100 protein-coding genes and 2 rRNA genes (1 of these 102 only partly in view) are annotated in these 112,998 nt (G+C 72.2%); 32 read left to right on the top strand and 70 right to left on the bottom strand.

Going from position 1 to position 112,998, the window contains the following annotated elements; translation table 11 throughout:
* The 11 genes from ABZ939_RS00510 to ABZ939_RS00460 all read right to left on the bottom strand — a co-directional run.
* Positions 1-724 carry the 5' portion of a zinc-binding dehydrogenase gene (locus tag ABZ939_RS00510; protein ID WP_361847924.1) on the bottom strand. It extends 356 nt beyond the left edge of the window, so 724 of the gene's 1,080 nt are visible here — the first part of the coding sequence; its start codon is at positions 722-724; the stop codon falls past the left edge of the window.
* Between the two features lie 29 nt (positions 725-753).
* A complete protein-coding gene (locus ABZ939_RS00505) occupies positions 754-2,145 on the bottom strand; it encodes an aldehyde dehydrogenase family protein (protein WP_361847004.1) in 1,392 nt (463 codons plus the stop codon).
* A 103-nt stretch (positions 2,146-2,248) separates the two neighbouring features.
* Positions 2,249-2,722, bottom strand: coding sequence for a DUF3574 domain-containing protein (locus tag ABZ939_RS00500; protein ID WP_361847001.1), 474 nt, complete (start codon positions 2,720-2,722; stop codon positions 2,249-2,251).
* A gap of 255 nt (positions 2,723-2,977) precedes the next feature.
* Positions 2,978-3,721 (bottom strand): class F sortase, encoded by a 744-nt coding sequence (locus ABZ939_RS00495; RefSeq protein WP_361846998.1) that lies wholly within the window; start codon positions 3,719-3,721, stop codon positions 2,978-2,980.
* Positions 3,708-4,346, bottom strand: a complete 639-nt coding sequence (locus ABZ939_RS00490) for a hypothetical protein (protein ID WP_361846995.1) — start codon at positions 4,344-4,346, stop codon at positions 3,708-3,710. Before ABZ939_RS00490 ends, ABZ939_RS00495 begins: the two co-directional genes overlap by 14 nt.
* A gap of 153 nt (positions 4,347-4,499) precedes the next feature.
* Positions 4,500-5,897, bottom strand: coding sequence for a citrate:proton symporter (locus ABZ939_RS00485; RefSeq protein WP_361847921.1), 1,398 nt, complete (start codon positions 5,895-5,897; stop codon positions 4,500-4,502).
* A 158-nt stretch (positions 5,898-6,055) separates the two neighbouring features.
* Positions 6,056-8,251, bottom strand: coding sequence for a molybdopterin-dependent oxidoreductase (locus ABZ939_RS00480; protein ID WP_361846992.1), 2,196 nt, complete (start codon positions 8,249-8,251; stop codon positions 6,056-6,058).
* Between the two features lie 76 nt (positions 8,252-8,327).
* Positions 8,328-8,948, bottom strand: coding sequence for a TetR/AcrR family transcriptional regulator (locus tag ABZ939_RS00475; protein ID WP_361846989.1), 621 nt, complete (start codon positions 8,946-8,948; stop codon positions 8,328-8,330).
* A gap of 115 nt (positions 8,949-9,063) precedes the next feature.
* Positions 9,064-10,341, bottom strand: coding sequence for a hypothetical protein (locus tag ABZ939_RS00470; RefSeq protein WP_361846986.1), 1,278 nt, complete (start codon positions 10,339-10,341; stop codon positions 9,064-9,066).
* Positions 10,338-11,573 (bottom strand): hypothetical protein, encoded by a 1,236-nt coding sequence (locus ABZ939_RS00465; RefSeq protein WP_361846983.1) that lies wholly within the window; start codon positions 11,571-11,573, stop codon positions 10,338-10,340. The genes ABZ939_RS00470 and ABZ939_RS00465 overlap by 4 nt, the downstream gene beginning before the upstream one ends.
* A complete protein-coding gene (locus tag ABZ939_RS00460) occupies positions 11,570-13,660 on the bottom strand; it encodes a right-handed parallel beta-helix repeat-containing protein (protein ID WP_361846980.1) in 2,091 nt (696 codons plus the stop codon). Before ABZ939_RS00460 ends, ABZ939_RS00465 begins: the two co-directional genes overlap by 4 nt.
* A 143-nt stretch (positions 13,661-13,803) precedes the next feature.
* On the opposite strand from ABZ939_RS00460, the gene hmgA reads away from it, so the two are divergent.
* The 3 genes from hmgA to ABZ939_RS00445 all read left to right on the top strand — a co-directional run bounded on the left by hmgA (position 13,804) and on the right by ABZ939_RS00445 (position 17,216).
* A complete protein-coding gene (gene hmgA / locus ABZ939_RS00455; RefSeq protein ID WP_361846977.1) occupies positions 13,804-15,162 on the top strand; it encodes a homogentisate 1,2-dioxygenase in 1,359 nt (452 codons plus the stop codon).
* 78 nt (positions 15,163-15,240) lie between these two features.
* Complete coding sequence (locus ABZ939_RS00450) at positions 15,241-15,990, top strand: GntR family transcriptional regulator (protein ID WP_361846974.1); 750 nt, start codon at positions 15,241-15,243, stop codon at positions 15,988-15,990.
* Between the two features lie 71 nt (positions 15,991-16,061).
* On the top strand, positions 16,062-17,216 hold the full coding sequence (locus tag ABZ939_RS00445; protein WP_361847918.1) for a type ISP restriction/modification enzyme: 1,155 nt from the start codon (positions 16,062-16,064) through the stop codon (positions 17,214-17,216).
* Positions 17,217-17,272: 56 nt separating this feature from the next.
* Here ABZ939_RS00445 and ABZ939_RS00440 read toward each other — a convergent pair whose 3' ends face one another.
* Positions 17,273-17,989, bottom strand: coding sequence for a TetR/AcrR family transcriptional regulator (locus ABZ939_RS00440; RefSeq protein ID WP_361846971.1), 717 nt, complete (start codon positions 17,987-17,989; stop codon positions 17,273-17,275).
* Between the two features lie 62 nt (positions 17,990-18,051).
* On the opposite strand from ABZ939_RS00440, the gene ABZ939_RS00435 reads away from it, so the two are divergent.
* The 3 genes from ABZ939_RS00435 to ABZ939_RS00425 are packed head-to-tail and all read left to right on the top strand — an operon-like array spanning position 18,052 to position 21,056.
* Positions 18,052-18,990, top strand: coding sequence for an ATP-binding cassette domain-containing protein (locus ABZ939_RS00435; protein WP_361846968.1), 939 nt, complete (start codon positions 18,052-18,054; stop codon positions 18,988-18,990).
* A complete protein-coding gene (locus ABZ939_RS00430) occupies positions 18,987-19,811 on the top strand; it encodes an ABC transporter permease (RefSeq protein ID WP_361846965.1) in 825 nt (274 codons plus the stop codon). The genes ABZ939_RS00435 and ABZ939_RS00430 overlap by 4 nt, the downstream gene beginning before the upstream one ends.
* A gap of 48 nt (positions 19,812-19,859) precedes the next feature.
* On the top strand, positions 19,860-21,056 hold the full coding sequence (locus ABZ939_RS00425) for a CaiB/BaiF CoA-transferase family protein (protein ID WP_361846963.1): 1,197 nt from the start codon (positions 19,860-19,862) through the stop codon (positions 21,054-21,056).
* A 129-nt stretch (positions 21,057-21,185) separates the two neighbouring features.
* On the opposite strand, the gene ABZ939_RS00420 is transcribed toward ABZ939_RS00425, so the two are convergent.
* Positions 21,186-21,449 carry a hypothetical protein gene (locus tag ABZ939_RS00420; protein WP_361846960.1) on the bottom strand — a complete coding sequence of 88 codons (264 nt, stop codon included), beginning with the start codon at positions 21,447-21,449 and terminating at the stop codon, positions 21,186-21,188.
* Between the two features lie 334 nt (positions 21,450-21,783).
* Between ABZ939_RS00420 and ABZ939_RS00415 the strand changes: the two genes are divergently transcribed.
* Positions 21,784-23,361 (top strand): serine/threonine-protein kinase, encoded by a 1,578-nt coding sequence (locus ABZ939_RS00415; RefSeq protein ID WP_361847915.1) that lies wholly within the window; start codon positions 21,784-21,786, stop codon positions 23,359-23,361.
* Here ABZ939_RS00415 and ABZ939_RS00410 read toward each other — a convergent pair.
* On the bottom strand, positions 23,345-24,151 hold the full coding sequence (locus tag ABZ939_RS00410) for an SGNH/GDSL hydrolase family protein (protein WP_361846957.1): 807 nt from the start codon (positions 24,149-24,151) through the stop codon (positions 23,345-23,347). The genes ABZ939_RS00415 and ABZ939_RS00410 overlap by 17 nt on opposite strands.
* 610 nt (positions 24,152-24,761) lie before the next feature.
* Between ABZ939_RS00410 and ABZ939_RS00405 the strand changes: the two genes are divergently transcribed.
* The 4 genes from ABZ939_RS00405 to ABZ939_RS00390 all read left to right on the top strand — a co-directional run bounded on the left by ABZ939_RS00405 (position 24,762) and on the right by ABZ939_RS00390 (position 28,678).
* Positions 24,762-25,592: a glycosyltransferase family 2 protein gene (locus ABZ939_RS00405; RefSeq protein WP_361846955.1), complete on the top strand. Its 831-nt coding sequence runs from the start codon at positions 24,762-24,764 to the stop codon at positions 25,590-25,592.
* On the top strand, positions 25,589-26,668 hold the full coding sequence (locus tag ABZ939_RS00400; protein WP_361846952.1) for a glycosyltransferase family 2 protein: 1,080 nt from the start codon (positions 25,589-25,591) through the stop codon (positions 26,666-26,668). The genes ABZ939_RS00405 and ABZ939_RS00400 overlap by 4 nt, the downstream gene beginning before the upstream one ends.
* A 20-nt stretch (positions 26,669-26,688) precedes the next feature.
* Complete coding sequence (locus ABZ939_RS00395) at positions 26,689-27,462, top strand: polysaccharide deacetylase family protein (RefSeq protein ID WP_361847913.1); 774 nt, start codon at positions 26,689-26,691, stop codon at positions 27,460-27,462.
* An 88-nt stretch (positions 27,463-27,550) separates the two neighbouring features.
* A complete protein-coding gene (locus ABZ939_RS00390) occupies positions 27,551-28,678 on the top strand; it encodes a DUF5925 domain-containing protein (protein ID WP_361846949.1) in 1,128 nt (375 codons plus the stop codon).
* A 25-nt stretch (positions 28,679-28,703) separates the two neighbouring features.
* Here ABZ939_RS00390 and ABZ939_RS00385 read toward each other — a convergent pair whose 3' ends face one another.
* On the bottom strand, positions 28,704-29,078 hold the full coding sequence (locus ABZ939_RS00385; protein WP_361846946.1) for a GntR family transcriptional regulator: 375 nt from the start codon (positions 29,076-29,078) through the stop codon (positions 28,704-28,706).
* Positions 29,079-29,151: 73 nt separating this feature from the next.
* Between ABZ939_RS00385 and ABZ939_RS00380 the strand changes: the two genes are divergently transcribed.
* A complete protein-coding gene (locus tag ABZ939_RS00380; protein WP_361846943.1) occupies positions 29,152-30,072 on the top strand; it encodes a GNAT family N-acetyltransferase in 921 nt (306 codons plus the stop codon).
* Positions 30,053-30,538, top strand: a complete 486-nt coding sequence (locus ABZ939_RS00375; protein WP_361846940.1) for a DUF402 domain-containing protein — start codon at positions 30,053-30,055, stop codon at positions 30,536-30,538. Before ABZ939_RS00380 ends, ABZ939_RS00375 begins: the two co-directional genes overlap by 20 nt.
* Here the strand turns inward: ABZ939_RS00375 and ABZ939_RS00370 are convergent.
* The 5 genes from ABZ939_RS00370 to ABZ939_RS00350 all read right to left on the bottom strand — a co-directional run bounded on the left by ABZ939_RS00370 (position 30,525) and on the right by ABZ939_RS00350 (position 34,516).
* A complete protein-coding gene (locus ABZ939_RS00370) occupies positions 30,525-30,938 on the bottom strand; it encodes a DUF6299 family protein (protein WP_361846937.1) in 414 nt (137 codons plus the stop codon). The genes ABZ939_RS00375 and ABZ939_RS00370 overlap by 14 nt on opposite strands.
* Positions 30,939-31,015: 77 nt before the next feature.
* Positions 31,016-31,507: a GNAT family N-acetyltransferase gene (locus tag ABZ939_RS00365; RefSeq protein ID WP_361846934.1), complete on the bottom strand. Its 492-nt coding sequence runs from the start codon at positions 31,505-31,507 to the stop codon at positions 31,016-31,018.
* Positions 31,504-33,000, bottom strand: a complete 1,497-nt coding sequence (locus ABZ939_RS00360) for a tripartite tricarboxylate transporter permease (protein ID WP_361846931.1) — start codon at positions 32,998-33,000, stop codon at positions 31,504-31,506. Before ABZ939_RS00360 ends, ABZ939_RS00365 begins: the two co-directional genes overlap by 4 nt.
* 2 nt (positions 33,001-33,002) lie before the next feature.
* Positions 33,003-33,536: a tripartite tricarboxylate transporter TctB family protein gene (locus ABZ939_RS00355; RefSeq protein ID WP_361846928.1), complete on the bottom strand. Its 534-nt coding sequence runs from the start codon at positions 33,534-33,536 to the stop codon at positions 33,003-33,005.
* Positions 33,533-34,516 carry a tripartite tricarboxylate transporter substrate binding protein gene (locus tag ABZ939_RS00350; protein WP_361846925.1) on the bottom strand — a complete coding sequence of 328 codons (984 nt, stop codon included), beginning with the start codon at positions 34,514-34,516 and terminating at the stop codon, positions 33,533-33,535. The genes ABZ939_RS00355 and ABZ939_RS00350 overlap by 4 nt, the downstream gene beginning before the upstream one ends.
* 124 nt (positions 34,517-34,640) lie before the next feature.
* Here ABZ939_RS00350 and ABZ939_RS00345 point away from each other — a divergent pair, with 124 nt between their 5' ends.
* Positions 34,641-35,309, top strand: coding sequence for a response regulator (locus ABZ939_RS00345; protein ID WP_361846922.1), 669 nt, complete (start codon positions 34,641-34,643; stop codon positions 35,307-35,309).
* 247 nt (positions 35,310-35,556) lie between these two features.
* Positions 35,557-36,555 carry a lytic polysaccharide monooxygenase gene (locus ABZ939_RS00340; protein WP_361846919.1) on the top strand — a complete coding sequence of 333 codons (999 nt, stop codon included), beginning with the start codon at positions 35,557-35,559 and terminating at the stop codon, positions 36,553-36,555.
* A 16-nt stretch (positions 36,556-36,571) separates the two neighbouring features.
* Here ABZ939_RS00340 and ABZ939_RS00335 read toward each other — a convergent pair whose 3' ends face one another.
* The 3 genes from ABZ939_RS00335 to ABZ939_RS00325 all read right to left on the bottom strand — a co-directional run bounded on the left by ABZ939_RS00335 (position 36,572) and on the right by ABZ939_RS00325 (position 42,130).
* Positions 36,572-37,432 (bottom strand): alpha/beta fold hydrolase, encoded by an 861-nt coding sequence (locus ABZ939_RS00335; RefSeq protein WP_361846916.1) that lies wholly within the window; start codon positions 37,430-37,432, stop codon positions 36,572-36,574.
* A gap of 193 nt (positions 37,433-37,625) precedes the next feature.
* A complete protein-coding gene (locus tag ABZ939_RS00330; RefSeq protein ID WP_361846913.1) occupies positions 37,626-38,585 on the bottom strand; it encodes a hypothetical protein in 960 nt (319 codons plus the stop codon).
* Positions 38,582-42,130 carry a DNA polymerase III subunit alpha gene (locus ABZ939_RS00325; protein WP_361846911.1) on the bottom strand — a complete coding sequence of 1,183 codons (3,549 nt, stop codon included), beginning with the start codon at positions 42,128-42,130 and terminating at the stop codon, positions 38,582-38,584. Before ABZ939_RS00325 ends, ABZ939_RS00330 begins: the two co-directional genes overlap by 4 nt.
* Before the next feature lie 150 nt (positions 42,131-42,280).
* On the opposite strand from ABZ939_RS00325, the gene ABZ939_RS00320 reads away from it, so the two are divergent.
* The gene (locus ABZ939_RS00320; protein ID WP_361846908.1) at positions 42,281-43,321 is read left to right on the top strand and encodes an ABC transporter permease; all 1,041 of its coding nucleotides are present in this window, start codon (positions 42,281-42,283) and stop codon (positions 43,319-43,321) included.
* An 81-nt stretch (positions 43,322-43,402) separates the two neighbouring features.
* A complete protein-coding gene (locus tag ABZ939_RS00315; protein WP_361846905.1) occupies positions 43,403-44,344 on the top strand; it encodes a GNAT family N-acetyltransferase in 942 nt (313 codons plus the stop codon).
* 148 nt (positions 44,345-44,492) lie between these two features.
* On the opposite strand, the gene ABZ939_RS00310 is transcribed toward ABZ939_RS00315, so the two are convergent.
* From ABZ939_RS00310 to ABZ939_RS00285, 6 genes are all read right to left on the bottom strand, one after another.
* Entirely contained in the window at positions 44,493-45,191 is a 699-nt protein-coding gene (locus tag ABZ939_RS00310; RefSeq protein ID WP_361846902.1) for a hypothetical protein, read from the bottom strand.
* A 117-nt stretch (positions 45,192-45,308) separates the two neighbouring features.
* Positions 45,309-46,199: a S1 family peptidase gene (locus tag ABZ939_RS00305; protein ID WP_361846899.1), complete on the bottom strand. Its 891-nt coding sequence runs from the start codon at positions 46,197-46,199 to the stop codon at positions 45,309-45,311.
* A gap of 193 nt (positions 46,200-46,392) precedes the next feature.
* Complete coding sequence (locus ABZ939_RS00300; RefSeq protein WP_361847910.1) at positions 46,393-47,226, bottom strand: S1 family peptidase; 834 nt, start codon at positions 47,224-47,226, stop codon at positions 46,393-46,395.
* Positions 47,227-47,444: 218 nt separating this feature from the next.
* Positions 47,445-48,245 (bottom strand): DUF1684 domain-containing protein, encoded by an 801-nt coding sequence (locus ABZ939_RS00295; RefSeq protein ID WP_361846896.1) that lies wholly within the window; start codon positions 48,243-48,245, stop codon positions 47,445-47,447.
* A gap of 226 nt (positions 48,246-48,471) precedes the next feature.
* Positions 48,472-50,358: an FAD/NAD(P)-binding protein gene (locus ABZ939_RS00290; protein WP_361846893.1), complete on the bottom strand. Its 1,887-nt coding sequence runs from the start codon at positions 50,356-50,358 to the stop codon at positions 48,472-48,474.
* Between the two features lie 553 nt (positions 50,359-50,911).
* Positions 50,912-52,183, bottom strand: coding sequence for a DUF5685 family protein (locus ABZ939_RS00285; protein WP_361846890.1), 1,272 nt, complete (start codon positions 52,181-52,183; stop codon positions 50,912-50,914).
* Positions 52,184-52,504: 321 nt separating this feature from the next.
* Between ABZ939_RS00285 and ABZ939_RS00280 the strand changes: the two genes are divergently transcribed.
* The gene (locus ABZ939_RS00280) at positions 52,505-52,939 is read left to right on the top strand and encodes a cell division protein SepF (protein ID WP_361846887.1); all 435 of its coding nucleotides are present in this window, start codon (positions 52,505-52,507) and stop codon (positions 52,937-52,939) included.
* An 80-nt stretch (positions 52,940-53,019) separates the two neighbouring features.
* On the opposite strand, the gene ABZ939_RS00275 is transcribed toward ABZ939_RS00280, so the two are convergent.
* Positions 53,020-54,711: an MFS transporter gene (locus ABZ939_RS00275; RefSeq protein ID WP_361846884.1), complete on the bottom strand. Its 1,692-nt coding sequence runs from the start codon at positions 54,709-54,711 to the stop codon at positions 53,020-53,022.
* 406 nt (positions 54,712-55,117) lie between these two features.
* Between ABZ939_RS00275 and ABZ939_RS00270 the strand changes: the two genes are divergently transcribed.
* Positions 55,118-56,131: a phosphatase PAP2 family protein gene (locus ABZ939_RS00270; RefSeq protein WP_361846881.1), complete on the top strand. Its 1,014-nt coding sequence runs from the start codon at positions 55,118-55,120 to the stop codon at positions 56,129-56,131.
* A 78-nt stretch (positions 56,132-56,209) separates the two neighbouring features.
* On the opposite strand, the gene ABZ939_RS00265 is transcribed toward ABZ939_RS00270, so the two are convergent.
* Positions 56,210-56,413 (bottom strand): I78 family peptidase inhibitor, encoded by a 204-nt coding sequence (locus ABZ939_RS00265; protein ID WP_361846878.1) that lies wholly within the window; start codon positions 56,411-56,413, stop codon positions 56,210-56,212.
* A 332-nt stretch (positions 56,414-56,745) separates the two neighbouring features.
* Between ABZ939_RS00265 and ctaD the strand changes: the two genes are divergently transcribed.
* Positions 56,746-58,449: a cytochrome c oxidase subunit I gene (gene ctaD, locus ABZ939_RS00260; protein ID WP_361847907.1), complete on the top strand. Its 1,704-nt coding sequence runs from the start codon at positions 56,746-56,748 to the stop codon at positions 58,447-58,449.
* Here ctaD and ABZ939_RS00255 read toward each other — a convergent pair.
* The 4 genes from ABZ939_RS00255 to ABZ939_RS00240 form a co-directional block, all read right to left on the bottom strand.
* A complete protein-coding gene (locus ABZ939_RS00255; RefSeq protein WP_361846875.1) occupies positions 58,406-59,374 on the bottom strand; it encodes a YafY family protein in 969 nt (322 codons plus the stop codon). The genes ctaD and ABZ939_RS00255 overlap by 44 nt on opposite strands.
* Positions 59,375-59,425: 51 nt before the next feature.
* Positions 59,426-60,700: a glycosyltransferase family 4 protein gene (locus tag ABZ939_RS00250; protein ID WP_361846872.1), complete on the bottom strand. Its 1,275-nt coding sequence runs from the start codon at positions 60,698-60,700 to the stop codon at positions 59,426-59,428.
* A 68-nt stretch (positions 60,701-60,768) separates the two neighbouring features.
* The gene (locus ABZ939_RS00245; protein ID WP_361846869.1) at positions 60,769-62,058 is read right to left on the bottom strand and encodes an ABC transporter substrate-binding protein; all 1,290 of its coding nucleotides are present in this window, start codon (positions 62,056-62,058) and stop codon (positions 60,769-60,771) included.
* A complete protein-coding gene (locus ABZ939_RS00240; RefSeq protein ID WP_361846866.1) occupies positions 62,036-62,545 on the bottom strand; it encodes a hypothetical protein in 510 nt (169 codons plus the stop codon). The genes ABZ939_RS00245 and ABZ939_RS00240 overlap by 23 nt, the downstream gene beginning before the upstream one ends.
* Positions 62,546-62,652: 107 nt before the next feature.
* Between ABZ939_RS00240 and ABZ939_RS00235 the strand changes: the two genes are divergently transcribed.
* The 3 genes from ABZ939_RS00235 to ABZ939_RS00225 are packed head-to-tail and all read left to right on the top strand — an operon-like array spanning position 62,653 to position 66,349.
* Complete coding sequence (locus tag ABZ939_RS00235) at positions 62,653-63,051, top strand: hypothetical protein (protein WP_361846863.1); 399 nt, start codon at positions 62,653-62,655, stop codon at positions 63,049-63,051.
* Positions 63,039-65,693, top strand: a complete 2,655-nt coding sequence (locus tag ABZ939_RS00230) for an ATP-binding cassette domain-containing protein (protein ID WP_361846860.1) — start codon at positions 63,039-63,041, stop codon at positions 65,691-65,693. The genes ABZ939_RS00235 and ABZ939_RS00230 overlap by 13 nt, the downstream gene beginning before the upstream one ends.
* Positions 65,690-66,349, top strand: coding sequence for an ATP-binding cassette domain-containing protein (locus tag ABZ939_RS00225; protein WP_361846858.1), 660 nt, complete (start codon positions 65,690-65,692; stop codon positions 66,347-66,349). Before ABZ939_RS00230 ends, ABZ939_RS00225 begins: the two co-directional genes overlap by 4 nt.
* Here the strand turns inward: ABZ939_RS00225 and ABZ939_RS00220 are convergent.
* Positions 66,333-66,878 carry a transglycosylase family protein gene (locus tag ABZ939_RS00220; RefSeq protein ID WP_361846855.1) on the bottom strand — a complete coding sequence of 182 codons (546 nt, stop codon included), beginning with the start codon at positions 66,876-66,878 and terminating at the stop codon, positions 66,333-66,335. The genes ABZ939_RS00225 and ABZ939_RS00220 overlap by 17 nt on opposite strands.
* 194 nt (positions 66,879-67,072) lie before the next feature.
* Here ABZ939_RS00220 and ABZ939_RS00215 point away from each other — a divergent pair, with 194 nt between their 5' ends.
* Both ABZ939_RS00215 and ABZ939_RS00210 read left to right on the top strand, forming a co-directional pair.
* The gene (locus ABZ939_RS00215) at positions 67,073-67,855 is read left to right on the top strand and encodes a hypothetical protein (protein WP_361846852.1); all 783 of its coding nucleotides are present in this window, start codon (positions 67,073-67,075) and stop codon (positions 67,853-67,855) included.
* Positions 67,856-67,986: 131 nt separating this feature from the next.
* A complete protein-coding gene (locus ABZ939_RS00210; protein WP_361846849.1) occupies positions 67,987-68,313 on the top strand; it encodes a hypothetical protein in 327 nt (108 codons plus the stop codon).
* 67 nt (positions 68,314-68,380) lie between these two features.
* Here the strand turns inward: ABZ939_RS00210 and der are convergent, their stop codons facing one another.
* From der to ABZ939_RS00190, 4 genes are all read right to left on the bottom strand, one after another.
* Entirely contained in the window at positions 68,381-69,829 is a 1,449-nt protein-coding gene (gene der / locus ABZ939_RS00205) for a ribosome biogenesis GTPase Der (RefSeq protein ID WP_361846846.1), read from the bottom strand.
* A gap of 60 nt (positions 69,830-69,889) precedes the next feature.
* Positions 69,890-70,534, bottom strand: a complete 645-nt coding sequence (locus ABZ939_RS00200) for a lysophospholipid acyltransferase family protein (protein WP_361846843.1) — start codon at positions 70,532-70,534, stop codon at positions 69,890-69,892.
* Positions 70,531-71,205: a (d)CMP kinase gene (gene cmk / locus ABZ939_RS00195; RefSeq protein ID WP_361846841.1), complete on the bottom strand. Its 675-nt coding sequence runs from the start codon at positions 71,203-71,205 to the stop codon at positions 70,531-70,533. Before cmk ends, ABZ939_RS00200 begins: the two co-directional genes overlap by 4 nt.
* A gap of 112 nt (positions 71,206-71,317) precedes the next feature.
* A complete protein-coding gene (locus ABZ939_RS00190; protein WP_361846838.1) occupies positions 71,318-72,406 on the bottom strand; it encodes a prephenate dehydrogenase in 1,089 nt (362 codons plus the stop codon).
* 348 nt (positions 72,407-72,754) lie between these two features.
* On the opposite strand from ABZ939_RS00190, the gene ABZ939_RS00185 reads away from it, so the two are divergent.
* Positions 72,755-73,255 (top strand): Rieske (2Fe-2S) protein, encoded by a 501-nt coding sequence (locus ABZ939_RS00185; protein ID WP_361846835.1) that lies wholly within the window; start codon positions 72,755-72,757, stop codon positions 73,253-73,255.
* A gap of 10 nt (positions 73,256-73,265) precedes the next feature.
* Positions 73,266-73,955, top strand: coding sequence for a nucleotidyltransferase domain-containing protein (locus tag ABZ939_RS00180; RefSeq protein WP_361846832.1), 690 nt, complete (start codon positions 73,266-73,268; stop codon positions 73,953-73,955).
* Here the strand turns inward: ABZ939_RS00180 and ABZ939_RS00175 are convergent.
* The 14 genes from ABZ939_RS00175 to ABZ939_RS00110 form a co-directional block, all read right to left on the bottom strand.
* Entirely contained in the window at positions 73,935-74,702 is a 768-nt protein-coding gene (locus ABZ939_RS00175; protein ID WP_361846829.1) for a nucleotidyltransferase domain-containing protein, read from the bottom strand. The genes ABZ939_RS00180 and ABZ939_RS00175 overlap by 21 nt on opposite strands.
* Before the next feature lie 3 nt (positions 74,703-74,705).
* Positions 74,706-75,722, bottom strand: coding sequence for an ADP-ribosylglycohydrolase family protein (locus ABZ939_RS00170; protein ID WP_361846826.1), 1,017 nt, complete (start codon positions 75,720-75,722; stop codon positions 74,706-74,708).
* The gene (locus ABZ939_RS00165; protein ID WP_361846823.1) at positions 75,719-76,465 is read right to left on the bottom strand and encodes an NUDIX domain-containing protein; all 747 of its coding nucleotides are present in this window, start codon (positions 76,463-76,465) and stop codon (positions 75,719-75,721) included. The genes ABZ939_RS00170 and ABZ939_RS00165 overlap by 4 nt, the downstream gene beginning before the upstream one ends.
* The gene (locus tag ABZ939_RS00160; RefSeq protein ID WP_361846820.1) at positions 76,462-77,541 is read right to left on the bottom strand and encodes an AAA family ATPase; all 1,080 of its coding nucleotides are present in this window, start codon (positions 77,539-77,541) and stop codon (positions 76,462-76,464) included. Before ABZ939_RS00160 ends, ABZ939_RS00165 begins: the two co-directional genes overlap by 4 nt.
* Positions 77,538-78,191: a nicotinamide riboside transporter PnuC gene (gene pnuC / locus ABZ939_RS00155; RefSeq protein ID WP_361846817.1), complete on the bottom strand. Its 654-nt coding sequence runs from the start codon at positions 78,189-78,191 to the stop codon at positions 77,538-77,540. Before pnuC ends, ABZ939_RS00160 begins: the two co-directional genes overlap by 4 nt.
* 127 nt (positions 78,192-78,318) lie before the next feature.
* Positions 78,319-79,422 carry a pseudouridine synthase gene (locus tag ABZ939_RS00150; protein ID WP_361846814.1) on the bottom strand — a complete coding sequence of 368 codons (1,104 nt, stop codon included), beginning with the start codon at positions 79,420-79,422 and terminating at the stop codon, positions 78,319-78,321.
* Positions 79,422-80,030 carry an SMC-Scp complex subunit ScpB gene (gene scpB, locus ABZ939_RS00145; protein ID WP_361846811.1) on the bottom strand — a complete coding sequence of 203 codons (609 nt, stop codon included), beginning with the start codon at positions 80,028-80,030 and terminating at the stop codon, positions 79,422-79,424. Before scpB ends, ABZ939_RS00150 begins: the two co-directional genes overlap by 1 nt.
* A complete protein-coding gene (locus tag ABZ939_RS00140; RefSeq protein WP_361846808.1) occupies positions 80,027-81,436 on the bottom strand; it encodes a segregation/condensation protein A in 1,410 nt (469 codons plus the stop codon). The genes scpB and ABZ939_RS00140 overlap by 4 nt, the downstream gene beginning before the upstream one ends.
* Positions 81,437-81,481: 45 nt before the next feature.
* Positions 81,482-81,976: a hypothetical protein gene (locus ABZ939_RS00135; protein ID WP_361846805.1), complete on the bottom strand. Its 495-nt coding sequence runs from the start codon at positions 81,974-81,976 to the stop codon at positions 81,482-81,484.
* Positions 81,961-83,004 carry a ParA family protein gene (locus tag ABZ939_RS00130; protein WP_361846802.1) on the bottom strand — a complete coding sequence of 348 codons (1,044 nt, stop codon included), beginning with the start codon at positions 83,002-83,004 and terminating at the stop codon, positions 81,961-81,963. Before ABZ939_RS00130 ends, ABZ939_RS00135 begins: the two co-directional genes overlap by 16 nt.
* A 440-nt stretch (positions 83,005-83,444) precedes the next feature.
* Positions 83,445-84,560, bottom strand: coding sequence for an alanine dehydrogenase (ald, locus tag ABZ939_RS00125; protein WP_361846799.1), 1,116 nt, complete (start codon positions 84,558-84,560; stop codon positions 83,445-83,447).
* Between the two features lie 147 nt (positions 84,561-84,707).
* Positions 84,708-86,693: a tetratricopeptide repeat protein gene (locus ABZ939_RS00120; protein ID WP_361846796.1), complete on the bottom strand. Its 1,986-nt coding sequence runs from the start codon at positions 86,691-86,693 to the stop codon at positions 84,708-84,710.
* 170 nt (positions 86,694-86,863) lie between these two features.
* Positions 86,864-87,490: an NUDIX hydrolase gene (locus ABZ939_RS00115; RefSeq protein ID WP_361846793.1), complete on the bottom strand. Its 627-nt coding sequence runs from the start codon at positions 87,488-87,490 to the stop codon at positions 86,864-86,866.
* A gap of 87 nt (positions 87,491-87,577) precedes the next feature.
* Entirely contained in the window at positions 87,578-89,227 is a 1,650-nt protein-coding gene (locus tag ABZ939_RS00110; protein ID WP_361846790.1) for a CTP synthase, read from the bottom strand.
* Between the two features lie 402 nt (positions 89,228-89,629).
* Between ABZ939_RS00110 and ABZ939_RS00105 the strand changes: the two genes are divergently transcribed.
* Together ABZ939_RS00105 and ABZ939_RS00100 are read left to right on the top strand one after the other, a co-directional pair.
* Positions 89,630-91,432: a glycoside hydrolase family 15 protein gene (locus tag ABZ939_RS00105; protein ID WP_361846787.1), complete on the top strand. Its 1,803-nt coding sequence runs from the start codon at positions 89,630-89,632 to the stop codon at positions 91,430-91,432.
* Between the two features lie 141 nt (positions 91,433-91,573).
* Positions 91,574-92,956 carry an FAD-binding oxidoreductase gene (locus ABZ939_RS00100; RefSeq protein WP_361846784.1) on the top strand — a complete coding sequence of 461 codons (1,383 nt, stop codon included), beginning with the start codon at positions 91,574-91,576 and terminating at the stop codon, positions 92,954-92,956.
* Between the two features lie 7 nt (positions 92,957-92,963).
* Here ABZ939_RS00100 and ABZ939_RS00095 read toward each other — a convergent pair whose 3' ends face one another.
* Positions 92,964-94,589, bottom strand: a complete 1,626-nt coding sequence (locus ABZ939_RS00095) for an NAD(P)/FAD-dependent oxidoreductase (protein WP_361846781.1) — start codon at positions 94,587-94,589, stop codon at positions 92,964-92,966.
* A gap of 25 nt (positions 94,590-94,614) precedes the next feature.
* Positions 94,615-96,144 carry an APC family permease gene (locus tag ABZ939_RS00090; RefSeq protein WP_361846778.1) on the bottom strand — a complete coding sequence of 510 codons (1,530 nt, stop codon included), beginning with the start codon at positions 96,142-96,144 and terminating at the stop codon, positions 94,615-94,617.
* Between the two features lie 161 nt (positions 96,145-96,305).
* On the opposite strand from ABZ939_RS00090, the gene ABZ939_RS00085 reads away from it, so the two are divergent.
* A complete protein-coding gene (locus tag ABZ939_RS00085; protein WP_361846775.1) occupies positions 96,306-97,928 on the top strand; it encodes a PucR family transcriptional regulator in 1,623 nt (540 codons plus the stop codon).
* A 706-nt stretch (positions 97,929-98,634) separates the two neighbouring features.
* Here ABZ939_RS00085 and ABZ939_RS00080 read toward each other — a convergent pair.
* The 6 genes from ABZ939_RS00080 to ABZ939_RS00055 all read right to left on the bottom strand — a co-directional run bounded on the left by ABZ939_RS00080 (position 98,635) and on the right by ABZ939_RS00055 (position 104,568).
* Complete coding sequence (locus ABZ939_RS00080) at positions 98,635-99,726, bottom strand: glycosyltransferase family 4 protein (RefSeq protein ID WP_361846772.1); 1,092 nt, start codon at positions 99,724-99,726, stop codon at positions 98,635-98,637.
* Between the two features lie 90 nt (positions 99,727-99,816).
* Complete coding sequence (locus tag ABZ939_RS00075; protein ID WP_361846769.1) at positions 99,817-100,581, bottom strand: hypothetical protein; 765 nt, start codon at positions 100,579-100,581, stop codon at positions 99,817-99,819.
* A gap of 57 nt (positions 100,582-100,638) precedes the next feature.
* The gene (recN, locus tag ABZ939_RS00070; RefSeq protein WP_361847905.1) at positions 100,639-102,366 is read right to left on the bottom strand and encodes a DNA repair protein RecN; all 1,728 of its coding nucleotides are present in this window, start codon (positions 102,364-102,366) and stop codon (positions 100,639-100,641) included.
* 156 nt (positions 102,367-102,522) lie between these two features.
* Positions 102,523-103,434 (bottom strand): NAD kinase, encoded by a 912-nt coding sequence (locus ABZ939_RS00065; protein WP_361846766.1) that lies wholly within the window; start codon positions 103,432-103,434, stop codon positions 102,523-102,525.
* A complete protein-coding gene (locus ABZ939_RS00060) occupies positions 103,431-104,246 on the bottom strand; it encodes a TlyA family RNA methyltransferase (protein ID WP_361846763.1) in 816 nt (271 codons plus the stop codon). Before ABZ939_RS00060 ends, ABZ939_RS00065 begins: the two co-directional genes overlap by 4 nt.
* Before the next feature lie 7 nt (positions 104,247-104,253).
* Positions 104,254-104,568, bottom strand: a complete 315-nt coding sequence (locus ABZ939_RS00055; protein ID WP_361846760.1) for a hypothetical protein — start codon at positions 104,566-104,568, stop codon at positions 104,254-104,256.
* Positions 104,569-104,610: 42 nt separating this feature from the next.
* On the opposite strand from ABZ939_RS00055, the gene ABZ939_RS00050 reads away from it, so the two are divergent.
* A complete protein-coding gene (locus ABZ939_RS00050; protein WP_361846757.1) occupies positions 104,611-104,958 on the top strand; it encodes an SCP2 sterol-binding domain-containing protein in 348 nt (115 codons plus the stop codon).
* Here the strand turns inward: ABZ939_RS00050 and ABZ939_RS00045 are convergent.
* The 4 genes from ABZ939_RS00045 to ABZ939_RS00030 all read right to left on the bottom strand — a co-directional run bounded on the left by ABZ939_RS00045 (position 104,947) and on the right by ABZ939_RS00030 (position 109,093).
* Positions 104,947-105,777: an ABC transporter ATP-binding protein gene (locus ABZ939_RS00045; protein WP_361846754.1), complete on the bottom strand. Its 831-nt coding sequence runs from the start codon at positions 105,775-105,777 to the stop codon at positions 104,947-104,949. The two genes, ABZ939_RS00050 and ABZ939_RS00045, sit on opposite strands and share 12 nt — an antisense overlap.
* A gap of 35 nt (positions 105,778-105,812) precedes the next feature.
* Positions 105,813-106,892, bottom strand: coding sequence for an iron chelate uptake ABC transporter family permease subunit (locus ABZ939_RS00040; protein ID WP_361846751.1), 1,080 nt, complete (start codon positions 106,890-106,892; stop codon positions 105,813-105,815).
* A complete protein-coding gene (locus tag ABZ939_RS00035) occupies positions 106,889-107,848 on the bottom strand; it encodes an iron chelate uptake ABC transporter family permease subunit (protein ID WP_361847902.1) in 960 nt (319 codons plus the stop codon). Before ABZ939_RS00035 ends, ABZ939_RS00040 begins: the two co-directional genes overlap by 4 nt.
* Before the next feature lie 189 nt (positions 107,849-108,037).
* Positions 108,038-109,093, bottom strand: coding sequence for an HAD hydrolase-like protein (locus ABZ939_RS00030; RefSeq protein WP_361846748.1), 1,056 nt, complete (start codon positions 109,091-109,093; stop codon positions 108,038-108,040).
* A 95-nt stretch (positions 109,094-109,188) separates the two neighbouring features.
* Between ABZ939_RS00030 and ABZ939_RS00025 the strand changes: the two genes are divergently transcribed.
* On the top strand, positions 109,189-110,475 hold the full coding sequence (locus ABZ939_RS00025; protein ID WP_361846745.1) for a DUF1015 domain-containing protein: 1,287 nt from the start codon (positions 109,189-109,191) through the stop codon (positions 110,473-110,475).
* A 59-nt stretch (positions 110,476-110,534) separates the two neighbouring features.
* Here the strand turns inward: ABZ939_RS00025 and ABZ939_RS00020 are convergent, their stop codons facing one another.
* The 4 genes from ABZ939_RS00020 to ABZ939_RS00005 all read right to left on the bottom strand — a co-directional run.
* On the bottom strand, positions 110,535-111,335 hold the full coding sequence (locus ABZ939_RS00020) for a tetratricopeptide repeat protein (protein ID WP_361847899.1): 801 nt from the start codon (positions 111,333-111,335) through the stop codon (positions 110,535-110,537).
* The gene (locus tag ABZ939_RS00015) at positions 111,272-112,450 is read right to left on the bottom strand and encodes a hypothetical protein (RefSeq protein ID WP_361847896.1); all 1,179 of its coding nucleotides are present in this window, start codon (positions 112,448-112,450) and stop codon (positions 111,272-111,274) included. The genes ABZ939_RS00020 and ABZ939_RS00015 overlap by 64 nt, the downstream gene beginning before the upstream one ends.
* Positions 112,451-112,677: 227 nt before the next feature.
* Positions 112,678-112,794 (bottom strand): 5S ribosomal RNA (gene rrf / locus ABZ939_RS00010).
* A gap of 110 nt (positions 112,795-112,904) precedes the next feature.
* Positions 112,905-112,998, bottom strand: a 23S ribosomal RNA gene (locus ABZ939_RS00005); the annotation flags it as partial.

Below are 112,998 nucleotides of genomic sequence, written 5' to 3'. Positions count from 1 at the left end.
TCAGCCTGCGGATCTCCTTCGCGGTGGTCTCGGAGGCGACGACGTACTCGGTCGCCCCGGCCGCCCGGGCCAGTGCCTCCTTCTCCGGGGAGACGTCCACCGCGATGATCGGTGCCGCGCCCGCGATACGGGCGGCCTGGAGGGTGGCCAGGCCCACGCCTCCGACGCCGAAGACGACGACGGACTCCCCCTCCCGTACCCGCGCCGAGTGATGGATCGCTCCCCAGCCGGTGAGGACGGCGCAGCCGAGGAGGGCCGCGTCGGTGAGCGGCACGCCGTCCGGGACGGGCAGGACGCAGTTCGCCGCGACCACCGTCTCCTCGGCGAAGGCGGCCACGTTGAGACCGGGGTGGAGTTCGGTGCCGTCCTCGGTCGTGGCGTACACGCTGCCGGCGCCGGTCAGGGCGTCGGCGCAGAGCCAGACCTCGCCGAGCGAGCAGGGGTGGCAGGCGCCGCAGGACGGCGCCCAGTTGAGGACGACACCGTCGCCGGGGGCGACGTGGCCGACGCCCTCGCCGACGGAGACGACCGTGCCGGCGCCCTCGTGACCGAGGACGGCGGGGACGGGCACCCTCATGGTCCCGTTGGTCAGGGACAGGTCGGAGTGGCAGACCCCGGCGGCGGCGAGGCGGACCCGGACCTGGCCGGGGCCGGGCTCGGGCAGTCGGATGCCGGTGATCTCCAGGGGAGAGCCGACGGCGGGCAGGAATGCGGCGCGGACCACGCTCATTGCTCCTCTTGCTCCTCGGCTGCTCAGAACTGGAGGGACTTGGTCTGGAGGTACTCGGCGAGGCCGTGCGCGCCCAGCTCGCGCCCCACGCCGGACTGCTTGTAGCCGCCGAACGGGGCCAGCGGGTTGAAGCGGCCGCCGTTGATGTCGACCTGGCCGGTCTCCATGCGGCGGGCGAAGGCGACGGCCGCCTCCGGCTCGCCCCAGACGGCGCCGGCCAGCCCGTACACGGTCCCGTTGGCGATGGCGAGGGCGTCCTCCTCGTCCTCGTAGCGCAGGATCGAGACGACCGGGCCGAAGATCTCCTCCTGAGCGATGGTCATGTCCGGGGTGACGTCGGCGAAAACGGTCGGGGAGACGTAGTAGCCGGTCTCCCGCGGGGCCTCGGGGCCGCCGGCGACGATCCGGGCGCCCTCGGCCACCCCCTTCTCGATGTAGCCGCGCACCCGCTGCTGCTGCTCGGCGTTGACGAGGGGGCCGACGCGCTCGCCGGGGACGTACTTCGCGACGGCCTCGGCGGCCAGCGCCACCGCCTCGTCGTACCGGTCGGCGGGGACGAGCATCCGGGTCCACGCGCTGCACGTCTGACCGGAGTTGGCCATGACGTTGGCGATGCCGACGGCGACGGCCCTGCCGAGGTCGGCGCTCGGCAGGATGACGTTGGCGGACTTGCCGCCGAGCTCCAGGGCGACCCGCTTGACGGCCCCGCCGGCGAGGGCGCCGATCCGCTTGCCGACGGCGGTCGAGCCGGTGAAGGAGACGAGATCGACGCCCTCGTGCTCGGCGAGCGCCTGGCCGGCGACCGGGCCGAGGCCGGTGACGAGGTTGAACACCCCCGCCGGAACGCCCGCCGCGTGGACCGCCTCGGCGAAGAGCTGGGCGGTGAGCGGGGTGTCCTCGGCGGGCTTGAGGACGACGGTGCAGCCGGCGGCGAGCGCGGGGGCGACCTTGGCGACGATCTGGTGGAGCGGGTAGTTCCACGGGGTGATCGCGCCGACGACGCCGACGGGCTCGGAGTAGACGGTGGAGTTGCCGACCTTCTCCTCGAAGGAGTGGGTGGCGGCGAGCTCCGCGTACGAGCCGGCGACGGCGATCGGCAGTCCGGTGTGGACGGCGGCGGCGACCTGCGGCGGGGCGCCGAGCTCCGCGGTGATCGTGGCGGCGATCTCCTCGGCGCGGGCCGCGAGGCCGTCGCGGACCGCGCCGATCAGCTTGGCCCGCTCGGTGGGCGGGGTGGCGGCCCAGCCGGGGAAGGCGGCGCGGGCGGCGCGTACGGCGGCGTCGATGTCCTCGGCGGCGCCGGCCGGGACATGGCCGATGACCTGCTCGTCCGCCGGGTTGATCACCGCGATCGTGTCGGTGGAGGAGGCAGGGCGCCACTCCCCGCCGATGTACATCGCGTCGTGGCTCTTCATCCGCTGTCTCCTCTGCACCGACCGGCCGGTTCGTCGTCCGCGACCCAAACTAGCGCTGATAGTTTTCCGGCGCCAGAGCCGCTCGGGGCGTGTGCCCCGCGTCTCAGAAGTCGGCTCGGGTCGGCTCGTCGAGCCGAGCCACGGACTCCTGCCCGAAGGCCTTCTGGTACGCCTCCCTGATCCCTTCGATCAGCGGGTCGCGGACCTTCGCCTCGGTCGCCGGGTACAGCAGGATCAGCTCGTACGAACGCTCCCGTTCGATGGTGCCGTTCTGGTCCCGCCACTGTCCACGGCCGTCCTGCACCGTCAGGCCACCGGGGAAGGCAGGGGTCACCTCCTTGTCGATGAACGCCATGAACTGGCGGTCGGTGACGGCAGGCCCGCCGTCGGGCCGTTCGGTCCCGAAGAAGAGCCTGCTCTCCACGTACGGCTTCCCTCGGGTCTGTGCCGCGGTGACGGCGGCGCCCGGCGTCTCCTCTCCGAGCGTGGCGTAGGCGGTGGGTGCGCCGACGAACAGCAGCGCCCCGGCGACGGCGACGGCCACCTTGGTCCGCGTGGTGAACGGCTTCGACGACATGCACGGGTCCTTGTGGGTGTGGGGGGCTTCCGGGAATCCCCGGAGCGACGATCACTCTGTCAGCCGGGGCGGCGCATCACCGCCGAAAGCGCGGATGACGGCCGAAACCCGCCCCAATCCGCGTGATCTCCCCGTGGCCCCGAGGGCGGGGCGACGGCCCGTATCAGCGTTGGAGGAACCACCCACAGGCATCGCAGATCCACCGCCTGGACCGCGGCCGCAATCACGGCCGCGGAACGGCGGACGGCGCCCGGGTCAGATCTTCCGGTCGACGCCCGTGAGGTGGGCGAAGACGACGACGTTCGACGCGTACCCCGTCTTGCGGTCGAACGTGCCGCCGCAGGTGAGCAGCCTGAGTTCGGGGCGGCCGGTGGAGCCGTACACCTCCTGGTCGGGGAACTGCTCCTTCGTGTAGGTGCGGACCTTGTCGACGGTGAAGACGGCGACACGGCCGTCGGCACGCGCGACACGGACGGTGTTGCCGGGGTTGAGCGCGGTGAGGTTGAGGAAGATGGCGGGCCCGGTGCGCGTGTCGCGGTGGCCGACGACGATCGCCGTACCGCGTTCGCCCGGCGCGGGGCCGTCCTTGTACCAGCCGACGATCCGGGGGTTGTCGGCCGGCGGGGTGCCGAGCTGTCCGGACCGGTCGAGTCCCAGGCCGATGACCGGGGCCTCGATGGTGATCGCCGGGATGGCGAGGCTGGTGGCGCGCGAGCGGGCCAGGGGCGCGGGCGGCGGCTGGGGCTTGGCCGGGGCCTTGGGCCGGGGCTGCGCCTTGGGCTTCTGGTCGGGGTGCTTCCCCGGTCCCGCCGGGGCGGCGGCGGAGTCCGCCACCGCCCCGTGCGCGGCCGGGGCGGCGGCGATCGGTGGGCCGGACGGTTCCTCGTCCTGGGCCCACCAGACGCCGCCGACGACCAGCGACAGGGTCACCACCACCGTCCGGGCGAGCCGGCGGAGGCGCCGCTGCCTGCGCGTGGTGCGGTGCCTACGCGGCGCCATCGGTGCGGCGACGCGACCGACGGACGAGGATCAGGCCCGCCGTGCCGGCCACGACGGCGGCGATGGCCGATCCGACCCCGAAGGCGGAGCTGTCCGACGCGAGCTCGGCACTACCGCCACCGCCGGCACCGACCGGACCGTGCGGCGGCTTGTGGGGCGGCGGCGTGCCGTTGCCGCCACCGTTCGGCGGCGGGTTGGTGATGTCGTCGAGGCAGGCGACCCTGAAGACCTTGCTCTTCTTGGCTCCCTGCTGGCCCTCGAAGGTCCACTCGACCTTGTACTGACCGTTGGCCAACCTCAGGTTCGTCAGCTCGGGAGACCTGCCGTCGCCCTCGGCGTTGAGCTGAACGGAGCCGGTCCTCACCGGGCCGTTCGTCGCCGGCTGGTGGGAGATCTCCCACTGGACCGACTGGAGGCCGTCGAAGTTGAAGGCGGCGATGTAGAACTCGCAGACCCTGGGGTGGTTGCTCTGATCGGGTTCGACGGTGCCGGCTCTGTGGATCTTGATGTCGCCGTTGTCACCGGGCGCGGCGTAGGCGGTCGGTGCGCCGGCCAGCGCGACACCGCCGAGGGCTAGTGTCGCGATGGCGGTGGACAGCAGGGGGCGGACTGCTGGAGCGGTCATGCGGGGGTTCCTCCAGTCATGAAGACGTCGGACGGATCAACCGATAATCTGACTATCTGTCATGACATGGATACGGAGGGTGGCAGCAACGCCGCGACACCCTCCGCATTCACTCCCCCAGCGGAGGATCCACCCGCCCTCCCTGCCGACGCCCTAGATGACGCCGAAGAGGATCCCCGCCCCGAGGACCACCAGCGACGTGAGCGCCGCCCACTTCACGGTGAACCTGGTGTGGTCGCCGAACTCGACCTTCGCCATGCCGACGAGGACGTACACGGCCGGGACCAGCGGGCTCGACATGTGCAGGGCCTGGCCGGCGATCGAGGCGCGGGCGATCTCCAGCGAGGACACGCCGTGGGCCGCGCCCGCTTCGGCGAGGACCGGCAGGACGCCGAAGTAGAAGCCGTCGTTCGACATGAAGTACGTCAGCGGAAGGCTGAGCACACCGGTGACCAGGGCCATGTGCGGGCCCATCCCGCCGGGGATCGCGCCCACGAGCCAGTCGGCCATGTGCTTGACCATGCCCGTGCCGGTGAGGACACCGGTGAAGACGGCCGCCGCGAAGACCATGCCGGCGACGTTGAGGACATTGTCGGCGTGGGCCGCGATGCGGGCCTTCTGGTCCGCCATGTTCGGGTAGTTGACGGTGAGCGCGAGCGCGGCGCCGAGCAGGAAGAGCACCGGGATCGGCAGCAGCTCGAGGATCATCGCGGAGAGCAGCGCGACGGTGAGACCGGCGTTGAACCAGTACAGCTTGGGGCGCAGCGTCGGGCGGTTCGGGTCGAGGCCCTGGAGGCTCTCGTCGTCGCCCTCGGGCAGCCCGGGGACGTCACCGGGGCCGCCGGGGCCACCGGACGCCTTCGGTGTGTCCGTACCGCCACCGGCCTTGACCAGGACGGTCTCGGTCTGCGGCTCCAGGACCTCGTCCAGGGTGAGGTAGCCGATGCGCTTGCGCTCACGGCGGCCGAGGACGTACGCGAGGACGAAGACGAAGAGCAGACCCACGCCGAGCGCCGGGATCATCGGGACGAAGATGTCGGCCGCGTCCACCTTGAGCGCGGTCGCGGCCCGGGCGGTGGGGCCGCCCCAGGGCAGGGTGTTCATGACGCCGTTGGCTGTGGCGGCGACACCGGTCATGACGACCAGGCTCATCCCGAGCCGCTTGTACAGCGGATACATCGCCGAGACGGTGATCATGAAGGTGGTGGAGCCGTCGCCGTCGAGCGACACGATCGCGGCGAGCACCGCCGTACCGACCACCACACGGACCGGGTCGGCCTTGCAGAAGCGCAGGATGCCCCGGACGATCGGGTCGAAGAGTCCGACGTCGATCATGACGCCGAAGTAGACGATGGCGAACATCAGCATCGCCGCGGTGGGCGCGAGCTTCTCCACGCCTTCGATGACGTAGTCGCCGAGCTGGGCTCCTTGCCCGACGGCGACACAGAACAGGGCGGGGATCAGCACGAGCGCCGCGATCGGCGACATCTTCTTCATCATGATCAGGACCAGGAAGGTCGCGATCATGGCGAAGCCGAGGACGGTCAGCATGGAGGACACCTCACGTTCACCTTTGAACTCCCACCGGGAGGACTCCCACGGTGCGGCGGTTCGGATGACGTTAGGTGCCCTCTTCAGCCGTTAACAAGATGTTGACGCGTGAGCAATACGAGCAAAACCCCAGGTCAAGGCGGTGGTCGCGACGGGGGTCACGGCAGGGGTGCCAGCTGCACGGGGAAGCCGTTGAGTACGGCGGTACCGGACAGCGGGTCCAGCCGGGTGCCGTCGAGGAGCTGGTTCACGTTGACGCCGGGACGGGCCGCGGCGACCGTGAGGCGGGTGCCCGGGCGGTCGTGGCCCCAGCCGTGCGGAAGGCTCACCACCCCGTTCCGTACGGTGTCGGTGATCTCGACCTCGACCTCCAGCTCGCCGCCCTCGGCCGTGACGCGGGCGGGCTTTCCGTCGGCGAGGCCGAGGCGGTCGGCGTCGTCCGGGTGGATCTGGAGGGTGCACCGGTTGGAGCCGCTGTTGAGCGACGGCGCGTTGTGCAGCCAGCTGTTGTTGGAGCGCAGATGGCGCCGGCCGACGAGCACGAGTCCGTCCGGGGCCGCGGTCAGGGCGGCGCGCAGCCGGGGCAGATCGGCGGCGATCGGGGCGGGCAGCAGTTCGACGCGTCCGCTGCGGGTCTTGAGGAGCGCGGGGACACGGGGCTGCAGCGGGCCGAGGTCGACTCCGTGCGGAGCCTGGAGCAGGTCGTCGAGGGTGAGGTCGTACGGGCCGAGGCGGAGCATCATGTCGAGGCGGCGTTCGGGCCCGGTGGCGCCGCCGAGTGCGGCGGCGACGGCCTGGGGGTCGGCGCCGTGGACGGGCGAGTGCTCCTGTGCGACGGCCCTGGCGAGGGTGGTGTCGACGGCGAGGTCGTCCACGGCCGAGGGCGGGGCGCCGTGCATCCCGGAGACGGCGAGGATCAGCCGGGCGTGGATCTCGCACTCGTCCATGCGTCCCTCTTCCAGAGGGACGACGGCCGGCGTGAAACGGGCCTGGTTGCGGATGGCGAAGCCGTTGAAGGCGAAGTCGAAGTGGGCGCTCTGCGACGGCGGTGGCGGGGGCAGCACGACATCGGCGTGACGGGTGGTCTCGTTGAGGTACGGGTCGACGGCGACCATGAAGTCCAGGGCGCCCAGGGCGGCGTCGAGGCGCCTTCCGTCGGGTGCGGACAGGACGGGGTTGGCGGCGACGGTGATCACCGCCCGGATGCGGCCCTCGCCCTCGGTCTCGATCTCCTCGGCGAGGGCGACCATCGGGAACTCGCCCTTGGCCTCGGGGTGTCCGGAGACACGGCTGGTCCAGCGGCCCAGCACGAAGCCCTTGCCCGGTCCGGCCGGGCGGGGCGCGGGGGCGGTGGCGGAGAGCGGGAAGAGCGCGCCGCCGGGACGGTCGAGGTTGCCGGTGAGGACGTTGAGGACGTCGACGAGCCAGTTGGCGAGGGTGCCGTACGCGACGGTGGAGCTCCCCATGCGGCCGTAGACGGCCGCCGAGGGCGCGGCGGCGAGTTCACGGGCGACGGTGCGGATGGTGTCGCCGTCGAGGTCGCAGGCGGCGGAGACGGCCTCGGGCGTGAAGTCCCGTACTGCTTCCCGTACTTCCTCGACTCCCTCGACGTGGTCGGCGAGCGCGCCGAGGTCGGTGAGGTCCTCCGCGAAGAGGGTGTGGACGAGCGCGGCGAGGAAGAGGGCGTCGGCTCCGGGGCGGATGGCGACATGACGGTCGGCGAGCCGGGCCGTGCGGGTGCGGCGCGGGTCGACGACGGTGAGGGTGCCGCCGCGCCTGCGCAGGGCCTTGAGCCTGCCGGGGAAGTCGGGGGCGGTGCAGAGGCTTCCGTTGGAGTCCAGGGGGTTGGCGCCGAGCATCAGCAGATGGTCGGTGCGGTCCAGGTCCGGGACGGGTATGGCGAAGGGGTCGCCGAAGAGCAGTCCGCTGGAGACGTGCTTGGGCATTTGGTCGAGCGTGGAGGCGGTGAAGAGGTTCCGCGTGCGCAGGGCGCCGAGCAGCAGGGGCGGGTAGAGGGCGCCGGCCATGGTGTGGACGTTCGGGTTGCCGAGGACGACACCCACCGCGTTCGGTCCGTACGTCTCGATCAGGGGCCGGATCCGGGCGGCGATGGTGTCGAAAGCATCGGCCCAGGTGGCCTCCTGGAGCGTGCCGCCCTTGCGGACGAGGGGCCCGGTCAGCCGGTCGGGGTCGGCGTCGACCTCGCCGAAGGAGGCGCCCTTGGGGCAGATGAAGCCCTCACTGAAGACGTCGTCGCGGTCCCCGCGGGCGCCGGTGACACGGCTGCCGTCGAGGGTGAGGGTCAGCCCACAGGTGGCTTCGCAGAGCGGGCAGATACGCAGGGCGGTGGGCATGACGGGCTCCCTGGGGCGGCGGCGGAGACGCGCGGGCACCAGCGAGCATACCGACCGGTACGCATGGTGGGGAGGGTCATGTCAGGGACGGCGCCAGATAGGCGTAGAGAAGCTCGCGGGTCTCGGCGACGAGCCCCGGGTCCCCGGACGGGTCCGTACGGAAGGCGAGCTGGAGCAGCGCGTCGGCAGCCTCGACGCCCACCAGGACTTTCCGGCGCAGGACGTCGTCGGCGGTCCGGCCGAGATGGATGGCGAGCAGCCCACAGAGACGGTCGGCGACGAGGTGGTTGGGGTGCTCGCCGGACCCCTCGTCAACGGGGGGCGCGGGAACGCCGAAGTCGACGAGCGCGAAGCCGGGGACGGTGCGCTTCATGGCGATGTACTCGTCCAGGACGCCGTCGATCGCGCTGTACGCGTCGACGCGTCCGGCCGCGGCGAGCCGGGTGGTGATCCGCTCGGCGTAGCGGTCCAGGTTGCGCCCGGCGAGGGCGGCGGCCATGGCGCGCTTGTTGCCGAAGAAGCGGTAGACGGATCCGATGGGGACGCCCGCACGGATCGCGACGGCGCGGGTGCTCAGCTGCTCGTAGCCGGTCTCGTCGAGGAGTTCGGCACAGGCGTCGAGGATCCGGGCGAGGCGCTCGGCGCTGCGCTGCTGGACGGGGGTGCGGCGGAGGGGAGGCTGGGGCACGGGGTCCATGATGCCGCTCCGTTCCGAATCGGGGCGGGCGATGCGCGGGGCGGGGGATGCCAGGGCGGCGCCCGCCGGGTCGGGCGGTGCAGGCTCGGGCGACGTCGGGTCGGGCGACGTCGCGTCAGGCGATGAGCAGGCCGATACCGCCGAGGGTGTACGCGATCATCAGCGCGAACAGCGGGAGCTGACCGGCCACGGCGCGGGCGGGCGGGAAGAGGCGCACGGAGCGGTCGTGGGCGGCGATGACGCCGAGGACGTGGCCGGTGACGATCGCGGTGACCTGGAGCGTGGCGAGGCCGCCGGGGCCCAGGGGTGGGGCGGGTGCGGAGGCGTTGTCAGTGCCTGCTGCCATCATGACGGTACGTGGTCCTTCGGTGACGAAGAGTGTGAAGTAGTGGGCGACGAGATAGCCGAGTGCGATCGGCAGGAGGGAGTGGGCAAAGGACGTGAGGGGGTGGGTGAGTGTGCGGGACATCAGGCGCAGGGTGCCGGCGCACAGGGCGTAGAGGGCGGCCACGAGGGCGACGGCGGCGAGCAGGCCGAGGGTGGCGGTGAGGGTCGGGCCGAGGGGGGAGGTCTGGAGGGTGGTGATCCAGCGCGGGTTGTCGGAGAGGCCGTCGTAGGCGGTGGAGCCGAGGAGGACGCAGACGGCGGCAACGAGGCCGGGGGTCTGCGGGGTGGAGTCGAGGCCGTCGAAGGGCGAGCGCAGCACGAGTCGGCCGTCGGCGCGGCGGCCGAACGGGGAGAGCCGGGCGAGGAGGGAGGAGTAGACCTCGAAGGGGTCGGCGTGGGCGAACCAGTCGGGGCCGTGGCGGGCGGCGCCGAGGAGGCCGATGGCGGTGAGGACGGCGAGGAAGGTCAGGAGGGTGGTGGTGGACGCGGGGTCGGGGGCGGCGAGTTCGAGCCAGGCGAAGAGGAGGAGTCCCGCGGCGGCGGGGCGGATGCCCAGGCCGGCCGGGATGGGGCGGGGGTCGCGGGGCGCGGGGAGCAGGGCGTGGAGGGTGCGCAGCGGGTTGAGGAGCCGCCAGACGGGGCCGAGGAGGAGGGAGGCGGGGACGAGCCCGACCCAGAGCACGACGTAGATCGCGCCGGGGGCGGGGTTGCGGTCGGGGTCGTCGGGTCCGAGGAGGAGGTGGAGCATGACGGTGAGGGCGGCCGCTGCGCCGATGAGGCGGAGAGCGGTGCGGGGGGCCGGGGCGTCGGCGAGGCGCTGGAGGGTGGCGGGCAGCGGGCGGCCGGCCCGGTCGCCGCGGAAGCGGGAGGAGGACCAGAGCAGGCCGAGGCCGAGGAAGGAGACGAAGAGCGCGGCGAACGCGCCGGCGTAGGCGTAGAAGGGCGAGAGGGGGAGGTCGTGCCGGGAGCCGACGCCGTGGGCGAGGAGGTGCGCGGGAGCGGTCATCGGACGGCGAGTTGGGTCAGCAGGAGTCCGGACCCATGGGTCTCGACCTCGAAGAGTCCGGTGCGGTCGGCGGTCAGGGTGAGCGAGGCGGGTTCGCCGGGGGCGAGGGGCAGTTCGCGGTCGTAGCCGTGGACATGGAGGGTGTCTGCGCGGTCGCTGGTGACGCGGAGGGTGAGGCGCTCGCCCTCCTTCAACTCGATGCGGGAGGGAGGTGGTTGCACGGAGGTGCCGGTGACGGTGATCTCGACGGTCCGGCCGGGGGTGGGCGTGGGCGTCGGGGCGGAGTTGCTCGTCGCGCCGAGGCGGATGGTGGCCTCGACCGGCTTGCCCGCGACCGCCCAGACGGTGTGGTCGTCCGCGTGGAGACGGACGGTCACGGTGCGGGCGCCGGGCGGGATGTGGTGCCAGGGGCCGTAGGCGCGGCCGGTCTCCTTGCCGTCGACGAGGAGCCGGGCGTGCCCCCGGCCGGGGATGGCGGCGCCGCCGATGCTCTCGGGGGTGAAGTGGAACCGCTCCACGGCGAGGTGGATGTTCCAGCCGCCCTCGGTGTCGGGCCGCGCCTCGGCCCACACGGCGGGGGCGCCCTCGGCGGGCACCTCCCGCAGCCGGTGCCCGCCCTCGTCCCGCGCCGTGAGCAGCGTGCCACTTCCGGCGCTCGCCTCCTGGTGGCCGGTGCCCGGCTTGTGGTGCGTGGTGGGCAGCCCACCGCAACCGACGGCCGACATCGCGACAGCGAGGACGCCCCCGACGAGGACGCCGACCCGGCGGCCTGCGGGGCGGACACCGATGGGCGCGGCGCCGAGGTCGGCGGACTGCCGAGGTGCGACCGTCCGCTCTGCGGTCGAACCGCCGACGCCGGGCTCGGCGGCCGACTGGACGTCGGCCGTCCGCTCTTCGACCCACCCGCTGGCGCCGCGGCCGGCGAACGGCTGGATGTCGGCCTTCCGCTCCGACACCGAACCGCTGACGCCGGGGCCGTCCGCCGGTTCGAGGGCGACTGTCCGCTCTGCGACCGAACCGCCGGCGCCGCGGCCGGCGGCCGGCTGAAGGCCAGCCGGCCGCACCGCGACCGAACCGCCAGCGCGGGGGCCAGCGAACGGCTGGATGTCGGCCTTCCGGTCCGACACCGAACCGCTGGCGCCGGGACCGCCCGTCGGCTCAAGGACGACCGTCCGCTCTGCGACCGAACCGCCGACGCGGAGGGTCGTCGGGGCGGCGGGGCGTCGTCTCACGACGCGTCTCCGTCGTTCGCACCGTGCGCGGCGGCGGTGACCGGGGCCGGGCCGGAGGTCGGGCGGGGTTCGGGGGCGCGCGCTCCCCCGGGGCGGCCGGCCGCGACCACGGCCCACAGGACCCAGACCACCGCGAGCAGCCCGCGCAGCCACGCCGGGCCGAGGGGGATCCAGGGGATCATCAGGACGCCCTTGTCGAAGGCGTCGAGGAGAGTGAGGACGCCGAGGGCGAGGGTGGTCCCGGCGAACGCGGGGCGCGCCGGGCGCAGGGCCAGGCCGAGCACCGTCCACCAGGCGCCGGTCAGGAGCAGCGCCACGGCGGGAACGGGGCCCGAGGACAGGCCGAGGGTCGAACCGGCCACGTCCAGGGCCAGGCCCGCGAGGCCCACGAGCGTCGCCGCGCCCGCGAGCCGGCTGCCGCGGAGCCTGCGCCACCACAGGACCCCGCCGACCAGGGCGAGGACCACCGCGAACGCCAGGGCGAGCTGCGTCTCGACGCGCTGGATCCCCCGCGCCCCGTACCAGTCGCAGCCGGCCGGCAGCCGCCGGGCCTGGACGTTGTAGTCGGCGCAGACGAGGAGGTGGGCCAGCTTGGCCGGTTCGCCGACGAGCCGGTCGGTGTTCCCGGAGACCTCGCCCCGCCGCGCCCCGCACTCGGGCAGTGCGCCCGGGCTGGACGCCCCGGCGTCGGCCTGCCAGCAGTTGCCGCCGCCCTGCCCGTCCCACCACACGTCCGTGCGGTTGGGCCGGGAGGCGCCGGACCGGTCGACGCCCAGGTGGTTGCCGGCGTAGCGGTTGTGGTGGGAGGTGTCGGTCTGCTTGCCCCAGGCCGACTCGCCGCGGATGAAGGCGGGGACGGCGCTCAGGAAGAAGGCGGCGCGCTGGTGGCCGTACACCCAGTTGTTCTCGTACAGGTTCCAGTTGCCGCCCGCCGTGATGATGCCGGTGCCGGGCGGCATGGAGATCTGCGGGCAGACGACGCCCTTCTCGTAGCCGCGCTCCACGGGCGGCTTGGCGCAGGTGCCGTCGGCGACGTACGGGTAGTAGTTCTGGTTGTTGTCGTGGATCAGGTTCCGCTCGAAGCGGGCGTGGTTCTGCGGCAGTCCGGGGTGGCCGGGGAAGGCGGAGTCCATCGAGGCGCCGCCCATGTTGTGGTCGAACTCGTTGTCGTGGACGTAGACCGAGTCACCTGCCGTGCCGGAGTAGCCGACCATGTTGTGGTGGCTGCGGCAGCCGGTGATCTCGATGGAGTAGCGCGGGACGTCGTAGCCGCGGCCGTCGTTGATGTCGGAGGCCGAGCCGGGGTAGATCCCGGAGTCCCCGTTGCCGTACGACTCGCAGTTCTTGTAGAGGCCGTGGTCGGAGGCGAAGGTCAGGAATCCGTACTCGTCGTTCCAGCGGGTCAGCACGTTGTCGATGACGAAGCCGTCGCCCGCGAGCACGTACAGCGAGTTGAAGGTGGTGCGCTGGGCGGTGAAGTTGCGGAAGTAGATCCCGTCGGACTCGTCGGCCCGGATGGCGTTGAGCTTCGTGTACTTGGCGTCGAAGACGACGTCCAGGCGCGAGGCGCCGGTGCCTTCGATCTGGAGGTTCTTCTTGCCCAGGATCGCGACGAGGTTCTGGTTGTGCGGGCACTGCTTCTGCTGCTCGTACGACAGGATCTGGTAGCCGAGCGCGGACTTGGGCGCCGTCAGCGAGGCGCAGGCGCCGGCCGGGGCGGGCTGCGAGGGCTCCTCCTCGTACAGGCCGGGCAGGACCGCGATGGTCATGCCGGGTCTGTCGACCGCGTCGACGGCCTGTTGGAGATGCCGGTAGCCGCCGCGTGAGCACCGCTCGAACAGGGCCAGGTTCCGGGCCTTCACATCGGCCGGGAATCCGGAGACCCGGCGGGCGAACTCGGCCCGGTCGGTCTTGCAGACCAGCAGATCGGGTTCCCCGGTGCGCAGCACCGGCACGCTGCCGGAGCCGTCGGGGAAGGTGACGGGCCGCTCCTCGTGGGCCTGGGCCCCGGGGGCGGTGACAAGGGCGGCGGCGAGCGCCGCGAGAACGACCGAGAGCGCGACAAGGAGCCTGCGGGTCCACGACATGCGCGTGAGAGTAGAGCAATGTTCATCTTTTGGAACCCCCTCTGCACGCATCACGTCGAACCGAGACCCCGTTGACGCGAGCGGTCGCGGAATCCTACGGTCATGCATAGGATTTCTTTGCGGGCTCAGGACAGGAGCGGGCGATGACCACGGAACAGGCCGGACGCGTGGCCGGACAGGCGACCGGGCAGGCGGCGGAGCAGGCCAGAAAGACGGCCGAGGCGCTGGACTACAGCACCGGCTTCGGCAACGAGCACAGCTCGGAGGCGGTGCCCGGCGCGCTGCCGCACGGCCGCAACTCGCCGCAGCGCGCTCCCCTCGGCCTGTACGCCGAGCAGCTCAGCGGCAGCGCTTTCACCGAGCCGCGCGCGCACAACCGCCGCTCGTGGCTCTACCGCATCCGCCCCTCGGCCGCGCACCCGCCGTTCACCCGCATCGACAACGGCGCCGTACGGTCCGCGCCCTTCACCGAGACGGTCCCCGACCCCAACCGGCTGCGCTGGAATCCGCTGCCCGACCCGGCGCCGGGCACGGACTGGCTCGCCGGCCTGTGGACGCTCGGCGGCAACGGGGACACCACGCAGCGCACCGGCATGGCCGTGCACCTGTACCACGCCAACGCCTCCATGGACCGGGTCTTCAGCGACGCCGACGGCGAGCTGCTGATCGTCCCCGAGCGCGGCGGACTCCTGCTCCGCACCGAGCTGGGCCTGCTCGCCGCCCGCCCCGGCGAGGTCGCCCTGATCCCGCGCGGCGTCCGCTTCCGCGTCGAGCTCCTCGACGAGACCGCCCGCGGATACGTCTGCGAGAACTACGGGGCGCCCTTCCAGCTCCCCGACCTCGGCCCGATCGGCGCCAACGGTCTCGCCAACGCCCGTGACTTCCGCGCGCCCGTCGCCGCCTACGAGGACGTCGAGGGCCCGGTCGAGGTCGTCAACAAGTACTGCGGCAACCTCTGGTCGGCGACGTACGGCCACTCCCCGCTCGATGTCGTCGCCTGGCACGGCAACCACACCCCGTACGTCTACGACCTGCACCGTTTCAACGTCATCGGGACGATCTCGTACGACCACCCGGACCCGTCGATCTTCACGGTCCTGACCTCACCGTCCGACACCCCGGGCCTCGCCGGCGTCGACTTCGTGGTCTTCGCGCCGCGCTGGCTGGTCGGCGAGGACACCTTCCGGCCGCCGTACTTCCACCGCAACGTGATGAGCGAGTACATGGGCCTGATCGAGGGCGCCTACGACGCGAAGGCGGAAGGCTTCGTGCCCGGCGGCGGCTCCCTGCACAACATGATGTCCGCGCACGGACCCGACCGGGAGACCTTCGACAAGGCCAGCGCCGCCGAGCTGAAGCCGCAGAAGATCGACGACGGTCTGGCCTTCATGTTCGAGACGCGCTGGCCCGTCACCGCCACCGGCCAGGCCGCCGGAGCGGACCATCTGCAGAGGGGCTACGACGACGTATGGCAGGGTCTGGAGCGCCACTTCCGGCCGTAGGGTCTCGAAGCCGTCGAGACCCGTGGCCGCCCGAGTCTCGTAGTCGTCGAGTCTCGTAGTCGTCGTACGGAGAACGCCGTGACCGCCTTCGCTCCCGACTCGCTGGTCCTGAACCGCAAGCTGCCCCTCTGGTATCAGGTCTCGCAGTCGCTGCGCGCCTCCATACTGGGCCGCACGCCCGACGCCTCGCTGCGACTGCCCACCGAGGAGCAGCTCGCCGCGCACTACGGCGTGAGCGTGCTGACCATGCGCCAGGCCCTCAAGGAGCTGGAGGAGGAGGGCCTGATCAGCAGACACCGGCGGCGCGGGACGTTCATCGAGCCGGGCGCCCGGCGGTCCACCCCGCGCCGGCTGCTCGGCTCGATCGACGCGATCGTGGCCCAGCAGTCCGGCGAGCGGACCACCGTCCTCGGCCACGGCACCGAGCCGGTGCCGGGCGAGCTGGCCGAGTACTTCCCCGATGTGTCGGAGGTGGTCGCGTACCGGCGACTGCGGCGCGACGGGGAGAGCGGCGAGCCGACCAACTGGGCGCAGAACGCGGTGCGCCCGGAGATCGCGGCCGGCCTCGACCCGGCCGATCTGGAGCGCTGGCCGATGACGAAGGTGCTGCGGGACGTGATCGGGGTCCGCATCAGCCGGATCACGGACACCGTCGAGGCCCGGCTCGCCGACCCGGAGACGGCGGCGCTCCTGGAGGTGCCGCTGCTCTCGCCGATCCTCCACTACACGGGCGTGACCTACGACGAGGACGGCCGGGTGGTGGACGTGGCCCGGATCCGCTACCGGGGCGACCGGTTCTCGTTCACCGTGACGGTGGAGGCGCACTGAGCCCGCTCGCTAGCATCCGGGGCGTGACCGAAGACGTACCGCTGGACGACGCGCCCCTCCTGGACGAGCTGATGCCGTGGTCCGTCGCACCGCTGCGGCTCGGCAGGTCCTGGATCGTGGCGCCCGACATCCGTACGCTGCGCGCCCGCTGGAGTCGGCTGATCGAGGCGGAGGGGGCCGAGCGCGAGGAGCTGTTCCGGCCCAGCCGGGCGCGTACGCCGTCGAGTTCGGTGGCCGCGCTGCCGGGCCGGCGGACCGGTACGGTCCGGTTCGCCCGTGAGTCCGGGCCATGTCCGGAGCCGGTACGGCTGGCCAACGGCCCGTTCGACGAGCAGTGGCTGCTCCCCGATCACCGGCTCATCGACACCGCCCGCCCCGAGCTGTGGCGGGTCGCCGACGAGCGGCAGCTCTTCGCCGTGGAACAGGGATATGTGCCGGGGGCGGCCGGTCCCGCCCTCCTGGTGACCGCGGCGCTGCCCGCCGGACGTTCCCCCGCCGGGCGCCCGGGCCGGATCCGTCCGCTGTTCCGCCGCCCCGGGGGCGAGGAGCCGAACATCGCGCCCGGCCTGCTGCCCGTGCTGAGCGAGCGGTACGGACGCCGGGTCACCGCCCCCGACGTACTGGCCTGGGCCGTGGCGGCCGCCCGCCCCTCCCCCGCCGGATGCCGCGTTCCGCTCCCGGCGGACCCGGACGTCTGGGCCACGGGTTTGGAGCTCGGCCGGCGGCTCACGGAGATCCAGCTGCGGGGCGCCCGCGGCGGCGAACGGCCCCGCCTGCCCGGTGGCCGGCGCCCCTATGTGCGGGCGCCGATCCCGGCCCGGCCGACCGCGCTCGCGTACGAGCCCGAGGAGGAGACCCTCACCCTGGACGAGGGCCGGATCTCCCCCGTGCCGCCCGAGGCGTGGGATTTCCAGGTCAGCGGCGTACGGATGCTGGAGCAGTGGTTCGCGCACCGGACGGCTCAGGCCGAGCCGGGCACCCTGGAGGCGATCGGACCGGCGGCCTGGCCGCAGGAGTGGACCTCGGAACTCCTTGAGCTGATCACCGTTCTCGCGCTGCTCGCCGAGCGGGGCCGGGAGTGCGCGGCGCTCGCCGAGGGCCCCCTGCTGACCCGGGCCGCGCTGCGGGAGGCGGGCGTGCCGCCCGTACCCGACGCGGCCCGTCGCCCCGCCTCCGTACTGGACCACCAGGAGGAGGGCCCGGAGGGCCAGTTCGCGCTGCTCTAGGGGCTACCGGCGGAGAGGGGCTGCCCGGCGGGTAGGGGCTGCCCGCCGGCGAGGGCCTAGCCCCGGACGAACGAGTCGAGCACCCTCCCCAGCGTCCGGTCGAAGATCTCCTCGGGGTCGAGGCGTTCGACGCCGGCCTCGCCGAACACCGCGGCCAGTCTGGGGTAGGCGCCGCCCACGAGCTGCCCCATCAGATAGGCCCCGCGCACGGCCTGCTCCTGCTCCTCGGACCAGGGCAGTCCCCGGGCCCGCTCGGCGAGGGCGAGTTCGTTGGCGACGAGCGTCATCACCGTGCCGTTGACCGTCGCGATCAGCTCCATCTTGGTGCCGCCCGGCAGGTCGAGGCCGTCCAGGCAGGCCAGGCATCCTTCGAGGAAGCGCAGCGCGTTGGGGCCGAAGGCGTACCCGGTCGTCATCAGCCTGATCACCCAGGGGTGGCGGCGCAGGATGCCCCGGGCCTCGCGCGCCACATGGAGCATGTCCGCGCGCCAGTCCCCGCTCGGAGGGTCGGGGAGGTCGTACTCGCCGCTGACGGCATCGACCATCAGCTCGTACAGATCCTCCTTGCGCGGGACGTAGTTGTAGAGCGACATCGTGCCGCAGCCGATGTCGGCCGCGATCCGGCGCATCGAGAGCGCGTCGATCCCGTCGGCGTCGGCGAGGCGCACCGCGGCGGCCACGATGTCGGCCCTGCTGTACGCCGGTTTCGGGCCACGGCCCGCACGCTCGGGGCGCGCCCAGATCACTTCCGGTTCGGCCGCTCGGCCCGCCATTGATCATCACCTCCCCACCATCCTAGTTACGTACAGCGTACGTAGTGGGGTATGGTCGGGCCATGACTACTACGTACGCTGTACTTAGTGAAGGTCTGCAGAAGCGGTATGCCGAGGTCCACGCCCTGCGCGGGCTCGATCTCGCCGTCCCGGAGGGCACGGTCTGCGGCATCCTCGGCCCGAACGGCGCGGGCAAGACGACCGCCGTCCGGGTCCTCACCACACTGGTCGCCCCGGACGCCGGCAGCGCCCGGGTCGCGGGCCACGACGTGGTGCGCGACCCGGCGGGGGTGCGGAAGCGGATCGCGGTCACCGGGCAGTACGCCTCGGTCGACGGGGATCTCACCGGCGCCGAGAACCTGCGGCTCTTCGCCAGGCTGCTGCGCGCCCCGCGCGCCCGCGCCGACGAACTCCTGGACCGGTTCGGACTCACGGAGGCGGCCGGGCGGCCCGCCCGGACCTACTCGGGCGGGATGCGGCGCCGACTCGATCTCGCGGCGAGCCTGCTCGTACCGCCGCGGGTCCTCTTCCTCGACGAGCCGACGACCGGACTCGACCCGCACAGCCGGAACGAAATCTGGGACGCCGTACGGGGGTTGGCGTCCCAGGGCACGACCGTGCTGCTGACCACGCAGTACCTGGAGGAGGCCGACCAGCTCGCCGACGACATCGTGCTGATCGACGAGGGCCGGGCCGCGCACCGCGGCACACCGGCGGAACTCAAGGCGATGCTCGGCAGTTGGGCGGAGGTGGTCGTCGCCGACCCGGCGCTGCTGGACGCCGCGGCGGCCGTACTGGACCAGCTGACCGGCTCCGCGCCCGCGCTGGACGCCGAGCGGCGCACGGTCGGCGCGGTGACCACGGACACCACGCTCACTCTCCCCCGGATCGTCCGCGAGATCGACGCGGCCGGGGTCCACATCGTCGACGCGTCCCTGCGTCCGCCCACCCTCGACGAGGTGTTCCTGCGCCTCACCGACCGCAAGGAGCTCGTCGCATGAGCGCACTCGTCCATGACGAAAGGGAAGGTGCGCGCCGAGCGCCCTCTGCAAGGGTGGTGGGAGACGGGTGGGCAGTGCTCGGCCGTCATCTGCGGAAGGTCCGGCACGCCCCGGCGATCGTCGTCATGACGCAGACGATGCCGATCGTCTTCCTGCTGTTCTTCGGGTACGTCTTCGGCAGCGCGCTCGCGATGCCGGGCGCCGAGTACCGGGCGTATCTGGTGCCCGGTCTGCTCGTGGCGACGGCGGCGGGCGGGCTGATGACGGGGATGTTCCAGGCCGCCCAGGACTCGCACCGGGGCGTGATGGACCGCTTCCGGACCATGCCGATCAGCCGGTCCGCCGTTCCGATGGGGCAGGCGCTCGCCGACCTGGTGACGAGCGCGGTCGGCATGGTCCCGATGATCCTGGTCGGGCTCGCCATGGGCTGGCGGATCGAGGGGACGGCCGCGGAGGCGCTGGGCGCCTTCGGGCTGCTGCTGCTCTTCCGCTTCGCCATGACCTGGGTGGGCATCCTGCTCGGTCTCGCCTCGCAGAGCGAGGAGGCGGCCGGCCAGCTGGGCAGCGCCACGTTCATGCTGCCGCTGCTCTCCAACGCGTACATCCCGACCGAGAACATGGCCCCCTGGCTGCGGACGGTCGCCGAGTGGAACCCGATCTCGGCGGTCACGACGGCCGTACGGGAGCTCTTCGGCAACGCGACCGTGCCGGCGGACGCCGCCTGGCCGGTGGCGCACCCGGTGGCCGGGGCGCTGCTCTGGTCGCTGGTACTCATCGCGGTCTTCGCCCCGCTCGCCGTGCGGCGCTACACGCGCGGGTGACGAGGGCGACGGTGACAAGGCGCCGCCCGCAGGGTAGGCAGGGCTGTCATGAGCACTCAGCCACTCCCCCTGGAGGGGATCACGGTCATCGCCGTCGAACAGGCCGTCGCCGCCCCCTTCGCCACCCGCCAGCTCGCCGATCTGGGCGCCCGCGTCATCAAGATCGAGCGCCCGGACGGCGGTGACTTCGCGCGCGGGTACGACACGGCGGCGCGGGGCCTGGCCTCGCACTTCGTGTGGTGCAACCGCGGCAAGGAGTCGGTGGCCGTCGATCTCAAGGACGGGCGGGGGCTCGACCTGGTGCGGCGGCTGGTGGCCGGCGCCGACGTCTTCGTCCAGAACCTGGCCCAGGGCGCGGCGGCCCGCCTCGGCCTGGACGCGGCCACGCTCTGCGCCGCGCATCCGCGACTGATCGCGGTGGACGTCTCGGGGTACGGGCCCGGCGGGCCGTACGCGCACAAGCGGGCCTACGACATGCTCGTGCAGTGCGAGGCCGGTCTGGTGTCGGTGACCGGGACGGAGGAGCAACCGGTCAAGTCGGGGATCCCCGCCGCCGACATCGCGGCGGGGATGTACGCGTACACGGGCGTCCTCGCCGCGCTGGTGCGGCGAGGGACGACCGGGCGGGGCGGGCCGGTGGAGGTGTCGCTGCTCGACTCGCTGGCCGAGTGGATGGGGCATCCGCTGCACCACGGGATGCACGGGGGCACTTCCCCGGCGCGCACAGGCCTGGCGCACGCCGTCATCGCGCCGTACGACGCCTATCCGACCGCCGACGGAAGCCTGGTACTGCTGTCGGTCCAGAACGACCGCGAGTGGCGGCGGCTCGCCGAACAGGTCCTGGACCGGCCGGACCTGGCGGACGACCCGGCCTTCGCCACGAACACGGCCCGGGTGGCCGGGCGGGCGAAGACGGACGCGGTGGTGGCCGACGCGCTGGCGCCGCTGACGGCGGCGGAGGCGCTGGCACGGCTGGACGCGGCGGGGGTGGCGTGCGCGCGGCTGAACACGGTCGCGGATCTGGCGGAGCATCCGCAGCTGACGGCGCGGGACCGGTGGCGGTTCGTCGACTCGCCGACGGGACCACTGCGCACGCTGCTGCCGCCGGTCACGTTCCCGGACGGGCCCGAAGCACGGATGGGGCGCATCCCGGCGTTGGGGGAGGACACGGATGCGGTGCTCACGGAACTCGGGGTGGGGCCGGCGGAGCTGGAGACGCTACGGGTGGACACTGTCGTGGCCTGACGGGCCACGGCGTGAGCGGGGACGCCTGAGCGCCGTCGTCGGGGTTGTGCCCACCCTCCCCCAGGGCTTCGCCTGGGGGGATCCCCAGCCCTGCGGAACGTATGGCCCACAACCCTTCCCGGTGGGCGACTAGCCCCTACTGCCGAAGAGGGAGCGGCGCAGGCGGCGCAGGGGGGCGAAGAGCGAGACGCGTGCGCTCTTGCTGCGGCGGCTGTGCGCGACGTCGCGCGATGTCAGCTCCCGCATCAGAAGCGTCGCCTCGGCCGCCTCGCGCTGCGGCACGACGGGGCCGCCGAGCACCGCGAGATGACGGTCGAGCCGCGAACTGGTCGCACTGCTCCCGCACGTGATGGCAGGCACTCGCGGCCTGCTGCGCATTGCTATCTGTTCCATGTCACTCCCCACCCTAACGAGGGCACCCGGCCCGGGCAGGCTAACCCTATCGCTCCGCTGTGACACCCGTGTATCCCGGCGGCAGGATTCACCGCACTCGTACGGGGGTTGACGGCTACTGTCCGAATCCATCTGATTCCAGGGTGAGTTGGACAGCGCTCGAACACCTGGCGAACCGTCACGAACCATCCTGCACACAAGGTCGACAGTCGTGGACATCTGACGGTGTGTGATCTGCGACACCAAGATCACCGCGGGCTCGCGGGGAGGTGTTCGAAGTGCCCGGGTCGGGGGCAGGAATGCTCCACCGGTGGACGAGAAATGGGGACGCGCCATGACCGTGATCGCGGGGCGGTACCGACTCCTCGACGTCCTGGGCCAGGGCGGCATGGGCACCGTCTGGCGGGCCAGGGACGAGGTCCTGGGCCGCGAGGTCGCCGTCAAGGAGGTCCGCGCCCCGGCGGGGATCGCCGGTGAGGACGAGCGCCGGCTCTACGCACGCCTGGAGCGGGAGGCATGGGCGGCCGCCCGGATCTCGCACCGCAACGTGGTGACGGTGTACGACGTGGCCACCGAGGACGACCGGCCCTGGATCGTCATGGAGCTGATCCGCGGGCTCACCCTCTCGGACGTCCTGGACGCGGAGGGCCCGATGCCGCCGCAGCGCGCCGCGCTCATCGGCGCCGAGGTGCTGGCCGCGCTGCGCGCCGCGCACGAGGCGGGGGTGCTGCACCGGGACGTGAAGCCGGGCAATGTGCTGCTCGCCAACGACGGGCGGGTCGTCCTGACCGACTTCGGCATCGCGGCGGTGGAGGGGACCTCCAACCTCACGATGACCGGCGAGCTGGTCGGTTCACCCGAATTCCTCGCCCCGGAGCGGGCGTTGGGTCGCACGCCGGGACCCGCGTCGGACCTGTGGTCGCTCGGCGTGCTCCTCTACGCGGCGGTGGAGGGCAGCTCGCCCTTCCGTCAGGACACTCCGCTGAGCACCCTGCGGGCCGTGGTGGACGAGGAGCTTCCGCCGCCCCGCAGGGCCGGGCCACTGACTCCCGTGCTCGAAGGGCTGCTGCGCAAGGAGCCGCAGGAGCGGATTTCGGCGGCCGAGGCGGAGCGGCAGTTGAGACTCGTGGGCGCGGGCGGGACGCCGCGGTCGGGGCCGGTGCATGCCGAGCCGCACGGACCCGAGCGCGCGACCGTGACCACCGAGCCCACTCCCCCGATGCCCCTCCCCCACGCCCCGCTCCCGCAGACCCCGCCGCCCGGGAGCCCGCGGCCCGAGGACCGCCGGGGCCGGGCCGGCACCGTGCTCGCCGCCGGGATCGCCCTCCTGCTGCTTGCGGTGGGCGGACTGACGTACGCGTTGCTGCGGAACCAGGACGGCGACAGGGGACCGGGCGGCGGGCCCACGAGCAGCGCGCCGGCCACGAGCGCGCCGGCGACGAACACTCCGTCGACGACACCCGCCACCACCGCCACGACGACAAGCCCTCCCGCGACGCACACCACACCGCCGCCCGCGCAGAAGGTCCTGGTGCACGCGCGGGCCCTGCGCGGCAGTTACAGCGGGCCCTGTCCGCCGCCGGAGTCCTCGGCTCCCTCCTTCGCCGCGGCGGTCACCGTGGGGCGTACGCCCGTCTCGGTGGAGTACCGCTGGGTGACGGAGAGCGGCGAGAGCTCGGCGGCGGACTGGCAGACGCTGGAGTTCCGTGCGGACGGCCCGCGGGAGAAGAGGGTCGAGCACACCGAACTGACGTACCGGGCGGACGACACGCGTCGCGACCGGATCCGGTTGGAGGTGCGCGCCCCGGTCGAGGCGCGCTCGAACTGGGTGGCGTTCTCGCTGACCTGCGAGCAGGCGACCCCGACGGACGGGGCCACCTCCCCGAGCGGGTCGGCTACGCCGCAGAGTTGAAGGTGGGCAGGTAGCCGCCGGACTGTCCGCCGGCGGTGGGGTGGTAGGACTCGCCGATGTTGAGCCAGTTGACACTGTGCAGCCAGGACGAGCCCGAGCAGATCTCGTGTCCGGTGAAGGCCGGGACGACGCTCGCGAAGGTGTAGCCGTGGTCGGCCGCGCGCTTGGCGGTGGCGGCGTTGAGGTAGTCGGATCCGTCGTTGATGGCGCGACGCTCGTTCTCGCTCAGGCCGGCGACACAGCTGCCGCCGAGCTTGTAGAAGCGGGGGTATCCGAGGACGACGACACGGGCGTTCGGAGCCTTGGCTCTGATGGCCGAATACACCGCGTCGAGCTTGCCGGGCAGCGTGGTGTCGACGTAGGCCTTGGCCTGATTCACTCGGTTGATACAGGTGGCTTCCGACTGGAGTACGCAGGTGGTCATGACGTCCGCGAAGCCGGCGTCGTTGCCGCCGATGGTGATGGACACCAGGTCGGTGGCGGTGGAGAGGGGTCCGAGCTGACCGCTCGTGACATCACCCGTTCGGGCGCCCGAGCACGCCGTGAAAGCGAACGACGAGGGTGAGTTCGCGTTCTTCCAGAGGACGGGGAAGGCCTTGGTGGAGCGCTTGCAGTCGCCGCTGGCGCCGTCGTAACTCCCCGCACCCACACCCGAGGAGTACGAGTCACCCAGCGCCACGTAGTCGAGGGCGGCGGTTTCGGCGGCCTGCGCGGCTCCCGCCCCGGTGAGGGCGAGGACGGAGCCGAGCAGGAGCGAGGACGAGAAAGCCGCGAATCGGGACAGTTTCATGGAACCTCCCTGTAGCAGGATCTCTGCGTTACTTGGTAGTAGCAGCGCATCGGCCCTGCTGGAAGTGTCCATGCCAAGAAGATTTGGCGAGAAGGTGCCGACACACCGTCAGCGACCGTCGAAATCAAGCCAGCTGATGGATCATGCGATCGAAATTAATTCGCACGGGAATTACCAGGAGTTTCATCTGACCCCAAAGGCAACTCCCGACAAACGGATTGTGAAAATCCGATCGGGACGGTTCCGTATCCGACCGCAGAAGGCTCGCCAATTAGCAGAAAGGGGAGTCGCCGATCCAGGACTTGCCATACAGTCGCATTCATCAATACCGTCGTACATCTCACCCGCATCGGTCCATCATGCAAAGCGGCTCAGGGGAGGGCTCTAGCGTCGCGATGGTCCCGGAGCGGGGCGCGGTAGGGGGGTGCTGTGCTCGGCGTTCGCATGCGTGTCGCCGAGTCGCGTGCCGCGCGGCTTGAGATGCCAACTCACCCATGCCCTGCGGCGATTGCTGCCGCGCGGACGGGGTGAGTACCCCCCTTTCGAACCGGACAGACCACCGGACAGCCCGGGGGCGGGCGGTCCACCGGACGAGAGGGAAACACCAGTCATGAGCTCATTCCTGCGCCCGGCCGTCACCGGCCACGAAACCGCGGACCAGAGCCTGATAGCCGCTCAATACAAGGCGATCACCTCGCATTTGGCGATCACTCCGCCGGTGAGTGTGGTCATCCCCGCGATGAACGAAGCGGAAAATCTTCCTTACGTCTTCAAGACGCTTCCGGACTGGATCCACGAAGTCGTTCTCGTCGACGGAAACTCCACCGACGACACCGTCCGTGTCGCCCGCGAACTGTGGCCCGACGTCAAGGTGGTCAAGCAGGTCGGCAAAGGCAAGGGCGACGCCCTCATCAGCGGATTCGCCGCCTGCACCGGCGACATCATCGTGATGGTCGACGCGGACGGCTCGGCCGACGGCCAGGAGATCGTCTCCTACGTCTCCGCCCTGGTCGGCGGCGCCGACTTCGCCAAGGGATCCCGCTTCGCCAACGGCGGCGGCACGGACGACATGACGCCGATCCGCCGGCTCGGCAACTGGGCGCTGTGCGCCCTGGTCAACCGGAAGTTCGGCGCCCGCTACACCGATCTCTGCTACGGCTACAACGCCTTCTGGCGCCGCTGCCTCGACGAGGTCACCCTGGACTGCACCGGCTTCGAGATCGAGACCCTGATCAACATCCGGGTCGTCAAGGCCGGCCTGAAGGTCCAGGAGGTGCCGAGCCACGAGTACCTGCGCATCCACGGCGTCAGCAACCTCAACGCCGTCCGCGACGGCATCCGGGTGCTGAAGGTCATCCTCAAGGAGAAGGGCGTGAGACGTGCGGCGCGCCGCCGACCCACCGCCTTCTCCGTCAACATCCCCCGAGGAGAGGCGTCTTGAGCGACCGCCGGTTCTCGGTCGTGATCTGCGTCTACACGGAGGAGCGCTGGGAGGACATCCTCGCGGCGGTCGACTCCGTACGGACGCAGTCGCATCCGGCGCTGGAGATCCTGCTCGTGGTCGACCACAACGAGCGGCTCCTCGCCCGGCTGGCCGAGGAGTTCCAGGACGAGGCGGTACGTGAGGAGGTGCGGGTGCTCGCCAACGCGGGCCCCCGCGGCCTCTCCTCCGGCCGCAACACCGGAATCGCCGCGTCACGCGGCGAGTTCGTGGCCTTCCTCGACGACGACGCCGTGGCCGAGCGCGACTGGCTGCGGTACTTCGCCGAGGGCTACGACGACCCGGGCGTGATGGCCGTCGGCGGCCGGACCCTGCCCTCCTGGGCGTCGGGCCGGCGGCCGGTCTGGTTCCCCGAGGAGTTCGACTGGGTCGTCGGCTGTACGTACCGCGGCCTGCCGCCGGGGCGGGTCCGGGTACGCAATGTGCTGGGGGGCAACGCCTCCTTCCGGCGTACGGCCTTCGACGTGGCGGGCGGCTTCGCCACCGGCATCGGGCGGGACGGCGACAAGCGGCCGCTCGGCTGCGAGGAGACGGAGCTGTGCATTCGGCTCTCCCAGGCGCTCCCCGAGGCGGTGCTGCTGATCGACGACCGGTCCGTCATCCACCACAAGGTTCCGGCCGCCCGCGAGCGGTTCGGCTACTTCCGCAGCCGGACGTACGCCGAGGGGCTCTCCAAGGCGCTGGTGTCCCGGAGCGTCGGGGCCGGCGAGGGTCTGGAGGCCGAACGGCGTTACACCACCCGGGTGTTGCCGGTCGGTGTGGCACGCGGACTGCGCGACGCCCTGCTCGGTCGCCCCGGCGGCGCGGGCCGGGCGGGCGCGATCGTGACGGGCGTGGCGGTGGCGGCCGCGGGCTTGGTGCGGGGCGCGTGGCAGGCGCGCGGGGGCGGGGCGACGTTCTCGTCGGGCCCGATCCCCTCCTGGTCGGAGGCCACGCCGACAAGGACGCCGGCAGAGACGCCGACAACCACGCAGGCGACGGCGGGGACGGCGGCCGCTCCGGAGGTGGCCGCGTGACCGCACCCGTACCGATCCTGATGTATCACGCGGTCGACCGGCGGCCGGCCCCGGCCACCCACCGGCTCTCCGTCACGCCCGAGGCGTTCGCCGAACAGATGGCGGTGGTGGCCGACCGCGGCCTCACCCCGCTCACCACCGCCGAACTGGCCACGGCCTGGCGCACGGGCGGGCCCCTGCCCGCGCGCCCGGTCCTGATCACCTTCGACGACGGATACGAGGGGGTGCACCGGCACGCGCTGCCGGTGCTGACCAAGCACGGCTTCTCCTCGACGCTCTTCGTCTCCACGGGCTGGCTGCGCGGTGCGTACGACGAGGGCGGGGCCCTGGACACCATGCTCGACTGGGAGCAGGTGCGCGAACTGACCGAATCCGGTACGGAGATCGGCGGGCACACCCACACCCATCCGCAGCTCGACCAGGTCGACGACCGGCGGCTCTGGTACGAGACCCTGCGGTGCAGGGAGATCCTCCGGGAGGAACTGGGCCGGGCGCCGGTGTCCTTCGCGTACCCGTACGGCTACTCCGACCGGCGCGTCCGGCGGACGGTCCGGGCGGCCGGGTACGCCCAGGCCCTCGCCGTCGGCAACGCGACGGCGCGGCGCAGCCAGGGGCCGTACGCCCTGGAGCGGGTGACCGTGCGGCGGTCCACCGGCATCGAGGAGTTCGAACGGCTCGTGGAGGGCCGGGCGATCGGGCGCACCTTCGCCGCGGACCGGGTGCTGACCAAGGGGTACGCGGTGGTGCGCCGGGCTCGGGGGGCTCTGCGGGCGGTCGGCCGGTACGGGCTCTGATCCCGCGGGTCGCGGTGGCCGCCACCACCGCGACCCGCGGGATCGTCCCGTTCAAAACACCGTGCACGGAATGCCCGATTGCCGGATCATGGTCGCCATGTCAGCCACGCCATCCGAGGGGCCCTCGCCGTCCGAGCCGCAGCAGGCACTGCCGATGCGGCTCACCGTCGACGACAGCGACTCGCCCGCCGACGTCGTCGACGCGCTGTTCCTCGGCCGCTTCGCGACCGGCGAGCAGCCGCACTCGCACAGCACCACCCTGGACCGGGTGAAGCCCGCCGCGACGCTTCTTCCGTCCGGCGCGAAGGTGCTGCGCGCGGCCAAGGACGACGACCGCAGCGCCGTGCTCGCCGAGGGCGAGGGCTGGACCCTGCTGGTCTCCCGCTGGAACCGGGGCGCGGACGTCACCGTCACGGCGACCGGGGCGGAGCTGGCGGAGAAGATCCTCAAGGAGGCGACGGACGGGGCGAAGGACGACCCCGAGCCGCAGCCCGAGAACGTGACCATGGGTTTCTGGTACGTGTCGCCGCGGCGCGGCCCGCACCGTACGACCCGTCAGATCAGCGCGGGGACGTGGGAGGAGATCCGGCCCAACTACACGGCGCCGGTCGCCGACGCGATGGACCGGCTGATGAAGGTCACGCCGGACGACATCGCGGGGCGGCTGCTGCTGCTCCACGGGCCGCCGGGGACGGGCAAGACGTCCGCGCTGCGCACACTCGCCCGGTCGTGGCGGGACTGGTGCCAGGTGGACTGCGTCCTGGACCCGGAGCGGCTCTTCAACGACGTCGGGTATCTGATGGACATCGCGATCGGCGAGGACGAGGGCACGGCGAAGGGGCGGTGGCGGCTGCTGCTCCTGGAGGACTGCGACGAGCTGATCCGGGGCGAGGCGAAGCACACGGCGGGGCAGGCGCTGTCCCGGCTCCTGAACCTGACGGACGGGCTGCTCGGCCAGGGCCGCAACGTCCTCGTCGGCGTCACGACCAACGAGGACCTGGAGCGGCTGCACCCGGCGGTGGTCCGGCCCGGCCGGTGCCTGGCGCGGATCGAGGTGGGCGGGCTGACGCGGAACGAGGCGGTGGGGTGGCTGGGCACGGAGGAGGGGGTGGGCCGTGACGGCGCGACGCTGGCGGAGCTGTTCGCCTTGCGCCGCGGCACGTCCCCGGCGGGCATCCCGGAATCCCGCACCCCCGAGGCGGGCCTGTACCTGTAGGCCCTCCGGCCGCGGCGCGCGCGGATCAACCGCCGTACGTCGCCCGCAGCGCGTCCGCCACCGCCGAGTCCGCGGCTTCGCGGGTCAGGCCCAGGCGCCGCGCCTCGGCCGCGTAGGTCGCCGCCGCGCTCGCCGCCAGGCGGGTCGCCGCGTCGCCCGCCGCCGCCACGAACGTGCCGTGGCGGCCGCGCGTCTCGATCACCCCGTCCGCCTCCAGCGACTTGTACGCCTTGGCGACCGTGTTCGCCGCGAGGCCCAGCTCCTCCGCCAGGCCGCGTACCGTCGGCAGCTTGTAGCCGACCGGCAGAGCACCTGAGCGGGCGCGCTCCGAGATCTGGGCGCGCAGTTGTTCGTACGGGGCGGTCGACGAGTCCGTGTCCACGGTGATTCGCAATGTCACGGCCCGATTCTGCCTCCGACCCCCGGGAAAATGGGAGGCGGCCGCGCCACTTCGGCCCGTACCGTGCGAGACCATGACTGTGATCGTCCGTGATGTGCGACCTGAGGACGCCGAGGGCTTCGCCCGCGTCCGGCGCGCCGCGCTCCCGTTCATGTTGGCGAACGCCGCCCAGGTGGCCTTCGACTGGGCCCACTCCCATCCCGACGCGCACGAGCGTCCGCTGGTCGCCGAGATCGACGGGGAGATCGTCGGCACCTCCCAGCTCCGTATCGCGCACGACGCGCCCGAGGCCGGTGTCGGATCGGTCAACGTCTACGTCGACCCGGAGAAGCGCGGGCTCGGTGCCGGCACACTGCTGGTGCGGGCCTCCGAGGAGCACCTCGCACACCACGGGGCGACCACCCTCTACAGCTGGGTGCTCGACGAGCCGGCGTTCCGTGCCTTCGCCGAGCGCCACGGGTACGCCGCGCGCCGCTCCGCGCACTTCCTCCGTCTCGACCTCACCTCCGCCGAGCTGCCGCCGCTCCCGGAGGCCCCGACCGGTGTCGAGCTGCGGAGCGCCGCCGAGTTCGGCGCCGATCCCCGTCCGCTGTTCGTGCTCGACGCGCTGACCACGGCCGACGAGCCCGGCGACGTCGGCACCCGGCTGACGGACTACGAGCACTGGCTGGCGACCACGTGGAACCACCCGCTGTTCGACCGCGAACTGACCACCGTCGCGGTCGTCGACGGCCGGCCCGCCGCGTTCACCGCCGCCCAGACCGACGGCCTGGGACGCTACAACTCCGGGATGACCGGCACCGACCCGGCCTTCCGCGGACGCGGTCTCGCCAAGCTCGCGAAGACCCACTCCCTGCACCGGGCCCGCGCGGCCGGCTGCACGGAGGCGTTCACCGGCAACGACGCCGGCAACGAACCGATGTTGGCGATCAACAAGTGGTTCGGATACGAGATCTGCGCGACGGAGGTACGTCATGCCCGCACGCTCGGTTGAGGTCGTGCTCATGAAGGCGGGGCGCACGAAGATCCGCTACCCCGCCGAGGTCGTCGCCGACGACGGCACGCGGCTGTCGGTCCGCGCTCCGTGGGCGGCCGAGGGCGTACGGGACTTCGGCTTCGTACGGTTCGAGTCGGGTGATGTGTTCGTCGAGCACTACTGGCGCGACCGCTGGTACGCGGTGAAGGAGGTCCGTTCCGCCGACGGGACGCTCAAGGGCTGGTACTGCGATGTCACGCGGCCGGCCGCGATCGACGGCGCGGAGGTCGTGGTCGAGGATCTGGACCTGGATCTGTGGGTGTCGGCGGACGGCAGCGAGGTGCTGCGGCTCGACGAGGACGAGTTCGAGGCGAGCGGCCTGGCCGCCTCCGACCCGGAGGCGGCGGCCTGCGCGGTCGCGGCCCTCGACGAGCTCGAGGTGTACGGCAGGGAGGGGCTGGCCACGCTGCTCAGCGCAGCGTGACGTCCGACTCCTCCATGGCGAGGAAGCCGGGCATCGGCAGACCCATCGGCCCGGTGTTCGTGAGCTGCATGAGGGTGGCCTTCACCCGTGCGGTGCCCGCGCGGTAGTGCGGCTCCTTCACGACGCCCGCGTTGGACCAGGTGCGCTCCCGGCCGTCGCAGACGGCCCGGGTGCCGCCGATCCCGGCGGAGTGCTCCTCCTGGACGAGCGTGCTGCTCACGAAGACCGGGCCGGAGCTGTCGTCCAGGCAGCGGTAGGTGCCGGAGACGGTGACCGTGCCGTCGGCGGCGACGGTTCCGTAGCTGTCGACGGAGAGCTGGTCGCCGGGGCCGGCGTGGGCGGCGGTCGCGGTGGCGGCGACCAGGAGGGTGCCGGCGGCGAGGGCGAGACGGAGTCGCATCGGGGATGTCCCTTCGGGCGGTGGGGGGTGGTGTCGTCCGCAAGGGATATCGGATCAAGCCGCCGACTGTCCGAAACTCACCCTATCGGCGGCGAGTTGAGAAGCTTGCGGTAATGAATACGGTCGTACGGTCCGTCCATCCGCCGCTCGACGACCTCGTAGCCGTAGCGCTCGTACAGCTTCTGGTTCTCCCACATCATCGCGTTGGTGAGCAGCCGGACCTCGGGGAGACCGAGCTCGCGTGCGCGGGATTCCACGAAGGCCAGCAGGCGGCGGCCGAGCCCCGTGCCCTGGGCGTCGGGGTGCACGGCGATGTTGTCGAGATAGAGGTGGTCGGCCTCGGTCCTGAGGACCACGAGGCCGACCACCGGGTCGCCGGCGACGAACACCCTCCCCGCGGCCACGTCCGCCGCGTGGTCCGCCTCCATCGGGGCCGGCACGAGACCGATCCGTTCGATGTAGTGGTGGTAGGCCGCGTCGGTCACGGCCTTCACCCGGAGGACGTCGGGGGTCAGGGCGAGGGGGTCCCCCCACGCCGCAGGGCGTAGGGGGCGGATGTCCTGTGTCATGCCGACACGTTACGACGGCGGACGATCACCTTCTTAAGCAGCGGCCAGGCCAGCAGGATCGCGATCACGGTGTAGACCGTCACCGAGAAGGGCGTGTTCACCAGGCCGGCCAGCGAGCCGTCGCTGATCTGCAGGGCGCGGCGCAGCTGCTGTTCGGCGGCCGGGCCGAGGATGACGCCGATGACGGCGGGCAGCACCGGGAGGCCGTAGCGGCGCATACCGAAGCCGATCAGGCCGATGATCAGCAGGAGGATCAGGTCCAGCGCCTCGCCGCCCACCGCGTACGCGCCGACGGCGGCGAAGAAGAGGATGCCGGCGTAGAGGTACGGGCGCGGGATGCGCAGAAGCTTGGCCCAGACCGGGGCGAGCGGCAGGTTGAGCGCGAGCAGCAGGACCATGCCGACGAAGAGCGAGGCGATCAGGCCCCAGACCAGGTCGGGTTCGCGTTCGAAGAGCAGCGGCCCGGGCTGGATGCCGTACTGCTGGAAGGCCGCGAGCATGACGGCGGCGACGGCCGTCGTCGGCAGGCCCAGGGTGAGCATGGAGACGAGCGTGCCGGCGGCGGAGGCGGAGGCGGCGGACTCGGGTCCGGCGACGCCTTCGATGGCGCCCTTGCCGAACTGGTCCTTGTGCTTGGAGAGCCGCTTCTCGGTGACGTACGACAGGAAGGTCGGGATCTCCGCGCCGCCGGCCGGGATCGCGCCGAACGGGAAGCCGATGACGGGGCCGCGCAGCCAGGACTTCCAGGTGCGCCGCACGTCGTCCTTGCCCAGCCACGGACGTCCGACCGGGATGGCCTCGCCGGCGCTCCGGCGCAGATGGGCGGCGACCCACAGGGCCTCGCCGATGGCGAAGAGGCCGACCGCGACGATCACGACGTCGATGCCGTCGGCGAGCTGGAGCGAGCCGAAGGTGAGGCGCTGCTGGCCGGTCATCTGGTCGAGGCCGACCAGGCCGAGGGTGAGGCCGATGAGGAGTGAGGCGAGCCCGCGGATGCGGGAGGAGCCGAGGACGGAGGTCACCGCGATGAACGCGAGGACCATGATGGCGAAGTAGTCGGGCGCGCCGATGTCGACGGCGAGCGCGGCGACGGTCGGGGCGAGCGCGACGAGCAGGAGCGTGCCGATCATGCCGCCGGCGAAGTGGCCGATGGCGGCGGCCGCGAGCGCCTGTGCGCCGCGGCCGGCCTTGGCCATGGGGTTGCCCTCCATGGCGGCGACGACGGCCGCGCTCTCACCGGGGGTGTTGAGCAGGATCGAGGTGGTGGAGCCGCCGAACATGGCTCCGTAGTAGATACCGGCGAACATGATGAAGGCGCCGGTCGGTTCGAGTCCGTACGTCACCGGCAGCAGCAGCGCGACCGCCATGGCGGGACCGATGCCGGGCAGAACGCCGATGGCGGTGCCGAGGAGCACGCCGATGGCCGCCCAGAGCAGGTTCATCGGGGTCAGGGCGGTGCCGAAACCGTCGATCAGGGAGTTCAGTGAGTCCATGGTCAGAGCACTCCCATCAGCGGGCCGCCGGGCAGCGGAACTCCGAGCAGGTTGTTGAAGACGACATAGGTGAGGAGGGAGAGTCCGGCGGCGATCAGCGGATCGCGGTGGAGGTGGCGGCTGCCGAGGGCGTAGGCCGCGCCCCAGAAGAGCAGGGCTCCGGCGACGGGGAAGCCGACCGGTCCGATGAGGACGGCGAAGGCGAGGAAGACTCCGGCGAGGAGCAGGACCGTGCGCCAGTCGCTCGGTTCGGAGAGGTCGATGTCCTCGCCGCCCTCGGACTCGCCGCGGCCGCCGCGCAGGACGTCGATCGCGAGAAGGACGGCGACGACGAGGAGACCTGCGCCGACGACGACCGGGACGGTCTTGGGGCCGACGGGGCCGCGCTGGGCGATGTCGACGGTCATGGTGAGGGCGTCGGTGAGGACGAGGACACCGATGAGGAGCAGCAGGGCGCTGACCCCGAGTTCGGAGTGCTCCCGCAGCCATGACTTCTTCGCTGTCGGTGTGGTCGTGGTCGTGGTCGTGGTCGTCACAGTCCCAGCTCCTTCAGAACCGAGCCGACCCGCTTGTCCTGCTCGGTGAGGAAGGCGCCGAACTCCTCGCCGGGCAGGAAGGCGTCGTTCCAGTTGTTCTTCTTCAGCGACTCGCGCCACTGCGGGGAGTCGTGCAGCTTCGTCACCAGGCCGACGAGCTTCTCGCGCTCGGCGTCGGAGAGGCCGGGCGGGGCGACGATCCCGCGCCAGTTGATGAACTCGGTGTGGAGTCCGGCCTCGCGCAGGGTGGGGGCGTCCAGGCCGGGGACCCGCTCGGCGCCGGTGACGGCGAGGAGCCGCAGCTCACCGGAGTTGATCTGGTCGAGGTACTCGCCGACGCCCGAGACGCCGAAGGCGACCTTGTTGCCGAGGATGGAGGCGAGGAGTTCGCCGCCGCCGTCGAAGGGGATGTAGTTGACGCTCTTCGGCGCGATGCCGGCGGCCTGGGCCATCAGCATGGGGGCGAGGTGGTCGGGTCCGCCGGGCGAGGAGCCGCCGCCGACGGGCAGCTTGCCGGGGTCCTTCTTCCAGGCGGCGAGCAGGTCCTGGATGGTCTTGTACGGGGAGTTCTTGCCGACCACGACGATGTCCTGCTCCATGGTGAGCCGGGCGATCGGGGTGGTGTCGGCGAGGGTCTTCGGGGTCTTGTTGGTGTGGACCGCTCCGACGACGCCGAGACCCATGGACATCGCGACCCGGCCGTTGCCGTGCTCGCCGACGAGCCGGGTCAGGCCGACGGTGCCGCCGGCGCCGGGCAGGTTGAAGACCTCGATGTCGGTGGTGAGACCGGCGTCCTCGGCGTTCTTGGCCGCGGTGCGGGCGGTGATGTCGTACCCGCCGCCGGGTGTGTTGGGGACCATGAACCGCAGTCCCGGTATCTGTGTGCCGGTGTCGGAGCCGCTGCCGGTGGAGAGCAGGGGCGGCCCCACCAACACCAGCAGCGCGGCCCCGAGCAGGGCGAGGGGGGTGCGCAGACGCACGTGTGCCGCCTCTCGATAGGGATGATGTGAAGTGGCCCACATGTTGCCTGCGCGTTAAGAAGCTGTCTCTCTTCCGCAATCAACGGACGTTGTGGTCCTTGTGGTCGCGACCTAGCGTGTCGACGTGACAAAGGTGCTGGTGGTGGACGACGACTTCATGGTCGCCAAGCTGCACAGCCGTTATGTGTCGACTGTGGACGGTTTCTCCGTCGTCGGGGTCGCGCACAGCGGCGCGGAGGCGCTGCGCCTGGCAGACCGGCTGCGCCCGGATCTGGTGCTGCTCGACATCTTCCTGCCCGACATGGACGGGATCAGCGTGCTGCGCGAGCTGCGCGGGACCGGTCTCGCCGTCGACGCCCTGTTCATCACGGCGGCGCGGGACGCCGGCATGATCCGCTCGGCACTCCGGGCGGGGGCGCTGCACTATCTGATCAAGCCCTTCAACCAGGCCGCCCTGCAGGAGCAGCTGCGGCACGTGGCCTCACTGCGCACGCGCCTGGACACCTTGGACGAGGCCCGCCAGGAGGACGTGGACCAGATCTTCGGCACCCGCCCGCCGGGCTCGCGCGAACTCCCGAAGGGCCTCGCCGCGCCCACGGCGGAGCTGGTGGACGGCATCCTGCGGGCGCACCCGGAGGGCCTGTCGGCGACGGAGTGCGCGGAGGCGGGCTCCCTGTCCCGGGTGAGCGCCCGGCGCTATCTGGAGTACTTCGCGGAGACGGGCCGCGCGGAGATCACACTGCGGTACGGCGGGACGGGGCGCCCGGAGCGGCGCTACCGGCGGCTGGGGTAGGGCGCCCCCGTCCCAGGGCCGGTTCGACGACGAATCCGGCGATCCGCGATGTCCAGCGGCCCTGCCGGAAGTCGGTGGCGTCCAGGCCGTCGGCGGCTTCGGGGCCTGTTCCTCAGGCACCTCTTACCTCCGCCTTAAAGGCATCCTAAGGATCGCCGTCTCCCCCTCTCCACCGGCTTTTTCGCGGCTTCCGGCGGCTAGCTTGCAGGGCAACCCCACGCATCCCCCCTCGAAGGAGTTGCCCACCATGACTGTTCGCCGTACGGCCGCCACCGTTCTCACTCTCGGAATCGCGCCGCTCGCGCTCGCCGGGCTGGCCGCCGCGCCGGCCGTCGCGCACGGGTCGATGACGGATCCGGTGAGCCGGGTCTCGGCCTGTTACGCGGAGGGGCCGGAGAGCCCGAAGTCGGCGGCGTGCAAGGCGGCGGTGGCGGCGAGCGGGACGCAGGCGTTCTACGACTGGAACGCGGTGAACATCGCCAACGCCGCGGGGAAGCACCGCGAGCTGATCCCGGACGGCAAGCTGTGCAGCGCCGGCAACGACAAGTACCGGGGGCTCGACCTGGCCCGCGGTGACTGGCCGGCCGGCAAGCTGAACTCCGGTGCGCACACCTTCCGTTACAAGGGGACCGCCCCGCACAAGGGCTCCTTCGAGCTGTACGTCACCAAGGACGGCTACGACCCGTCGAAGCCGCTGAAGTGGTCGGACCTGGAGGCGAAGCCGTTCGCGACGGTGACCGACCCGCGGATGGAGAACGGCGACTACGTCTTCGACGGGACCGTGCCGAACAAGTCCGGCCGCCACCTGATCTACTCGATCTGGCAGCGTTCCGACTCCCCCGAGGCGTTCTACACCTGCTCCGACGTCGTCTTCGGGAAGGACAGCGCCGGTACGGCGGCCCCGACGGCGTCCGCGCCGACCGACGAGGAGATCAAGGACGGGGAGGACAAGTCCTCCGTCGAGCACGGCGGGCACGGCGACGACAAGGCCGACACCGGGGCGAAGGAGACGGCGGCCGCACCGGCCGCCACGACGGCGCCCGCGCCCGCGTCCTCGGAGCCGGCCGCGCCCAACGAGCCCGCCGCCGCCGGTTCCGGTTCGGGCGAGAGCCTCGCCGAGACCGGAGGCGACGCCGCGACCCCGTACATCGCGGTCGGCGGCGCCGCCGTCCTGGCGCTCGGTGCGTCGGTGCTGTTCGCGGCCGTTCGCCGCAGGTCGGTGCCCGCGGGCCGGCACAGCCGCTGACCCGTGCCCCCTGGCGTCAGCCGATCACGGACGCGCAGGTGGTCGGGGTCGCGTGAGCCGGATCGAGGGCGTTGGTCACCTCGTGGAACGTGATCCGGTCCACCGTCCCGATCGCCACGTGCTCCGAGAGGTCCAGGGCGCACTTGTCCTGGATGACGACGTTGGTGACGTTCGGACCGTCGAGGAACCCCGAGCGGTACGGGGTGACGACCTCGTCGTACTTGGTCGCGATGACCGTGTACGTGACACCCGGGACCGTGTCCCCGCCCTCGTTCAGCTTGGTGATGAACGGGGAGCCGGCCACCTGGTCGGCGAGTCCCGGGGTCTTCTCGTCGACGAACTTCTCGACGCCGGGGAAGTACGGCAGGAGCTTGGTGAGGCCGAGGAGGGTCGTGCCGTGGTTGTCGGGGGCGATCCCGACGAGCGCGTTGACCTTCTCGGCCCCGCCGAGGAACTTCAGGTAGTAGCGGGGCATCATGCCGCCCTGCGAGTGCCCGACGAGGTCGGCCTCGGCCGCCCCGGTGGCGGCGAGGACCTTGTCCACGTAGGCGTCGAGCTGCTCGGCCGACTTGTCGACCGGGCCGAGTCCGTGGAAGAAGGGCACGCTCGGCAGCTGGCCGTAGTCGAGCGAGAAGACGCAGTAGCCACGGTTGACCAGGTAGGGCGCGAGGGCCAGCCAGTTGTCCACGGAGTTGCCGAAGGTGCCGTGGACGAGGACGACCGGGCGCGGGTGGGCGGCGGAGGGCTTGCAGGAGAAGTCGTTCCAGCCCCGGCTGGGGGCGGTGTCGGCCTGGGCGGAAGCCGTGGGGGCGAGGGTGGCGGCGGCGGTCAGCAGCAGGACCGAGAGGGCTCTGAGCGCGTGTTTCCAGGGCAGCATCGTGCGATCTCCTTGCGGCTCAAGGGAAATCTGTGTCGAACGACGGCAGTAAGCCCTGCGGCCCGGACCACAAGTGGGGATGCTCTGCTTCCAGCCAAGCTACGCACGGGTAGCCTCGACTGGGAAGTTACGTGCCGGTAAAAAGTGACTCCTCGTCAATAAGGAGTACGCCACCTGGAGTACGGGGCGAATGTCAGGCCGCCAGCGAGCCCGGCACGATCGCCCCCGGGCCGAACTTCTCCCGCGCCCGGTCCGCCACCGCTTCGATCCGGCGGGCCTTCTCGTCCGCGGGATCGAAGGTCAGCTGATGCGCGGCCCCCTCCGCGGGCGCGAGCCCCTCCATCCGCAGCGCGATGCCCCGCACCCGGGCCCGCTGCAGCCCGAACGAGGCATGGATCGCGTACGCGAGAGCGGTGAGCGCCGCCGAGTGGGCGGTCGGCTCGGGCAGCGTGCGGGTACGGGTGGTGGTGGACCGGTCCGCGTACCGCACGGTCACCGTCAGGGAACGGCACACCTGCTTCTCCGCACGCATCCGGGCACCCAGCTCCCCGGCGAGCGCGAGCAGCGCCCTGCGATGCGCCGAGTGGTCCAACTCGTCCTGGGCAAAGGACTGTTCGGCCGCCATCGAGCGGGAGAGCGCGTTCGGTACGACGGCGGTGCGGTCGATCCCCCGTGCCCGCTCCACCAGTTCACGGCCGGCCTTCGCACCGACGAGCCGCTGGAGCACGGCGAGCGGCGCGTCCGCGACCCGGCCGATGGAGTCGAGTCCGTACGCGCAGAGGGTACGGGCGGTGGCGCGGCCGACCCCGTCGAGCGCGACGACCGGGCGTTCCCGCAGGAAGGCTGCCGGATCCTCGACGACCAGGGTGGCGCCGGGGCGGGCCTCGCGGGCCGCCATCCGGGCCAGCATCGGGTTCGGGCCCGCCCCGATGACGCAGTCGACTCCGTACAGGGCGAGCGCCCTGACCCGTACCACCGAGGCCAGTTCGACCGGGCTCCAGCCGAAGTAGCGCAGCGCGCCGCGCACGTCGGCGAGCAGGGTGTCGGGCGGGGCGGCCTCGACGACCGGGGTGAACTCGCCGAGCAGAGCGACCAGTTGAGGGAGAAGCGTCTCCCACATGGGTTCCAGCCGGAACCGTACACAGAGGATCATCCCGCGCTCCCCGGACTCTGGTGCCACAGTTTCCGCGCAGGCGTCGCCGCGCCCTCGCCCGCCGGCTGGAGGTCCGCCCAGGGGTTCATCTCGTATCCCGTGGACATCCGGATCCGCCGCCCGCTGTCGGCCTTCTCGGGCTTCTCGGCCCCCTCGGGCTTCTCGGCACCCTCGGCCTTCTCGGCGCCCTCGGCCTTCTCGGCCTCAGCCGGAGCCGGCCGTTCGGCGAGCCGCTCCCCCACCGCCTCCAGGCCCCCGGCCGCCCGCAGTTCGACCAGCTCGGCGAGGTTCCAGGCCGCGGACCCGACCACACTGAGGCTGCGCGGGCCGCGCCGCTGCACCACGCCGCGGACGAGGAGCAGCCAGGAGTGGAAGACGGTGTGGGCGCAGGCCTCGTGGGAGTCGTCGAAGAAGGCGAGGTCGACCAGGCCCGTACCGTCGTCGAGCGTGGTGAAGATGACCCGCCTGCCGGAGCGGATCGGCGGGGTCTGGGTGGCCGCCTTGGCGCCCGCGACCAGCACGGTCTGCCCGTGCGGGGCCTCGCGCAGCCGCTTGGCGGAGACCACGCCGAGTTCGCGCAGGAAGGCGTGGTGGTCACCCATGAGATGGCGCGAGGCGTCCATGCCGAGGACACCCAGCTCGGCGCTGAGCCGCTCCGACTCGTCGAGGTCGGGCAGACCGATGGGGGCGGTCTTCCGGCCCTGGGCGAGCGGGAGTTGGCCGCCGTAGGAGGCGGCTCCACGCTGGGTGCGGTGGAGTTCGGTCAAGTGCAGAAGCAGGTCACGGCGGTTGGCGCCGAAGGCGTCCAACGCACCGACCTGCGCCAGTCGTTCGGCGACCGGCTTGCGCGGACGGGCCCGCTCCCAGAAGTCGAGCAGCGAGGCGTACGGCTGACCGGCCTCGATCCGCGCGCTCTCCGCCTCGCTGATGCCGTGGACGTCGGCGAGGGCGAGCCGCAGCCCCCACCGTTCCGGTGGACCGGACACCAGTTCGATTCGGTGAGTGGACGCGGACCGGTTCACGTCCAGCGGCAGCACCGGCACCCCGCGCCGCCGCGCGTCCGCGAGCAGCAGCCGCTTCGGGTACATCCCCGGGTCATGGGTGAGCAGTCCGGCGTAGAAGGCCGCCGGGTGGTGCGCCTTGAGCCAGGCCGACTGGTAGGTGGGGACGGCGAAGGCGACCGCGTGCGCCTTGCAGAAGCCGTACGAACCGAAGGCCTCCACGATCTCCCAGGTGCGGGCGACGACCTCGTGGTCGTACCCGCGCCGCTCCGCCTGCTGGGCGAACCAGACCTTGATCCGCCCCTGCGACTCGGGGTGCGAGAGCCCGCGCCGCACCTGGTCGGCCTCGCCCCGACCGCAGCCGGTCATGATCCGCACGATCTCGATGATCTGCTCGTGGAAGACGACGACACCGTAGGTCTCCTTCAGCGCCCCCTCCAGGTCCGGGTGCGGGTAGCGGACGGGGGCCCGGCCGTGGCGGGCCTCGATGAACGGACGGACCATGTCGGCGGCGACCGGCCCCGGCCGGAAGAGCGAGATGTCGACGACGAGGTCGTGGAAGGTGCTGGGCTGCAGCCGGCCGACCAGGTCCCGCTGGCCCGGCGACTCGATCTGGAAGCAGCCGAGGGTCTCGGTGGACTGGATGAGCCGGTACGTCGCGGGATCGGCGGGCGGGAGCGCGTCGATGTCCGGCCGCGTGCCGGTGACCCGCTCCACCTCCGCGACGGCATGGGCCATCGCGGACTGCATCCGCACCCCGAGGACGTCGAGTTTGAGCAGCCCCAGGTCCTCCACGTCCTCCTTGTCGAACTGGGCCATGGGGAATCCCTCGCCGCTGGTGGGCATGACGGGGGTACGAGTGAGCAGCGAGGCGTCCGAGAGCAGCACCCCGCACGGGTGCATGGCGATCCCGCGCGGCAGCGCGTCGAGGGCTTCGACCAGCTCCCAGAGCTTGCCGTACTTCTGTTTCTCGCCGGCGAGTTCGCGCAGCTCGGGCAGTTCGTCGAGGGCGGCGAGCGCGTCCCGGGCCCGGATGTGGGGGAACGCCTTGGCGATCCGGTCGATCTCGGCCGGGTCCAGGGACAGGGCGGCGCCCACGTCCCGTACCGCGTGACGGACCCGGTAGGTCTCGGGCATGGCGACGGTGGCGACCCGCTCGGTGCCGAAGCGGTCCATGATCGCGCGGTAGACCTCCAGGCGGCGGGCGGACTCCACGTCGATGTCGATGTCGGGGAGTGCGGTGCGGTTCTTGGAGAGGAAGCGCTCCATCAGGAGTCCGTGCTCGACCGGGTCGGCGTGCGCGATGCCGAGGAGGTGGTTGACGAGCGAGCCGGCGCCGGAGCCGCGCGCGGCGACCCTGATCCCCATGCCCTTCACGTCGTCGACGACCTGGGCGACCGTCAGGAAGTAGGTGGCGAAGCCGTGGTGGGCGATGATGTCGAGCTCGCGGTGCATCCGGTCCCAGTACGCGCGCCGGTCGGGACGGCGGTCGTACCCCCGCAGCACCATGCCGGCGGAGGCCCGGGAGGCCAGCACCCGCTGGGCGGTGCGGTGCGCGGCGCCCACGAGGTACGGCTCGGGGAAGTGGGCGGAGCCCATGCCGAGGTCGTCCTGGGGGTCGACCACGCAGTCGGCGGCGGCCGAGAGGGTCTGGTCGAGCAGCCGGTGTGCGGCGTCCCGTCGGAAGCCCGCCGCCTCGACGATCCGCTCGGCGGTGGCCAGCATGTCGCCGGCGTCCTTGAGCCAGGCCTCGCCGCTGTCGAGCTCCTTGCGGGGGTCGACGGGGACCAGGCGGCGGGCGGAGTCGAGGACGTCGGCGACGGGGCCCTGGCCGGGGTCCGCGTAGCGGACGGCGTTGGTGAGGACGGGGCGGACGCCCTGCTCGGCGGCGAGCCCGACGGTACGGGCGGCGAGCCGGAGCGAGCCGGGGCCGACCCCGGAGCGGCCGTGGTGGACGGCCTCCAGACGCAGGGCGTCGCCGTACCGCTCGCGCCAGGGGACGAGGAGACGGGCGGCCCGGTCGGGGCGGCCGGCGGCGAGGGCCCGGCCGACGTCGGACGCGGGGCCGAGCAGCACGGTCAGGTCGTCGCCGTGGTTGGCGTCCCAGGGCAGCACGGCCTGTTCGCCCTCCGCGTGGGCGGCGCTGATCATCCGGCAGAGCGCGGCCCAGCCGGCCGCGGAGCGGGCGAGGAAGACGACGCGGTGCGCGGACTCGTCGACGAAGGCGCCGCCCCGGACGGGCACGCGCCGTGCGGAGGTCCCGGACCCGTTCACGGCGTACCCGCGCCCACCGTCGGCGTCCCGCCCGCGCTCCGCCGGCGGGGGCGGGGTCTCGATCGCGAGGTTCACGCCGAACAGGGGACGCACCCCCTCCTCCGCGCAGGCCTTCGCGAAGCGGACCACGCCCGCGACCGTGTCCCGGTCCGTGAGGGCGAGGGCGTCCATGCCCCGCTCGGCTGCGCGCCTGGCCAGCCGGTCGGGGTGCGAGGCGCCGTAGCGCAGGGAGAAACCCGATGCGGTGTGCAGATGCGCGAACCCCGGCATGTGCACCTCCCGCATAGATTCGTACGTATGTTCCCACCCCCTCTTTCTCACCCTAACCCATTTCGAACGCGCGTACGATACGCCGCGCGCATCATCCGTTCGGCCCCATCCCACCTGCGCAAACACCCCCGGCCCCGGAGCGTGGGGGGCATGAGCCTCGCCGCCGAACTGAAGAGTGCCGTCACCCCGCGAGCCGCCCTGCTCGTCGTCGGCGTCTTCGCCCTCCAGCTGCTGTTCATCACCTCGTACGTCGGGGCCCTGCACGACCCGACGCCGAAGGACGTGCCCTTCGGCGTGGTCGCACCGCAGCAGGTCTCCGCCCAGCTCGTCGGACAGCTGGAGAGACTCCCCGGCGAGCCGCTCGACCCACGGACGGTGACGGACGAGGCCGAGGCCCGGAAGCAGATCCTGAACCGGGACATCGACGGCGCGCTGGTGGTGAACCCGGCCGGGACCACCGACACCCTGCTCGTCGCCTCCGGCGGCGGCACCGTGCTCTCCTCCGCCCTGGACACGCTCTTCACCAGGGTCGAGGGCGCCAACCAGCGCACGCTCAGGACCGTCGACGTGGCACCCGCCTCGCCCCAGGACTTCGACGGCCTCTCGGCGTTCTACCTCGTCGTCGGCTGGTGCGTCGGCGGCTACATCTGCGCCGCGATCCTCGCGATCAGCGCGGGCTCGAGGCCCGCCAACCGCGAGCGCGCGATCATCCGGCTCGGGGTGCTCGCGATCTACGCGATCCTCGGCGGCCTCGGCGGCGCGGTCATCGTCGGCCCGATCCTCGGCGCCCTGCCGGGCAGCGTCGCGGCCCTGTGGGGTCTGGGCGCGCTCGTCGTCTTCGCGGTCGGCGCGGCGACCCTGGCCCTGCAGTCGCTCTTCGGCATCGTCGGCATCGGCCTGGCGATCCTGCTGATCGTGGTCGCGGGCAACCCGAGCGCCGGTGGCGCCTTCCCGCTGCCGATGCTGCCTCCGTTCTGGAAGGCGATCGGCCCGGCCCTGCCCCCCGGCGCCGGCACCTGGGCGGCGCGCTCGATCGCGTACTTCAAGGGCAACGACCTCACCGGCTCCCTGCTGGTGCTCTCCGCCTGGGCGGTCGTCGGCAGTGCGATCACGCTGGTGATGTCCTCGCTGAAGCGCAAGCCGGAGCCGGAGCCGATCGCCGAGGAGGTCGGCGCGGCGACGACGCGGTGAGCAAAAGCCCTGGCCCCCCGGCCGACGGGCCGTTAGGTTCGCGAGGCAGATCCGATCGCCCCCGAACCGACAAGGCTCTCCGTGACATTCGTCCGCCCCGCCCGTCCCGACGAACTCCCCGCCCTGGTGGAACACCCCGGCGACACCGAGCGCAACGCCGCCACCCGCGCGTACCTCACCCAGCTCCTCGACAGCGCCTGCACCCGGCCCGAGTGGTGCCTGGTCGCCGAGGACGGCGACGGGCGGCTCACCGGCAGCGTCGTGCTGTGGACCATACCGGGGCACGAGGTCCCGCTCGCCGTGGTGCTGTTCGAGGCCCCGGCGGACTCGCCGGAGACCGGCACCGCACTGCTCGAGGCGGCGGCCGCCAAGGCCGCGGAGCTGGGCGCGACCGATCTGGAGCATGTCGTCGACTCCCCCGCCCAGGCGCCGCAGTTCCAGCGGGACCCGGAGCGCCGGGGCGAACTGCTGCGGACGGCCGGATTCGAAGTGGTCCGCGACGGGCGGCGGTTCAGCCTCCAGAACCCCGGTGGAACCGGTGACCTGCCCGCCGACGATCCGCGGCTGACCTTCCGCTCGCTCGCCGAGCTCGGCCCCGACCCCTTCGTCACCGTCCTCGCGGAGCTGCTCGCGGACACCGCGGACGCCCGGCTCGCGGCCGACGTACGGCGGCACGGGGCGCGGCGCGCGGCCGAGCTGCTCTTCGAGGAGACGGCCGAGCTGAAGCACGAGCCCGAGTGGTGGGAGCTCGGTCACGACGCGGACGGCACCGTCGCCGTGATCAGCCTGCCGGCCGAGAACCCCAGCGTTCCGGTGATCGGTTTCGTCGGTGTCGCGCCGGCCCACCGCGGCAAGGGGTACGCCACCTCGGTCGTGATCCGGGGCACCCGCGTCCTGGCCGCCGCCGGTGCCACGGAGATCCGCGGGGACTGCGACGCGGCCAACGTGGCGATGGCCAGGGCCTTCGAGCGGGCCGGATACGTGAACTTCGCCGACCGTCTGGAGTACGCCCGCACCCTCTGAGACGGGCCTGCGGGAGGTGCCCCGGCCGTACGCCGCGAGGCCATGGGAAGCATGTGCGCACCGACGACGGCCGCCTGCTGCCGGCCGAGGAATGGGGAACCCCTCGGGAACCCCCGTACTGCTTCCGCACGGGGGACCGGCTGCGGGCTCAGGAGGACGGCGGTTTGTAGCCGCTCGACCGCGCCCCCTCGAGACAGTTCATGATCCGCTCATGGCTGTCGCCCACCGTGTCCACGACCCGCACCCGGATGTAGAACGCGTCGACCTCGGCGACGAAGCGCCGGGAGAACGCCCCAACCGTCAGGGTGTCGTAACTTCCCGTGCCCACCAGCGGGAAGCGGCCGAAGGAGACGATCTGGAAGTCCTCGCCGACGGTCAGTCCGGCCGTGGTCAGCACGTCCACCGCCCCGGCGACATCGGTCCACGAGGCGGGGACGGACTCCCCGGGAAGGACGACCCCGCACTCGTACCGCTCGATCACGGCGGTGTGCTGCCCTCCGTTCAGCAGCCCGACCAGCCACCCGTCCGTGCCGCTCCGCAGATGCCCGCTCGCCCAGTCGGCCCGGAGGCCGAGGTAGGGCCGTACGGTACGGGCGTACTGCGCCCGCCCCAGAACCGCGGCCGCGGCGACCGCGAGCAGGCTGCCCAGCGGCTCCATGTCCAGCAGCTGCAGCCGCCAGGGCCAGTCGGTCCTGGCCTCCTCCGTCATGTTGGCGCGGACGATCTCCCAGCCGAGGACGGTGGTGAGGAGCACGAGCAGCACGATCGGCGCCGTGTAGAGCAGCGGACTGCGCCGGACACGGCGCTGGACGCGTGAGGCGTGTACCGCTCCGGGCCGTAAGGTCACGTGCTCTCCCCCACCACGAGTCCATGCGTCGGGTCCCCCGGCCTCGACACGGCCGGGGGACCCGAACTGCGATCGGATCATCGTGCTACGGAGGCGCCGCCTCCGGCTAGTGCACGCCTAGTACACGCTGACCCCGTACGCGCTCAGCGCCTCGGTGACCGGCTGGAAGAAGGTCGTACCGCCCGAGGAGCAGTTGCCGCTGCCGCCGGAGGTGAGGCCGATGGCACGGCTGCCCGAGTAGAGCGGGCCGCCGGAGTCGCCGGGCTCGGCACACACGTTGGTGCGGATCATGCCGTACACGATGTCGCCGCCGCCGTAGTTGACCGTGGCGTTGAGGCCGGTCACGGAGCCGCTGTGGGTGCCCGTGGTGGAGCCGCGACGCGTCACGGACATGCCTACGGTGGCGTTGGCGGCGCTGGTGATGTCGACGCCGCCGACCGTGCCGGACTTGGTGACGGAGCTGTTGGTGTACCGGACGATGCCGTAGTCGTTGGTCGGGAAGCTGGATCCCGCCGTGGAGCCGAGCACGGTGGTCCGGCCGGAGTTGGAGTACCAGGTGCCCGCGCCGTCGGTGCAGTGCCCGGCGGTCAGGAAGTAGTAGGCGCCCGCGCTGTCACGGACGTTGAAGCCGAGGGAGCAGCGCCAGCTGGTGGCGTAGATCGCGTCACCGCCGGAGATCAGCTTGTTGAACTTCCCGGGGGTGCGCTCGACGCGGATCGCGCCGGCGTTGGCACCCGCCTGACGCTTGATCTTGGCGATCTCCGCCTGCGAGACGGTGGAGTCGGCGGTCACGACCAGGGTGTTGGTGGCCTGGTCGACGTGCCAGGCGGTGCCGGCCACGTCGGCGGCGAGCACTGCGTCGCCCGCGGCGGCGAGCTGCGACGCGCCGAAGGTCTGCGCCGTGTCGGCGTTGGCGGCGGGGACGGCCACCGCTGCCGCGGCCGCGAGGCCGGTGGCGACGGCGAGCAGCCGGATGGTTCTCGTGGGGGTGGTGCGCTTGATCCTCACTTCGCGTTCCTCCAGAGGGGAATCGGGGACCCGGACGTGGGGTGTCGGGCCCGTGAGGCGCGGCCTGGGGCCGGCGCTGTGGGGGAGTCTCGGGCCGCCCGGGGCGGCGCCGCAAGGGCGCCTTTCGGCCGTACGACGCTCAACTACCGGGCGGTCCAAGGGATTTGGCGCGCGATCAGCAGAGGTCAGCGGCTCAGTAGAGGCTGACCCTGTACTTGGCGAGGGCCTCGGGGACCGGCTGGTAGAAGGTCGTGCCACCCGTGGAGCAGTTGCCGCTGCCGCCGGAGGTGAGGCCGAGGGCCTTGGTCCCGTCGTAGAGCGCACCGCCGGAGTCGCCGGGCTCGGCGCAGACATTGGTCTGGATCATGCCCCGCACGGTGCCGCCGCCGGAGTAGTGGACCGTGGCGTTCAGGCCGGTGACGGTGCCGCTGCGGGTGCCGGTGGTGGAGCCGGAGCGCTTGACGGACTCGCCGACGTAGGCGTCGGCGGCGGTGAAGCCGCCGGGGTGGGCGAGGGAGGTGTTGTCGTAGCGGACCAGCGCGTAGTCGTTGCCGGGGAAGCTGGACCCGGTGGTGGCGCCGATCAGCGTGGACTGGGCCGAGTTGGCGTACCAGGTCTTGACCACGTTGCCGCAGTGGCCGGCGGTGAGGAAGTAGTACGTGCTGCCGCTGCGCACGTTGAAGCCGAGCGAACAGCGGTAGCCGCTGCCGTAGATGGCGTCGCCCGCCCCGAGCAGCGGCTTGAAGACGCCGGGGGTGCGCTCGACGGTGAGCGCACCGGCGTCGGCGCCCGCGGTCTTCCGGATCGTGGCGATCTCGGCGTCGGAGACGGTGGCGTCGGCGGTGACGACGACCCGGCCGGCGGCCCGGTCGACGTACCAGGCGGTGCCTCCGACGTCGGCCTTGAGCACGGCGGCGTCGGCGCGGGCGAGCTGGGCCGCTCCCGCGGGCCCGGGGACGGGGGCCGCGTGCGCGCCGGGCAGGGCGAGGGCGGTGGCGGCGGCCAGGCCGGCCGCGACGGCGAGCATGCGGGTGCGCTTGATCCTCACTGGTCTCACGTGTCTCCTCATGGGAAAGCGGAGGGGCCCGTGGATGGCGGGCCCGTGAGGCGCGCGTCAGGATGATGTGTCCCTGACATGCACCGCCTGCGATAGTGGCGCCCTTCGGTTCGGCGCACAAGGGCGCGCACAGCGAAGGGCGTCCGCGACCGTGCGGCCGCGGACGCCCTGCCCCGGGAAACGTCAGATCAGCCCTCGACCAGCCGCCGCTCGCCGGCCGGCACCGCGGTGTCGAGGGTGTTTCCCGGCGGGGGGAACGGGCAGATGAAGTGGTCCACGAAGGCGCACGGCGGCAGCAGCGCGCGGTTGAAGTCGACCGTCACCGAGCCGTCCGCCGCCGGGGCCGCGGGGCGCAGGAAGCGGAACCGGTAGCTGTCCCGGCCACTGGTGGCGTCCGCGAAGACCGCCCACAGCGTGCCGTCGTCCTCCACGGCGACCTGGAGGGTGTGCTCGGCGCCATGCAGCTCGAAGGAGAGCTCACCGGCGAGCCCCAGCCCGCGCTCCTTCCCGTCCGCGTTCCGCACCCGGACGCTGCGGGACTCCTCGTACGCCCGGAACGTGCCGGGCACCACCCAGCGCTCGTCGTACGGCGTCGCCTCGATGCCCCGGAAGGTGCGGCGCGCCCGCGACTCGGGGTCGAAGTCCCGCACCGCCCACAGCCCTTCGCGGCGCAGCACGACAAGACGGCGCCCGGCGGACTCGACCCGGGACTCGTGGATCGGCGCGTGGTCCGCCGTGAGCCGGACGCTGCCGATCAGGGGCTTACCGTCGACGGTGATCGCGTCCTCGGCGTCCGCCGTCAGGACCACCTCGTCGCCGTCCTCGCGCCACCGCCCGGGAACGGCCGGAATTCGACCCTCCGGGTAGTCGGAGAGCCAGTACGTACCGGTGAGGGAGAGCGGACCGTACGACGAGGAGACCGCCGCCGTGCGCTGCTCGTGCCAGTGCTGCCAGTCCTGCTGGGCGCCCTGCTGGGGATCCGTGCTCATGGTGTTCCACCTTTCCACAGGGCGTCAGCTCTTGGTGCGGGGCAGGCCGGGCGGGTTGATCTCCGACGTCGGTGCTGGCGCGGCCTGTTTCGTGGTGTCGACGGGCGGATCGCTGGTCAGGGTCATGGCGGTTCCTTGGGAAGGGGTACGGAGACGGGGGCGCCGGCCGGGCGACGCCTTTGAGTCCTCGGGCGCTCAGGGCTCGAGCCCTCGGGCGCGCAAAGGCTCAGGCGCTCGGGCCCACCGGGACTCGGGCGCTCAGCGGGGCGCGACAGGACAGGTCGCGCAGGAACGCGAGGACGGTCCGCGCGGTCGCGTCGTTCTGCCGGAAGGCGACACCACCGGTGCGCGGGCGGGTGAAAGCGGCGCCGGCCCGGGCGGTGGTGTGCGGGCCAAGCGCGAAGCGGCGCGGGTGCGGCCGGCCGCCGCGCTCCAGGATCCGCCCGTCGACGGGGTCGACGGCGAGCAACCCCGCCGCAGTGGCCTGGGCGCCGTCCTCGTGGAGGGCGCGGAGCAGCGGGCTGCCGGTGTGCTCCAGGGTGGGGTCGGGAAGCCGGGCCTCGACCAGGGCGCGGGCCTCGGTCCACTCCCCCGGCACGCTGACGGAGTGGGCCCGGAAGACCCCGCGCTCCTCGTCGGCCTCCACGGTCGTGCCGGCGCCGAGAAAGCGGACGATCCCCGCGCGGGAGAGCGCGAGCATCTGGCGGAGCCGGGGGCCGGGCGGTCCGGAGGCGAGGAAGCTGAAGAAGCCGTGCCACCAGTGGCGCGGATCGCCGGTGTCGCCGAGCCGGACGAGCTGCCCGTAGACCGAGAGCAGCGCGGTGAAGACCGCCAGGTCCGGGCTGTGTTCCGGGTCGTGGCGCCGGGCCAGGTCGTCGGCGATGTGGCGGCGCACCCCGTCCTGGAGTGCGTCGGACGAGTCGAAGCGCACCCCGTCCAGGGGGTGGTCGAGGGCGTCCGGGTCGAACCGGTCGGCGGGGTCGGGCACGGCGGAGGCGACGAGGGCGTCCAGCTCCGCGCCGCCGGGCGGGGCGGCCGCGTACTTCTCCTCGAAGGCGCTCCACGCGGCGGTGGTCCGCTCGGGGTGCGCGGTGAAGAGCCGGTGGTAGTGGGCCCAGCCGAGCTCCTTGTCGAGGAGGGGCCACACGTCGCGGCGGAAGTCGAGCGGCCCGGGCCGCTTCAGCAGCTCGTCGACCTGGGCCGGACCGAAGAAGCGGGGCAGCGGTGGCCGTTCGCCCTCCAGCGTGTACCCGATCTTGGAGTGGTACGGCACCCCGCGCCGGGACCCGACGTACAGGACCGGCTCGCGGCCCGAGGGCACGTACGTCTCGCCCTCGTACCGCCCGCCGCGCCCCTCGGTGAGCAGCACCATCAGATCGACGAAGGCGAGGCCGAAGCCGCGCACGAGCACCGGTTCGCCGGCGGGCAGGGCGGACAGGTCGGTGTCGGCGGTGAAGTCGGGTGGGAGGTGGAGCAGCCCATGGCGTTTCGCGAAGTCGGCCAGCTCCCGCTGCTCCGCGTCGGGTTCGGCGTCGAGATGGCCGAGGGTGAGCACGACGAGGTCGGCGAGGAGCGGTACGGCGCGTCCCTCCAGCCAGACCCGCTGACGGCCTTCGCGCGGCCCGCTCACCCGGACCGCGCGGGTGCGGTGCTCGCGGACGACGACCGACGCGGGCAGCGCGGCTCGGGCTCCCTCGTACACCCAGCGCAGATAGGCACCCTGCTGGGGGCGGCTGGGGAAGGTACGGCCGTCCAGTCCGGCCCACTCGGCGAACGTCGGTCCCGGCCGCACCGGGCCCTCGATGTCCACCGTCTCGTCGGTGAACATGGTGACGTCCTCGGCCTGCGAGTTCATCCAGAGCAGCGGTGACTGCTCGGTGCGCCAGATGCGTCCGCCGCCGGCCGGATGCGGGTCGACGAGATGGATGTCCAGGGGCCGGTCCCCGTACAGCTCCGGCAGATTGGCGGCGAGCCGCTCCAGGAAGCCGGTCCCCCGCGGCCCGGCGCCCACGATGACGACGGACGTGTTCCGGCCGGTGCGGCGCGCGGGGACGGCAGGGAGGGGTGCGGCCGACGGGGCCGTGGAGGGGGTCTTGGTGAGGGTCGCGGACATGCGAAGGCTCCGTGGATTCCAGAGACGGATCGAACACGGGGGTGCGCCTTCACGCGCGGCGAGCACGGATCCGAGCCCCTCAGCTCGATCCGCCCCTTGAGGCTACGGCGACGGAGCGCCCATCTGTCAAGGCTGTCCGAACTATGAGCCTTACGTCTCACCGTGGTTGACGGACAAACGGATGCCTGTTCCACTTGGGCCATGCATTCGCGGCAGTGGCTGGTCACGCGCTCCCACATCGACTTCGGTCGCGTGTGGTCCTCTTCCTGTTGAGCCGACCTCCTGCGTCCTGCCCGCCCGCACTGTCGTGCGCGGCGCCTTCACACCTGCGGTTCTGAGCTCAACTCCCCTCGCTCTGCCCTGCTTTCCTTCCTTTTCGAAGGACACGCATGACCTTCACGCCCAGCCGTGGATCCGCGGTGTCCGTGCGCCGGACCACGGTCGACGACCCTTTGGCGCGTCCGCTCCTCGACGAGCCGGCGCACGAGTACCTCACCCGCCACTGCTCCGCCGAAGACCTCGAACGGTTCGGGAGCGGGGCGGGCGGTGGGGCTCAGCAGCCGCAGTCGCACCCGCAGTCGCAGCCGTCGCAGCAACCCCCGTCGCCTCCCTCGCCACCCCCGCAGCCGCTGCAGCAGTTGCTGCAGCAGTCACAGCAGTCGCAGCAGTTGCCGATGTCGTTGCAGAGCCCCTCACGGCGCTCGCGGCTCCAGGGATCCTCGTGTCCGCAGCACAGCTGGCACGTACAGGCCAGGCCCATCCAGACCGCGCAACCGGCTATCAGGCCGCGGCGCCGGTTCGGCGGCTCGGGCGGCAGCGGGCCTCCCGGCCCGCCGGGGCCGCCAGGGCCCGGGGCGTACGGATTGCCCGGCACGGGACCGGGGGCGTACGGCCCGGGCTGGTACGGGCCCGGCTGGTACGGCCCGGGCTGGTGCGCTCCCCCGGGAGCACCCACCCCGTGCGCACAGCTCGTCGTGCCGAACGCCCGGTCCACCGAGACGCGCAGCTCGTGTGCGAGCAGCACGTGTGCCAGCTTTCCGTTCTCGAACTGCGCGTCCCGCAGCGCCAGCCGGATCCCGTGCAGCGCGTCGTCCGCGAGCCGGCGCGCCTCCTCCATCGAGGTCCCCGTCGCGGTGAGCGGGTTCCACGCACCCGACGCGGCATCGGCCTCCCGGTCCTCCACGGCGTCCAGCAGATGCGCGAGCCGCCCGAAGAGCCGGCCCGCCTCGGCCAGCGGCTCCACGTTCTCGGGCCGGCCGGCCAGGAGGGCGGTGTGGGCGAAGGCCGCCGCCGTCGCCGTCTCGGTCGGTTCGGTCACCACGAGGAGCGGTGTGCCGGGCCCGGCGAGCGCCTCGATCCCGGTCTGCCGGTCGACGGCGTCCACCAGGACCGCCGTGTCGAAGCCGAGCTCGCGTCCGGTCCGCGCACCCGCCCGGTCCCAGGACCTGGCGACCCGGCGGGCCGCCGCGGCGACCGGCCTGCGGGCCAACAGCCCGTCCCGGTCCACCACGTGGTCCCGTACCTTCGCCGAGGCGAGGACCAGGGAGACCGCGGCGGCGAGGCGGGCGCCCTCGCCCTGGGCGACCGGCGCGCTCTTCATCTGGCGCAGCGGGCAGGGTCCTGCGGTGCGCCGTCCGCCGGGCACCGTGCCGGTCTGAGCCTCCGTCAGAACGGAGACGATCAAGCCGTCATAGTTGGTGACCACCCGGGCGAACTGCCCGTGGTCGGCCCGAAGTGCCAGGCAGAGGCCGCAGAGATGGGCCATCCACTCGGCCTTGAGACCATCCGTGAGCCGGTGCGTGCAGGGCCTGACGATTCCGAACAAGAGACTCCCCCGTGAGTCGCGCGCACGTGCGGCAGCGCTGTGCCAGGCATCGTATCGAGCCCGCCCGTTCACCCGGACGCTCCGGCCGTCACCCTTCTGGCCCGACTTTCATATTTTAAGTTGCACACCCCCTGCGGAACCTCCGTCAGGCCCCGTATACCGCAAGATTCCTGACGAATCGCCAGAAAACAGCCCTCACGTTCTGCACCAGTACCGTCACGAAACCCGCGCGCGCCGACTATCCACTTGGCGCGCGATCCGCATCATGGACGACGATAGGGATTGCGGAACCACAAGTGACCGCGCTGAAAGGAGGCGTCCATGGGATCGGTGCGCAAGGCGAGTGCCTGGCTGGGACTCGTCGAGGACAACGACGAGCGTTACTACGACGACGAGTACGCCGAGGGTGCCGAGAGCGGCGACGCCTGGGTGACGGACCCCCGGGTCCGGGTGGCGTCCGACACGGCGCAGGAGCAGGGCCGCCGGATCGCGACCGTCTCCCCGGACGGATTCCGGGACGCCCGGGGCATCGGCGAGCTCTTCCGGGACGGCGTCCCGGTCATCGTGAACCTCACGGCCATGGAGCCCTCCGACGCCAAGCGCGTGGTGGACTTCGCCGCCGGTCTCGCCTTCGGTCTTCGTGGCTCGATCGAGCGTGTGGCGACGCGGGTCTTCCTCCTGACCCCCGCCGACACGCAGATCATCAGTGGAGACCCCGCGGGCCGCGCGCAGGACGGTTTCTTCAACCAGAGCTGAGCAGGGGGCTCCCAGCGGCAGCGCTGGGGGAGCTTGCCGGCCGCCACCGGTGAGCGCTTCGCCCACCTGCGGCGCATGGCTCAGTGCGCCGTGCGTCCGGAACCGGCCGGCTCGATCGGCTCACGGGTGGCGGGCACCCGCAGCTCCTCGCGGGCCGGGGCCACCAGGTCCTCCGGGGCCACGAGGTCCTGCCGGTCGTCCAGGTCCTGCCGGTCCGCCAGGTCCTCAGGATCCACCGTGCACTCCATCACCCGCGGCAGCCGCAGCGCCATCAGCGCGCCGAGGAGCAGCAGGCCCGCGCTGACGAACAGCGTCACATGCAGTCCGTCCACGAAGGCGTGCCGGGCCGCGTGGTACAGCGCCGTGCCGGCCGCGCCGCCGAGCTGGTCGGCCACCTGGTACGCCTCCCCCAGCGAGTTCGTGGCGGCCCGGCCGGCGGCGTCCGGGACACCGGGGACGGCGGAGAGCCCGGGGGCGTACGCCGCGTTCATCACGCTGCCGAGCAGCGCGATGCCCATGCCCGCGCCGAGCTGGTACGAGGTCTCGCCGATGGCCGCCGCGCCGCCCGCGCTCTCCGGCGGGGCCTCGCTGAGCATGGACTCGTAGGCGGAGAACAGCGTCGTCTGCAGCCCGAAGCCGAGCAGCACGAAGCCGCAGGTCAGCAGGAGCGGCCGGTCGTGCTGACCCATGAGGACCAGGAGCAGCACGGCGGCGGCGGTGAGCACGAAGCCCCAGCCGACCATCCGGCGCGGGCCGATCCGGCGCAGCGTGTACGAGCCGGTGGCGCCGGCCGCCATGGCGGCGAAGGTGAGCGGCAGCAGCCGGAGGCCGGTCTCCAGCGGGCTGAGCCCGAGGACCAGCTGCAGATACTGGACGGCGATCAGCTCCAGGCCGACCAGGGCCAGCATGGCGAGCACGATGCAGCCGACGGAGGTGGTGAACGCGGCCCGGGAGAAGAGCCGCATGTCGATCAGCGGGTGGGCCCGCCGCTTCTGCCGCCGTACGAAGAGGATCAGCAGCGCCGCCCCGATGAGCAGCGGTCCGGCGGTCGGGTACGTGAAGAGGTCCTCGCCGGCCCCGATCCGCTTCACTCCGAGGACCACCCCCAGCACTCCGGCCGCGGCCATCAGCGCGCCGAGCACGTCCCAGGGGCCGTCGGCCCGCCCCTTGGACTCGGGGAGCAGCCAGCGGCCGAGCGGCAGGATCAGCGCCATCAGCGGGATGTTGATCAGGAAGACCGAGCCCCACCAGTAGTGCTCGACCAGGAAGCCGCCGAGCACGGGCCCGGTGGCGGCGCCGACGGCGGCGACGGCCGTCCAGATGCCGATGGCGGTGGCCCGCTCGCGCCGGTCGGGGAAGACCGCCCGGAGGATCGAGAGGGTGGCCGGCATGATCATCGCGCCGCCGACCCCGAGCAGGGCGCGGGCGGCGATCAGGACCTCGGGGGCGGTGGCGAGGGCGGCGACCGCGGAGGCGATGCCGAACAGCGCGTAACCGAGGAGCAGCACCCGCCGCCGTCCGACCCGGTCACCGAGCGTGCCGAAGAGGATCAGCAGCGAGGCGCAGATCAGTGGATAGGCGTCGACGATCCACAGCAGCGCGGTGGAGCTGGGACGCAGGTCCTCGGTGAGAGAGGGGACGGCGACATGGAGCACGGTCGCGTCCAGCGCGACCAGCAGCAGGCTGATACAGAGGACGACGAGGACGACCCAGCGGTTGGCTCCGCCGCCGGCGGCGCGGAGCCGTGCTCCGGCCGTGATCGTCCGCTGCATGTACGTACCTCCCAATGGATCCCTCGCGCTCGGCGGGCGCCGGCCGGGGCGCGGGGCCTCGGGGCGGCCCGGCATCGACGGGCGAGTGAGCCGTCAGCGTACGCGAGTTCACGGCCCGAGCGCGTGGTGCAGCTCTCACCCCGGCGGGCCGTGGAGTGTGGCGTACGCCACTCCACCGACGCCGCGCGTCGCATGGAATTCCATACGCACAAGCGTTTGAAGTATTTCCGTGGCGTACAAACAGACTTCCGGAAAGTCACCCGCCGGCAATAGGGCAGAAGGTCATCGGATTCTCAGACGTACGCCATGAATAAACACCCGACTGAGACCTACTCCACATCACATCGTCATCACGAAGACACCGGAACGACCAAGGTCGCTACTCACTCCCTGTAACGTCGATTGGGTGCGAACCGACATCTTTGCCCGGCTGGACCGGGAGCCGGAACCGCCGAAGATAGAGGTCCCGGGGATGACCCGCACGCGTCTCGCCCTCTTCGGCGGGACGCTGGCGTTCTATCTCGCCATCGTCGTGGCCGTGCTCCTGTCGACCTGGCTGGTGACCCTCGACTGGAAGATCATGCTCTTCCGGCCGTACCAGCAGTGGCCGGAGATCCACGGCTTCCTCGACTACTACGTCGTCCTCGGCCAGCGCGGTCCGACCGCGGTGATGGTGGCGGCCTGGCTGGGCTGGCGCTCCTGGCGCCAGCACACCCTGCGCCCCCTGCTGACCCTCGGCGCCGCGCTGCTTCTGCTGAACGTGACGGTCGGTGCGGTCAAGCTGGGACTCGGTCGTCTCGGTCCCCACTACGCGACGCAGATCGGCTCGGCCGAGCTCTTCGCGGGCGGCGATATATTTCCGTCCGGACACACCGCCAACGCGGTCGTGACCTGGGGCATCCTGGCCTATCTGGCGACCACGCCGCGGGCCCGGCGCTATCTGTCGGCCCTCTCGGCCGTGGTCGCGCTCGGCGTCGGCCTCACCACCGTCTACATCGGTACGCACTGGCTGAGCGATGTACTGCTCGGCTGGGCCGCGGGTCTCCTCATCCTGCTCGCCCTGCCGTGGTGCGAGTCGCCGATCGCCCGGGCCGAGGCGCTGATCCTGAGCCTGCGCGACCGCCTGCGCGAGCAGCTTCGGGCCCGCCGCCGGCTGGTGCCCTCGCTGCCCGTCGCGACCGGTGGACCGCGCCCCACGGTGTTCCCGCAGCGTCCGGCGGAGGCCGAGGAGCCGGTCCGGGAGATCGTCGGCGCACGGAGCGGGCGGTCCGCCGGGCGCGGCGAGGGCCGGCTGGCCCCGCCGCTCACCGCCCGCGCGCACAGCACGCACTCCGCCCACACCGTGCGCTCCGAGCGGACACCGGTCTCCCCGGCCGGCAGCCGCCGCCCGCCGCACTCGCGGCCGCTCACCGGCGGCTGAGCCCCCGTCACGACCGCATGAGGCAGGGCCCCGGCGCGTACGCCGGGGCCCTGCCTCGTACGGACCGGAGGAGTTCGGCTAACCGAGCCAGCATCGGGTGACGGTGCCCTCCGTCACCTCGAAGTTGATGCGCCCCTCCAGGTACTCCATGGTGATGATCGAGCCGGGCGGCAGGGATCGGACCACGCTCCAGCCGTGGTCCCGGGCGAGCCGTTCGGCCTGCTCCCGGTCGAGCCCCACATAGTCTTCCGGCGGTACGGGAGAGCTCTGCTTCGGTGTCATGCAACTCACGTTAGTCCCTTACCGGTCACGCTTGTGTCACAGCTTCTCGACATATGTTTGACACGAGCTCCGTCACCCGGGAGGGCAGTTTCCAGCCGAATATCCGGCAATTACACGCCCTCTCGAAGCATGCGCACAAGGCCCTCCGGAATTCCTTCCCGGCCGCCACCCAGGGGAATTGAGGGGACCGGACATGGCCATCCGGTATTCACGCTTTCCCCGCACGACGCACACACGTTCCGCCGACCGGACGAGCCCACCGGCCCGCCTCCCGTGCGGCCGTACCGGGGGCGCGCATCATGACCGGACGATCGGACCACCGGAAGGCAGGGATGGGCACCGAGACCGCGCACGCGGCTGTCGAATCAGCGCCGAAACGGCATGGACGGGTCCTGATCGACTGGCTCACCACCACGGACCACAAGAAGATCGGGCACCTCTACCTGGTCACGTCGTTCGTCTTCTTCCTGGCCGCCGGGGTCATGGCGATGCTGATGCGGGCCGAGCTGGCCCGCCCCGGGCAGCAGCTGATCGACAACCAGCAGTTCAACCAGGCGTTCACCCTGCACGGCACGATCATGCTGCTGCTCTTCGCGACGCCGACCTTCGCCGGCTTCGCCAACGAGCTGGTGCCGCTCCAGATCGGCTCCCCCGACGTCGCCTTCCCGCGGCTGAACATGTTCTCGTACTGGCTTTTCCTCTTCGGCGGCCTGATGGTGCTCGCCTCCCTCACCGTGCCGAGCGGGCCACCCGCCTTCGGCTGGACCGCCTACGCCCCGCTCAACAGCCTGGAGCGCATGCCAGGCATCGGCGCCGACCTGTGGATCATGGGGCTCGCGTTCTCCGGCTTCGGCACGATCCTCACCTCGGTGAACTTCCTGGCGACGATCATCGGGATGCGCGCGCCGGGCATGACCATGTTCCGGATGCCGATCTTCACCTGGAACATCCTCTTCACCACGGTCCTGGTGCTGATGGCCTTCCCCGTGCTCGCCGCCGCGCTGCTCGTCCTGGAGTCGGACCGGCGGTTCGGCTCGCTCGTCTTCCAGCCCGAGAACGGCGGGGCGCTGCTGTGGCAGCACCTCTTCTGGTTCTTCGGCCATCCCGAGGTCTACATCATCGCCCTGCCGTTCTTCGGCATCATCAGCGAGATCATCCCGGTCTTCGCCCGCAAGCCGATCTTCGGCTACGCGACACTGATCGCCGCCACCATGGCGATCACCGGGCTCTCGGTGGTGGTGTGGGCGCACCACATGTTCGTCACGGGTGCCGTGCTGCTGCCCTTCTTCTCCCTGCTGTCGTTCCTCATCGCCGTGCCGACCGGCGTGAAGTTCTTCAACTGGACGGGCACGATGCTCAAGGGTTCGCTCTCCTTCGAGACCCCGATGCTGTGGTCGGTCGGCTTCCTGGTGTCGTTCCTCTTCGGCGGGCTGACCGGCATCATCCTCGCCTCGCCGCCAATGGACTTCCAGGTCACCGACTCGTACTTCGTCGTGGCCCACTTCCACTACACGGTCTTCGGCACGGTCGTCTTCGCGATGTTCGCCGGGTTCTACTTCTGGTGGCCCAAGTTCACCGGCAAGCTGCTCGACGAGCGCCTGGGCAAGATCCACTTCTGGACCCTCTTCGTGGGCTTCCACCTCACGTTCCTGGTGCAGCACTGGCTCGGCGCGGAGGGCATGCCGCGGCGGTACGCCGACTATCTGGACGCCGACGGCTTCACCGCGCTGAACACCGTCTCGTCCATCGGCGCGTTCCTGCTCGGCATCTCCACGCTGCCGTTCCTCTACAACGTCTGGCAGACCACCCGGTACGGGGCGAAGGTCGACGTGGACGACCCGTGGGGGTACGGCCGCTCGCTGGAGTGGGCGACCTCCTGCCCGCCGCCCCGCCACAACTTCGACGCCGTTCCGCGGATCCGCTCCGAGTCCCCGGCGTTCGATCTCCACCACCCGGAGTTCGTGGCCTTCGAGCGGGACCGGCTCGAGCAGCTCAACGCGCCGAGCGATCCAGGGCGCGAGAAAGCCGGTCCCTGACCGTACGGATCCAGTCGTCCAGTTCGCGCGGCGCGACGACCTCGAACTCGAGGCCCAGCATCATCACGTGGACCACGAGGTACTCCAGGCTCCCCGCGCCCGTGCGCAGCAGGCAGGAGTCGTCCCCGTCCGCCTCGAGGACGCCGTCCATGGGCCCGATGATCCGTTCGGCCTCGGCGAGCGGGACATGCAGCCGGATCGTCGCCTCCGCCGCGTAGGCCGCTGTCGAGACGCCCTCCGAGACATAGGCGGCCAGGTCCTCGGCGGGCGGCTCGCGGGGCGGGAAGTGGGGGCCGTGCGGCGGCTTCGGGTCGATCCGGTCGGCCCGGAACGTACGCCAGTCGGCGCGGTCGAGGTCCCAGGCGACCAGGTACCAGCGGCGTTCGGTGCACACGAGGCGGTGGGGTTCGACGGTGCGGCGGGTGGCGGTGCCGGCGTGGTCGCGGTACTCGAAGCGGAGCCGCTCGCTGTCCCGGCAGGCGTTCGCGAGCTCGGTCAGGACGGCGGGGTCGATCTGCGCCTGCGGGGTTCGGAGCATCGGCACGGTGTAGGCGTTGAGCGTGCCGACCCGGCGCCGCAGCCGGGCCGGCAGCACCTGCTCCAGCTTGGCCAGGGCGCGTACCGACGTCTCGCCGATGCCCTCGATGCCCTGGCCGGCCGCCGTGCGCAGCCCGACCGCGACGGCGACGGCCTCCTCGTCGTCGAGCAGCAGCGGCGGCAGCTCGGCCCCGGCGCCGAGCTGGTACCCGCCACCGGTGCCGGGGCTGGCGTTGACGGGATAGCCGAGCTCGCGCAGCCGGTCGACGTCCCGCCGTACGGTCCGCGCAGTGACCCCGAGCCGCTCGGCGAGATCGGCCCCGGACCACTCGCGGTGGGCCTGCAGCAGCGAGAGCAGGCGCAGCAGTCGTGCGGAGGTCTCCAACATGGGTCCGAGTCTGCCAGCCGTCGAGGACAGGTACGGTCCTCGACGATCGCCTCAGCGGAACCGGCGGACGAGGACTCCGACCCGGCGCTTCAGCTCGTAGACGGCGTCGATCGCACCGCCGACGGCCCGGTGGACGGCGTCGCCGACACCGCCGTGGGTGCGGCGGCTCGCGCCCCGTGCGACGAGCTCGGTCCAGATCTCCTCGTGGCGGGCGGCGATGCGCACCGGGTCGAAGCGTTCTGACGCCATCAGCGCGGCGCGCGCGGTCTTGGCGCGCAGCTCGTCGTCCTCGATGAGTTCGAGCAGGGCCCGGGCGATCGCGGCCACGTCGTCGACGGGCACCAGCCGTCCGTCGACCCCGTCCTCGATGATCTCGCGGGGGCCGTGACAGTCGGTGGAGACGACCGGGAGGCCGCATCGCATCGCCTCGACGATGGTCATGCCGAAGGACTCGCGCAGCGAGGTGACCGCGGCGATCGAGCCCTTCGCCCACTCCGGCTCCATCGGGTTGGCCCAGCCCATGAGGAACACGTTCTCCTCGAGGCCGCGGTCCTTGATGCGCCGGGCGAGCGCGCCCTTCGTGTCGTCGACCGCGTCCCCGGTGCCGTAGATCCGCAGCTTCCAGTCCGGGCGCGCCGCGGCCACTTCGGCGAACGCGTCGATCAGTACGTCGTACCGCTTGACCCGGGTCAGCCGGCCCGCGGCGACGACGACCTTCGCGGCGGGGTCGGCGGGCGGCACGCTCGGCGCGGGCACGCTGTTGGGCACCGCGTCGATCCGTACGCCCGGGAGCCGCAGCCGGGACCGGTAGGCACGGGCGTCGGCCTCGGTGACCGTGGTGACGGCGTCCAGGAGCGCGTACTGGTGGCGGATCTCGCGGCGGAGCCGGAAGGTGTGTCCGGCCAGCACCAGATGCTCCTGGCCGACCAGGACCGGGCCGCGGCGGGCCTGCTCGGCGAGATGGACGTTGAGTCCGGGGCGGGTGGCGACCAGAACGTCGGCCTCGACGGCCGCCAGATGCTCGCCGATACGGGCGTCGGTGAGCGCGCTGTACTGCTTCCACCGGCCGTCGCCGCGCGGGAAGACCCGGGCGGGCCGGGCGAAGTCGGGGTGCTCGCCGTCGTAGCCGGGGCTGTCCTTCCGCAGGTCGACGAGGTGACGCAGGGTCACTCCGGCGGGGAGGCCCAGGATCGGCTCGTCGCGGTGCCGGAAGACGGAGACGATCTCCACCTCATGACGTTCCGCCAGGACCTGGGCCAGGGTGAACGTCGTCCGGATGGTTCCGCCGATGTGGTAGGCGTTGTGGAGCAGAAAGGAGATGCGCATCGGGCTGCCGGTTCCCCCCGGTCAAGTGGTCGGTCGGTGGCGACTGTACTGCCCGCCCGGCTCTCGGTTCACGGTCGGTAGCCGAGCTGGGGGACGGTGGCGCAGTTCGTGGTCATGTCTCCCTGGGAGACCCAGCCCCGCCCGTCCTGCCAACGGGCCACCGACAGACAGGTGTGAAGGGTCTTCGGCGGCTCGGCGAGTTTCTCGAAGCGGACGGGGAGGAGCAAGCCGCGGGCGGTGTACGGCTCCGGCCGGTTGACGAACTCCTCGACGCAGTCACGGGTGAGCCGGTCCCCGCAGGACAGCGCCGCGTCCGTGAACCACATGGCGGCGGCCCAGCCCTCCAACTGCCACTGGGAGAGCGGCCGGTCCCCCATCGCCGCCCGGAACTCCCGTACCGCCGGATGCCCGGTGTCCTGGTAGTTGCGGCTGGAGCCGGTCACGAAGAGCGCCTCGCGGCAGACGGGTGACTTGGCGTAGTCGCGGGGCACGGTCGAGGACCAGTTCTGCACGTTGGTCACCTTGGCGGTGACCCGGACGCCCAGTGTGTCCATCGCCTCGCAGAGCTGGGCGTTGCCGTGCGTGTCCATGGCGTCGAAGACGAGGTCGGCGCCCTGTGCCTTCAGATCGGCGGCCACGGCGCGGAAGTTGGGCAGGACGAAGTCCACCTGTTCGTCGACGACCCGGTAGCCCTCGGCCCGCAGGCCCTCGGAGATCAGCCGGGCGTAGGCCGTCGAGGCGGCCTGGTTGTAGGCGACGACCGCGGCGGTACGGGCTCCGTGCTCGTGCTTGAACCAGCGGTAGACCTCGGTCCCGCCGTACAACACCCCGTCCCAGCCGGGTGCCTTGCCGGTGCGCGGGGCGGAACTGCCGTAGATCCCGTACAGATGCGGATAGGTGTCGTACGCCGGGGTGAGCGGCTGGCCCCCGATGTCCGGGACGCCGGCCTTCGCGACGAGCGGGGCTCCGGCGTAGTCGAGCGCGGTGGTGGCGACGAGGGCGAACACCTTCCGTTCGTCGAGCAGCCGGTGCACGCACTCGTTGTTGCCGACGCCGCTGCCGCCGTCGTCGCAGGTGACGACCTCGACCCGGCGTCCGTTCAGCCCGCCGCGGGCGTTGAGGGCGTCGAACCAGGCGCGCGCGCCGTCGCGCGGACCGGTGAACGTGTCGCCGCCGACGGGGCTGGTGGCGCTGGAGATGACGCCGATCCGGAGCGGCTCACCGCCGGAGGGGAAAGTGGCGGTGGGCCGCGTCTCGAACGCGCGCTCCGGGAGCCGGCTGCCGCACGCCGCGGTGAGGGCGAGCAGCGCGGTGAGGAGCAGCGCCGCACCGGCCTCAGCAGCCCGGAACGGTCGCACCGCTGATCTGCACCAGGCCGCAGAGGGTCTTCACGGACACCTTCCAGGTGTCGTCCTGGAGGACGGCCGTGCCCTTGGAGTCGGGCAGGGCGGGCGCCCCGCCGACCAGCAGGTCCCAGGTGACGTTCGCGTCGTTCGGCGAGGTGAACTCGATGCCCTTGACCTTCGCGGAGGTCATGGCCGCGTTCGGGTCGCCGGCGAACGCGCTGAGGACGGGCTGCATCTGCTCGCCGTTCTCGAGCAGATTCACCTTCTCGGCCGTGGGTGTCTTCGGGTCGAAGAAGGCCGTCCAGTTCTTGGTGATCTCCGCCTTGGCGGCGGCCGGGTCCACCGGCTCGTTCGTCACGGCCGGCGGGGTCGGCGAGGGCGCATCGGCGGTGTCGTCGTCGCCGCAGCCCGCGAGAACCGGCCCGAGCACCAGAACCGACGCGGCCGCCAGAGCCGCGAGAGGAGAGCGAGGGCGTCCACCGTGTCGCTTGAGAACCATCTGGCTCACCACCGGGTGTCCGTCGAGGCCGGGCGGCCTGATGATTCCAGGGTGTGCCGGTTCGGGGCATAGTGCAAGGAAGAGCTCGCCGTCGCGAGGGAGGTCCCGTGCCGACATCCCGGGTACTGCTGTGGGGCGGGCTCGCGGCGGCCGCCGGGGGCGCGGTGCTCTGCGTCCTCGGGTGGTACGGGATCTCAGGCGAGCGCTTCGCGGAGCGGCAGCTGCCCTATCTCGCCTCGTGCACGGTGCCGGGGGCGGCGCTGATCGTGGCCGGGGCGGTCCTGGTCGGGGCGGCGGGCCGGATTCCGGTGCGCCGCCCCGCGCCTGCTCCCGAGGCCGCGGAGGACACGGCCCCGCCCTCGTCGGACGAGCCTCCGGTCCGGGTGCCGGGCGGGACGCTCGCGCACCGGCCGGACTGCCCACTGGTGGCGGGCCGGGCTGATGCCGAACCGGCGGGGGACGCCGAGCTCGACCCCTGTCCGGTGTGTGAGCCGTGGCCTCGCTGACGTACGACCTCACGCTCGCCGGTCTCGCGGTCGGCAGCGCTGCCGCGCTCACCGGCATCGGGCTGATCGTCACGTACCGCGCGACCGGCGTGCTCAATCTGGCGCACGGCGCGATCGCCATGGTCTGCGCGTACGTGCTGCGGCAGCTGGTGGTGGAGTGGGGCTGGCCCCTGCCGCTCGGCGCGCTCCTGACCCTGCTGGTGGTGGCTCCTGGGATCGGCCTGGTCCTCGACCGGGCCGTCTTCCGGCCGCTGGCGCTCGTCGGCGCCGGTCCGGCGCAGACCCTGGTGGCGTCCATCGGGGTCTTCGTGCTGCTCGTGGGCGGGGCTGCGCTGGTGTGGGGCGGCGGGGCGCGGGCGGACGCGCCGGTGCTGCTCGGCGACGATCCGTGGACCCAGCTCGCGGCGGTCGTGCTGCTGGCCGCGGCGGTCGGGGCCGTGACGCGGTGGACCCGGTTCGGGCGGGAGCTGCGGGCCGTGGTCGACAACCGGCCGCTGGCCATGCTGGGCGGGATCGACGCGGACCGGGTGTCGGCGGTCGGCTGGGCGTTCGGCGCGTTCACCGCGGGTCTCACGGGGGTGCTGCTCGCGCCCCACGTACGGCTCGATCCGTACGGGATGCCGCTGCTCGTCGTCGAGGTGATCGCGGTCGCGGTCGTGGCCAGGATGCGGAGCCTGCCGGTCGCGATCGTGACGGCGCTCGCGATCGGCGTCGCCCAGGCACAGCTGACCCGCTTCCACCCGGAGGGCTGGGCGGGGCCGCTGGTGCAGGCGGTCGGGGCGAACCTCTTCGTGGTGGCCCTGCTGGTGGCGGCGCTGGTCCTGCCGGGGGTCGGGGGCCGGGGCCGGGACGCGCTGCCGCCGCCGTCGGGGCGGCCACAGGTGCCGCCCGGCGCGTGGCTCACAGCGGGTGTGCTCTTCCTGCTCCCCCTGGGCTTCGCGGGCACGGACCTGCACACCTCGATCCAGGTACCGGCCCTCGCGATCGTGCTGCTGTCGCTGGTGGTGGTGACCGGCCGGGGAGGGCAGATCGCGCTGGGGCAGGCGGCGTACGCGGGTCTGGGCGCCCTGTTCACGGCGCTCCTCGCGGCCGGGGGCCTGCCGGAGCTGGTGGCGCTGGGGTTCGCGGTGCTGCTGGTGGCACCGCTGGGCCTGGTCACGGGGTGGCCGGCGATCCGCCGGCACGGGCTGGCGCTGGCGCTGGCGACGCTGGCCGTCGGGGTGGCGGTGAGCCGGTTCGTCTTCGCGCAGCCGTACGCGACGGCCGGCCTGGAGCTCGGCCGGCCGGCGGGCTTCTCGGACGACCGCCGCTACTACGCCCTGGAGCTGGTGGTCCTGGCGGCCTGTCTGCTGCTGGTCGCGGCGCTGCGCCGGGGCCGTACGGGCCGGGCGCTCGCCGCACTGCGCGACCACGAGGCGGGCGCGGAGGCGGCCGGGGTGCGGGTGAGCCTCCTCAAGCTCCTGGCCTTCGTCCTGGGCGCGGCCCTGGCCGCCCTGGGCGGCGGCCTGCTGGGCATGGGCCTGCGCGCCTTCGACCCGGAGGCCTACGACCCGGTACGCGGCCTCCTCTGGTTCGCCGCGATCATCGTCCTGGGCGCCGACAGCCTCCTCTCCCCGCTGGCCGCCGCGGCCCTCCTGGTCGGCCTGGACGCGGGCACGAGGGGCGGCGTGGCAGCGGCCGCGATCGGCATCCTGGCAGCCCTGGTGGGCCGGGTGCCTCCCCTGACGTCCTGGCTGCCGGTCCGGCGTACGGCGCCACCGGAAGCCGTGGCCGCGCCCGGTAGACGCACCGCAGCGGCGCCACCGGGCGAGCACCCGGTGTCCAAGGGACCCACGGCGGTCGTATCTCCCCCTCCGGCCTCGCCCGTGGCCGCCGACGCCGGGCCACCACCCACAGGTGGACCCGTGTCTCTGTCGACACGTGGAGCGGGTGGGCTTCCCGGCCCGGCCGCAGGCCGAACGCGCCCCCACCGGCCGGCACCGGCACCGCCCCCCGCACGGCTGCGCGCTCACCACCTCACCCTCACCTACCCCGGTGGCCTCACCGCCCTCACCGACGTCAGCATCGACCTCACCCCCGGCCGCGTCACCGCCCTCGTCGGCCCCAACGGCGCCGGCAAGAGCACCCTCTTCGACTGCCTCGCCGGAACCCTCCGCCCCACCCGCGGCCGCGTCACCCTCGACGGCGCGGACATCACCGCCCGCCCCGCCCACGCCCGCACCCGGCTCGGCGTCGCCCGCTCCTTCCAGCAGCTCGCCGTCTTCCCCTCGCTCACCGTCGAGGACAACGTCCGCCTCGGAGCAGAGCAGGGCCACGCCCACACCGACACCCGCACCCTCGAACAGACCCTCCGTCTCCTCGGCCTCTCCGGAGCCGTCCGCCACCGCCCCGCCGCCGACCTCCCCACCGGCACCCTGCGTCGGGTCGAACTGGCCCGCGCGCTCGCCGGCGGCCCGCACACCCTCCTCCTGGACGAGCCCGCCGCCGGGCTCGACGCCACGGAGACCGCCGCCCTCGCCCGGGTCCTCGCCGCACTCGCCGCGGACGGCCTCACCCTCCTCGTCGTCGAGCACGACCCGGACCTCGTCGCCGGCATCGCCCACACCGTGCACACCATGGAGGGAGGCCGGATCGTGTCATGAGCGTCGAGATCGCCCTGCGCTCCGCCCGCGTCCGCTACGGCCCCCTGGAGGCCCTGCACGGCCTCGACCTGCCCGTCCCGCCCGCCACCGTCACCGTCCTCGTCGGCCGCAACGGCTCCGGCCGTACGACCGCCCTGCGCGCCCTCGCCGGGACCGTGCCCCTGGCCTCCGGCACGGTCGTCTGGCGAGGCGCGGACGTCACCCGCCTCCACGCGCACGACCGGGCCCGGCGCGGCCTCTGCTTCGTACCGGATCTCCGTGCGGTGTTCGCGACGCTGACCGTCGCCGAGAACCTGGAGCTGGCCGCCGGGGACCGGGATCGGGCCCTGGCGGCGTACCCCGAACTCGCGCGCCTCCTCACGCACCCGGCCGGCACCCTCTCCGGCGGCGAGCGCCGGATGCTCGCGCTCGCCCGGGCCCTGCTGACCCCCGCCCGCGTGGTCCTGGTCGACGAGCCGTCCCTCGGCCTGTCCCCCGAGGCCTCCTCCCGTACGTACGGGCTGCTCGCCGCCCTCGCCCGGCCGGGCGGGGCCGCCGTGGTGCTCGCCGAGCAGCGCCCCCCGCCCGGGCTGCCGCCCGGCACGCTGCTGCACGAACTGCGGCGCGGCTCCCTCGCGTTCAGCGGGGAGGCCGCCGAGTTCACCGCAGGACGGTGAGGGGCGAGATGCGCAGCATCGTCCCGGTCATGAGCCGGTCCGGGTCCGGCCCGATCAGGCTCCGGTTCGCCGCGTACAGCGCCTGCCAGCCGCCGGCGATCCCGAAGCGGCGGGCGATCGAGCTGAGGGTGTCGCCCCGCTGCACGACATGGGCCCGCCCGCTCAGCCCGTACCGCTTCGAGCAGACCGGCCACGCCTTCCACCCCTGGGTGCGCAGGACCTCCTCCGCGACGGCGATCTGCTGCTGACGGGTCGCCAGGTCGGCGCGCCGGGCGTAACGCAGGCCGCCGTGCTCGACCCAGGTCGGCTGCCAGAACTGGAGTCCGCCGTAGAAGCCGTTGCCGGTGTTGATGTGCCAGCGGCCGCTGCTCTCGCACTCGGCGACGCAGCCCCACGGCCACTGGTCCTTGGCGCAGGCGTAGGCGGGGGCGGCGGGGACGTGCGGCGCCTGTGCCTGAGCCGGCGCCGGGACGAGGGCCAGCAGCGCGGCGGCGGACGCCCCGGCTGCCCACAATAGGATCTTCGACATCGCGGCAGGCTAGACAGCACACCCGCCTGCCGGCGCCGTGCCGCGCGGGGCGGCCCGCATCCCCCACCCGGTCGGAGTCACACAAGTTGCCGTACCGGGACGCGTGACCCCGGCCGAGCCTTCCCCGTTGAACTCGTCATGAGACGAGCCGGGATCCGCCCGGCGTCGCACGTACCGAGTCCAGGGAGCCCCCCGTGCCGCGCATGCTCGACGTCAGCGAGGACGTACGCGCCGAGATCGGCGACGAAGAAGCGGACCGGCTGCTCGCCGGCGACAACGCCCCGGGCAGCTACGACTGCACCTCCTGCCGCACGCCGGGCGACTCCGACCAGGAGCGTACGAGCACGGTGCTGTTCGTCGGCGAGGAGACCGCCGTACTGGCGTTCGCCCACGCCAGCTGCATTCCGTCCCAGGTCGTCCAGGTCGCCGAGGAGCAGCTCCAGGGCGCCGTCCGCTCCATCGCCGCGACGGACGCGGCGGACGCGCTCGGCGCGGCCCACCCCGAGCAGGCCGTCCTCGGCGTGACGAGCGGTCTCGTGCTGATCGACGGCGAGCTGCACCCGGCGCTGGTCGTCGAACCGACCGCGCCGGTCGCCCGCCCGGGCTCGGACGGGCTGAGCGACGAGTTCCTGCCGCTCCTGATCGAGCAGGGCTTCCAGCCGATCGGCGATGTGAACCAGAAGCCGGGCGTCCTGCCCGGCTGGTCCGTGCTCGTCGCCATGGGCCAGCTGCACTCCGTGCTCCAGCCGGGTACGGGCGGCAGCGGCCAGGTCGCCTGGTGGCAGGCGCACCAGCCGCTCCAGGTCACCGAGGGCTGGCGTGCGGCGGCCAACAAGTCGCACACGGTCCTGGTCTTCGCCGCCCCGGTCGGCTCGATCGGTCAGCAGCCGCGCGAGGACCTGCTCCGCGACGCCCTGGAGAAGGCCGCGGCCAACGGCCGGCTGGTCGCTGCCGCGATGCCGCTGGCCGGCACGTGAGGGAGCACGGACGCACGGGCATAAGGCCACTGGGGCCCGGCCCGTGGGTTCCGACCGTCCCCCGCCCCCGGCGGCCTCCGGTTTCCGAGAGCCGCCCGCATCCGACGGACCACGAGGTCGTTGGCACATACGTGCACACATACGACCCACTCCGCCAGCCGTATCCGAGTCAGATCCCCTCCATGCGCCCCGCGCAGGACGTCACGTCGGGCCAGTCGGCCACGCCGATCTACGACGCTCTGTACTCGGAGTACCGCCGGTCGTTCCGGGCGCTGCCGGGTGACCGCAGCGGCGAGGACGATCTGGGCTTCCGGGCCTTCGGTACGCCGCTGAGCGCGGGGCTCCACAGTCCGGGGTCCGGGCACGGGAGCCGGTACGGGGCGTATCCGGCGGCGTGGTCGGCGCAGCACCACCCCACGCAGGCGGCGCTGCCACCGGCGCCCCGCAGGGGGCTGTAGGACGGAGCACGGTACGGCGGAGGGCCGGGGCGCATCGCCCCGGCCCTCCGCCGTACTCACTCCACGACTACTTCTTGCGGCCGCGCTTCTCGCGGACACGCACCGAGATGTGGATCGGGGTGCCCTCGAAGCCGAACTCCTCGCGCAGCCGACGCTCCACGAAGCGCCGGTAGCCGGCCTCCAGGAAGCCGGAGGCGAAGAGCACGAAGCGGGGCGGCTTGGTGCCCGCCTGCGTACCGAAGAGGATGCGGGGCTGCTTGCCGCCGCGGATCGGGTGCGGGTGGGCCGCGACCAGCTCGCCGAGGAAGGCGTTCAGACGGCCGGTGGGGACGCGGGTCTCCCAGCCGGCGAGCGCGGTCTCGATGGCCGGGACGAGCTTGTCCATGTGACGGCCGGTCTTGGCGGAGACGTTGACCCGGGGCGCCCAGGAGACCTGCTGCATCTCGGTCTCGATCTCGCGCTCCAGGTAGTAGCGCCGCTCCTCGTCGAGCTCGTCCCACTTGTTGTAGGCGATGACGAGCGCGCGGCCCGACTCGACCGCCATGGTGATGATGCGCTGGTCCTGGACCGAGATGTTGTCGGTGGTGTCGATCAGGACGACGGCGACCTCGGCCTTCTCGACCGCGGCGGCGGTGCGCAGGGAGGCGTAGTAGTCCGCGCCCTCCTGGAGGTGGACCTTCTTGCGGATACCGGCGGTGTCGACGAACTTCCAGGTCTTGCCGCCGAGTTCGATCAGCTCGTCGACCGGGTCGCGGGTGGTGCCGGCCAGCTCGTTGACGACGACGCGGTCCTCGTTGGCGACCTTGTTCAGGAGCGAGGACTTGCCGACGTTCGGGCGGCCGATGAGGGCGATGCGGCGCGGGCCGCCGACCACGTTGCCGAAGCGCTGGGCAGGGGCCTCGGGCAGCGCCTCGAGGACGGCGTCGAGCATGTCGCCCGTACCGCGGCCGTGCAGCGAGGAGACCGGGTAGGGCTCGCCGAGGCCGAGCGACCACAGGGCGGTGGCGTCGGCCTCGCCGGAGGGGCCGTCCACCTTGTTGGCGCAGAGGACGACCGGCTTTCCGGCGCGGCGCAGCAGCTTGACGACGGCCTCGTCGGTGTCGGTGGCGCCGACGGTGGCGTCCACGACGAAGACACAGGCGTCGGCCGCCTCGATGGCGTACTCGGCCTGGGCGGCGACGGAGGCGTCGATGCCGAGGACGTCCTGCTCCCAGCCGCCGGTGTCGACGACCTTGAAGCGGCGGCCGGCCCATTCGGCCTCGTACGTGACGCGGTCGCGGGTGACGCCGGGCTTGTCCTCGACGACGGCCTCGCGGCGGCCGATGATCCGGTTCACCAGGGTCGATTTGCCGACATTGGGGCGGCCGACGACGGCGAGGACGGGGAGCGGGCCGTGCCCGGCCTCCTCGATCGCACCCTCGACCTCCTCGATGTCGAAGCCCTCTTCCGCGGCGAGCTCCATGAACTCCGCGTACTCGGCGTCGCCAAGTGCCCCGTGGTCGTGCTGGTCGTTCATGAAGTCCGTTCCTTGATCATTCGTGGTCGGTGGGTGCGAACCCACTACTCAGAGTCTCACTCAGCGCCCGGTGAGGCGCCTGGCGTTTTTCAGGTGGGCGGTGAGCCGGTCCTGAATCCGTACGGTGGCGTCGTCCAGCGCCTTGCGGGTGCGCCGGCCACTGCCGTCGCCTGCCTCGAAGGCGTCGCCGAAGACGACGTCGACGCGGCTGCGCAGCGGAGGCAGCGCCTTGATCAACCGTCCGCGGCGATCGGAGCTTCCCAAGACAGCCACCGGGACGATCGGGGCGCCACTGCGGACGGCGAAGTAGGCGAGGCCGGCGCGCAGGGAGGCGAAGTCGCCCTCACCGCGGGTGCCCTCGGGGAAGATCCCGAGGACGCCGCCGTGGTCCAGGACCGCGAGGGCGTTGCCGATGGCGTTCCGGTCCGTGCTCTCGCGGTCCACCTTGACCTGCCCGATGCCCTCCAGGAAGGGCCCGAGGGGCCCGACGAACGCTTCCTTCTTGATCAGGAAGTGCACGGGGCGGGGTGCGGTGCCCATGAGCATGGGGCCGTCGATGTTGTGCGCGTGGTTGACGGCGAGGATGACGGGGCCGGAGGCCGGCACCCGCCAGGCGCCGAGGACGCGCGGCTTCCACAGGCCGTACATCAGCCCGATGCCGATGCCGCGCCCGACGGCGGCGCCCCGCTCGGAGGGCTGGGTCACTTCGCGGCCGTCCTCTTCTCCTCCACCAGGGTCACGACGCACTCGATGACCTGGTCCAGCGTGAGGTCCGTGGTGTCGACCTCGACGGCGTCGTCGGCCTTGGCGAGCGGGGAGGTCTTACGGCTGGAGTCGGCCGCGTCCCGCTTGATCAGGGCCTGCTGGGTGGCGGCCACGTCGGCGCCCTTGAGCTCGCCGGAGCGGCGGGCGGCGCGGGCCTCGGGGGACGCGGTGAGGAAGATCTTGAGGTCGGCGTCCGGCAGGACCGTGGTACCGATGTCGCGCCCCTCGACGACGATGCCGCCCTCGGCGTTCTTGGCGATGGTCCGCTGGAGCTCGGTGATCCGGGCCCGCACCTCGGGGACGGCGCTGACGGCGCTGACCTTGGAGGTGACCTCTTCGGTGCGGATGGGTCCGGCGGCGTCGGCGCCGTCGACGGTGATCGTCGGGCGGGCCGGGTCGGTGCCGGAGACGATGTCGGGCTTGGCGGAGGCGTTGGCGACGGCATCGGCGTCGTTGACGTCGACGCCGTTGCTGATCATCCACCAGGTGATCGCCCGGTACTGCGCCCCGGTGTCCAGGTAGCTCAGCCCCAGCTTGGCGGCAACCGCCTTCGAGGTGCTCGACTTGCCCGTGCCGGAGGGCCCGTCGATGGCGACGATCACGGTTTCCACGGTGGGGAACACCTTCCTGGGGTGAGCGGTGAGGCCTCGCGGACATGCGCGGCCCCCACAAGGTTACCGAGTCCCAGCCACCCGTCCGGCCGAACGGGCCTCCGAGCGCTCGTCACCCCGCGCGCAGCGCCCAGCCCCGTTCCTTCAGCGCCTCTCCGAGGACCGGCGCCGCCGAGGGGGTCACCATCAGCTGGACCAGACCCGCCTGCTGACCGGTCGCGTGTTCGATGCGGACGTCTTCGATGTTGACGCCCGCCCGGCCCGCGTCCGCGAAGATGCGGGCGAGCTCGCCGGGCTGGTCGCTGATGAGGACGGCGACGGTCTCGTACTGCGCCGGCGCGGCACCGTGCTTGCCCGGGACCCGCGCGCGGCCCGCGTTGCCGCGGCGCAGGACGTCCTCGACGCCGCTCGTGCCCTCCCGCCGCTTCTCCTCGTCCGTGGACTGGAGGGAGCGGAGCGCGCGGACCGTCTCGTCCAGGTCGGCGGCGACACCGGCGAGGACGTCCGCGACGGGCCCGGGGTTCGCCGTGAGGATCTCGACCCACATGCGGGGGTCGGAGGCCGCGATCCGGGTGACGTCGCGGATGCCCTGTCCGCACAGCCGTACGGCCGTCTCGTCCGCCTCCTCCAGGCGCGCGGCGACCATCGACGACACCAGCTGAGGGGTGTGCGAGACGAGGGCGACCGCGCGGTCGTGCGCGTCCGCGTCCATGACGACCGGGACGGCGCGGCAGAGCGCGACCAGCTCCAGGGCCAGGTTCAGGACCTCGGTGTCGGTGTCGCGGCCGGGCGTCAGCACCCACGGGCGCCCCTCGAAGAGGTCCGCCGTCGCCGCCAGCGGTCCCGAGCGCTCCTTGCCGGACATCGGATGCGTCCCGATGTACGTGGTGAGGTCGAGCCCCAGCTCCTCCAGCTCGCGCTTCGGCCCGCCCTTCACGCTCGCCACGTCCAGGTAGCCGCGCGCGAGCCCGTCACTCATGGCCGTGGCGAGCGTGGTCGCCACGTGCGCCGGGGGTACGGCGATGATCGCGAGGTCGACGGGGCCCTCGGGCGCCTCGTCCGTACCGGCGCCGAGCGCCGCCGCCGTCCGGGCGCGGGCGGGGTCGTGGTCGCGGAGGTGGACGGCGATGCCGCGCCCCGCGAGGGCGAGCGCCGCCGAGGTGCCGATCAGGCCGGTTCCGATGACGAGCGCGGTTCTCACTGGGCGGGCTCCTTGACCTGCTCGTGCATGTGTCCGACCTCGTCCCTCTCCTGCTGGACGGTGCCTCGGGCGGTTCGTACCGCCACGTGGTGCTCCTCGTCCGACCCGACCTCTGCTCCGATCAGCCTAGTCAGCCGGGCGGACGCACCGTCGCGGCGACCGCCCACCGAGACACCGGGGCCCAGCTTTCGTCCGGTACGGAACACGGCCAATGTCACCCGAGCCGGACCGTGCCGCCACTCGGCGTATCCGGGGGTGTGCGGAGCCGACGGCCGTGCGAGGGAGCCGGCGCCCCGGGTCCAGGCGTGTTGCGGGCCACCGGCGGGGGGCGCCATCAAGCTGTACGGCATGAATCCAGATGCCACGCCCCGCCGTACCGTGCTGCTGGCCGGTGCGGGTTCGGTCGCCGCCCTGACCACCGGCTGCGGCTCGGACGGCGACAACGGCGGAACGACCGCCTCGCCGACGCCCCCGGGCACCACCGCAGCCGAGACGCCGGCGCCCGCGACGCCGGCGACGACCTCGGCGCCCGCGACCGAGCCGCCCCCTCCCCCGCCCCCCGGGGACGCTCTCGCCGAGACCTCCGAGATCCCGGTCGGCGGTGGCACGATCTTCAAGGAGGAGAAGGTCGTCGTCACCCAGCCCACGGCCGGCGAGTTCAAGGCGTTCTCCGCGATCTGCACCCACCAGGGCTGCACGGTCGGCAAGGTCGAGAACGGCACGATCGACTGCCCCTGTCACGGCTCCAAGTTCCGTATCGCGGACGGCTCGGTGGCCGCGGGACCTGCGACGCGCCCGCTTCCGGCCGAAGAGATCACCGTGTCGGGGGACAGCATCACCCTCGCGTAGCCTGTCGCACATGACTTCGACGGACCTGGTGCGCGACCACACGATCTACTCCTGTGTCATGGGGTCGCGCGCTTTCGGTCTGGACACCGAGGGCAGCGACACCGACCGCCGGGGCGTCTTCCTCGCCCCGACGCCGCTCTTCTGGCGCTTCGACAAGCCGCCGGCGCATGTCGAGGGGCCGGGCGAGGAGCAGTTCAGCTGGGAGCTGGAACGCTTCTGCGAGCTGGCCCTGCGCGCCAACCCCAACGTTCTGGAGTGTCTGCACTCCCCCGTCGTCGAGCACATCGACGACATCGGCCGCGAACTGGTCGCGCTGCGCGAGGCGTTCCTCTCCCGCCAGGCGCACCAGACCTTCGTACGGTACGCGGGCGGCCAGCGCAGGAAGCTCGACGCGGACGTCCGCCAGTACGGGGAGCCGCGCTGGAAGCACGCCATGCACCTGCTGCGCCTGCTCATGAGCTGCCGCGACCTGCTGCGGACCGGTGAGCTGACGATCCACGTCGGCGACGAGCGCGAACGGCTCCTCGCGGTGAAGCGCGGCGAGGTCCCCTGGCCCGAGGTCGAGTCCTGGATGACCCGCCTCACGGAGGAGGCGGACTCGGCCGCCACCGGCTCGCCCCTCCCCTCGGCCCCGGACCACCGCCGCGTCGAGGACTTCCTGATCCGCGCCCGCCGGACCTCAGCTCGGAGCGCGCTCTAGCCGGGTCCGTACGACGAAGTCGTGCAGGGCGTCGTGGGCCCCCGGGGCGTCCCCGAGCCCCGAGGCGGCCTGGGCCGCGTCCAGCGCGCCGTGCAGGGCCTCCACATCACGACGGACGCGCCCGAGGTCGACCTCCGCGGCTCCGTGCTCGGCCGCCTCCTTAGCGGCGATCAGCTCGGCCGTGTACGCGGGCGCCTCGGGCACCTCCCCGACGAGCGTGGGCAGATGCGCCTGGACCTCGCCCGCGCGCATGAGATGGATCCCGGTGAGCAGCGCGCGGAAGGTGTAGAGCAGCGGCTTCAGCTCCTCGGTCTTCTCGAACAGCCGCCATTGCGTACCGGCGAACCCGCGGTAGTGATGCACGTGATGGTGGGTGAGCACCTGCGGAGCCAGGGAGACGAGCTCGGCGTGGGCGTCCGAGGTGTGCGCCACCAGCGGGGAGAGCAGCTGCTCCAGTACGTAGCCGTTGCGGCGCAGCATCAGCCGGACGAACTTCCGCAGATCGTGCGTGACGAGGTCCATCTCCACGCCGTCCCTGTCCCACATCCGGGACCGGGTCTCCTCGGGCTCGCGCAGCCCGATCAGTCCCTCCACCGGCAGCAGATGCGCCCCGCGCAGGTCCACGTCCGAGTCACGGGACGGGAATCCGTACAGGTGCGCGCCGGAGACGGTCGCGAAGATCAGGGGGTCGGCCTGTTCCGCCACGACCGCGGAGAGGTCGACGTCGGGTATGAGAGCTACGGTCATGGATCAAGCGTCCCAGAGCGCCCCGAACGTCAACAGCTCGCTGCGGTACTCGATCCGCTCCTCCCACTCCTTCGGCCACGCGCCCGCGCCCAGGTGGGCGCCCGCGAACGCGCCCGTCAGGCAGGCGATCGAGTCCGAGTCCCCGCGGGTGCAGGCGGCGCGGCGGAGGGCCGTGAGGGGGGCTTCGGGGAAGAGCAGGAAGCAGAGGAGGCCGGTGGCCAGGGCCTCTTCGGCGATCCAGCCGTCGCCGGTGTACTCACAGGGGTCGAGCTCCGGGTCCGCCGTGCGCTGGACGGCGTCCAGCCTCTCCAGGACGGCCAGGCACTCGTCCCAGCCGCGCTCGATGAAGTGCCGGGCCGAGGGGTCCTGGGAGCGGGTCCACAGGTCGCCGAGCCAGGTGTCGCGGTAGACGGAGCGGTTCTCGTAGGCGTACGAGCGCAGGTGGCCCACCAGCCCCGTCGGTTCGACGCCCTGGGCGAGCAGGTGCACCGCGCGGGCCGTCAGGTCGGAGGCGGCCAGCGCCGTGGGGTGCCCGTGGGTGAGGGCCGACTGGAGCTGGGCCGCGCCGGCCCGCTGCTCGTCGCTCAGGCCGGGCACGAGCCCGAGCGGCGCCACGCGCATGTTGGCGCCACAGCCCTTGGAGTGGATCTGGCTGGCGTCCTGCCACGCACGGTCGCTGTCGAGGAGCATGCACGCGCGCAGACATGTGTTTCCCGGCGCGCGGTTGTTCTCCGGGGAGTGGTACCAGTCGACGAACTCCTCCCGGACCGGCCGCGCCAGCCGCAGCGGGGCGAGCACGCCGCGGTCCATGGCGGTCCTGATGCCCCGCGCGAGGGCCAGGGTCATCTGCGTGTCGTCCGTGACGTACGCCTTCCCCTGCGGCTTCCCCGGCAGCTCCATCCCGCGCCAGGGACCGAACTTCGCGAGGATCGACGGCACGTCGTTGAACTCGGTCGGGAAGCCGAGGGCGTCCCCGAGGGCCAGCCCGATCAGGGAGCCGGTGGCGGCCTGCTTCGTCATGTGGAGCGTCCTTCCGGTCGCAGCAGCGGCGGGTGGAGAGCCGTGGCCTCTCCCGCCCGGTAGAGAGCGGCCGGTTTCCCCCGTCCGCCGGTGAGGCGCGGCGGTCCTTCCACGACCTGGACGAAGCCGGGCGTGGCGAGGACCTTGCGCCGGAAGTTGGGGCGGTCGAGCTCGACGCCCCAGACCGTCTCGTACACCTGCCGCAGCTCGCCGAGCGTGAACTCGGGCGGGCAGAAGGCGGTGGCGAGACAGGTGTACTCGAGCTTGGCGCCGACCCGTTCGTGCGCGTCGGCGAGGATCCGGTCGTGGTCGAAGGCGAGGGGCCCGTACGTCCGCTGCGTCCCGTACGGCATCCACTGCGCCCGCGCCGCGTCACCGCCGCCGCGCGGCTCGGGAGGATCGGGGACGAGCGCGGTGAACGCGACCGAGACCACCCGCATCCTCGGGTCGCGGTCCGGTTCGCTGTACGTCCGCAGTTGTTCGAGGTGCAGTCCGGAGACGGTGTCCTCGGACAGACCGGTCTCCTCGGCCAGTTCGCGGCGAGCGGCCCGCTCGGCCGACTCCCGGGGCAGCACGAATCCGCCGGGCAGCGCCCAGGCCCCGGCGTACGGCTCCTGGCCGCGCTCCACGAGCAGGACGTGCAGCCGCTCCTCGCGGAGGGTGAACACGGCGAGGTCGGCGGTGACGGCGAACGGCTCGAAGGCGTACGGGTCGTAGCCCTCGGGGGCCCGGGGAGAGGTCATCGGCGCTCCGGGAGGGGATCGGAGAGGTCCCAGCCCTCGGCGAGCAGCGCGTCCACTGCGGCGACGGCCGCGGCGAGCCGCTCCTCGTGCGGACCGCTGAGGACGGCGGTCCGGCGGCCCGTGTGGGCGAGCTGGGTGACGAAGCGGGCGGTCATCCAGGGCCGCAGGTGCTCCCCGTCGCGCAGCCCGTCGTCCTCGAAGTCGACTCCCCGGTGGTCGGTCAGCAGCCACAGGTGCTGCCGGCCGCGGGCCGCGATCTCGCCGGTGGCCGGGCTGGCGGTGCCCATGTACCGCTCGTGCCAGATGGTGGTGGCGAAGGCGTCGGTGTCGCAGAAGAGCACGGGCGAGCCGGCGCGGGCGGCCTCCTCCTCCAGCTCGCTCTGGCGCAGCGCGATCAGCGGGAAGTCCTCCGTGTGGAAGCGGACGTCCTCCCAGCCGGCATCGGGGCGCTCGGCGCGCAGTTCGGCGAGCTTGAGTTCGCTGAACTCGCGCCCGTACTCCGGTACGTAGCGGGTGCGGGCCCAGACGCCGCCCCGGGCCCGGTAGTGCTCGGCCAGGGCGCGGGCCATGGTGGTGGTGCCGGTGGACTCGGCGCCGAGGACGACCACGCGCCGGGTGAGCGCGGCCCGTACCGGCGGTTCCAGGTAGTCCCAGCAGCCGACGGGGTCCTTGCGGACGGCGGTGCCGGAGACGGGGAAGAGCGTACGGTCCGGGTCGACGGAGACGGACTCGGCGTCGAAGCGGCGGCCGAGTTCCTCGCCGTACGGCTCCGAGGTGAAGACGGCGTCGACGCGTTCGGGCACCGCGGTCCGGAAGACGGCCATGTGGGCGGCCCACACATCGGGGTCGTGGAGGTCGACGGGGATGTCGTCGACGGCGCCGACGACCAGGACGTCGGGGTGGATCTCCCGCATCCAGGCGATGCGGTCCTCCAGGGACAGGCTCTCCACGGAGGAGGCGCAGACGAGCACGGTGAGGCGCTCGCAGCGGTCGCGGGCCGTGCGGACGAGATGGTGGTGGCCGGCGTGCGGCGGATAGAACTTGCCGAGGACCAGGCCGTGTCCGTAGCGCTTCATGCCGTCGCCTCCGCGGGAAGTGCGCGCCGTGCGGTGAGGTCACGGCTCCAGCTGCGCAGGCCGAGGACGCAGAGCGTCATGAACCCGACGTACAGCAGGGAGGTCAGGTACAGCTCCTTGTAGGCGTACAGGGGCACGTACACGATGTCGGCGGCGATCCAGAGCCACCAGGACTCCAGCCGCTTCCGGCACTGGCCGTAGGTCGCCATCAGGGAGAGCGCGGTCGTCAGGGCGTCCCAGAAGGGGACGGTCGAGTCGGTGGCGCGGTCGAGCAGCAGGGTGAGCCCGAGGGTCCCCACCACCCCCGCCGTGAGCAGCCACGTCCACTCGGTGCGCGAGGTGCGGCGCACCGGGAGGATGTCGGAGCCTGGTCCACCCCCGTGGGTCCAGGTCCACCAGCCGTACACGGCGAGGGTGATGAAGACGATCTGGAGACCGGCGTCGGCGTACAACCCCGCCTGCGTGAAGAGCAGGATGAAGAAGAGGTTGTTGGCGATGCCGATGGGCCAGTTGGCGATGTGCTGGCGGGCGACGAGCCAGACGCAGAGCGCGCCGCTGCCGAAACCGAGCACCTCGGTCCAGCTGACCGGGGTGTCGAGGACGGTGAAGAGCGGTTGCTGCAGGGGTTCGAGAACGTTCGCGAGGCTCACGCCCGCCTCCTTAAGAGTCATGTTGACTATAAAGGGCGGCGGGCTTCGACCACAAGTGCGAAACGACAGCGAAGAAGCCCGTGACCGCCGGGCGGTCACGGGCTTCTTCTCTGGTACGGCGACGGGGCTACATGCCGACTTCCTTCATCAGCATGCCGACCTCGGTGTTGGTCAGCCGGCGCAGCCAGCCCGACTTCTGGTCGCCAAGGGCGATCGGGCCGAAGGCCGTGCGGACGAGCTTCTCGACCGGGAAGCCCGCCTCGGCGAGCATCCGGCGCACGATGTGCTTGCGGCCCTCGTGCAGCGTGACCTCGACCAGGTAGTTCTTGCCGATCTGCTCCACGACACGGAAGTGGTCGGCGCGGGCGTAGCCGTCCTCCAGCTGGATGCCCTCCTTGAGCCGCTTGCCGACCTCGCGCGGCAGCGGGCCCGTGATGGCGGCCAGGTAGGTCTTCTTCACGCCGTACTTCGGGTGCGTGAGGCGATGGGCCAGCTCACCGTGGTTGGTGAGGAGGATGATGCCCTCGGTCTCGGTGTCGAGGCGGCCGACGTGGAAGAGCCGGGTCTCGCGGTTGGTGACGTAGTCACCGAGGCACTGGCGGCCGTCCGGGTCCTCCATCGTGGAGACGACACCGGCCGGCTTGTTCAGCGCGAAGAAGATGTGCGACTGGGTCGCGACGGTGAGGCCGTCGACCTTGATCTCGTCCTTCTCCGGGTCCACGCGCATGCCCTGCTCGAGCACGATCTCGCCGTTGACCTCGACCCTGGCCTGCTCGATCAGCTCCTCGCAGGCACGCCGCGAGCCCATGCCGGCGCGGGCGAGCACCTTCTGCAGCCGCTCGCCCTCCTGCTCGGCGCCGGGGAAGGTCTTCGGGGTCTTGATCTCCGGCTTGTTCGCGTACCGCTCCCGGTTCCGCTCCTCCGTACGGGCGTCGTACTCGCGGGAGCGAGCCGGGGCCGTACGGCCGCCGCCGCGCTGCGGCGACTGCTTCGGTCCGCCCTTGGCGCCACCGCGGGCGGCGGAGCCACGGCCGCGCTTGGGGCCGTCGGAGGGGCCGCCGGAGCCGCCCACGTCGTAGCTGCGCTCCTCGGGGCGCGGCTTGCGCGGGCGACCGCCGCCCTGCCGGTCGTCGCGGCTGTTGCCGGCGCCCCGGTAATTGCCGCGGCCACCGCTGTTGCCACCACGGCTCCCGCCGTTGTTTCCGCTGTTCCTGCCGCTGCTGCTTCGCATCAAATGTCCGTCGTCTTGTCGTCTGCGTCTTCGTGATCCGGGAGGTCCGGGTCGAACGACGGGACCCCTTCCAGCGTCTCCGCCTCGATCGCGTCCGCCTCGGGGAGGAAGGGCGCGAGCTCCGGGAGCTCGTCCAGGCCGCGCAGGCCCATTCGCTCCAGGAAGTAGTTCGTCGTCCTGTACAGGATCGCACCTGTTTCGGGTTCCGCGCCCGCCTCCTCCACGAGACCGCGCTGGAGGAGGGTGCGCATGACGCCGTCGCAGTTGACTCCGCGGACCGCGGAGACCCTGGACCGGCTGACCGGCTGGCGGTACGCGACGACGGCGAGGGTCTCCAGGGCCGCCTGCGTGAGGCGGGCCTGCTGACCGTCGAGGACGAATGCCTCGACGGCCGGGGCGAACTCCGCGCGGGTGTAGAAACGCCAGCCACCGGCCACGAGGCGCAGCTCGAAGCCGCGGCCCTGGACGGTGTACTCGTCGGCGAGCTCGCGCAGTGCGTCGCCGACCTCGAGCGGGGTCCGCTCCAGGACCTTGGCGAGATGGGCCTCGGTGGCCGGCTCGTCGACGACCATGAGGACGGCTTCGAGGGCGGGCTTGAGGTCGCTCATGCCTTCTCCTCCCTTACTGCTTGATCGAACTCGTCGGTGACGGCCGCCTGGGCGTCCCCGCCGACCCAGGTGACGGTGAGCTCGCCGAGGGCGTCCTCCTGGTCGAGGGCGACGGCCTTCTCCCGGTAGAGCTCCAGGAGCGCGAGGAAGCGGGCGACGACGGTGAGGGTGCCGTCGGCGTCCTCGGTGAGCTCCCGGAAGCCGACCGACCCCCGCTCCTTGAGGAGGGCCACGACGATCTGCGCCTGCTCGCGGACGCTGACGAGCGGGGCGTGGATGTGGTCGACGTACACCTGCGGCTTGGCCCTGGGCTGCATGGCCTTGACGGCGAGCTTGGCGAAGCCCTCGGCGCCGATGGAGATGACGACCTCGGGGAGCAGTTCGGCGTGGTGGGCCTCGAGGCCGACGGTCCGGGGGTAGCGCCGGCCCTCGGTCTCCCAGCGGTCCTCGAAGATCGCGGCGATCTGCTTGTACGCGCGGTACTGCAGCAGCCGCGCGAAGAGCAGGTCCCTGGCCTCCAGGAGCGCGAGATCGGCCTCGTCCTCCACCTCGGCGGCGGGGAGCAGCCGGGCGGCCTTGAGATCGAGCAGCGTGGCGGCGACGACGAGGAACTCGGTGGTCTGATCGAGGTCCCAGTCGGGCCCCATGGCGCGGATGTGCGCCATGAACTCGTCGGTGACCTTGGAGAGGGCGACCTCGGTGACGTCGAGCTTGTGCTTCGAGATGAGCTGCAGCAGCAGATCGAAGGGCCCCTCGAAGTTCGCCAGCCGCACGGTGAAGCGCCCGTCGTCACCGCCGGGCCCGCCCTCGGCGGGGGCGCCGGGGGCGATCGCCTCGGCAGCGCCGGCGGTGCCCTCACGACCGGCCGGATCACCCGCGGAGCCGAGCACCGCGGGCGTCGCGCGCTGCCCGCCGGTCGGGCCGGCGGCCAGGAGCGTGTCCTCGGAAGCGTCGCCGACGCGCGGAGCGGCCAGGGCCACGCCGGTGGCCCGGTCGGCAGTCGTCTGCCCACCGACGTCCGATACGGGCGCGGTCTCGACGACGGACCCCGGGGTCTCGCCCGCCCGGTCCCGGGCGAGGGCCCGGTCGGCAGTCGTCTGCCCACCTGCGTCCGGTACGGGCGCCGCGGTCTCGACGACGGACCCTGGGGTCTCGCCCGCCTCGTCCCCGGCGCAGCGGGACCCGCCCTCCTGGACGACTTCCAGGACGGACGGGGTCTCGAAGGCCGCCTCCGGGGCCTCGACGTGGTCGGACCCGTGGTCGGACCCGTCGTCGGACCCGTCGTCGGACCGGGGCTCAGGAGCCGCGGGCTCCCCGGCGGGTGGCGTCGGGCGGGATGCGCCCGGGCCGCGGCCCAGGGCGCGGCGGCGGGCTGGGCGGGACGTTTCGTCGGGGGGCGGGGGCATCGGTGTCCAGGGAGGAGCGGGGGTGCGGCAGCCCGCAGGCTATCGTCAGCGGCCGCGCAGGCGGCGCACGAGGATGCTCGCGTCGCCCCGGGACTCCAGGTCCGCCAGGACCACCGCGACCGCCTCACGGACGATCCGGCCCCGGTCCACGGCGAGCCCGTGCTCGCCACGGAGCACCAGACGCGCGTGCTCCAGGTCCATCAGCTCCTCGGCGGAGACGTAGACCGTGATCTTCTCGTCGTGCCGCTCACGCCCGCTCGGCCGCCGGTTCGGCGACCTGCCGCGGCGGCGCGCCGGTGCGGGCTCCGCCGTGCGGGCCCGAGGCTCCCCCTGCTCCGCGGGCTCGGCCGCCGAGTGCTCCGCGGACGAACCCGAGCCGGAGGATCCCTCCGCCGCCGCCTCCGTGTCGCTCTCGCCCGCCGGAGCCGGCACCCGGGCGGCGGCCGTCTCGCCCCTGCGGGGCGAGGAGGACTGCAGCGCCATCCCCCCGGTCGTACGGAACAGTTCGTCGGCGCCGGGCAGACTCACTCGGCGTGACACCGGGCGAGCACCTCCCTGGCGAGCTGGCGATAGGCGGCGGCACCCACCGAGTTCGACGCGTAGGTCGTGATCGGCTCACCGGCGACCGTGGTCTCCGGAAAGCGCACGGTCCGGCCGATCACCGTGTGGTACACGTGGTCGTCGAAGGCCTCGACGACCCGCGCGAGCACCTCACGGCTGTGCACGGTCCGGGAGTCGTACATCGTGGCGAGGATGCCGTCGAGCTCGAGCTCGGGGTTGAGCCGCTCCTGGACCTTCTCGATCGTCTCGGTCAGCAGGGCCACACCGCGCAGCGCGAAGAACTCGCATTCCAGCGGCACGATGACCTTGTGAGCCGCCGTCAGCGCGTTCACGGTCAGCAGACCGAGCGAGGGCTGACAGTCGATCACGATGTAGTCGTAGTCGTTCATCAGCGGCTTCAGGGCACGCTGGAGCGTGGACTCGCGCGCGACCTCGCTGACCAACTGCACCTCGGCCGCAGACAAATCGATATTGCTGGGCAGCAGGTCCATGTTGGGCACAGCGGTCTTGAGCAGCACCTCGTCCGCCGACATGCCCCGCTCCATGAGCAGGTTGTAGACGGTGAGGTCGAGCTCCATCGGGTTCACACCGAGACCGACCGACAGGGCTCCCTGCGGGTCGAAGTCGACGAGCAGCACCCGCCGCCCGTACTCCGCGAGCGCGGCGCCCAGGTTGATGGTCGACGTGGTCTTGCCGACGCCGCCCTTCTGGTTGCACATCGCGATGATCTTCGCGGGTCCGTGATCGGTCAGCGGGCCCGGGATCGGGAAGTACGGCAGGGGCCGTCCGGTGGGGCCGATCCGCTCGCGGCGCTGCCGGGCAGCGTCCGGTGCGAGGGTGGCCGCGTACTCCGGGTCGGGCTCGTACTCGGCGTCGGGATCGTAGAAGTGCCCCTCGGGCACCTCGTCGTAGGCGGCGAAGTGGGTGGACTCTCGGCCACTCTCGTTGCCGGCCGTGGCGTTCACGTGTAGGCCGTCCATCATCTTCATCGTGTGGTCTGTCGTCATGGGCTGAGGCGTCGCGTTGGTCGCGAAGGTGCGGACAGCGACGGAGCCGACAGGGATTCCTGGCTGTCCGCCCCCGGGAGTAAATGTCGACTCATTCACAAGTCGTCTTACCTCCTTGGATGTGACCAGGAACATTTATCGATAGGTCAGCGTGGCACCATGCCGACGGTTGGCGACTCTATGGCGTGTCACCGCTCCGCAGCAACACAATCCGCCGGACCCGGCCCGATGTGTCGGCAACCGAACACCCCTCTGTCAAGGGTGCGCAGCCATGCATCCGTACGTTTCAGGGGTGTGCGAAACGGTTAAAGGGTTACGTTCGAGGCGAGTTGAACAAGGCCCCCCAAGTGGCCGGAAGCACATCCGGCCGGACCTTGGTGCACAAGGTCCGGCCGGATGTGTGAGGTTGACGGCGCGCGTTGACGCCCCGTCCAAGAGCGTCAGCCCAGGAGGCTGTTCAGGTCGACGTGCTCGAGACCGTGAGCCTCGGCGACCTCCTTGTAAATGACCTTGCCGTCATGGGTGTTGAGGCCCAGGGCGAGCGCGGAGTCGCGGCGCAGCGCCTCGACCCAGCCGTTGTTCGCCAGCGACACGATGTAGGGCAGCGTGGCGTTGGTGAGGGCGTACGTGGAGGTGTTCGGCACCGCGCCCGGCATGTTGGCGACGCAGTAGAAGACCGAGTTGTGGACCTGGAAGGTCGGCTCGGCGTGGGTGGTCGGGTGCGAGTCCTCGAAGCAGCCGCCCTGGTCGATCGCAATGTCGACAAGGACACTTCCGGGCTTCATCTTGGCGACGAGCTCGTTGGTGACCAGCTTCGGGGCCTTGGCGCCCGGGATGAGGACGGCGCCGATGACGAGGTCGGCCTCGATGACGGCCTTCTCCAGCTCGAAGGCGTTGGAGACGATCGTCTTCACCTTGGTGCCGAAGATCTTGTCGGCCTCGCGGAGCTTGTTGATGTCACGGTCGAGCAGGGTCACGTGGAAGCCCATGCCGACGGCGATCTGGGTGGCGTTCCAGCCGGAGACGCCGCCGCCGATGACGACGCACTCGCCGGCGTGGGTGCCGGGGACGCCGCCGGGGAGCACGCCACGGCCGCCGACCGAGCGCATCAGGTGGTAGGCGCCGACCTGCGGGGCCAGGCGGCCCGCGACCTCGGACATCGGGGCGAGCAGCGGCAGCGCGCGGTTCGCGGTCTCGACGGTCTCGTACGCGATGGCGGTGGTGCCGGACTCCAGCAGGGCGTCCGTGCACTCGCGGGACGCGGCGAGGTGCAGGTAGGTGAAGAGCGTCTGGTCCTTGCGGAGGCGGTGGTACTCCTCCGCGATGGGCTCCTTGACCTTCAGCAGCAGGTCGGCCGTGGCCCAGACCTCGTCGGCGGTGGCCAGGATCTCGGCGCCGGCGGAGACGTACTCCTCGTCCGTGATCGAGGAGCCGACACCGGCGTTCTGCTCGACGAAGACCTGGTGGCCGTTGCGGACGAGCTCGTGGACACCGGCGGGGGTGATGGCCACGCGGAACTCGTTGTTCTTGACCTCGCGGGGGATGCCGACCTTCATCGTCGATCACGGTCCTTGAATCAGGGGGATAACTGGGGGCAATGCGATACATACCCGCATGCACTGCGGCGCACCGGGACAGACCGCGGTCGAACGCGGCGCACCCAGTCTAATGAAGGAGTTCCCCCTGTCTAGCCTTGCAAAGCATTAATCTTCGACAGAAGCACTACGGATTTCGCAGGCGGAAGCTTCACTTCCCAGGAGCCTTTCGGCCGCGGACCGGTGCAATCGGGCCGCTGCGGGGTCGCCGAGCCGGTCGAGCGTGTCGGCCAGCCTGAGCTGCAGCGCGGCCTGGAGCCGTACGTCCTGGGCGCGCCGGGCCCACTCCACCGCCTCCTCGCAGGTCCGCAGGGATTCCTCGGGCCGGCCGGCGTACTCCTGGACCCGGGCCGCCTCGCTCAACGCCCGCGCGTAGCCGGGCAGATCGGCGAGCCGCCGGTACCCCGCGGCGGCGGCTCGCCAGTTCCGCAGGGCCTCGCCGTAGCGGCCCGCATAGGTCTGCACCGCGCCGAGCCGTGCGTACAGCCGGGCCTGGTCGGCCCGCTCGTCGCGGGCCAGGCGCTGGGCGAGCGCGCGGCCGTACCAGTCGCCGGCCCGCTGCCAGTCCCCGAGCTCCTGGTAGGAACCGCCTACGGATTCCATCGCCCGGCCGATCGCGTACGGGTCGTTCGCTGCCCTTCCGGCGTCCAGAGCGGTCCGGTAGCGGGCCAGGGCGTCCTGGGTACGGCCGGTCTTGGCGTCGAGATCGGCGAGGTTCAGCAGCGCGGCGGCCCGCTCCCGGTGCAGCCCGCGCCGCTCGGCCACGTCCAGGACCAGCCGGTGCAGGCCGTACAGCTCGGGCGCCGCGGCCTCCGCGCCCCGGTGCGCCGTCTCGGCCCTGACCAGGGCGGCGACGAGCCGGCGTGCCAGGGTGTCGAGCTCGCCGTCGGCGACGGCGAGACGGGCGGAGGCGAGCAGCACGGGCCGCCGGCTCGCCAGCCACTCGGCGGCGGAGGGCACGTTCGGGAAGCGCAGGGCACGGGGCAGCCCGGCGAGCTTCTTGCGGGCGGGGGATCCCTCGGGCTCGGTCACGGCCCGGCAGGACTGGAGGAGCCGGACGGTCCGCTCCAGCATCCGGGCCCGGGCGAGCTGCACCTCGGCGGGGCGGTCGCGCTCCTCCATCTCCGCGCGCAGGAGGGGGACGAGATGGCCCGGGACCTCGTACTGACCGTCCCCGCGGTCCGTGACAAGGCCCAGGGAGACGAAGCCGCCCAGGGTGCCGGCGGCCGCCGAGACGGAGCAGCCGGCCAGGGCGGAGGCGGTGTGCGCGTCGGCGCGGCCGAGGGGGGCGAGGGCGAGGAATCGCAGTATCCGGGCGGCGGGCTGGGCGAGCGACTCGTGGGCCAGCCGGAACGTGCGGGAGAGCGGGTCTCCGGAGAGGGCGCGCAGCCGCTTGGCCAGGTCGGCGACGGAGGCCTTGGGGCGGGCGGCGAGCCAGCCGCCGGCGAGGACGACGGCGGCGGGCTGGCCGCCGCACTCCTCGGCCAGGGTCTCGGCGGCCTGCGGGTCGACCGTCACCCGGACGGAACCGGTGTAGGTGGTGAGCAGCTCGATCGCCGACTTGGGGTCGAGGCCGCCGAGGGTGCACGGGCGGACGTCGGGGATCCCGGTCAGCGGTCCTCTGGCCACGGCGACGACGAGGGCGTCGGGGTTGTCGGGGATGAGGGGGTCGACCTGCTCGGCGTCGACGGCGTCGTCGAGGACGAGGACGGTACGGCGTTCGGCGAGGGCCTCGCGGACCAGCTCGGTCAGCTCGTCCTCGGCGGCGCCGGGGGGTTCGGCGACGTCCAGGTCCTGGAGCAGGCCCTGGGCGACGCGCGCGGTGGGAACCGGGTCGCCGCCCGGCTCGGTCAGCCGGGCGCGGAACACCCCGTCGGGGTAGGCGGCCACGAGCCCGGCGACGAGCTCCTCGGCGAGCGCGGTCCGCCCCGAGCCGGGACGGCCCGCGATCAGGAGGACGCGCGCGCGGGGGGCCTTGCGGCCGGCGAGGGTGTCGAGTCCGGTCCGTTCGATGTCGGCGCGCAGGGCTTTCAACTCCCGCTGCCGCCCGAAGAAGTTCCGCACCCCGCCCGCTGCCACCGCCTGATCCGTCACGGGCCACGCTCCCGTCCACCTGCGCACGAGCCGATCCCGCGGGGGGCTCCGCACGGGCGATCCCGAGCGTAGTTCAGCGCATGTGCCGGACCCGGCGGAGCAGGGCGGACAGTTCCCCCGATCGGATCAGCAGATCTTCAGACCGGCCACGCCCGCCGACGGGGTGGGGGCTACGCCTCGAAAGGTCGCGCAGGCCAGGGGGCGGTCGCCGGCCGCAGGGCGTCGAGGCCCTCGCCCGAGCGGGCCGCCGTCAGCGAAAGGACGCCCACCACCAGGCAGTTGTTGTGCAGCTCCCCCGCCAGCACGCCCTTCACCAGGTCCGCCAGCGGCACACGGGCCAGCTCCATGTCCGCCTCTTCCTCCGCGACCGCGAAGCGTTCGCCCTCCGCCTCCGACAGATGCCGCGCCAGGAAGATCCGTACCGCCTCGTCGCAGCCGCCGGGCGTCGTGTAGACGTCGGCCAGGACCCGCCAGTCCTCGGCCTTGACGTGCGCCTCCTCGTACAGTTCGCGTTGCGCGGCGTGCAGCGGGTTCTCCCCCGGCACGTCGAGGAGCCCCGCCGGGATCTCCCACAGCTTCTGCTTGACGGGGTGCCGGTACTGCTTGAGCAGCAGCACCCGGTCCTGGTCGTCGAGGGCGAGGACCGCCACCGAACCGGGGTGGACCTGGTAGTCGCGGCGCGCGACCGTGCCGTCGGGCATGACCACGTCGTCCGCACGGACACTCGTCTTCTTTCCCTGGAACGGGGTCGTCGTCGCGACGACCTGCCACTCCTCGGGGGTGTCCTGCAACTCCATCTGCGTCCTCCCACACACGAGCCACACACGAAAGCCGGGGTACGCGTCCCGAAAGGACCCGTACCCCGGCAACGTTAACGCCTCGTACTACTTGCCCGTCTTGCGCTCCACAGCGGCCTTGACCAGGCCGGCGAAGAGCGGGTGCGGACGCGTCGGACGCGAGCGCAGCTCCGGGTGGGCCTGGGTCGCGACCAGGTAGGGGTGCACCTCGCGCGGGTACTCGACGTACTCGACGAGCTTGTTGTCCGGGGAGGTGCCCGAGAAGACGAGGCCCGCCTTCTTCTCCAGCTCGGCGCGGTAGGCGTTGTTCACCTCGTAGCGGTGACGGTGGCGCTCCTCCACGTACGGCTGGTCGTCGTAGACCTCACGGACGATCGAGCCCTCGGCGAGCTTCGCCGGGTAGAGGCCCAGGCGCATCGTTCCGCCCAGGTCGCCGGCGCCCTCGACGTACGCGAGCTGCTCCTCCATCGTGGAGACGACGGGGTGCGCGGTCGCGGCGTCGAACTCGGTGGAGTTCGCCTCCGGGATGTCGGCCAGGTTCCGCGCGGCCTCGATGACGATGCACTGCAGGCCCAGGCAGATGCCGAGCAGCGGCACCTTGTTCTCACGGGCGTACTGGATCGCACCGATCTTGCCGTTGACGCCGCGGTCGCCGAAGCCGCCGGGGATCAGGATCGCGTCGACGTCGCCCAGCTGCTTCTTCGCGCCGGCCGCGGTCTTGCAGTCGTCGGAGGTGACCCACTTGACCTTGACCCGCGCCTTGTTGGCGAAGCCGCCGGCCCGCATGGCCTCGGTGATCGAGAGGTACGCGTCGGGCAGGTCGATGTACTTGCCGACGAGCGCGACGGTGACCTCGTGCTCCGGGTTGTGGACGCGGTCCAGCAGGTCGTCCCAGGTGGACCAGTCCACGTCGCGGAACGGCAGGTCGAGCTTGCGCACGACGTAGGCGTCCAGGCCCTCGGTGTGCAGCACCTTGGGGATGTCGTAGATCGACTTGGCGTCGATGGCGGCGACGACGGCGGCCTCGTCCACGTCGCACATCAGCGAGATCTTGCGCTTGATGGCGGTGGGGACCTCGCGGTCGGCACGCAGCACGATGGCGTCCGGCTGGATACCGATGTTGCGCAGCGCGGCGACGGAGTGCTGGGTCGGCTTGGTCTTCAGCTCGCCGGAGGGGCCGATGTAGGGCAGCAGCGAGATGTGGACGACGAAGACGTTGTCGCGGCCGACCTCGTGGCGGACCTGGCGGACGGTCTCCAGGAACGGCAGCGACTCGATGTCGCCGACCGTGCCGCCGACCTCGGTGATGACCACGTCGACGTCGTCGGTCGCCATGCGGCGGATCCGGGACTTGATCTCGTTGGTGATGTGCGGGATGACCTGGACGGTGTCGCCGAGGTACTCGCCGCGCCGCTCCTTGGCGATGACCTGCGAGTAGACCTGGCCGGTGGTGACGTTGGCCGAGCCGTCGAGGTCGACGTCGAGGAAGCGCTCGTAGTGGCCGATGTCCAGGTCGGTCTCGGCGCCGTCGTTGGTGACGAACACCTCGCCGTGCTGGAACGGGTTCATCGTGCCGGGGTCGACGTTCAGGTACGGGTCGAGCTTCTGCATCGTGACCCGCAGGCCCCGCGCCTTGAGGAGCGCACCCAGGCTGGAGGCGGTCAGGCCCTTGCCGAGGGAGGAGGCGACACCCCCGGTGACGAAGATGTGCTTGGTCGTCGTGGTTTTGGGCGGCATCGCCAAGAGGGGGCTCCCGTGGTCGCGTTCTGGAGGTGCGTTCCGGCGTTCCCTCCGCAAGAATCGGGGGGTGCCGTCGCTGCGGTTGCGGGGGCTCGGCTGTCGCCGTTTCCCACCGGTCCACGGGGTACCAGGGTATCAGCGACAACGGGAGACCGCTTCCGGCCACACGGGGCAGTCGGGTGCACACGGACGGCGACGTGACCTCCGGCAAGCGGTCGCACCGGGGTCGTCACGGCGTCAAGCCTTGCTCACCCGATCGGCGCAATGGCGTTACAAGTGTGCGATGCTCCGCGTCGTATCCTGCTCGGACACTCGCCGCCGATCGTCAACATCAGTTGACCGCTGACCTGTAGCAAGCGCCCTGCGGGGCGGACGTGGCCGTTCGACTGGAGAAAGCACGTGGCCGGGCGCATCGAGGATTACGCACTCATCGGGGACATGCAGACCGCCGCCCTCGTCTGCCGGGACGGCAGTGTCGACTGGCTGTGCCTCCCCCGCTTCGACTCGCATGCCGTCTTCGCGGGGCTTCTCGGCACCGAGGAACACGGCTTCTGGCGGGTCGGTCCCGCCGGGCCGAACGGCGCTGCCCCGGCACCCGCCGACCGCCGCCGCTACCGCGGCGACTCGCTCATCCTGGAGTCCGAGTGGGACACCCCGCGCGGCACGGTCCGGGTGACCGACTTCATGCCCCCGCGCGACGGCGCTCCGCAGCTGATCCGGATCGTGGAGGGCCTCTCCGGCCGGGTCCAGATGCGCTCCGCGCTGCGGATGCGGTTCAGCTACGGGCGTGTGGTGCCGTGGGTCCACAAGGTCGGGGACCGCACGGTCGCCGTCGCGGGCCCCGACTCGGTGTGGCTGGACATGGACGCCGAGACGCACGGCAAGGACCTCACGACGTACTCCGAGTTCACCGTCACGCCCGGCGACCGGATCACGTTCACGCTCAGCTGGCAGCCCTCGCACAAGGAGCCGCCGCCGCTGCCGGACCCGGAGGGTTCGCTGGAGGCGACCGTCGACTTCTGGCGTGAGTGGGTGGAGCACTGCACGTACCACGGCCCGTACCGCGAAGCCGTCGTCCGCTCGCTGATCACGCTGAAGGCGCTGACGTACGCGCCCACCGGCGGCATCGTCGCCGCGCCGACCACCTCCCTGCCGGAGGAGATCGGCGGCGTACGGAACTGGGACTACCGCTACACCTGGCTGCGCGACGCGGCGATCACGCTGTCGTCGATGCTGCGCACCGGCTACCGCGAGGAGGCCCGCGCCTGGCGGGACTGGCTGCTCCGCGCGGTCGCGGGCGACCCGGAGAACCTGCAGATCATGTACGGGATCGCGGGTGAGCGCGAGCTCGGCGAGGCCGAGCTGGACTGGCTGCCGGGGTACGAGAACTCGGGCCCGGTCCGGGTGGGCAACGGGGCCGCCAACCAGCTTCAGCTGGATGTGTACGGCGAGGTCACCGAGGCCCTGCACCTGGCCCACATGACGGGTCTGTCCCGCAACGACTACGCCTCGCTGCTCCAGCTGAAGCTGATCCGGTACCTGGAGACGCACTGGGACCAGCCCGACGAGGGCATCTGGGAGGTGCGCGGCCCGCGTCGGCACTTCGTGCACTCCAAGGTCATGGCCTGGGTGGCGGTCGACCGCACGATCAAGCTCATCGAGTCCGGGGACGCCGACGGCCCGCTGGAGCGCTGGCGCGAGCTGCGCGACGAGATCCACCGGGACGTCTGCGAGAAGGGCTACGACAAGGAGCGGAACACCTTCACGCAGTCGTACGGCTCCAAGGAGCTGGACGCCTCGCTGCTGCTCATTCCGCAGATGGGCTTCCTGCCGCCGGACGACAAGCGGGTCATCGGCACCATCGAGGCGATCCAGCGGGAGCTGTCCACGGAGGACGGCTTCGTGCTGCGGTATCCGACCGCGGGCGAGGAGGCCGGCGTGGACGGCCTGGAGGGCGACGAGGGCGCGTTCCTCGCCTGCTCGTTCTGGCTCGCCGACGACCTGGCGATGATCGGGCGGGTCGACGAGGCCCGCAAGCTCTTCGAGAGGCTGCTCGCGCTCCGCAACGACCTGGGTCTCCTCGCGGAGGAGTGGGACCCGCGGCTGCAGCGGCAGGTGGGCAACTTCCCGCAGGCGTTCAGCCACGTGCCGCTGATCGACACGGCGCTGCGGCTGACGGCGAGCGGGGCGTACGGCGGGTGATCCGCGCGTACGGCGGGGATCACCCGCCGTACGGCGGACGTGCGGCCGGTGATCGGCCCGTTCTGGGGTTGAGGCGCGGGGAACCGCCTACCGGAATACGCTGAAAGGGTCCTGTCCCCCCGAGGAAAGGGGGGCACTCCCATGGCTCCCCACGTGTCCGAAAGCGCCCTGGCCGGACTGGTCGAGGACCTGGCCGGTGAGGTGCTCGTCCCCGGCGATCCGGGCTACGACGGGGCCCGCGCCCTCCACAACGGCATGATCGACCGGCGTCCGGCCGTGATCGCCCAGTGTGCGACCCAGGCGGACGTGTCCAACGCGATCCTCTTCGGCCGCGAGGCGGAACTGCCGATCGCGGTGCGCGGTGGCGGTCACAGCGTCGCCGGGACCTCCGTGGTCGACGGCGCGCTGGTCGTCGATCTGCGCCGGATGCACGCCGTGGTCGCCGACCCGGAGAACATGACGGCACGGGTCGAGGGCGGCGCGTTGATGAGCCATCTGGACCACGCCTGCCAGCCGTTCCATGTCGCGACGACGGGTGGGCGGGTGTCCACCACCGGGGTCGGCGGCTTCACGCTGGGCGGCGGATCGGGCTGGCTGGAGCGGAAGTTCGGGCTCGCCTGCGACAACCTCCTCGCCGCCGAGCTGATCACCGCCGAGGGCAAGCACGTGCACACGGACGCCGAGGAGAACCCGGAGCTGTTCTGGGCGCTGCACGGCGGCGGCGGGAACTTCGGCGTGGCGACCTCGCTCACCCTGCGACTGCACAAGCTGCCGGAGATGAGCGTCGCTATGCTCTTCTTCCTGCCCGAGTCCGCTCCCGAGGTGGTACGCACCGCTCGGGACCTGGGCGAGTCCGCCCCGGACGAGGTGGGCGGCGGCGTCATCTACTTCCCGGCGCCGCCCGAGCCGTTCGTCCCCGAGCATCTCGTCGGCAAGCTGGTCTGCGCTGCGATGTTCACCTGTGCGGGTCCGGTGGCCGAGGTCCGTGAGCTGGCGGCGCCGCTGTTCGCCCTGAAACCCGCGTTCGAGGTCGTCACGAACATCGCCTACACGGATCTCCAGTGCATGATCGACGACCCGCCGGGGCTGCGGAACTACTGGTCGGCGGAGTATCTGAGCGGTTTCCCGGACGAGGCGGTGGACGTCTTCTGTGCCCGGGCCGAGCAGATCCCGATGCCGACGGCCACCCAGCAGGTGCTGTTCCTGATGGGCGGCGCGGTGGCGGCCGGCCCCGCCGACTACCCGATTCCGTGGCGCTCCGCGCCCTGGGCCGTCCACCCCTTCGCCACGTGGGAGAACCCGGCGGACGACGAGCGGACCGTCCAGTGGGTCCGGGACGTACGGGCCGATGTGAGGCCGTGGTCGACCGGAGCCGTGTATCTCAACTTCATCGGCTCCGAGGGCGAGGAGCGGGTCGTCGCGGGCTTCGGTGCCGAGAACTACCGCCGGCTCGCCGCCGTCAAGGCCGAGTACGACCCCGACAACGTCTTCCGCTTCAACCACAACATCACACCGGCCGCCTGACGCTCCCTCAGCTCAGGGCGGCGATCACCTCCCGCGCGGCCCGCTCGCCCTCGGTGGCGCCGCCCTCCATGAAGCCCTGGAAGTCGTAGCTGCAGTGCTCGCCGCCGATGTGGACATTGCCCTGGGCGGTGCCCTCGTACCCGGCGTACCGGTGCAGATAGCCGACCGGCCAGCAGGAGTACGCACCCAGGGCGTACGGGTTGCGGTGCCAGGCGGAGAGCTGGGCGCGGCCCGTGTACGCCTGGGAGGTGCCGGGGAAGAAGGCGTCGATGCCGCCCAGGTAGCGGGTCACGAGACTCCGTACATAGGGGTCGGACTCGGTGGAGAACGGCCCGGTCGGCGTCAGGGCCTTGGCGAGGCTGCCGCCGCCGTACTGGATGAGGATGCCTCCCGTACCGCCCTGGATCTTGGTGGTGTCCCAGGTCTGCTGGACCTCGGTGTCGGTGAAGCAGTCACCGGCCGAGACGCCGGGCCAGGCGCCGGTGCCGCGCCACGGGCGGGTGCCGAACTGCATGTTGAGCTTGGTGCAGTACCCCATCCGGGCGTCCCGCAGCAGGTTCTTCATCAGCGGGTCGAACCCAGCCTGGGTGAGGTCGAGTTGTTTCAGGATCGGCAGGGGCAGGCACAGGACGGTGTGGTCGGCGGTGACGGTGCGGGTGGCGCCGGCCTCGGTGAAGGTCAGGGTCTGTGTGCCGTCGGCGTTGGCGCGTACGGCGGTCAGGGACCAGCCCTGGCGCAGGGTGCCGGGGGCGAGGGCGCCCGCGATGGCGTTGGGGAGCCGGTCGTTGCCTCCGGTGATGTGGTAGCGCTCGTTGGAGAGTCCCCAGATGTTGAAGTGGCCCGGATTGGTCTGGTAGCCCATGAGCAGGACGAGGGCGAGCGAGGACTGTTCGGTGGTGTCGGCGCCGTACTCGACGTTGTAGGCGACGTCGATGAACCGGCCGAGCGGCGAGGAGTGCCCGCCGGGGACCCGGGACTCGATCCACTCGTATATCGACATGTTGTCGAGCGCGGTGCCGGTGGGGGTGGTCTGGTTCCACATGACCTCCCCCGCCTCGGACAGGTCGCGGCGCAGCGCCTGGTAGACCGCCTTGAAGTCCTCGTCGGCCTGGTGGCGCGGGTAGTAGGCGCCGTTGAACCAGAGGACCTCCTCGGCGCCGGTGGGGCCGCCGCCGAGGAAGTCCTCCACGGGGAGGTCGAAGCGGCGGCAGAGCTCGAGGATCTTCTTGTGGCTGGTGTCGATGAGCTCACCGCCGATCTCGGAGGTCTGCCCGTACGCCCAGTGGCTGCGCTGGGTCCACATACGGCCGCCGACGCGGGAGGGGTTGGCCTCGTAGAGCGTCGGTTTCACGCCCGCGTCCTGGAGGGTGAGGGCGGCGGTGAGACCGGAGATGCCGGCGCCGACGACGGCGACGCGGGCGGGGGTCACGGCCCGTGCCACCGCGGGCCGGGCGACGGCCGCGCCCGCGGAGACGGCGACCCCGGCCGCGGCGGCGTACTTCAGGAGGGAGCGCCGTCCGAGCGAGTCGGACCTCATCTCTCTCAACTCGTCGACGGGAACGTTCAGCCGTCGGGCGTCGGCGTGCTCGGCGGCCAGCTTCTTCAGGAGGTGCATCGGGTTGGTGCGTGCCATGGGGCGCTCCTGGGGAGGGGTGGGATCAGCTCTGGGGTACGGCGGCGGGAGCGGGCTGCTCGATCTCGTCGGTGCGCTCGGTCGCGTCCTCCAGGACGATCCGGCCGATGATCTCGTAGCGCTCGGGCTGCCTGGCCTTCAGGTAGAAGCCGAGACCGAGGCCGCCGAAGAAGACCGCTCCGACGATCCACGGGATCGCCTTGAAGAAGAGCGAGTCGGCGGCGAGCCCCGCCGCGGTCTCCATGTTCATGATCAGCAGCACGACCACGGCGGTCATCCCGATGCCGCCGAGCAGGGGCGCGGTGAGCGTCTTGAACCAGTGCCGGTCCTCCGGGTGGTTCTTGCGGAAGTACCCGATGACGGCGAAGGAGCAGAGCGTCTGGACGATCAGGATCGCCATCGTGCCGAGGATCGCGAGCAGCGTGTACAGGTGGATGTACGGGTCCTGGCCGGTGAGCCAGAACGCGCCGACGAGCAGCACGGCGATGGCGCTCTGGACGTAGGAGGCGATGTACGGGGAGCCGTGCTTGGCGTGGGTCCGGCCGAGGGCCGGGTGGAGGAAGCCCTCGCGGCCGATGGCGTAGAGGTAGCGGGAGGCGCACTGGTGGAAGGCCATGCCGCAGGCGAAGGAGCCGGTGAGCAGCAGCCACTGGAAGGCGTCGACGGCCCAGGCGCCGATGAAGGACTGGGTGGGGGCGAAGAACAGGTCGAGGGGCGTGGCGGAGGAGGACAGCTTCACGGAGGCGGAGAGCCCGTTGCCGGCGATCGTCATCCAGGAGACGTAGATGTAGAAGAGGCCGACGCCGACGACGGAGATGAGGGTCGCTCGGGGGATGACGCGCTTGGGGTCGCGGGACTCCTCGCCGTACATCGCGGTCGACTCGAAGCCGACCCAGGACCAGAAGGCGAAGAAGAGACCGAGCCCGGCGGACGCGCCGGTGAAGGCGTTCTTGGGGTTGATCGGCTCGACAGGGATGCCGTCGGGGCCGCCGCCGGAGATCAGGACGGCGGTGGCGACCGCGAAGAGGACGGCGATCTCGGCGATCAGCATCACGCCGAGCGCCTTGGCGGTGAGGTTGATGTCGAAGTACGCGAGGACGGCGGTGACGGCGAGCATCGCCGCCGCGTACACGATCCACGGCAGGTCCACACCGAGCTGATCGGCGACCGTCGTCTTGGTGAAGTACGCGAAGACGCCGACGATCGAGGCCTCGAAGACGATGTACGCGAGGACGGCGAGCATGCCCGAGGCCATGCCGGCGATCCGGCCGAGGCCGTGCGAGATGTAGCCGTAGAAGGCGCCGGCGGCGGTGATCCGCTTGGCCATGGCGACGTAGCCGACCGAGAAGACGGTCAGGACGAGCGTCGCGAAGAGATAGCCGGCCGGGGCGCCGGTGCCGTTGCCGAAGCCGACGGCGATGGGGAGGTTGCCGGTCATCGCCGTGATCGGGGCCGCGGTGGCGACGGCCATGAAGACGACGCCGACGAGGCCGACCGAGTTCGCCTTGAGCCGGTGCACCTCGGGGGTGGAGGTGGGAGTGGGGTTCTCTGCCATGGCCGGAAAGGATCCTCCGGGGTGACGTACGCCACAATCGACATGCGGTCGCACAATTGGCCTATTGGGGCGACGAGTTGTCGACGGGATGGACGATCTGTCGGGTCTCGTGACCGCCGGGTGATGTCGCCGAAACATGTCCGGAGGTAGCGTCCGGCTCCATGGACAATCAGGGCGGGATCACCGTGCAGCGGGCGCTGGAGCTGCCCGGGCTCCGCAGCGGACTCCCGGAGGTCGTCGCCGGGGCGGACCGGCTGCACCGGACGGTGCGCTGGGTGCACGCGGGCGAGGTCCCGAACATCGCGTCCCTGCTCAAGGGCGGCGAGCTGTTGCTGACCACGGGCCTGGGGCTCGGCACACGCCCGGCGGAGCAGCGGGCGTTCGTACGGCGGCTCGCGGACCGGGGCATCGCCGCGCTGGTGGTGGAGCTGGGCCCGCGCTTCTCGCGCCTGCCGGCGACGATCGTGGAGACGGCGCGTTCGGCCGGTCTGCCGCTGGTGCAGCTGCACCGCGAGGTGCCTTTTGTGGCCGTCACGGAGGAGATCCACACCGAGATCGTCAACGGCCACTACGCCCTCCTCCGGCAGGCGGAGGAGGTGCACCGGCAGTGCACGGAGGCGCTGCTCGGCGGGGGCGGGGTGCCGCAGGTGCTGCGGATCCTGGCCGAATTCACCGCGAACCCGGTCTTCCTGGAGACGGCGGACGGGCAACTGCTCTACGCGGCGGGCACGGAGTCGGGCCCGGCGGACCCGCTCCAGGTGTGGGACGGCCTGCGCGGCCAGCGGGCGGCGCGCGAGTCGGGCCCACCGGTGGGCTCGGTCCTGGTGGACGTGCCGGGCGGCGGTCCCGGCACGGGCTCGATCCGCGCCCGCCTGGTGCTGCTGTCCGTCGCGGGCCCGCTCTCCCCGGTGCACCGGATGGCGGCGGAGCGGGCGGCGGGGATTCTGGCGGTCGTGCTGATGCAGGCGCGGCAGGAGGAGGAGCTGGCTGCCCGGGGCCGGGGCGACTTCCTGACGGACCTGGCGGAGGGGCGGATCACGGCGGAGGACGCGCCGGCGCAGGCGCGGGTGCTGGGCTTCCGCCCGGGCGACGGCCCGCTGCTCCCCGTGGTGATGCGTCTCGCCTCGGAGCTCTCCCCCTCGGGCAACTGGGCGCTGCTCGCGCGGGCGGTGCTGGAGGAGCTGTCGTCGGTCGGCGTCCCCGTCCTTCTGGGCGTCCGCCCGGTCGAGGGCCGGGTCCCCCTCCTGCTCGGCCTCCGGTCGGAGTCGGAGCGTACGGCGGTGGCGGACCGGGTGGCGGCGGCGCTGCGCGCGGGCGTCGAGCGGGCGGGCCTGGAACGGGCGGGCGCGAACCCGCCGGTGGTCGTGGTGGGCGTCGCGGGCGGCTGGGCGGCGGCGTCGGCGTCCCTGCGGCATGCGGGCGAGACGGCGACGGCGGCGCAGGGGCTCTCGGACCGCCCCTGGTACGACGCGCGGCGCCTGGACATCGACCTGCTGCTGTGGCGCCTGCGGGAACACCCGGACCTGGCGGCCTTCGTGGACCGCGCGATCGGCCCCCTGAGGGACCACGACCGCACGTCCCGCCCCCCGCTGCTCCCGACCCTGGAGACCTACCTGGCCCACGCGGGCCGCAAGGCGGAGACGGCGAGGGAGCTCCACCTGAACCGCCAGACGCTCTACAACCGCCTGGCCCGCATCTCCGAACTCCTCGGCACGGACCTCGACGACCCCCAGACGGTCCTGGCCCTCTCCCTGGCCCTCCGCGCAAGACGCCACACGCCATAGCCGGGGGGCCTGGGGCCGCAGGCGTGCCGGGGGCGAGGCCCGAGCCACCGGGCCACCGAGGTCACCGCCATCACGCCCACCCGCCCACCGAGGGCGAGGCCCGTGCCACCGGGCCACCGAGGTCACCCACCGGCGCGCTGGGGGCGAGGCCCGAGCCACCCGGCCACCGAGGTCACCGCCATCACGCCCACCCGCCCACCGGGTGCGAGGCCCGAGCCACCCGGCCACCGAGGTCACCGCCATCACGCCCACCCGCCCCACCGGGGGCGAGGCCCGCGCCCCCAGGCCACCGGGGTCACCACCTCGCGCCCACCGGCGGGGACACAACCCACCTGCCCGTCCCCCCGAAGGCGGAGACCCCCCGTGGCCACCAGGCCATCGGCGCCGACGCGCCCGCCAGGCAACGCCCCCGTGGCCGCCAGGCCGCCGGGGCGGACGCGCCCGCCAGGGCGCCGTCCGTTGTGCCCACCCGTCCCGCCCAGCGGGACGATTGCCCACAACGGGCGTACCTGCGGCGCGAAGCTGCCGCGCCCCGGGCCCAGCCCGGCCCTACCTCGCCCCGCAGCTGCCGAACCCCCGGGCCCAGCCGGGCCCATGTCGCGCCGCGGCGCGAAGCCGCCGCGTACGGGGGCTCGGGGGCGGAGCCCCGGGAATCGTCAGGGTTTCGGGGAGGGGCGGGGTGGGGGGTCCGCCCCGTCCAGACCGCTCAGCGGCGGTCCGACAGCTCGTCGTACACGCTCAAGACGTGCGCGATCGTTTCGTCCTCCGTCGGCCACGTGCCCGCCTGCACCCGGCCGGCCGCCGCAAGGTCCATCCGCCGGTCCACGTCCGCCAGCAACCCCCGCACCGCCTCCGCCAGCGCCGCCGCGTCCCCCCACGGAACCAACTCCGCCGCGTCCCCGACCAGTTCGGGCACCCCTCCCACCGCCGTCGCGACCAGCGGGACACCGAGCCGCAGGGCCTCCTGCGCCAGCGGCGAGCGGGCCTCCCATCGCGAGGTCAGGACCGCCACGTCCGCCGCGGCCAGCAGCTCCGCCACGTCGTCCCGGCTGCCGATCAGCCGGACCGCCAGCCCCTCCTCCTCGATCCGCCGCTGCAGCGCCGCCCGTTCGCGCCCCTCCCCCGCGATCACGAGCAGCGGCTGCGGGTCCAGGTCACGCCACACCCGCGCCGCGTCCAGCAGCATGCCGTACCCGCGCTCCGGCACCAGCGCGCCGACCGCCATCAGCAACGGCCGGTCCACCGCCCCCAGTTCCGCCCGCGCCTTCCCGTCGTGCAGACAGACCGGTGCCCGTGACGGGGGTACCGTCACCGGCGCGAGCCGGGCGTCCCGCGCCCCGCGCCGCCGCGCCCGGTCCACCAGCTCGGAGGACGTGCCGAGGACAACCGCCGCCGCCCGCACCGTCCGCCGTTCGAGCAGCCGCAACAGCCCGCCCCGCGCCCCGTCCACATGGTTGCGGGTGTGCCAGGTCGTCACGAGCGACGGCGACGGCGCCCGTACCCCGCCCGACAGCGCGATCATCGCCCGCACCGACGCGTGCAGCCCGTGCGCGTGCACGACGTCCGCGCCGATGCAGGCATTGCGGAGCAGCGCGACCGTCGCGGGGTCGTTGCGGCGCGGGACGGGCACGAAGTGCGCGCCGGCGCCGATGAAGTCGTAGGCGCGGTCGAGTTCGGCCGGGGCGCACACGGTCACCCGCACGCCCCTCGCCACCAGCCCCGAGGCAAGTGATCTGACGTGAGCGCTGCTGCCCGCGCTGCCGCCGCCCAGCACTTGGACCGTACGGAGCTGTGTCACGCGCCCAAGGATGCCAGCCCGTACGCACGTTCCGGCACCGAAGCCGCGTCGTTCCCGTGTCCGAGCCCTCAACTCGCCGGGCGGTATCACTCACATGGGTGAGCGCGCGAGGTCGCTCACCTGCGCGCCGTACGCCGCCGCCGCGATGAGCCCCGCCGCGTGGACGACGAGTCCGAACCGCCCGTTCCCGGCGGCGATCGCGCTGCCGACGGCCGCGCCGAGCGCGTGCGCGCCCGTGTCGCCGAGCATGGTGCGCTCCCCGAGGTCGTCGGCGAGGACGGCGGCCGCGGCGCCCATCGGCGCGGCCGCGAGCGAACCACGCAGCAGTCCGGGCGCACCGAGCCCCAGGACCGTCAACGCGGCGCGCCCGGGCGCCACGTCCACGAGGTTGACGAAGTGCGCGGTCCCCGCGATCACCACACCGGCCAGGACCTTGTCCACCGGACGCTCCTTCAGCAGCGCCCCCGCCACGAGCCCGGCCGCGCCGATCCCGAGCAGCTTCACGGCCCCGCTGGTGACCTCGCCGCCCCTCAGGGCATCGAGGTGCGCCCGGAAGCCGCGCCGGTGGTCGCCCTTCAGATCGTCGTACGCCCCGCAGGCGCCGGCGGCGAGGACGGCCAAGGCGGCCGGCCCTCCCCCAGCCTTCGGCCGGGCGGACCCCCATCCCGCTGCGCCCGCGACGGCCAGCGCGGTCCCGACAGCCGTCGCGGGCCCGGCGTACAGATCGACGCTCCGCCCCGCGTGGTTCTCCCGCCGCCACCGCTCGTCGTCCCGGCGCCGCAGCCCGGCGTACACGGCCCGGCTCACACCCGCGGCCACCGCGAATGCCCCCACCCTGCCCAGCTTCCCGATCATGGCGCCCAGCCTAGGCGGCCGCGCCGGGCACAAGAGAAGCGGGCCTGAGCAAGGCCGTCAGGCGTCCGCGCGCGCCGTCGCCAGCAGCTCCTCCGCGTGCGCCCTGGCCGTCTCCGAGTCCTCCTGGCCCGCCAGCATCCGCGACAGCTCGCGGACCCGGTCCTCGCCCTCCAGGACGGTGACACCGGAACGGGTCACGGACCCGTCGTTGGTCTTCTCCACCAGCAGCTGCCGGTCGGCGAACGCCGCGACCTGCGGAAGGTGCGTGACGACCACGACCTGCGCGGACTTGGCGAGCTTGGCCAGGCGGCGGCCGATCTCCACGGCCGCCTTGCCGCCGACGCCCGCGTCGACCTCGTCGAAGAGATACGTCGGCACCGGATCCGTACCCGCGAAGACGACCTCGACGGCCAGCATCACCCGGGACAGCTCACCACCGGACGCGCCCTTCGCGATCGGCCGCGGCGGCGCGCCCGGGTGCGGGGCGAGCAGCAGCTCCACCTCGTCGGCGCCGGACGGCCCGTACGCCACGGAGCGCCCGCCGACCTCGACACCCGAAGCCTCGTCGACGGACTCCGTCTGCCGGATGTCGAAGGACACGCGCGCGTGGGGCATGGCCAGCGACGCCAGTTCGGCGGTGACGGCGTCGGCGAACCTCGCCGCCGCCTCTGTACGGGCGTCGGTGAGCGCCTGCGCGAGGACCGACAGTTCGGTCCGCAGCGCGTCCCGCTCGGCCGTCAGCTCGCCGATCCGGTCGTCGTCGCCCTCCAGCTCGGTGAGCCGGGCCGCGCCGTCCTGCGCCCAGGCCAGCACGGCGGAGACGTCCGCGCCGTACTTCCGGGTGAGCTGGGTCAGCGCCGCGCGCCGCTCCTCGACGGCGGCGAGCCGGCGCGGGTCGGCGTCCAGGTTGTCGGCGTACCCGGCCAGCTCCCCCGCCACGTCGGCGAGCAGGATGGAGATCTCCCCCATCCGGTCCGCGAGCGCGGCGAGCGCCGGATCGTGCGACCGTACGGCTTCCAGGGCGCGGCCCGCCCCCGCGACCAGGGTCGTCGCGTCGACGGCCTCCGGGTCCTCGGGCTGCCCGGCGAGGGCCGCGTGCGCCAGGGCGGCGGCGGAGGCGAGGGCCTCGGCGTGCCCGAGCCGCTCGGCCTCGGCGGCCAGCTCGGTGTCCTCCCCGGCCCGCGGCTCGACGGCCTCGATCTCGCCGAGGCCGAAGCGCAGCAGATCCGCCTCCTGGGCCCGTTCCCGCGCCCGCGTGGTGATCTCGTCCAGCTCGGCGACGACGGCACGCAGCCGCCGGTACGCCTCCCCGTACGCGGCCAGCGGTACGGCGACGGCGTCGCCCGCGTACCGGTCCAGGGCCCCGCGCTGTCGGGCCGGCTTGAGCAGGCCCTGCTGGTCGGTCTGGCCGTGCACGGCGACGAGTTCGTCGGCGAGCTCGGCGAGCAGGCCGACGGGCACGGAGCGCCCGCCGAGATGGGCGCGCGAGCGCCCCTCGGCCGAGACCGTCCGGCTGACGAGCAGCGCCCCGTCGTCGAGCTCGGCGCCCGCCTCCTCAGCCCGTGCGGCCGCTCCCGCGCCCTCGGGCAGGGTGATCCGACCCTCGACGACGGCCGAGCCCGCGCCGATCCGCACCAGGGCGGGGTCGGCGCGCCCGCCGAGCAGCAGCCCCAGGCTCGTCACGACCATGGTCTTGCCCGCACCGGTCTCACCCGTCACCGCGGTGAAACCGGGCGACAGCTCGACAACAGCGTCGTCGATGACCCCGAGCGACCGTATCCGCATCTCCTCCAACACGGGGAAGACCTTACGAGGTCGAGGCCCGGCTGTGCGACGGCCCCTGCCGGAACGGTGCGAACCCGCAGGTCGGGTGTACGGCTGTCACCCGTGGGGGTGGGTGGTCCGGACCCGTTCCGGCCGCGGCAGGGACGGGCCTGCGCCCTAGTGCGGCGCGCCGCGCCAGCCAGACACCGGCAGGGCGAACTTCGCCACAAGACGGTCCGTGAACGAGGCGTGGTGCAGCCTGGCCAGCCGTACGGGAACCTCCCCGCGCCGCACCTCCACCCGTGCACCCGCCGGGAGTTCCACCGTCCGCCGTCCGTCGCACCACAGCACCCCGTGCGGGGTGTGCGGCTCGACCTCCACCGTGAGCACCGATTCCGGCGTCGTCACCAGCGGCTTGGCGAACAGCGCGTGCGCCCCGATCGGGACCATCAGCAGCGCCTCCACCTCCGGCCAGATCACCGGTCCGCCCGCCGAGAAGGCGTACGCCGTCGAACCCGTCGGAGTCGCGCAGATCACCCCGTCGCAGCCGAACCCGGTGACCGGCCGGCCGTCGATCGCGAGCACGACCTCCAGCATCCGCTCCGGGGAGACCTTCTGCACGGCGGCCTCGTTCAGCGCCCAGTCCCGGTGCAGCACGTCCCCGTTCTCGTACACGACGACGTCGAGGGTCATCCGCTCCTCGACCTCGTACGCGCGCGTGACGACCCGGTCGACGACCTTGTCGAGGTCGTCGCGCTCGGCCTCCGCGAGGAAGCCGACCCGCCCCAGGTTCACGCCGAGCATCGGCACGCCGGACGCCCGGGAGAACTCCGAGCCGCGCAGCAGCGTGCCGTCGCCGCCGAGGACGACCAGCAGCTCACACCCCTCCAGCGCGTCGGAGCAGGCCTCCGGCACCACCTCCACGGACGGCGGCAGCGGCAGGTCGGCCGCCTCCGCCTCCAGGACACGGACGCCGATCCCGCTGCGCAGCAGCCCGAGGACGACGAGTTCGGCGCTGCGCACGGCGGCCGGCCGGCCGGTGTGCGCGAGCAGGAAAACGGTGCGCTGTGCTGCTGTCGTTGAGCTCAACGAGGTCCCTCCGCCACGGCGCGGTCGACATCCGCCGGATCGAGCGCGGGCGCCCCTGCCCGCAGCCACAGAAAGTACTCGACGTTGCCGGACGGTCCGGGCAGCGGGCTGGCGGTCACGCCCAGCACACCGAGCCCGAGCTCGCCGGCCTGGCGCGCCACGTTCTTCACGGCGTCGGCCCGCAGCTCCGTGCTGCGCACCACACCCCCCGTACCGAGCCGTTCCTTGCCCACCTCGAACTGCGGCTTGACCATCAGCACCAGATCCGCGTCGGGGGCGGTGCAGCGCGCCAGAGCGGGCAGCACGAGGCCGAGCGGGATGAAGGAGAGGTCGCCGACGACGAGGTCGACCGGCGTTCCGTCGATCGCTTCGAGCGTCAACTCGCGCACGTTCGTCCGGTCCTTCACGGTGACCCGCTCGTCGCTCTGCAGCGACCAGGCGAGCTGTCCGTAGCCGACGTCGACGGCGACGACGTGCGCGGCACCGGCCCGCAGCAGGACGTCGGTGAAGCCGCCGGTCGACGCGCCCGCGTCGAGGGCCCGGCGCCCTTCGACCTTCAGTCCCTGCGGTACGAAGGCGGCGAAGGCCCCGGCCAGCTTGTGGCCGCCGCGCGAGACGTAGTCGGGGTCGGCGTCGTCCTGGGCGACGACGATGGCCGCGGCGGTCTCGACCTGGGTGGCGGGCTTGGTCGCCACGGTCTTGCCGACGGTCACCCGCCCCGCGGCGATCAGCTGGCTGGCGTGCTCGCGCGAGCGGGCGAGCTTGCGGCGTACCAGCTCGGCGTCCAGACGGCGGCGTGCCACTCCTGCCACGTTCGGTTCAGCTCCTGTGGTCGTGATGCGTTGTCGGCGGTGTCGGTCCGGGGCGGACGGCGTCGAGCGAGGTCAGCTCGTCGCGCAGCCCACGGTGTACATCCTCGTACACCTCCAGGTGTCCGTCCGCCGCGAGGTGGTCCGCGTCGCCGAGCCGCTCCAGGAGGGCGTCCACGGCGGGACGTCCGGTGGGGGTGCGCTCCACGCCGAGAGGCGCGGGCGCGGCGGGCTCGTACGCCTCCGCCTCCACCGCCGTCTCCTCGCGCCCGCCCTGGTCCGGGGCGGGGTCCGGGTCCGGCGTCACATCCGTCACGTCGCTCATCCCCCGACGCTATCGCGAAGGCCTGGGGTACGGTCGATCACGATGGCCACGATCGAGGAGTGCCGCCGCGCACTCGACAAACTTTCGGACAATCTCGCACGCGCGGACGGCGAGGTGCGCAGCGCTGCCGCGCTCGACCGCACCCTGAGCTGCCACATCAAGGATCTGGACACGACGTTCACCGGCCGTCTCGCGGGCGGCCGGATCGAGGTCCAGGACACGGTGGCGGGTCCACCGCCCGCCAAGGCGCAGATCCGTCTGGCGATGACCGGCGACGACCTGGTGGCGATGGTGAACGGCGAGCTGAACTTCGCCAAGGCCTGGGCCTCCGGCCGGGTCAGGCTGGAGGCCGGCTTCCGCGACCTGCTCCGGCTGCGCTCACTTCTGTAGCGCGGGCTCCTGCTTCTTGGCGCGTGCCTTCCGCCCCGCGGGCACGACCAGCGGCGTCCCCGTCTCGGGGTCGTCGATCACCTGGCAGCGCAGCCCGAAGACCCGCTCCACCAGCTCGGCCGTCACGACCTCGGCCGGCGGGCCCTCCGCGACCACCTCGCCGCCGCGGACGGCGACGAGGTGGGTGGCGTACCGGGCCGCGTGGTTCAGGTCGTGCAGGACGGCGACCAGGGTGCGGCCCTGGGTCTCGTGCAGCTCGGCACACAGGTCGAGGACGTCGATCTGGTGCTGGATGTCGAGGAAGGTCGTGGGCTCGTCGAGCAGCAGCAGCGGGGTCTGCTGGGCGAGCGCCATCGCGATCCACACCCGCTGGCGCTGGCCGCCGGACAGTTCGTCGACGTACCGCTCCGCCAGCTCGGCCACTCCGGTCGCGGCCATCGACTCCTGGACGATCCGCTCGTCCTCCGGCGACCACTGGCGCAGCAGCCCCTGGTGCGGGTAGCGGCCGCGGGCCACCAGGTCGGCGACCGTGATGCCGTCGGGGGCGATGGAGGACTGGGGCAGCAGGCCGAGGGTCTTGGCGACCTTCTTCGCGGGCATGGTGTGGATGGTCTGCCCGTCGAGGAGCACCCGGCCCTGGGACGGCTTGAGCATCCGGGACAGGGCGCGCAGGAGCGTCGACTTGCCGCAGGCGTTGGGCCCGACGATGACCGTGAAGGAGTTGTCCGGGATCGCGACGGACAGGTCACGGGCGATGATCCGCTGGTCGTAGGCGAGGGTGACCGACTCCGCGCTGAGCCGCTGGGTCTGACCGTCCATGGAGGTGCTCCTGAGATCCTTCGCGTTCTTCGCGTTCATATCCGTCCCGCCTTGCGTTCGGTGACGAGCAGCCACAGCAGATAGCAGCCGCCGAGCACGCCGGTGACGACGCCGACGGGCAGCTGCCGGTCACCGAAGGCGTTGGTCGCGGTCCAGTCGGCGACGAGCAGCAGCGCGGAGCCCATCAGGGCGGAGGGGGCGAGGTTGGGGCCGGGCGAGCGGGTCAGCCGACGCGCCAGCTGGGGCGCGCTGAGCGAGACGAAGACGATGGGTCCTGCGGCGGCGGTGGCGACGGCGACGAGCAGCACGGCGGAGCCCATCAGCACGATGCGGGTCCGCTCGACCCGCACGCCGAGGGCGAACGCGGCGTCGTCGCCCATCTCCAGCATCCGCAGCGCCCGTCCGTGCCCCAGGACCAACGGGATCAGGACGCAGCAGACGCCGAACAGCGGCCAGAACTGCTCCCAGTCGCGCCCGTCCAGCGAACCGGTCATCCACACCGTGGCGCGGGTCGCGTCGACCAGGTTGGCCTTGGTGATGAGGTAGTGGATGACGGCGGTGAGCATGGCGGCCGCGCCGATGCCGACGAGCACGAGGCGGTAGCCGTGGACGCCGCGCTTCCAGGCGAGGAGGTAGATCGCGGCGCCGGTGATCAGGGCGCCGACGACGGCCCCGCCCGCGGCGGCCGTGGCGCTGCCCTGGAAGAGCACGATGACGCCGAGCGCGCCGACGGTCGCGCCCTGGCCGAAGCCGATGACGTCGGGGCTGCCGAGCGGGTTGCGGGCGATGGACTGGAAGACCGCGCCGCCCACGCCGAGCGCGGCGCCGACGAACACCGCGACGAGGACGCGCGGCAGCCGGAGGTCCATGACCGCGAACTCCTGCACGGCGGTGCCGTCGCCGAGGAGGGTGGCGACGACGTCGCCGGGCGCGATGGGGAAGTCCCCGCTGCCGATGAGGACGATGCCGGCGGCGAGGGTGAGGACGAGCAGCGCGAGCACGGAGAGCGCGGCACGGGGCTCGTACCGTACGGAGAGTCCGCCACCGGTCCGTATGGAACGGGTGGCCACGGTCCTGGTGTTCACGGCCTCGGAGGTCACAGCTTTGGAGGTCACAGCTGGGCCATCCTCTTGCGGCGTACGAGATGGATGAAGACGGGTCCGCCGATCAGCGTGGTGACGATGCCGACCTGGAGCTCCGAGGGGCGGGCGACGAGCCGGCCGATCACGTCGGAGCCGAGCAGGAGGACGGGCGAGAGGACGGCGGCGTAGGGGAGGATCCAGCGCATGTCGGGGCCGGTGATGGCCCGTACGAGATACGGGACCATCAGCCCGAGGAACACGATCGGCCCGCAGGCGGCGGTCGCGGCGCCGCACATCAGCGTGACGGCCGCCATGGCGATGATGCGGGTGCGGTTGAGGTGGGCGCCGAGCGCGCGGGCGGTGTCGTCGCCCATCTCCATGGCGTTGAGGGGCCGGGAGATGAGCAGGGCGAGCACGACGCCGACGAGGATGAACGGCGCCACTCGGCGCACGGTCTCCATGTCGGCGGAGGCGAGCGAGCCGACGGTCCAGAAGCGGAGCCGGTCCAGGGCGGCGGAGTTGAGCAGCTGGACGGCGTTGACGTAGCCGTAGAGGGCGGCGGTGGCGGCAGTCCCGGCGAGCGCGAGGCGTACGGGGGTGGAACTGCGACTTCCGCCGAGGACGTACACGACGACGGAGACGACGGCGGCGCCGACGAACGCGAACCAGACGTAGTCGCCGGCGTCCGTGACCCCGAGGAACGCGATCGCGGAGACGACGGCCGCGGCGGCCCCGGCGTTGACGCCGAGGAGGCCGGGCTCGGCGAGCGGGTTACGGGTGAGGCCCTGCATCACGGCCCCGGAGAGGCCGAGGGCGACGCCGACGAGCAGTCCGAGGAGAGTGCGGGGGACACGAACGTCATGGATGATGACGTCGTTTCCGACACCGGTGTTCTGGAACAACCCGTGCCACACATCGCCGAGCGGCACCGGTTTGGCGCCGATCATGATGCTCAGGACACAGACCAGCAGCAGGACTCCGACGGCCACGACCAGCCCGACGGCGCGCACGGAATGCCGGCGCGTCGGCGTCTGGACAGGGCCGGTCGAATCCGCGCTCGCTCGGGAGGGACTCTCGACCAACACGGAGTTAGGTTAGCCTACCCTGCTATTCCTGTTCGATCCCGTACGCCCCCTGAGCAGCCAAAGCCCGTCAACAGGCCCCCGCGACGCGACGTATCACCATCCCAGCCGGCCCAACGCCTTCCCCGCGTCCAGCCCGCACGCTCCCGCCCCCGCCTCGGACCACGCCGCCCCGCACAACGCCCTTACCCCGTCCAGCACCTCGCCCTCCCCGTCGAGCACCAGCGCTCCGCCACTCACCGACGCGGTCCAGCCCCCGCACAGGAAGCCCTCGCCGGACTCCACCACCTCCGGCTGCCCCACCAGCAACCCTCGCAGGTCCGCGGCCACATACGTCGGCCGGTGCTCGGGCACCGCCGCGAGCAGCTGCGCGACGTCGGTCACCCCCGTCAGCACCAGCAGCGAGTCGACGCCCCCGTTGAACGCCCCCTCGATGTCCGTGTCCAGCCGGTCCCCGACCACCAGCGGCCGCTCCGCCCCCGTCCGCAGCACCGTCTCCCGGTGCATCGGCGGCAGCGGCTTCCCCGCCACCTTCGGCTCCACGACACCGCCCGTGGCGATCCGTACGACCTCCACCGCCGCCCCGTTCCCGGGCCCGATCCCGCGCGCCCCCGGAATCGTCAGGTCCGTGTTCGAGGCGTACCACGGCACCCCGCGCGCCACGGCGTAGCTCGCCTCCGCGAACCGCCCCCAGGGCAGCTCCGGCCCGCCGTACCCCTGCACCACCGCCGCCAGACCGTCCTCGTCGGCCGATTCCACCGGCACCAGGCCCCGCTCGCGCAGCGCCACCCGAAGCCCCTCCCCGCCGATCACCAACACCCGTGACCCGGCCGGTACTTCGTCGGCGATCAGCCGCGCCACCGCCTGCGCCGACGTGATGACGTCCCCCGCCTCGGCCGGCACCCCCAGCTCGGTCAGATGCGCTGCCACCGCGTCCGGCGTCCGCAGCGCGTTGTTGGTGACGTAGGCGAGATGCATCCCGCCGGCCCGCGCCGCGCCCAGCGCGTCGACCGCGTACGGGATCGCCTCACCGCCCGCGTACACCACGCCGTCCAGGTCGAGCAGCGCCGTGTCGTACGCCTCGCTCAGCGCCCGCGCGCTCCCGCCCGGCCGATTCCTGCCCAGCCGACCCTGGCCGCCGCCGTCACCCATGACCTCGTACTCCTCACATCACCGCGAAAACGATCACGCCATTCCCCGTCTCCCCCGATCATCGCTCATTGCCACGGCCCACTTACGATTGCGTAATGAACACCTCAGGTCCCGCGGCCGACGACGTCCGCGCCGACGGTCTGCACATGGTCCCGTTCCGGGGACTGCGCTACGTCCCCGAACGGGTCGGCAGCCTGGCCGCCGTGACCTCCCCGCCGTACGACGTCGTCGTACGGCCCGACGGACTGCACCACCTCGAGTCCGCCGACCCCCACAACATCGTCCGGCTGATCCTGCCGCAGGCGATCACCGCCGGCACCCGCCACCGCAAGGCCGCCGTCACCCTCGACCGCTGGCTCGCCGACGGCGTCCTCGCCCCGGACCCCGAGCCCGCCCTGTACGTGTACGAGCAGAGCGGTGACGGCATCCTCCAGCGCGGCATCATCGGCGCACTGGAACTCTCCACGCCGGCCGAGGGCATCGTGCTCCCCCACGAGGACGTGATGCCGCACGTGGTCGAGGACCGGGCGGCGCTGATGCGGACCACGGCCGCCAATCTGGAACCGCTCCTCCTCACCTACCGCGGCGACGGCAACGGAGCCGCGGAGGTCATCGAGCGCACCGTGCAGCGCGAGCCCCTGCTCGCCACGACCACGGAGGACGGCTTCAACCACCGGCTCTGGGCGGTCACGGACCCCGCCGAACTCGCGGCGATCTCCGCCGGGCTCGCGGAGCACCAGGCGCTGATCGCCGACGGCCACCACCGCTGGGCCACGTACTTGCGGCTGCGCGAGGAACACGCACAGCCCAGCCCGTGGAACTACGGCCTCGTCCTGCTCATCGACACGGCCCGCTACCCCCTCCGGGTCCGCGCCATCCACCGGCTCCTCAACCGCCTCCCGGTCGCGGACGCGCTCGCGGCCCTCGGCGACGGCTTCCGCGTCCGCCGCATCGAGGGCCCCTTGTCGACGGCCCTGGAGTCCCTGGAGTCCGCCGCGGCCGACGGCAACGCCTTCCTCCTGGCCGGCGACGGCGCCTTCCACCTCCTCGACCGGCCCGACCCGGAGCTGCTCGCCCGCACGATCCGCACCGACCGTCCCGAGGCATGGCGCACCCTGGACGCCACGGTCCTGCACTCCACGCTCCTCGACCACGTCTGGCACATCCCGGACGCCCCCGAGGACATCAGCTACATCCACGACACCCAGGCCGCCGTCGCCCAGGCCGAACGCCGCGGCGGTACGGCGGTGCTCATGCATCCGGTACGGGAGGACGTCGTACGGGACCTGGCCCGGCAGGGCGTCACCATGCCGCGCAAGTCGACGTCCTTCGGACCGAAGCCGGCGACGGGCCTGGTCCTCAGAAGCCTCGCGCTGGACTGAGGACACGAAGAAGGGCGGCACCCCGGAGGGGGTGCCGCCCTTCTTCACTTCACACGACGTCAGTTCTTGGGGTCCGCGTCGTCGTCCTCGTCGTCCTCGTCATCGAGGTCGTCGTCCTCGTCCATCTCGTCCGCCTCGTCGACGGCGTCGGTGTCCGCGATGTCCTCGGACTCGTCCAGCTCGTCGATGGCGTCCACGAACTCGACGCCGTCGAGCTCCGCGAGCCGGTCGGAGGCGTCCGTGGCGCCGTCCTTGTCCGACTCCAGCGCCTTGGCGAACCACTCACGGGCCTCGGCCTCACGCCCGGCCGCGAGCAGCGCGTCGGCGTAGGCGTACCGCAGGCGCGCGGTCCACGGGTGGACGGCGGTGGACGCGAGCTCGGGGCTCTGCAGGGTCACGATGGCGGCGTCGAGCTGCCCCATGTCCCGGCGGGCACCGGCGGCGACGAGCCGCATCTCGACCTGCCCGGCCTTGTCCAGCTTCTGCACCTCGGGCTCACCGGCCATGGCGAGCGCTCGCTCGGGCCGGCCCATGCCACGCTCGCAGTCGGCCATCACGGGCCACAGCTCGACACCACCGGTCATCCGCCGCGCGGCCCGGAACTCGGCCAGCGCCTCGGAGTACTTCTGCGTGGCGTACGCGGCGAAGCCGGCCGCCTCGCGGACCGCGGCGACGCGGGACGCGAGCCGCAGGGCGATACGGGAGTACGCGTACGCCTGCTCCGGGTCCTCGTCGATCAGGTTGGCGACCATGACGAGGTTGCGCGCGACATCCTCGGCGAGCCCCTTGGGCAGGCTCATGAGCTCCTGGCGCACGTCCTGGTCGATCTCCTCACCCGTGACGTCGTCCGGGATCGGCAGCCGCTTGATCGGCGCGCGGTCCGGCCGGTCCCGGTCACGGTCGTCCCGCCGGCCGTAGCCGCCCCGGTCGTCGCGACCGCGGTACCCGCCCCGGCTGTCGTCACGCCGGTCGTCCCGACGGAACCCGCCACCACGGCTGTCGTCACGACGGGGCCCACGGGGGCGGTCGTCACGGCGGTCGTCGCGACGGTCGTCACGGGGACGGTCGTCGCGACGGAAGCCACCACCGCGGCTGTCGTCACGCCGGTCATCACGCGGACGCTCGTCACGACGGAAGGAGGGCCGCTCGTCACGACGGTCGTCGCGACGGAATCCGCCACCACGGCTGTCGTCCCGGCGGAAGCCACCGCCACGGTTGTCGTCGCGGCGGTCATCGCGCCGGTCGTCACGGCGGAACGACGGGCGGTCGTCACGGCGGTCGTCACGGGGACGGTCGTCGCGACGGAAGCCACCACCGCGGTTGTCGTCACGACGGTCATCGCGGCGGTCGTCGCGCGGACGGTCGTCCCGACGGAACCCGCCACCACGGCTGTCATCACGGCGGAAGCCGCCACCACGGCTGTCGTCACGACGGTCATCACGACGGAAGGAGGGACGGTCATCGCGGCGGTCGTCGCGCGGACGGTCGTCCCGACGGAAGCCACCGCCACGGTTGTCGTCACGACGGTCATCGCGACGGAACCCGCCACCACGGCTGTCGTCGCGGCGGAAGCCACCACCGCGGTTGTCGTCGCGACGGTCATCACGACGGAAGGAGGGACGGTCATCGCGGCGGTCGTCACGCGGACGGTCGTCCCGACGGAACCCACCACCACGGTTGTCGTCACGACGGTCATCGCGACGGAACCCGCCACCGCGGTTGTCGTCACGACGGTCATCACGACGGAACGGGGGACGGTCATCGCGGCGGTCGTCACGCGGACGGTCGTCCCGACGGAAGCCACCGCCACGGTTGTCATCGCGGCGGTCGTCACGGGGACGGTCGTCCCGGCGGAATCCACCGCCACGGTTGTCGTCACGACGGTCGTCACGGGGACGGTCGTCCCGGCGGAATCCACCACCACGGTTGTCGTCACGACGGTCATCACGACGGAACCCGCCACCACGGTTGTCATCACGACGAGGCCCACGGAAGCCGCCCCGCTCGCCACCGTCCCTGCGGCGCGGCTCGCGCTCCGGTCGATCGTCGGGAGAGTTGGTGGACATCGGTGTGACTCCTGTCTTCGGGTACTGCAGTCATTCTCGCGCAGCCGGCACCCCGACGCGCTTCGAAAAGTTCATGGAAAAACAAAAGGACCCTTGGTCCCAGCGTGAACGCTGGGACCAAGGGTCCTGAAAGATTGTTCGGCGGCGTCCTACTCTCCCACAGGGTCCCCCCTGCAGTACCATCGGCGCTGAAAGGCTTAGCTTCCGGGTTCGGAATGTAACCGGGCGTTTCCCTAACGCTATGACCACCGAAACCCTATCGGGTTCTAGCGAACAAGCACACTTTTCAATTAAGTAAGTGAAACTGGTTCAACCGGTGCGACTGTTCGCAACCCGGGAACCACACAGTGGACGCGAGCAAATGAGGACAAGCCCTCGGCCTATTAGTACCGGTCAGCTCCACCCATTACTGGGCTTCCACATCCGGCCTATCAACCCAGTCGTCTACTGGGAGCCT

The sequence above is a fragment of the Streptomyces sp. NPDC046712 genome, from assembly GCF_040645695.1.
In the GTDB taxonomy this organism is placed as follows: domain Bacteria; phylum Actinomycetota; class Actinomycetes; order Streptomycetales; family Streptomycetaceae; genus Streptomyces.
The sequence above is the reverse complement of the archived record's forward strand: the minus strand, read 5'-3'. Positions and strand labels throughout refer to the sequence as shown.

Bases quoted from the DNA above. Each gene is read 5' to 3' on its own strand.
- ABZ939_RS00505 (WP_361847004.1), bottom strand. From the start codon at position 2,145: ATGAAGAGCCACGACGCGATGTACATCGGCGGGGAGTGGCGCCCTGCC.
- ABZ939_RS00500 (WP_361847001.1), bottom strand. From the start codon at position 2,722: ATGTCGTCGAAGCCGTTCACCACGCGGACCAAGGTGGCCGTCGCCGTC.
- ABZ939_RS00495 (WP_361846998.1), bottom strand. From the start codon at position 3,721: ATGGCGCCGCGTAGGCACCGCACCACGCGCAGGCAGCGGCGCCTCCGC.
- ABZ939_RS00490 (WP_361846995.1), bottom strand. From the start codon at position 4,346: ATGACCGCTCCAGCAGTCCGCCCCCTGCTGTCCACCGCCATCGCGACA.
- ABZ939_RS00485 (WP_361847921.1), bottom strand. From the start codon at position 5,897: ATGCTGACCGTCCTCGGCTTCGCCATGATCGCGACCTTCCTGGTCCTG.
- ABZ939_RS00480 (WP_361846992.1), bottom strand. From the start codon at position 8,251: ATGCCCACCGCCCTGCGTATCTGCCCGCTCTGCGAAGCCACCTGTGGG.
- ABZ939_RS00475 (WP_361846989.1), bottom strand. From the start codon at position 8,948: ATGGACCCCGTGCCCCAGCCTCCCCTCCGCCGCACCCCCGTCCAGCAG.
- ABZ939_RS00470 (WP_361846986.1), bottom strand. From the start codon at position 10,341: ATGACCGCTCCCGCGCACCTCCTCGCCCACGGCGTCGGCTCCCGGCAC.
- ABZ939_RS00460 (WP_361846980.1), bottom strand. From the start codon at position 13,660: ATGTCGTGGACCCGCAGGCTCCTTGTCGCGCTCTCGGTCGTTCTCGCG.
- hmgA (WP_361846977.1), top strand. From the start codon at position 13,804: ATGACCACGGAACAGGCCGGACGCGTGGCCGGACAGGCGACCGGGCAG.
- ABZ939_RS00445 (WP_361847918.1), top strand. From the start codon at position 16,062: ATGCCGTGGTCCGTCGCACCGCTGCGGCTCGGCAGGTCCTGGATCGTG.
- ABZ939_RS00440 (WP_361846971.1), bottom strand. From the start codon at position 17,989: ATGGCGGGCCGAGCGGCCGAACCGGAAGTGATCTGGGCGCGCCCCGAG.
- ABZ939_RS00435 (WP_361846968.1), top strand. From the start codon at position 18,052: ATGACTACTACGTACGCTGTACTTAGTGAAGGTCTGCAGAAGCGGTAT.
- ABZ939_RS00430 (WP_361846965.1), top strand. From the start codon at position 18,987: ATGAGCGCACTCGTCCATGACGAAAGGGAAGGTGCGCGCCGAGCGCCC.
- ABZ939_RS00425 (WP_361846963.1), top strand. From the start codon at position 19,860: ATGAGCACTCAGCCACTCCCCCTGGAGGGGATCACGGTCATCGCCGTC.
- ABZ939_RS00420 (WP_361846960.1), bottom strand. From the start codon at position 21,449: ATGGAACAGATAGCAATGCGCAGCAGGCCGCGAGTGCCTGCCATCACG.
- ABZ939_RS00415 (WP_361847915.1), top strand. From the start codon at position 21,784: ATGACCGTGATCGCGGGGCGGTACCGACTCCTCGACGTCCTGGGCCAG.
- ABZ939_RS00410 (WP_361846957.1), bottom strand. From the start codon at position 24,151: ATGAAACTGTCCCGATTCGCGGCTTTCTCGTCCTCGCTCCTGCTCGGC.
- ABZ939_RS00405 (WP_361846955.1), top strand. From the start codon at position 24,762: ATGAGCTCATTCCTGCGCCCGGCCGTCACCGGCCACGAAACCGCGGAC.
- ABZ939_RS00395 (WP_361847913.1), top strand. From the start codon at position 26,689: ATGTATCACGCGGTCGACCGGCGGCCGGCCCCGGCCACCCACCGGCTC.
- ABZ939_RS00390 (WP_361846949.1), top strand. From the start codon at position 27,551: ATGGTCGCCATGTCAGCCACGCCATCCGAGGGGCCCTCGCCGTCCGAG.
- ABZ939_RS00380 (WP_361846943.1), top strand. From the start codon at position 29,152: ATGACTGTGATCGTCCGTGATGTGCGACCTGAGGACGCCGAGGGCTTC.
- ABZ939_RS00375 (WP_361846940.1), top strand. From the start codon at position 30,053: ATGCCCGCACGCTCGGTTGAGGTCGTGCTCATGAAGGCGGGGCGCACG.
- ABZ939_RS00370 (WP_361846937.1), bottom strand. From the start codon at position 30,938: ATGCGACTCCGTCTCGCCCTCGCCGCCGGCACCCTCCTGGTCGCCGCC.
- ABZ939_RS00365 (WP_361846934.1), bottom strand. From the start codon at position 31,507: ATGACACAGGACATCCGCCCCCTACGCCCTGCGGCGTGGGGGGACCCC.
- ABZ939_RS00360 (WP_361846931.1), bottom strand. From the start codon at position 33,000: ATGGACTCACTGAACTCCCTGATCGACGGTTTCGGCACCGCCCTGACC.
- ABZ939_RS00340 (WP_361846919.1), top strand. From the start codon at position 35,557: ATGACTGTTCGCCGTACGGCCGCCACCGTTCTCACTCTCGGAATCGCG.
- ABZ939_RS00335 (WP_361846916.1), bottom strand. From the start codon at position 37,432: ATGCTGCCCTGGAAACACGCGCTCAGAGCCCTCTCGGTCCTGCTGCTG.
- ABZ939_RS00330 (WP_361846913.1), bottom strand. From the start codon at position 38,585: ATGATCCTCTGTGTACGGTTCCGGCTGGAACCCATGTGGGAGACGCTT.
- ABZ939_RS00325 (WP_361846911.1), bottom strand. From the start codon at position 42,130: ATGCCGGGGTTCGCGCATCTGCACACCGCATCGGGTTTCTCCCTGCGC.
- ABZ939_RS00320 (WP_361846908.1), top strand. From the start codon at position 42,281: ATGAGCCTCGCCGCCGAACTGAAGAGTGCCGTCACCCCGCGAGCCGCC.
- ABZ939_RS00300 (WP_361847910.1), bottom strand. From the start codon at position 47,226: ATGCTCGCCGTCGCGGCCGGCCTGGCCGCCGCCACCGCCCTCGCCCTG.
- ABZ939_RS00295 (WP_361846896.1), bottom strand. From the start codon at position 48,245: ATGAGCACGGATCCCCAGCAGGGCGCCCAGCAGGACTGGCAGCACTGG.
- ABZ939_RS00290 (WP_361846893.1), bottom strand. From the start codon at position 50,358: ATGTCCGCGACCCTCACCAAGACCCCCTCCACGGCCCCGTCGGCCGCA.
- ABZ939_RS00280 (WP_361846887.1), top strand. From the start codon at position 52,505: ATGGGATCGGTGCGCAAGGCGAGTGCCTGGCTGGGACTCGTCGAGGAC.
- ABZ939_RS00275 (WP_361846884.1), bottom strand. From the start codon at position 54,711: ATGCAGCGGACGATCACGGCCGGAGCACGGCTCCGCGCCGCCGGCGGC.
- ABZ939_RS00265 (WP_361846878.1), bottom strand. From the start codon at position 56,413: ATGACACCGAAGCAGAGCTCTCCCGTACCGCCGGAAGACTATGTGGGG.
- ctaD (WP_361847907.1), top strand. From the start codon at position 56,746: ATGGGCACCGAGACCGCGCACGCGGCTGTCGAATCAGCGCCGAAACGG.
- ABZ939_RS00255 (WP_361846875.1), bottom strand. From the start codon at position 59,374: ATGTTGGAGACCTCCGCACGACTGCTGCGCCTGCTCTCGCTGCTGCAG.
- ABZ939_RS00250 (WP_361846872.1), bottom strand. From the start codon at position 60,700: ATGCGCATCTCCTTTCTGCTCCACAACGCCTACCACATCGGCGGAACC.
- ABZ939_RS00240 (WP_361846866.1), bottom strand. From the start codon at position 62,545: ATGGTTCTCAAGCGACACGGTGGACGCCCTCGCTCTCCTCTCGCGGCT.
- ABZ939_RS00225 (WP_361846858.1), top strand. From the start codon at position 65,690: ATGAGCGTCGAGATCGCCCTGCGCTCCGCCCGCGTCCGCTACGGCCCC.
- ABZ939_RS00220 (WP_361846855.1), bottom strand. From the start codon at position 66,878: ATGTCGAAGATCCTATTGTGGGCAGCCGGGGCGTCCGCCGCCGCGCTG.
- der (WP_361846846.1), bottom strand. From the start codon at position 69,829: ATGAACGACCAGCACGACCACGGGGCACTTGGCGACGCCGAGTACGCG.
- ABZ939_RS00185 (WP_361846835.1), top strand. From the start codon at position 72,755: ATGAATCCAGATGCCACGCCCCGCCGTACCGTGCTGCTGGCCGGTGCG.
- ABZ939_RS00180 (WP_361846832.1), top strand. From the start codon at position 73,266: ATGACTTCGACGGACCTGGTGCGCGACCACACGATCTACTCCTGTGTC.
- ABZ939_RS00175 (WP_361846829.1), bottom strand. From the start codon at position 74,702: ATGACCGTAGCTCTCATACCCGACGTCGACCTCTCCGCGGTCGTGGCG.
- ABZ939_RS00170 (WP_361846826.1), bottom strand. From the start codon at position 75,722: ATGACGAAGCAGGCCGCCACCGGCTCCCTGATCGGGCTGGCCCTCGGG.
- ABZ939_RS00165 (WP_361846823.1), bottom strand. From the start codon at position 76,465: ATGACCTCTCCCCGGGCCCCCGAGGGCTACGACCCGTACGCCTTCGAG.
- ABZ939_RS00160 (WP_361846820.1), bottom strand. From the start codon at position 77,541: ATGAAGCGCTACGGACACGGCCTGGTCCTCGGCAAGTTCTATCCGCCG.
- ABZ939_RS00150 (WP_361846814.1), bottom strand. From the start codon at position 79,422: ATGCGAAGCAGCAGCGGCAGGAACAGCGGAAACAACGGCGGGAGCCGT.
- scpB (WP_361846811.1), bottom strand. From the start codon at position 80,030: ATGAGCGACCTCAAGCCCGCCCTCGAAGCCGTCCTCATGGTCGTCGAC.
- ABZ939_RS00140 (WP_361846808.1), bottom strand. From the start codon at position 81,436: ATGCCCCCGCCCCCCGACGAAACGTCCCGCCCAGCCCGCCGCCGCGCC.
- ABZ939_RS00130 (WP_361846802.1), bottom strand. From the start codon at position 83,004: ATGACGACAGACCACACGATGAAGATGATGGACGGCCTACACGTGAAC.
- ald (WP_361846799.1), bottom strand. From the start codon at position 84,560: ATGAAGGTCGGCATCCCCCGCGAGGTCAAGAACAACGAGTTCCGCGTG.
- ABZ939_RS00115 (WP_361846793.1), bottom strand. From the start codon at position 87,490: ATGGAGTTGCAGGACACCCCCGAGGAGTGGCAGGTCGTCGCGACGACG.
- ABZ939_RS00110 (WP_361846790.1), bottom strand. From the start codon at position 89,227: ATGCCGCCCAAAACCACGACGACCAAGCACATCTTCGTCACCGGGGGT.
- ABZ939_RS00100 (WP_361846784.1), top strand. From the start codon at position 91,574: ATGGCTCCCCACGTGTCCGAAAGCGCCCTGGCCGGACTGGTCGAGGAC.
- ABZ939_RS00095 (WP_361846781.1), bottom strand. From the start codon at position 94,589: ATGGCACGCACCAACCCGATGCACCTCCTGAAGAAGCTGGCCGCCGAG.
- ABZ939_RS00090 (WP_361846778.1), bottom strand. From the start codon at position 96,144: ATGGCAGAGAACCCCACTCCCACCTCCACCCCCGAGGTGCACCGGCTC.
- ABZ939_RS00085 (WP_361846775.1), top strand. From the start codon at position 96,306: ATGGACAATCAGGGCGGGATCACCGTGCAGCGGGCGCTGGAGCTGCCC.
- ABZ939_RS00075 (WP_361846769.1), bottom strand. From the start codon at position 100,581: ATGATCGGGAAGCTGGGCAGGGTGGGGGCATTCGCGGTGGCCGCGGGT.
- recN (WP_361847905.1), bottom strand. From the start codon at position 102,366: ATGCGGATACGGTCGCTCGGGGTCATCGACGACGCTGTTGTCGAGCTG.
- ABZ939_RS00055 (WP_361846760.1), bottom strand. From the start codon at position 104,568: ATGAGCGACGTGACGGATGTGACGCCGGACCCGGACCCCGCCCCGGAC.
- ABZ939_RS00050 (WP_361846757.1), top strand. From the start codon at position 104,611: ATGGCCACGATCGAGGAGTGCCGCCGCGCACTCGACAAACTTTCGGAC.
- ABZ939_RS00045 (WP_361846754.1), bottom strand. From the start codon at position 105,777: ATGGACGGTCAGACCCAGCGGCTCAGCGCGGAGTCGGTCACCCTCGCC.
- ABZ939_RS00030 (WP_361846748.1), bottom strand. From the start codon at position 109,093: ATGGGTGACGGCGGCGGCCAGGGTCGGCTGGGCAGGAATCGGCCGGGC.
- ABZ939_RS00025 (WP_361846745.1), top strand. From the start codon at position 109,189: ATGAACACCTCAGGTCCCGCGGCCGACGACGTCCGCGCCGACGGTCTG.
- ABZ939_RS00015 (WP_361847896.1), bottom strand. From the start codon at position 112,450: ATGACAACCGTGGTGGCGGGTTCCGTCGTGATGACCGTCGTGACGACA.